This is a genomic window from Tardiphaga sp. 866_E4_N1_4, assembly GCF_052076075.1.
Lineage (GTDB): Bacteria > Pseudomonadota > Alphaproteobacteria > Rhizobiales > Xanthobacteraceae > Tardiphaga > Tardiphaga robiniae.
In genome coordinates this window covers 3,798,983-3,914,325 of record NZ_CP197242.1, presented here as the reverse complement: position 1 = coordinate 3,914,325, position 115,343 = coordinate 3,798,983, and the positions used below count along the sequence as shown (strand labels likewise).

General features: G+C 60.7%; 99 protein-coding genes, 2 tRNA genes and 2 pseudogenes (1 of these 103 cut by a window edge). 58 read left to right on the top strand and 45 right to left on the bottom strand.

Going from position 1 to position 115,343, the window contains the following annotated elements; translation table 11 throughout:
* Positions 1-211: 211 nt before the first annotated feature.
* The 3 genes and pseudogenes from AB8B20_RS19015 to dnaA all read left to right on the top strand — a co-directional run.
* Complete coding sequence (locus tag AB8B20_RS19015; protein WP_439074324.1) at positions 212-1,249, top strand: phospholipase D family protein; 1,038 nt, start codon at positions 212-214, stop codon at positions 1,247-1,249.
* Between the two features lie 284 nt (positions 1,250-1,533).
* Entirely contained in the window at positions 1,534-2,052 is a 519-nt protein-coding gene (locus tag AB8B20_RS19010; protein ID WP_439074325.1) for a hypothetical protein, read from the top strand.
* A pseudogene (gene dnaA / locus AB8B20_RS19005) lies at positions 2,053-3,507 on the top strand (chromosomal replication initiator protein DnaA); the annotation flags it as partial.
* An 823-nt stretch (positions 3,508-4,330) separates the two neighbouring features.
* Here the strand turns inward: dnaA and AB8B20_RS19000 are convergent.
* The gene (locus AB8B20_RS19000; RefSeq protein WP_439074326.1) at positions 4,331-4,807 is read right to left on the bottom strand and encodes a hypothetical protein; all 477 of its coding nucleotides are present in this window, start codon (positions 4,805-4,807) and stop codon (positions 4,331-4,333) included.
* A gap of 594 nt (positions 4,808-5,401) precedes the next feature.
* Positions 5,402-5,478 (bottom strand) — tRNA-Arg (locus AB8B20_RS18995).
* A 382-nt stretch (positions 5,479-5,860) separates the two neighbouring features.
* On the opposite strand from AB8B20_RS18995, the gene AB8B20_RS18990 reads away from it, so the two are divergent.
* The 3 genes from AB8B20_RS18990 to AB8B20_RS18980 all read left to right on the top strand — a co-directional run bounded on the left by AB8B20_RS18990 (position 5,861) and on the right by AB8B20_RS18980 (position 9,025).
* Positions 5,861-6,673 (top strand): class I SAM-dependent methyltransferase, encoded by an 813-nt coding sequence (locus tag AB8B20_RS18990; RefSeq protein ID WP_439074327.1) that lies wholly within the window; start codon positions 5,861-5,863, stop codon positions 6,671-6,673.
* Between the two features lie 185 nt (positions 6,674-6,858).
* Entirely contained in the window at positions 6,859-7,824 is a 966-nt protein-coding gene (locus AB8B20_RS18985) for an amidohydrolase family protein (protein ID WP_439074328.1), read from the top strand.
* Positions 7,825-7,936: 112 nt separating this feature from the next.
* Positions 7,937-9,025: an acyltransferase family protein gene (locus AB8B20_RS18980; protein ID WP_439074329.1), complete on the top strand. Its 1,089-nt coding sequence runs from the start codon at positions 7,937-7,939 to the stop codon at positions 9,023-9,025.
* Between the two features lie 8 nt (positions 9,026-9,033).
* On the opposite strand, the gene AB8B20_RS18975 is transcribed toward AB8B20_RS18980, so the two are convergent.
* From AB8B20_RS18975 to AB8B20_RS18955, 5 genes are all read right to left on the bottom strand, one after another.
* Positions 9,034-9,534, bottom strand: a complete 501-nt coding sequence (locus AB8B20_RS18975) for a hypothetical protein (protein WP_439074330.1) — start codon at positions 9,532-9,534, stop codon at positions 9,034-9,036.
* Between the two features lie 47 nt (positions 9,535-9,581).
* Positions 9,582-9,758 (bottom strand): hypothetical protein, encoded by a 177-nt coding sequence (locus AB8B20_RS18970; protein WP_170849619.1) that lies wholly within the window; start codon positions 9,756-9,758, stop codon positions 9,582-9,584.
* Positions 9,759-9,966: 208 nt separating this feature from the next.
* Positions 9,967-11,013, bottom strand: a complete 1,047-nt coding sequence (locus AB8B20_RS18965) for a polysaccharide deacetylase family protein (RefSeq protein ID WP_175369196.1) — start codon at positions 11,011-11,013, stop codon at positions 9,967-9,969.
* Between the two features lie 115 nt (positions 11,014-11,128).
* Positions 11,129-11,533, bottom strand: coding sequence for a YccF domain-containing protein (locus AB8B20_RS18960; RefSeq protein WP_439074331.1), 405 nt, complete (start codon positions 11,531-11,533; stop codon positions 11,129-11,131).
* 94 nt (positions 11,534-11,627) lie between these two features.
* Positions 11,628-13,349 carry a putative bifunctional diguanylate cyclase/phosphodiesterase gene (locus tag AB8B20_RS18955; protein WP_439075006.1) on the bottom strand — a complete coding sequence of 574 codons (1,722 nt, stop codon included), beginning with the start codon at positions 13,347-13,349 and terminating at the stop codon, positions 11,628-11,630.
* 611 nt (positions 13,350-13,960) lie between these two features.
* Between AB8B20_RS18955 and ssuD the strand changes: the two genes are divergently transcribed.
* The 4 genes from ssuD to AB8B20_RS18935 are packed head-to-tail and all read left to right on the top strand — an operon-like array spanning position 13,961 to position 17,455.
* A complete protein-coding gene (gene ssuD, locus AB8B20_RS18950; protein WP_068730429.1) occupies positions 13,961-15,118 on the top strand; it encodes an FMNH2-dependent alkanesulfonate monooxygenase in 1,158 nt (385 codons plus the stop codon).
* A gap of 18 nt (positions 15,119-15,136) precedes the next feature.
* On the top strand, positions 15,137-15,943 hold the full coding sequence (ssuC, locus tag AB8B20_RS18945; protein ID WP_093757644.1) for an aliphatic sulfonate ABC transporter permease SsuC: 807 nt from the start codon (positions 15,137-15,139) through the stop codon (positions 15,941-15,943).
* A 32-nt stretch (positions 15,944-15,975) separates the two neighbouring features.
* Complete coding sequence (locus AB8B20_RS18940; protein ID WP_439075008.1) at positions 15,976-16,827, top strand: ATP-binding cassette domain-containing protein; 852 nt, start codon at positions 15,976-15,978, stop codon at positions 16,825-16,827.
* 25 nt (positions 16,828-16,852) lie between these two features.
* Positions 16,853-17,455 (top strand): flavin reductase family protein, encoded by a 603-nt coding sequence (locus AB8B20_RS18935; RefSeq protein WP_439074332.1) that lies wholly within the window; start codon positions 16,853-16,855, stop codon positions 17,453-17,455.
* An 83-nt stretch (positions 17,456-17,538) separates the two neighbouring features.
* Here the strand turns inward: AB8B20_RS18935 and AB8B20_RS18930 are convergent, their stop codons facing one another.
* The 3 genes from AB8B20_RS18930 to AB8B20_RS18920 are packed head-to-tail and all read right to left on the bottom strand — an operon-like array spanning position 17,539 to position 22,737.
* On the bottom strand, positions 17,539-19,764 hold the full coding sequence (locus AB8B20_RS18930; RefSeq protein WP_439074333.1) for a CHASE2 domain-containing protein: 2,226 nt from the start codon (positions 19,762-19,764) through the stop codon (positions 17,539-17,541).
* Positions 19,765-19,774: 10 nt separating this feature from the next.
* On the bottom strand, positions 19,775-21,082 hold the full coding sequence (locus tag AB8B20_RS18925; protein WP_439074334.1) for an HlyD family type I secretion periplasmic adaptor subunit: 1,308 nt from the start codon (positions 21,080-21,082) through the stop codon (positions 19,775-19,777).
* A complete protein-coding gene (locus tag AB8B20_RS18920) occupies positions 21,079-22,737 on the bottom strand; it encodes a type I secretion system permease/ATPase (protein ID WP_439075010.1) in 1,659 nt (552 codons plus the stop codon). Before AB8B20_RS18920 ends, AB8B20_RS18925 begins: the two co-directional genes overlap by 4 nt.
* Here AB8B20_RS18920 and AB8B20_RS18915 point away from each other — a divergent pair.
* Positions 22,727-22,906: a hypothetical protein gene (locus AB8B20_RS18915; protein ID WP_439075071.1), complete on the top strand. Its 180-nt coding sequence runs from the start codon at positions 22,727-22,729 to the stop codon at positions 22,904-22,906. The genes AB8B20_RS18920 and AB8B20_RS18915 overlap by 11 nt on opposite strands.
* 96 nt (positions 22,907-23,002) lie before the next feature.
* On the opposite strand, the gene AB8B20_RS18910 is transcribed toward AB8B20_RS18915, so the two are convergent.
* On the bottom strand, positions 23,003-27,976 hold the full coding sequence (locus AB8B20_RS18910; RefSeq protein WP_439074335.1) for a cadherin-like domain-containing protein: 4,974 nt from the start codon (positions 27,974-27,976) through the stop codon (positions 23,003-23,005).
* A gap of 446 nt (positions 27,977-28,422) precedes the next feature.
* Here AB8B20_RS18910 and AB8B20_RS18905 point away from each other — a divergent pair, with 446 nt between their 5' ends.
* A complete protein-coding gene (locus AB8B20_RS18905; protein WP_115033158.1) occupies positions 28,423-29,223 on the top strand; it encodes a transglutaminase-like cysteine peptidase in 801 nt (266 codons plus the stop codon).
* 45 nt (positions 29,224-29,268) lie between these two features.
* Here the strand turns inward: AB8B20_RS18905 and AB8B20_RS18900 are convergent, their stop codons facing one another.
* Complete coding sequence (locus tag AB8B20_RS18900) at positions 29,269-30,957, bottom strand: methyl-accepting chemotaxis protein (protein WP_089263701.1); 1,689 nt, start codon at positions 30,955-30,957, stop codon at positions 29,269-29,271.
* Positions 30,958-31,202: 245 nt separating this feature from the next.
* On the opposite strand from AB8B20_RS18900, the gene AB8B20_RS18895 reads away from it, so the two are divergent.
* Together AB8B20_RS18895 and AB8B20_RS18890 are read left to right on the top strand one after the other, a co-directional pair.
* Positions 31,203-32,045, top strand: a complete 843-nt coding sequence (locus tag AB8B20_RS18895) for an SDR family NAD(P)-dependent oxidoreductase (protein WP_439074336.1) — start codon at positions 31,203-31,205, stop codon at positions 32,043-32,045.
* A gap of 18 nt (positions 32,046-32,063) precedes the next feature.
* Positions 32,064-32,573 (top strand): cupin domain-containing protein, encoded by a 510-nt coding sequence (locus tag AB8B20_RS18890; RefSeq protein ID WP_439074337.1) that lies wholly within the window; start codon positions 32,064-32,066, stop codon positions 32,571-32,573.
* Here the strand turns inward: AB8B20_RS18890 and AB8B20_RS18885 are convergent.
* Positions 32,554-32,865 (bottom strand): hypothetical protein, encoded by a 312-nt coding sequence (locus AB8B20_RS18885; protein ID WP_439074338.1) that lies wholly within the window; start codon positions 32,863-32,865, stop codon positions 32,554-32,556. The two genes, AB8B20_RS18890 and AB8B20_RS18885, sit on opposite strands and share 20 nt — an antisense overlap.
* Before the next feature lie 150 nt (positions 32,866-33,015).
* Here AB8B20_RS18885 and AB8B20_RS18880 point away from each other — a divergent pair, with 150 nt between their 5' ends.
* Positions 33,016-33,789, top strand: coding sequence for a DUF4886 domain-containing protein (locus AB8B20_RS18880; protein WP_439075012.1), 774 nt, complete (start codon positions 33,016-33,018; stop codon positions 33,787-33,789).
* 126 nt (positions 33,790-33,915) lie between these two features.
* Here the strand turns inward: AB8B20_RS18880 and AB8B20_RS18875 are convergent, their stop codons facing one another.
* The gene (locus tag AB8B20_RS18875; protein ID WP_439074339.1) at positions 33,916-35,142 is read right to left on the bottom strand and encodes an LLM class flavin-dependent oxidoreductase; all 1,227 of its coding nucleotides are present in this window, start codon (positions 35,140-35,142) and stop codon (positions 33,916-33,918) included.
* Positions 35,143-35,347: 205 nt separating this feature from the next.
* On the opposite strand from AB8B20_RS18875, the gene htpX reads away from it, so the two are divergent.
* The 4 genes from htpX to AB8B20_RS18855 all read left to right on the top strand — a co-directional run bounded on the left by htpX (position 35,348) and on the right by AB8B20_RS18855 (position 38,923).
* A complete protein-coding gene (htpX, locus tag AB8B20_RS18870) occupies positions 35,348-36,403 on the top strand; it encodes a zinc metalloprotease HtpX (RefSeq protein ID WP_439074340.1) in 1,056 nt (351 codons plus the stop codon).
* 28 nt (positions 36,404-36,431) lie between these two features.
* A complete protein-coding gene (locus AB8B20_RS18865) occupies positions 36,432-37,511 on the top strand; it encodes a DUF4892 domain-containing protein (RefSeq protein WP_439074341.1) in 1,080 nt (359 codons plus the stop codon).
* 186 nt (positions 37,512-37,697) lie between these two features.
* Complete coding sequence (locus AB8B20_RS18860; RefSeq protein WP_089263479.1) at positions 37,698-38,120, top strand: hypothetical protein; 423 nt, start codon at positions 37,698-37,700, stop codon at positions 38,118-38,120.
* Positions 38,121-38,173: 53 nt separating this feature from the next.
* Positions 38,174-38,923, top strand: a complete 750-nt coding sequence (locus tag AB8B20_RS18855) for a cupin domain-containing protein (RefSeq protein ID WP_439074342.1) — start codon at positions 38,174-38,176, stop codon at positions 38,921-38,923.
* Positions 38,924-38,999: 76 nt separating this feature from the next.
* On the opposite strand, the gene sthA is transcribed toward AB8B20_RS18855, so the two are convergent.
* Positions 39,000-40,394, bottom strand: a complete 1,395-nt coding sequence (gene sthA / locus AB8B20_RS18850; protein ID WP_439075014.1) for a Si-specific NAD(P)(+) transhydrogenase — start codon at positions 40,392-40,394, stop codon at positions 39,000-39,002.
* Positions 40,395-40,668: 274 nt separating this feature from the next.
* On the opposite strand from sthA, the pseudogene AB8B20_RS18845 reads away from it, so the two are divergent.
* The 9 genes and pseudogenes from AB8B20_RS18845 (at position 40,669) to AB8B20_RS18805 (ending at position 50,844) form a co-directional block, all read left to right on the top strand.
* Positions 40,669-42,077, top strand: a pseudogene (locus AB8B20_RS18845) (MFS transporter).
* Between the two features lie 144 nt (positions 42,078-42,221).
* Entirely contained in the window at positions 42,222-43,040 is an 819-nt protein-coding gene (locus AB8B20_RS18840) for a chromate resistance protein ChrB domain-containing protein (protein ID WP_439074343.1), read from the top strand.
* 1 nt (position 43,041) lies between these two features.
* Complete coding sequence (gene chrA, locus AB8B20_RS18835) at positions 43,042-44,439, top strand: chromate efflux transporter (protein ID WP_439074344.1); 1,398 nt, start codon at positions 43,042-43,044, stop codon at positions 44,437-44,439.
* A 105-nt stretch (positions 44,440-44,544) separates the two neighbouring features.
* Complete coding sequence (locus tag AB8B20_RS18830; protein ID WP_093757628.1) at positions 44,545-44,793, top strand: hypothetical protein; 249 nt, start codon at positions 44,545-44,547, stop codon at positions 44,791-44,793.
* A 212-nt stretch (positions 44,794-45,005) separates the two neighbouring features.
* Positions 45,006-46,193 carry an extracellular catalytic domain type 1 short-chain-length polyhydroxyalkanoate depolymerase gene (locus AB8B20_RS18825; RefSeq protein ID WP_439074345.1) on the top strand — a complete coding sequence of 396 codons (1,188 nt, stop codon included), beginning with the start codon at positions 45,006-45,008 and terminating at the stop codon, positions 46,191-46,193.
* A 100-nt stretch (positions 46,194-46,293) separates the two neighbouring features.
* Positions 46,294-48,783 carry a PAS domain-containing protein gene (locus AB8B20_RS18820; RefSeq protein ID WP_439074346.1) on the top strand — a complete coding sequence of 830 codons (2,490 nt, stop codon included), beginning with the start codon at positions 46,294-46,296 and terminating at the stop codon, positions 48,781-48,783.
* 186 nt (positions 48,784-48,969) lie between these two features.
* Positions 48,970-49,389 (top strand): DUF1236 domain-containing protein, encoded by a 420-nt coding sequence (locus tag AB8B20_RS18815; RefSeq protein WP_068730422.1) that lies wholly within the window; start codon positions 48,970-48,972, stop codon positions 49,387-49,389.
* A gap of 166 nt (positions 49,390-49,555) precedes the next feature.
* Positions 49,556-50,527, top strand: a complete 972-nt coding sequence (locus tag AB8B20_RS18810) for an acyl-CoA desaturase (RefSeq protein WP_439074347.1) — start codon at positions 49,556-49,558, stop codon at positions 50,525-50,527.
* 65 nt (positions 50,528-50,592) lie between these two features.
* Entirely contained in the window at positions 50,593-50,844 is a 252-nt protein-coding gene (locus tag AB8B20_RS18805; protein ID WP_093757625.1) for a hypothetical protein, read from the top strand.
* A gap of 5 nt (positions 50,845-50,849) precedes the next feature.
* Here the strand turns inward: AB8B20_RS18805 and AB8B20_RS18800 are convergent, their stop codons facing one another.
* The 3 genes from AB8B20_RS18800 to AB8B20_RS18790 all read right to left on the bottom strand — a co-directional run bounded on the left by AB8B20_RS18800 (position 50,850) and on the right by AB8B20_RS18790 (position 53,228).
* Positions 50,850-51,176 (bottom strand): hypothetical protein, encoded by a 327-nt coding sequence (locus AB8B20_RS18800; protein WP_120287506.1) that lies wholly within the window; start codon positions 51,174-51,176, stop codon positions 50,850-50,852.
* A 7-nt stretch (positions 51,177-51,183) separates the two neighbouring features.
* Positions 51,184-51,852, bottom strand: coding sequence for an MBL fold metallo-hydrolase (locus tag AB8B20_RS18795; RefSeq protein WP_175369176.1), 669 nt, complete (start codon positions 51,850-51,852; stop codon positions 51,184-51,186).
* Between the two features lie 251 nt (positions 51,853-52,103).
* A complete protein-coding gene (locus tag AB8B20_RS18790; protein ID WP_439074348.1) occupies positions 52,104-53,228 on the bottom strand; it encodes a vWA domain-containing protein in 1,125 nt (374 codons plus the stop codon).
* 148 nt (positions 53,229-53,376) lie between these two features.
* Here AB8B20_RS18790 and AB8B20_RS18785 point away from each other — a divergent pair, with 148 nt between their 5' ends.
* Positions 53,377-53,871 (top strand): MmcB family DNA repair protein, encoded by a 495-nt coding sequence (locus tag AB8B20_RS18785; RefSeq protein ID WP_439074349.1) that lies wholly within the window; start codon positions 53,377-53,379, stop codon positions 53,869-53,871.
* Between the two features lie 14 nt (positions 53,872-53,885).
* Here the strand turns inward: AB8B20_RS18785 and AB8B20_RS18780 are convergent, their stop codons facing one another.
* Positions 53,886-54,440, bottom strand: coding sequence for an ActR/PrrA/RegA family redox response regulator transcription factor (locus AB8B20_RS18780; protein WP_089263491.1), 555 nt, complete (start codon positions 54,438-54,440; stop codon positions 53,886-53,888).
* A 214-nt stretch (positions 54,441-54,654) separates the two neighbouring features.
* Between AB8B20_RS18780 and AB8B20_RS18775 the strand changes: the two genes are divergently transcribed.
* A complete protein-coding gene (locus tag AB8B20_RS18775; RefSeq protein WP_439074350.1) occupies positions 54,655-55,920 on the top strand; it encodes an MFS transporter in 1,266 nt (421 codons plus the stop codon).
* A 95-nt stretch (positions 55,921-56,015) separates the two neighbouring features.
* Here the strand turns inward: AB8B20_RS18775 and AB8B20_RS18770 are convergent, their stop codons facing one another.
* A complete protein-coding gene (locus AB8B20_RS18770) occupies positions 56,016-56,513 on the bottom strand; it encodes a VOC family protein (protein ID WP_439074351.1) in 498 nt (165 codons plus the stop codon).
* 138 nt (positions 56,514-56,651) lie between these two features.
* Complete coding sequence (locus tag AB8B20_RS18765; protein WP_068729735.1) at positions 56,652-57,197, bottom strand: carboxymuconolactone decarboxylase family protein; 546 nt, start codon at positions 57,195-57,197, stop codon at positions 56,652-56,654.
* A 172-nt stretch (positions 57,198-57,369) separates the two neighbouring features.
* On the opposite strand from AB8B20_RS18765, the gene AB8B20_RS18760 reads away from it, so the two are divergent.
* A complete protein-coding gene (locus AB8B20_RS18760; RefSeq protein ID WP_439074352.1) occupies positions 57,370-58,554 on the top strand; it encodes an acyl-CoA dehydrogenase family protein in 1,185 nt (394 codons plus the stop codon).
* Positions 58,555-58,717: 163 nt separating this feature from the next.
* Positions 58,718-59,854, top strand: coding sequence for an acyl-CoA dehydrogenase family protein (locus tag AB8B20_RS18755; RefSeq protein WP_439074353.1), 1,137 nt, complete (start codon positions 58,718-58,720; stop codon positions 59,852-59,854).
* 265 nt (positions 59,855-60,119) lie between these two features.
* Here the strand turns inward: AB8B20_RS18755 and AB8B20_RS18750 are convergent, their stop codons facing one another.
* From AB8B20_RS18750 to AB8B20_RS18710, 9 genes are all read right to left on the bottom strand, one after another.
* Positions 60,120-61,160: an amino acid ABC transporter substrate-binding protein gene (locus AB8B20_RS18750; RefSeq protein ID WP_086936948.1), complete on the bottom strand. Its 1,041-nt coding sequence runs from the start codon at positions 61,158-61,160 to the stop codon at positions 60,120-60,122.
* 84 nt (positions 61,161-61,244) lie between these two features.
* A complete protein-coding gene (locus tag AB8B20_RS18745) occupies positions 61,245-61,847 on the bottom strand; it encodes a L,D-transpeptidase (RefSeq protein ID WP_089263709.1) in 603 nt (200 codons plus the stop codon).
* Positions 61,848-62,007: 160 nt separating this feature from the next.
* Positions 62,008-62,157 carry a DUF2474 domain-containing protein gene (locus AB8B20_RS18740; protein ID WP_089263496.1) on the bottom strand — a complete coding sequence of 50 codons (150 nt, stop codon included), beginning with the start codon at positions 62,155-62,157 and terminating at the stop codon, positions 62,008-62,010.
* Positions 62,157-63,158: a cytochrome d ubiquinol oxidase subunit II gene (gene cydB / locus AB8B20_RS18735; RefSeq protein ID WP_175369168.1), complete on the bottom strand. Its 1,002-nt coding sequence runs from the start codon at positions 63,156-63,158 to the stop codon at positions 62,157-62,159. The genes AB8B20_RS18740 and cydB overlap by 1 nt, the downstream gene beginning before the upstream one ends.
* Positions 63,155-64,564 (bottom strand): cytochrome ubiquinol oxidase subunit I, encoded by a 1,410-nt coding sequence (locus tag AB8B20_RS18730; protein ID WP_439074354.1) that lies wholly within the window; start codon positions 64,562-64,564, stop codon positions 63,155-63,157. Before AB8B20_RS18730 ends, cydB begins: the two co-directional genes overlap by 4 nt.
* A 344-nt stretch (positions 64,565-64,908) precedes the next feature.
* A complete protein-coding gene (locus AB8B20_RS18725) occupies positions 64,909-65,520 on the bottom strand; it encodes a sigma-70 family RNA polymerase sigma factor (RefSeq protein WP_093757615.1) in 612 nt (203 codons plus the stop codon).
* 194 nt (positions 65,521-65,714) lie between these two features.
* Positions 65,715-66,452: a response regulator gene (locus AB8B20_RS18720; protein WP_231078808.1), complete on the bottom strand. Its 738-nt coding sequence runs from the start codon at positions 66,450-66,452 to the stop codon at positions 65,715-65,717.
* Positions 66,449-68,203, bottom strand: a complete 1,755-nt coding sequence (locus tag AB8B20_RS18715) for an ATP-binding response regulator (RefSeq protein WP_184512338.1) — start codon at positions 68,201-68,203, stop codon at positions 66,449-66,451. The genes AB8B20_RS18720 and AB8B20_RS18715 overlap by 4 nt, the downstream gene beginning before the upstream one ends.
* Positions 68,173-70,200 (bottom strand): sensor histidine kinase, encoded by a 2,028-nt coding sequence (locus tag AB8B20_RS18710; protein ID WP_244558258.1) that lies wholly within the window; start codon positions 70,198-70,200, stop codon positions 68,173-68,175. The genes AB8B20_RS18715 and AB8B20_RS18710 overlap by 31 nt, the downstream gene beginning before the upstream one ends.
* A gap of 404 nt (positions 70,201-70,604) precedes the next feature.
* Here AB8B20_RS18710 and ugpB point away from each other — a divergent pair, with 404 nt between their 5' ends.
* Positions 70,605-71,927, top strand: coding sequence for a sn-glycerol-3-phosphate ABC transporter substrate-binding protein UgpB (gene ugpB, locus AB8B20_RS18705; RefSeq protein WP_093757612.1), 1,323 nt, complete (start codon positions 70,605-70,607; stop codon positions 71,925-71,927).
* Positions 71,928-71,967: 40 nt separating this feature from the next.
* Here ugpB and AB8B20_RS18700 read toward each other — a convergent pair whose 3' ends face one another.
* The 4 genes from AB8B20_RS18700 to AB8B20_RS18685 all read right to left on the bottom strand — a co-directional run bounded on the left by AB8B20_RS18700 (position 71,968) and on the right by AB8B20_RS18685 (position 76,242).
* Positions 71,968-72,819 carry an energy transducer TonB family protein gene (locus tag AB8B20_RS18700; protein WP_439074355.1) on the bottom strand — a complete coding sequence of 284 codons (852 nt, stop codon included), beginning with the start codon at positions 72,817-72,819 and terminating at the stop codon, positions 71,968-71,970.
* Entirely contained in the window at positions 72,816-73,253 is a 438-nt protein-coding gene (exbD, locus tag AB8B20_RS18695) for a TonB system transport protein ExbD (RefSeq protein ID WP_089263503.1), read from the bottom strand. The genes AB8B20_RS18700 and exbD overlap by 4 nt, the downstream gene beginning before the upstream one ends.
* 3 nt (positions 73,254-73,256) lie before the next feature.
* Positions 73,257-74,042, bottom strand: coding sequence for a tonB-system energizer ExbB (gene exbB / locus AB8B20_RS18690; RefSeq protein ID WP_439074356.1), 786 nt, complete (start codon positions 74,040-74,042; stop codon positions 73,257-73,259).
* Between the two features lie 130 nt (positions 74,043-74,172).
* Entirely contained in the window at positions 74,173-76,242 is a 2,070-nt protein-coding gene (locus AB8B20_RS18685; protein WP_439074357.1) for a TonB-dependent receptor, read from the bottom strand.
* Positions 76,243-76,561: 319 nt separating this feature from the next.
* On the opposite strand from AB8B20_RS18685, the gene AB8B20_RS18680 reads away from it, so the two are divergent.
* From AB8B20_RS18680 to AB8B20_RS18620, 13 genes are all read left to right on the top strand, one after another.
* The gene (locus AB8B20_RS18680; protein WP_439074358.1) at positions 76,562-78,181 is read left to right on the top strand and encodes an ABC transporter substrate-binding protein; all 1,620 of its coding nucleotides are present in this window, start codon (positions 76,562-76,564) and stop codon (positions 78,179-78,181) included.
* 216 nt (positions 78,182-78,397) lie between these two features.
* Positions 78,398-79,411, top strand: a complete 1,014-nt coding sequence (locus AB8B20_RS18675) for an ABC transporter permease (RefSeq protein WP_309942071.1) — start codon at positions 78,398-78,400, stop codon at positions 79,409-79,411.
* Positions 79,412-79,421: 10 nt separating this feature from the next.
* Positions 79,422-80,342 carry an ABC transporter permease gene (locus AB8B20_RS18670; RefSeq protein ID WP_439074359.1) on the top strand — a complete coding sequence of 307 codons (921 nt, stop codon included), beginning with the start codon at positions 79,422-79,424 and terminating at the stop codon, positions 80,340-80,342.
* Between the two features lie 211 nt (positions 80,343-80,553).
* On the top strand, positions 80,554-82,368 hold the full coding sequence (locus tag AB8B20_RS18665) for a dipeptide ABC transporter ATP-binding protein (protein ID WP_439074360.1): 1,815 nt from the start codon (positions 80,554-80,556) through the stop codon (positions 82,366-82,368).
* Positions 82,369-82,388: 20 nt separating this feature from the next.
* Positions 82,389-82,568, top strand: a complete 180-nt coding sequence (locus tag AB8B20_RS18660; RefSeq protein WP_439074361.1) for a DUF4089 domain-containing protein — start codon at positions 82,389-82,391, stop codon at positions 82,566-82,568.
* The gene (locus tag AB8B20_RS18655; protein WP_439074362.1) at positions 82,558-83,973 is read left to right on the top strand and encodes an AtzE family amidohydrolase; all 1,416 of its coding nucleotides are present in this window, start codon (positions 82,558-82,560) and stop codon (positions 83,971-83,973) included. Before AB8B20_RS18660 ends, AB8B20_RS18655 begins: the two co-directional genes overlap by 11 nt.
* A 1-nt stretch (position 83,974) precedes the next feature.
* Positions 83,975-84,373, top strand: a complete 399-nt coding sequence (hpxZ, locus tag AB8B20_RS18650) for an oxalurate catabolism protein HpxZ (RefSeq protein WP_089263511.1) — start codon at positions 83,975-83,977, stop codon at positions 84,371-84,373.
* A gap of 11 nt (positions 84,374-84,384) precedes the next feature.
* Positions 84,385-85,110: a GntR family transcriptional regulator gene (locus AB8B20_RS18645; protein ID WP_374725624.1), complete on the top strand. Its 726-nt coding sequence runs from the start codon at positions 84,385-84,387 to the stop codon at positions 85,108-85,110.
* Between the two features lie 214 nt (positions 85,111-85,324).
* Positions 85,325-86,779: an MFS transporter gene (locus AB8B20_RS18640; RefSeq protein WP_439075016.1), complete on the top strand. Its 1,455-nt coding sequence runs from the start codon at positions 85,325-85,327 to the stop codon at positions 86,777-86,779.
* Between the two features lie 10 nt (positions 86,780-86,789).
* Positions 86,790-87,605: a trehalose-phosphatase gene (gene otsB, locus AB8B20_RS18635; RefSeq protein ID WP_439075018.1), complete on the top strand. Its 816-nt coding sequence runs from the start codon at positions 86,790-86,792 to the stop codon at positions 87,603-87,605.
* 156 nt (positions 87,606-87,761) lie between these two features.
* Complete coding sequence (locus AB8B20_RS18630) at positions 87,762-89,234, top strand: trehalose-6-phosphate synthase (RefSeq protein ID WP_439074363.1); 1,473 nt, start codon at positions 87,762-87,764, stop codon at positions 89,232-89,234.
* Between the two features lie 222 nt (positions 89,235-89,456).
* Positions 89,457-89,546, top strand: a tRNA-Ser gene (locus tag AB8B20_RS18625).
* A 277-nt stretch (positions 89,547-89,823) separates the two neighbouring features.
* On the top strand, positions 89,824-90,765 hold the full coding sequence (locus AB8B20_RS18620; protein WP_439074364.1) for a DUF2778 domain-containing protein: 942 nt from the start codon (positions 89,824-89,826) through the stop codon (positions 90,763-90,765).
* Between the two features lie 290 nt (positions 90,766-91,055).
* Here AB8B20_RS18620 and AB8B20_RS18615 read toward each other — a convergent pair whose 3' ends face one another.
* The 3 genes from AB8B20_RS18615 to AB8B20_RS18605 form a co-directional block, all read right to left on the bottom strand.
* The gene (locus tag AB8B20_RS18615) at positions 91,056-92,282 is read right to left on the bottom strand and encodes an alpha/beta fold hydrolase (protein WP_439074365.1); all 1,227 of its coding nucleotides are present in this window, start codon (positions 92,280-92,282) and stop codon (positions 91,056-91,058) included.
* Between the two features lie 12 nt (positions 92,283-92,294).
* Positions 92,295-93,185, bottom strand: a complete 891-nt coding sequence (locus AB8B20_RS18610; RefSeq protein WP_439074366.1) for an NAD(P)-dependent oxidoreductase — start codon at positions 93,183-93,185, stop codon at positions 92,295-92,297.
* 61 nt (positions 93,186-93,246) lie between these two features.
* Entirely contained in the window at positions 93,247-93,930 is a 684-nt protein-coding gene (locus AB8B20_RS18605; RefSeq protein ID WP_439074367.1) for a GntR family transcriptional regulator, read from the bottom strand.
* A gap of 114 nt (positions 93,931-94,044) precedes the next feature.
* On the opposite strand from AB8B20_RS18605, the gene AB8B20_RS18600 reads away from it, so the two are divergent.
* Genes AB8B20_RS18600 through AB8B20_RS18575 form a run of 6 tightly spaced genes read left to right on the top strand, consistent with a single transcriptional unit; the run spans position 94,045 to position 99,023 of the window.
* On the top strand, positions 94,045-95,268 hold the full coding sequence (locus AB8B20_RS18600) for an ABC transporter substrate-binding protein (protein ID WP_089263518.1): 1,224 nt from the start codon (positions 94,045-94,047) through the stop codon (positions 95,266-95,268).
* 20 nt (positions 95,269-95,288) lie between these two features.
* A complete protein-coding gene (locus AB8B20_RS18595; protein WP_439074368.1) occupies positions 95,289-96,149 on the top strand; it encodes a branched-chain amino acid ABC transporter permease in 861 nt (286 codons plus the stop codon).
* Positions 96,146-97,117, top strand: coding sequence for a branched-chain amino acid ABC transporter permease (locus AB8B20_RS18590; protein WP_439074369.1), 972 nt, complete (start codon positions 96,146-96,148; stop codon positions 97,115-97,117). Before AB8B20_RS18595 ends, AB8B20_RS18590 begins: the two co-directional genes overlap by 4 nt.
* Positions 97,114-97,839: an ABC transporter ATP-binding protein gene (locus tag AB8B20_RS18585; RefSeq protein WP_439074370.1), complete on the top strand. Its 726-nt coding sequence runs from the start codon at positions 97,114-97,116 to the stop codon at positions 97,837-97,839. The genes AB8B20_RS18590 and AB8B20_RS18585 overlap by 4 nt, the downstream gene beginning before the upstream one ends.
* Positions 97,836-98,558, top strand: coding sequence for an ABC transporter ATP-binding protein (locus AB8B20_RS18580; protein WP_439074371.1), 723 nt, complete (start codon positions 97,836-97,838; stop codon positions 98,556-98,558). The genes AB8B20_RS18585 and AB8B20_RS18580 overlap by 4 nt, the downstream gene beginning before the upstream one ends.
* Before the next feature lie 60 nt (positions 98,559-98,618).
* On the top strand, positions 98,619-99,023 hold the full coding sequence (locus AB8B20_RS18575) for a carboxymuconolactone decarboxylase family protein (RefSeq protein ID WP_068729678.1): 405 nt from the start codon (positions 98,619-98,621) through the stop codon (positions 99,021-99,023).
* A gap of 164 nt (positions 99,024-99,187) precedes the next feature.
* Here the strand turns inward: AB8B20_RS18575 and AB8B20_RS18570 are convergent, their stop codons facing one another.
* Together AB8B20_RS18570 and AB8B20_RS18565 are read right to left on the bottom strand one after the other, a co-directional pair.
* Positions 99,188-99,739 (bottom strand): DUF1269 domain-containing protein, encoded by a 552-nt coding sequence (locus AB8B20_RS18570; protein ID WP_093757596.1) that lies wholly within the window; start codon positions 99,737-99,739, stop codon positions 99,188-99,190.
* Between the two features lie 70 nt (positions 99,740-99,809).
* Positions 99,810-100,373, bottom strand: coding sequence for an HdeD family acid-resistance protein (locus AB8B20_RS18565; RefSeq protein WP_439074372.1), 564 nt, complete (start codon positions 100,371-100,373; stop codon positions 99,810-99,812).
* Positions 100,374-101,393: 1,020 nt separating this feature from the next.
* Between AB8B20_RS18565 and AB8B20_RS18560 the strand changes: the two genes are divergently transcribed.
* On the top strand, positions 101,394-103,220 hold the full coding sequence (locus tag AB8B20_RS18560) for a metallophosphoesterase family protein (RefSeq protein ID WP_439074373.1): 1,827 nt from the start codon (positions 101,394-101,396) through the stop codon (positions 103,218-103,220).
* A gap of 174 nt (positions 103,221-103,394) precedes the next feature.
* Positions 103,395-103,865: a DUF992 domain-containing protein gene (locus AB8B20_RS18555; RefSeq protein ID WP_439074374.1), complete on the top strand. Its 471-nt coding sequence runs from the start codon at positions 103,395-103,397 to the stop codon at positions 103,863-103,865.
* 103 nt (positions 103,866-103,968) lie between these two features.
* On the opposite strand, the gene AB8B20_RS18550 is transcribed toward AB8B20_RS18555, so the two are convergent.
* Positions 103,969-104,268, bottom strand: coding sequence for a hypothetical protein (locus tag AB8B20_RS18550; RefSeq protein ID WP_439074375.1), 300 nt, complete (start codon positions 104,266-104,268; stop codon positions 103,969-103,971).
* Between the two features lie 99 nt (positions 104,269-104,367).
* Complete coding sequence (locus tag AB8B20_RS18545; protein WP_439074376.1) at positions 104,368-105,051, bottom strand: hypothetical protein; 684 nt, start codon at positions 105,049-105,051, stop codon at positions 104,368-104,370.
* Between the two features lie 410 nt (positions 105,052-105,461).
* Between AB8B20_RS18545 and AB8B20_RS18540 the strand changes: the two genes are divergently transcribed.
* Together AB8B20_RS18540 and AB8B20_RS18535 are read left to right on the top strand one after the other, a co-directional pair.
* Entirely contained in the window at positions 105,462-106,007 is a 546-nt protein-coding gene (locus AB8B20_RS18540; RefSeq protein WP_439074377.1) for a hypothetical protein, read from the top strand.
* Positions 106,008-106,114: 107 nt separating this feature from the next.
* Positions 106,115-107,554, top strand: coding sequence for a basic amino acid/polyamine antiporter (locus AB8B20_RS18535; protein ID WP_439074378.1), 1,440 nt, complete (start codon positions 106,115-106,117; stop codon positions 107,552-107,554).
* A 16-nt stretch (positions 107,555-107,570) separates the two neighbouring features.
* On the opposite strand, the gene AB8B20_RS18530 is transcribed toward AB8B20_RS18535, so the two are convergent.
* The 4 genes from AB8B20_RS18530 to AB8B20_RS18515 all read right to left on the bottom strand — a co-directional run bounded on the left by AB8B20_RS18530 (position 107,571) and on the right by AB8B20_RS18515 (position 111,026).
* Positions 107,571-108,671 (bottom strand): AI-2E family transporter, encoded by a 1,101-nt coding sequence (locus AB8B20_RS18530; RefSeq protein ID WP_439074379.1) that lies wholly within the window; start codon positions 108,669-108,671, stop codon positions 107,571-107,573.
* A 39-nt stretch (positions 108,672-108,710) separates the two neighbouring features.
* A complete protein-coding gene (locus tag AB8B20_RS18525) occupies positions 108,711-109,346 on the bottom strand; it encodes a response regulator transcription factor (RefSeq protein WP_093757590.1) in 636 nt (211 codons plus the stop codon).
* Between the two features lie 131 nt (positions 109,347-109,477).
* Positions 109,478-110,107, bottom strand: coding sequence for a response regulator transcription factor (locus tag AB8B20_RS18520; protein WP_184512283.1), 630 nt, complete (start codon positions 110,105-110,107; stop codon positions 109,478-109,480).
* A 121-nt stretch (positions 110,108-110,228) separates the two neighbouring features.
* Positions 110,229-111,026, bottom strand: a complete 798-nt coding sequence (locus AB8B20_RS18515; protein WP_439074380.1) for a sensor histidine kinase — start codon at positions 111,024-111,026, stop codon at positions 110,229-110,231.
* Positions 111,027-111,550: 524 nt separating this feature from the next.
* On the opposite strand from AB8B20_RS18515, the gene AB8B20_RS18510 reads away from it, so the two are divergent.
* Both AB8B20_RS18510 and AB8B20_RS18505 read left to right on the top strand, forming a co-directional pair.
* Entirely contained in the window at positions 111,551-112,672 is a 1,122-nt protein-coding gene (locus AB8B20_RS18510; protein ID WP_439074381.1) for an efflux RND transporter periplasmic adaptor subunit, read from the top strand.
* Positions 112,669-115,343 carry the 5' portion of an efflux RND transporter permease subunit gene (locus AB8B20_RS18505; RefSeq protein WP_439074382.1) on the top strand. 391 nt of this gene lie beyond the right edge of the window, so only the first 2,675 of its 3,066 coding nucleotides appear in the window; it begins with the start codon at positions 112,669-112,671; its stop codon lies beyond the right edge, outside the window. Before AB8B20_RS18510 ends, AB8B20_RS18505 begins: the two co-directional genes overlap by 4 nt.

Sequence of the window (115,343 nt, the reverse complement as noted above, 5' to 3'; positions counted from 1 at the left end):
AGTACTACAATTGGCCGCGTAAGCTCCGGCTTGGTGGGGGCGTGCTTCGCCAACGTTCATTCAGTTTCATAAAGTTAAAGGAGAATGGCTCGCACGGTACTACATCCCAAATTCCCGACTGTGACGCGATCGGAAGAATGGTAGCGTGGCCGGTGAACGCTAGAAAAATCACGAAAACATAGCGATTAGTGCATGCGGCTATGAGGACAGATTGAATCCAATATTTTTAACCAATAACTCCGTCGGCAGAATCCGAACAATAGCGGCGGCAGCCGGGACGAAGAAGTTCGCCGTGGCTTTTTGGGGGAAGGGTGCTGCAGAGCAACTAGGTATTTCAAAAGCGAACGGTGCTGAATTCCAAATAATTTGTGATCTTTTCAGCGGCGCCTGCCATCCAAAAGAGATGCAGAAGCTTCTCAGCTTAGGCTGTCAGATCAAAACCATTGATGGCCTTCATTCAAAGATCTACTGCAACGAAAGCCATGTAATTATCGGGTCCAGCAACGCCTCCAGTAATGGATTGGCGTCTAACGAGAAACAGTTCAGCGGCAATGTTGAGGCGAACGTACTAATTGCAGAAGGTTCCTTTGTTCGTGATGTCAATAGATGGTTTGATGATCATTGGATGATGCCATCAGCGCTGCCAGTGACGACCATGCTCATTTCAGAAGCAAAGCCGATTTGGTTGCAGAACTGTGCTGCGCGCAGGCAGTTCGCGACCGGCCTTCTTTCTCGAGCGCGACAGCATCCAAGTCTGGTCAGAACGATCAAGGCACGGGTCATATATTACCCAGTCGATAGTGGCTCCGAGAGGGCCTATAGCACGTTCAATTTACGCGGTAGGAGCAAGTATTCGGACGCCGAACTCCATTTCTTAAATGGCGATCTGCCTTACTACGACGATCAGGTCGGATGGGATGTCCAGCCCGGTGACGTCTTTTTAGACTTTGAATGCCCAAAACCAAAGGGGCGAGCGACCTTCTATGGGATCTGGAAGGTGCGTGAAGATCCCTTTATCTATGTGGGCCGTTCGAAGAAGCATCGGATCATTCTGCTCGACAAGCTTACTGATGTTGACGGGCTACGAATCTCTGGAAGTGATAAGAAAGAGATGGAGCAAGCGATCGATCGTTATATGAAAGCCGATTTGAAGCGCTGGGAGACCGGCGAGTATGGGGATTTCTTTGACGTGAGCTTTGCGGACTTTTGGCGGAACGTCATGTTGCCGCCTCCTTCTCTGGGAAATTAATGGCGATTCGCCCATCTCAATTTGCGGATAGCCGGAGTGCGCATGAAGAGGCGCCGCGCGACCAAAAGCTCGTATATCGTCTCAAGTATCATTCGCTCACTGCACTGAAAGCTGTATCGGCGATGTTTGCCGCGGCGCAGGTCTAATTTAATGAGGATGATGCAGTGCATGATAGGCGAATGTCATACCAAAAAATGGGCCCATTATTTGGAGCAATCTGACCTCGACCAATCTAGGATGAATGGTATGATGGGATTTTAAAGCAACGCTGGCTGGATTTGTGAATGGCTCCCAAAGGTGATGACCTTATTAAAGCCATTTGGGCGGCGGTGAACTGGGAAACCATGGGCAGTCTGGCTTGGGACCAATGCTTTCGATCTGTTCCGGATCTGAGATCGGCGCACTACCGGCAAATTGTCTTTATCGTTGTCCTCCTATCTTCTCAACGTGGCGACTGCACCCTTTCAACAATTCAACGATTGGTCGCCCGCAGAGATCTACTAGATCCAAAGACGGTAGCACTAAGGGTCGAGCGATTGATTGATGCCAAGCTCTTAGAGAGAATCGATCATCCATCTGATAAACGAAAGCAAGTCATTCGCCCGACTGTCGCGCTTCTTGGCCCGCTACGAAGATATAGCGAATTAACGCTAGATATCGCAGCTGAGATGACGAGGCCGTACTCTGATCCATCAGATAGTGAATTTGACGCGGACCTGCGTTTTGATCTTCGGGATTTTCTGGAAGAGCCGAGAGACCGTCGTGGACCAGACAATGACCCTCCTTCGATAGGAAGCGATTAAATGTCTGGATTTGAGAAACAAGGTCCTCAAAGTCCGCCTCAAGACTATTGGACGCGCGTGAAGGCGCAGCTTCGCAAAAATGTTGGCGAAGACGTTTACTCCAGCTGGTTCGCGCGGATGGATCTCGAAAGCGTGCAGGACGATAGCGTCCATCTTTCGGTACCCACCCGATTCCTGAAGAGCTGGATCCAGGCCCACTATGCCGAGCGCGTTCTCAGCGCCTGGCAGGCCGAGATGCCGCAAGTTCATCGCGTCGACCTCACCGTGCGCTCCGCAATGCGCGACGATACGACCGCCAACAAGGAGGCCGCAGCGCCGACCGAAGCGCGCCGTACCGAGACGTCCAACAACCGTCACGCGCCCGAACTCCGCGCCACAGCCACCGCGCCGGTGTCCGCAAGCCATGAAGCACTCGGCGGCTCGCCGCTGGATCCGCGCCTGACTTTTGCGAGCTTCGTGCTCGGCCGCGCCAACACGCTGGCCCATGCTGCCGCGCGTCAGGTCGCCGAAGGTCGCCGCGGCGATCCGGTGATGTTCAACCCGCTTTATATCCATGCCGGCGTCGGCCTCGGCAAAACCCATCTGTTGCAGGCCGTGACCTGGGCTGGCAATTCCGGCCCTGACCGCAAGGTGCTGTATCTCACCGCCGAGAAGTTCATGTACGGCTTCGTCGCAGCGCTGAAGACGCAGACGGCGCTCGCCTTCAAGGAAGCGCTACGCGGCATCGACGTGCTGGTGATCGATGACATGCAGTTCCTGCAGGGCAAGACCACGCAGGCCGAATTCTGTCACACACTGAATGCGCTGATCGATGCCGGCCGCCAGGTGGTGATCGCCGCCGATCGTCCGCCGTCGGATCTGGAAAGCCTCGACGAACGCGTGCGTTCGCGCCTCGCCGGCGGTCTCGTCGTCGAAATGAGCTCGCTCGGCGAAGAGCTGCGCCTGGGCATCCTGAAGTCGCGCGTTGCTGCGGCCCGTGCACATCATGCCTCGTTCGACGTACCGGAACCGGTGCTGGACTATCTGGCCCGCACCATCACCCACAATGGCCGCGATCTCGAAGGCGCAATCAACCGCCTGCTGGCGCATTCGAAGCTGAACGCCACGCCGGTGACGCTGGAAATGGCCGAACGCGAAGTGCGCGACCTGATCCGCCCGCAGGAGCCGAAGCGGATCAAGATCGAGGACATCCAGCGTGTCGTCGCGCGTCAGTACAATGTCAGCCGGTCCGACCTCCTGTCGTCGCGCCGCACCGCCAATGTCGTGCGCCCCCGTCAGGTTGCGATGTATCTGGCCAAGACCCTGACGCTGCGCTCGCTACCGGAAATCGGCAGTCGCTTCGGTGGCCGCGATCACACCACGGTTCTGCATGCCGTGCGTAAGATCGAAGCGCTGGTGGGTAGGGATGCCCTGCTACAGCAAGAAGTTGAGAAACTGCGATCCGAACTTAAGGAACATAGTGAGGGGTCAGTCAGGCACTCTGCATTTTATAGCGTGATGAACGACATTCTCACTGGTTCACCCGCTATTTTCCAAGACCACGATGAGAATGACGAGGGCCTGGAACTCGGCTGGCTTCCAACTAGTACACGAGATGACCCCGTTTAATCCGCCCATTTGTACCGGGATTGCGCGACCTAGAGCCTCTCACCAGAGGACCTCATACTCGACAAAATCAATCGAGCAAGAGGTGGTCAAAATGGCACACAGAAACAGAATTTCGATCGAAGTGATTGGTTTCGTAAAGGGGAGTGCGGAGGGGCTGTTGCCGGTTTTCGGCCTAATCTTGATAGTCGGAACCTTAGTAATTTTGGCGCTCGGGTAGTTGTCAGCGCCGAGCACGACTTGGTGGCGTCGAGGCCGAAGTGGCGTGTGAGCGGCATCATTTCGGATGTCTTCGCATCTTGGGCCTGGTTGCGTAGCCATTCCCCGTGCTCGATGTGGCTGCTTGGCGAGGCACTCATCATGTGATTCTCTACGGCGGCGAGAAGATTATTCCTTTGGGCTCGGTCAGATTTTAATGCACTGCAGACAGCGATATGCTGGTTTGCAGGACCGTTTCCGATCGCGACGCAATAGAGGCGGGCCAGAGATTGTTGAAAACCGTTCCATGCGAGCATCAGTCCCCGGGGCTGTGACATATGGGTGAAATCGCTTATCGGGATGCTTTGGTATCGGTGGGAATTTTCCAGCCTTCATTGATCGACCAATGCCAACCAAAGGAGCTAGTTTTGCCGTACTCGGAAGTATGCGCCAGATCGCGCTAGCCAGAAGATGCTCAAAGGCGCCGTTCGATTTGATCGAGTAACCAGCGAATTTTGAATCTGACGCGCTCGTCCGACGTCGCCTGGAAATCAGCGTTCAGTCTGGCAACCATCATAGCTAATATCGTTGTGCCTCCAACTAACATTGGCTGTTGAGGGACGTTGCCGCCGGAAAGCTCGTTGAATCTCGCGACTACCCCCGGGTCAGGTCTGACCTCTTGCTGAATTCGGTCGATTACAACAGGTCGAAACGGGTCGATAAAGCTGAACTCTTGGTCAAATCCAATTAGTTCATCGCCCGTCTCGAATAATTCCGCGCAGGCCGGATCCAGTATGATTCTAGGAAATATGGCATGCCTGCTCTCAAGTTCATAAGCTCGGTTCAGAGCCGGCCCGAACACAATGTCTTCGTCATGATGAAGTAGACCGATGGTGACTGCCCCTCGCAACCAGAAACCGGCCATTGCAGCGCCGATCTGAACTGTCGCCAAGCTTTGGAGAGCCAGCTAATGTGACTTCGATCAAATGGGGTGCTGGCAACGACGTTGTCGGAGAACGACGTAAGATGGGCGCCCGGCATTCGAGAGCCGACGCCAACGACGCGTTTGCTGAACATTCTCGGTATGCTGGCAAGGCGAGCAATGTACCTAGGATCTACTCCAGCCTCAGCAATGTGCTCGCGCCATCCAAGAACATCATAGAAGGCGACTAGCCTCCGTTCGTACGGCAACTCTCCGAACGCTAGCTCGCTGCGATCCATAAGCATTTTACTACCCGCAGAATGATCAGCTACTTTCCTTCACCGCGGCTGTAGTTTTCTCGAAACCACTCGTCAATGTGCTCAGCGAAGGCTTCGACCGACACAACAGTTCGTCTGGCGCCATGAGATCCATTGAAGCCGCATTCGCCGGGCTCACCGTTCGCCTCGATAAACTGCGAGAATATCTCGTTGCCGATGCACAACGGGCAGACGTTCAAAGCTTCAATGTCAGTTCCATCACGTTGTCCCACGCACCAACGCTTACCTAGTGCTTACCTGATAACTAGGCCGGAAACGCGGATGCGACATAAGTGATTGATTTCGCTGGCGCACCCGACACGATTCGAACGTGTGACCTTTGCCTTCGGAGGGCAACGCTCTATCCAGCTGAGCTACGGGTGCTTGAGCGTCCATTTAGCCGATTGGCCGGGCGGCGGCAACGGCTGGCCGGGGCCGGATTCGGCGAAAATGGCTCGGTTGGAGTGCGCGTGCCCTCTTTCGGGCGACGGTCGCACGTTCGGATCGGGGCGGGATGCGCAGAAGCGCTCGCGCCGCGGGTGTGGCGGGTATTTCGCGCGGGCGAGGGGACGAGGTTGCGCCCGTGATTGTCCCGGAACCTCGCCCATTTGCTCAATCACGCTGTGTTTGGCAGCGGGGTATCGTCCGATCGCGAATGCTGAACCTGGAACGCTAGCCGAGTGACATAACTGCGGCTACCCAGGCGGCGTTCTGCGAACCGACCCAGGCGCCGGCCGTTCCCGCGTTGAACATCGGAGGACGTCCCATGAATGCGAACCAGGCTCTTTGGGAGAAAGGCGATTTCACCCGTATCGCGGAGACGATGCGCGCCAGCGGCGAGGCGCTCGTTGCGTCGATCGGGATCACGCGCGGAAGTGACGTGCTCGATCTTGGATGCGGAGACGGAACGACGGCAATTCCCGCAGCAAAAGCCGGGGCAAACGTCACAGGCGTCGATATCGCGCGCAATCTGGTGGACGCCGGCAACAGGCGCGCGATGGCGGAAGGGCTTACGTGTCGCTTTCAGGAAGGCGATGCGTCGAATCTAAAAGATATCAAGGACGACAGTTTCGATCTCGTTGTCAGCATCTTCGGCGCGATGTTCGCGCCCAGGCCATCGGATGCTGCCAGGGAAATGGTTCGCGTCACGCGGCCAGGCGGCCGGATTGTGATGGGAAACTGGATCCCGAACGATCCCACTCTGGTGGCGCAGATCCTCAAGATCAGCTCGTCCTATTCGCCCCCTCCGCCGGAAGGCTTCGTAAGTCCCATGACCTGGGGGCTCGAGGACAATGTTGTCGAGCGCTTCACCTCGGCCGGCATTCCGAAGCCAAATATCTCATTCGCTCGTGACTCCTACGAATTCAACTTTGCCGGACCGCCGGCAAAGTTCGTCGACCAGTTCAAGGCCTATTACGGTCCGACCATGAATGCCTTCGATGCGGCTGAAAAAGACGGTCGCGCCGACACCTTGAAGGGGGAGCTTGTAAAGCTCTTCGAGAGTCAGAATAAAAGCTCCGATCCTTCGGCGACTTCGGTGAAGGCGACGTTCCTGCGCGTGACCGTCCGCAAACCGTGACATGACTGCGAGCGAGCTGCTGCACAGCCAATTTGGCATCGGGCTGTGCAGCAGGAGCACGATCCCCGTCGTCTTCGCTTTGCAGCATGTGGAAGCACACTTGACATGGATCGCGAAACGATCACGTTGGCCTCAATCAAGTGAACGCCGGCCCAAAATGGCGTCACGACATCAGGGAGGAACCAATGTTCACAAGACGCGGTGTTCTGCTCTCCTCAATCGCGGGGGCTGTCGTGCTCAGCAACAGATTTGCGGTTGGCAAGGCCGCGCAGCCGGCGACGCCGGTGAATTTCCAGGTGCCTGCAGACGCCTGCGACTGTCACACCCATATTCATGGCGATCCCGAAAAATTCCCGTTTTTTGCAGGCCGCGTCTACACGCCGGAACTGGCCTCGCCGGAGGAAATGGCGGCGCTGCACAAGGCACTCGGCGTCAAGCGCGTGGTGATCGTCACGCCCAGCATCTACGGCACTGATAATTCGGCGACCCTGTTCGGCATGATGGCGCGGGGCAACGATGCGCGCGGCGTTGCTGTTATCGATGACAAGACACCGGAGAGCGAGCTCGACGCCATGAAGGCCGCCGGCATTCGCGGCATGCGGATCAATCTTGCGACCAGCGGCGTGAGCGACCCCGCCATCGGCAAGCAGCGTCTGCTGGCTGCGATCGAGCGCATGAAGACGCGCGGCTGGCACATCCAGATGTTCACCAATCTGCCATTGGTATCTGCGATCAAGGAGGTTGTTGCCAGTGCGCCGATGCCGCTGGTATTCGATCATTTCGGCGGCGCGGAAGCCAAGCTCGGGCTGGATCAGCCGGGCTTTGCGGACCTGCTCGACCTCGTCAAAGCCGGCAAGGCCTATGTGAAGATTTCCGGCGCCTACCGCGCTTCGACGCAAGGGCCGGATTACCTGGACGTCGCACCGCTGGCGAAGGCGCTGATCGCGGCCAATCCGGAGCGGATCATCTGGGGCACCGACTGGCCGCATCCGGATTCGGTGACACCGCCCGGCAAGAAGCCAACCGACGTCACGCCGCTCTTTCAGATTGACGACGGCCGCCTGCTGAACCAGCTCGCGATGTGGGCGCCCGACGCCGCCATTCGCAAGACAATCCTGGTCGACAACCCGGCGCGGCTTTACGGCTTCTGACCGCTGGCGTCACCTCGCCGCCTTCTTTGTCCCGCAAGAGTTCCGGATCGGCGGAACTCTCGTCTCTGCCAGAGGTTTGCCCCCGACCGCGACGGGCGGTCGAGGGAGCCCCATGCTGTCAAATCTGCAGGTGTTGCGCGGCGTAGCTGCCCTTGGTGTGGTGTTCTTCCACACCGGCTACAAGTTCGCGGGCGATTGGCACACCGAATTCTTCGGGGTCTCCACCTTCTTCGTCATCTCCGGCTTCATCATGTGTTTCATCACCCGGAAGGGTGATGACGATTTTCTCGCTAAGCGCCTGGAGCGGATCGCACCGCTCTATTGGCTGTGCACAGCCGTGCTTCTTGTCGTGATGTTCGGATCTGCGCTGCTTGAGGCAGAGACATGGGCAAAGCCGTTGGATGGCCGTTCGTCCGAGCCGCTCTGGGCCTATGTCGGCCGTAGCCTGATGTTCGCGCCGATCGGTGACAAATATCCGATCCTGAATGTCGGTTGGTCGCTGAACTACGAGGTGTATTTTTATCTGATCTTCGCAGCCGCGCTTGTGATCAGCCGCCGTCTGGCGCCGCTGATCGTTGTCGGATGCCTGGTGGCGTTGAACTATGCGGCGGCCGCCGTCTGCACGGCGGCTGCCTGCCACTATCTGTCCTTCGACTATACGAAGTTCTTCATCGCCGGGATCGCGATCTTCTATGCGTTGCAGGTTTTTGCTCCCGCTGCACCACAACGCTCCATTGTCTGGATCGGCGCCGCACTCGTCACACTCTGCTATGGGTCCCAATTCGTGGGACCGCTATGGGCAAACAGCGTCACGCCGTCGGTCTATATGGCGCTCGCCGCAGCCGCGCCGGTCGTGATTGTCGCCAGTGCGCTGTTTGTCGAATATGCCGGCGGTGCCATAACCTGGCAGCCGCTTATTCTGATCGGCAATGCGTCCTACGCCATCTATCTCACGCATCCGATCGTTTTCGACGTCATGAAAACAGGTAATGAGCGATGGCTTCAGCTGCCGACGCCCGAAGCATCGACAATGATGATGCTGTGTTATGTCGCCATAGCCGGCGGCGCGGGCATCATCGTGCATCTCACAATTGAAAACCCACTGCTTCGCGTGATCGGGCGCAGGCGGCAACCGGGCATCAAAACACTCGTGTCAGGCAGTGGGCTTGATGCTGTGGGTCGACGGCATCAAGTCGCATAGGTTATGCGTCAGCTCCGGATCATATTGATCGAGACGTCGCGGATCTGACCCTTGGAGCTGATCGAGACCAGCTGCTTGTTGCCCTTGGTGGTCAGCGTCAGGTTGGCCGCGAAGCCGGCGGCCTCGACGAAGACATCGATCTGGCCACCACCGGCGCTGCCTTGCAGATTGCCGAAGATATTGCGGCTGGCTTCGCCCCAGGTGCCGGTCACCTGATTGCCCTGGCTCTTCACATCGCTGCTGAGTTCGAATTTGTAGCCGTCGCTTGCGCAGCGCAGGGACTGTTTCAGCGCGGTCCCGCCAACGACATTGTAAGTGGCGCGGCAACGGATCTGCTCCGAGGAACCATCCGACAGCGACACCGTGCCGCTGCCACTCCACGATCCGTCAAAGCCGGCAAAAGGGCTCGCCGACTGGGCCTGGCTCGCCGTCGCCGACAGCATCAGGATTGCGCCGACAGCGGCGGCCTTGAGGGTGTGTCCGATCAGATTTGCGCTGAATGAGGTCATGGTGATGGCTTTCTGTGTCTGGAGATGTCGGAGGGGAGGGGATGCGATCAGGCGCGACGCGTGAGCGTCAGATAGGCGAATTTCGCGGTCGCCGTATCTGGGGCGATCTGCGCGCCGTTGTAGGAAAAGGTGCCGATACCCGGCAGGTCGTTCATCGCGGTGCCGGAGAATGACGGGCCGGCAAAGGCGAACGAGAAGGCGACGATGAAACCGATGATGCGCATCTGACTGTCCCTGTTGGGCGGCGCTGTGTGCCGCTTCGTTGGACAGATGGATAACCATGCCCGGTTTCAGGCGGTCTGCGTCGAGGTGGATAATGGTTTCGTCGGGGGATCGTTTTGTTTCGCCGCGCGCCTTGCCACGAAACACAAAAAGGCCGGGGCAGCGGTGCCGCCCCGGCCGCGATTGGGTTCAACCCGAGTGGATCAGGTGTTAGTCGACCGTCTGGATCACGTTGGAAATCGGGCGCGCATTGCTGGTTTTCACCGGCTGCAGTTCGGCGGCGATGGCGGCGTCGTAGCTTGCGATGGTCGGCAGCGTGTCCTTGGCGCGGATATGCACGACCTTGTAGCCGCCGGCCTTGAGCTGGGCGAGCAGGTCCGGCACGGCAGCCGCAGACCACTTGTGCAGGTCGTGCATCAGGATGATGCCCTTGCCCTTCTTTTTCAGCTTTTCCATCACCGAAGCGACGAGCTTGCCGGCATTGTGGATGCGGAAATCCTCGGAATCGATGTCGATGGAGAAGGCGGCGATGTTGCGCTCGGCGAGATAGGCCTTCAGCTCCGCATTCTGGCGCAGCTGCGGGAAACGGAAGAAGGGCGACAGCGGCTGGCCGGCCATCAGGGTGATGGCGCTGATGCCGCGTTCGATCTCGTCCTTGGCTTCCTGCGGGGTCTTGGTCGCCAGATTCTGGTGCGACCAGGTATGGGTGCCAACCGAATGGCCAGCCGCGATCACCTGCTTCAACACCGCGGGATGCCAGGTGGCATGCTTGCCGATCGGGAAGAACACGGCCTGTACGCATTGCGCGCTGAGCGCAGCCAGCACGGCAGGCGTGGTCACCGGCCACGGGCCGTCGTCGAAGGTCAGCACGACTTCGCCGGGCTGCAGGAAGTCGTAGTCGCGATATTGCGACATGCCAAGGCCGGGGCCGCCGGTGGTGTCGATCTGCACGGTGCGTGACACGCCGAGCGCGTTCGGATTGTTGCAGACGGGCTTGGCGATGGTCGGGCGCTTTTCCGCCGCGGGAGCCACGGGCATGGCAGCCGGTGCGGCTGCGACAGCCTGCACGCGCGGCGGCGGTTCGGTCGAATTCGACTTCGGCGCGCGCGTGTCGATCGAGGCGGTGGTGAGCTCGCCTTTATCGGCTTTCGCACTGGTCTGAGCGCCGGCGGGCCCGAAGAAATGCCAGGCGCCAGCGCCCGCGGCGACAACCGCCGTGAAAGAACCTGCAACGATCAAAAAAGGAAGTTTACGCATAATCACTCCGGCGCCCGAGGCCCACCTCGTTTCACCATTGAGCGAAATAGTTAATCACGCGTATGCGCGGCGCACTCTCAACGAGAAAATTTGAATTCGTTCAACGCAATGCGCGTTAGGCCGGTACGATGACCTTGCCGATTGGCCATAGCGCGATGCCGGCGAGCTTCAGATGTGCCCAAGCAAAGGGAATGCCGACGATGGTGATCGCCAGGGCCAGTGCCGCCAGGAGATGGCCGATCGCTAACCACCAGCCTGCCAGCACCAGCCAGATCACATTGCCGATCAGGCCGAACACACCCGTGCCGATGTCGTCGCGGCCGGTGACGGCCTCGCGGTCAACGGCGTGCTGGCCGAACGGCAGCAGCGTATAGGCGGCGATATTGAAGGCGGCGCGGGCCCAGGGCAGGCCGATGATGGTGATGGCCATCACAACGGCCGCGATCAGCCAGCCGACTGCCATTCCCAATCCGCCGAACACGATCCAGAGGATATTCAGAAACAGCGGGACGACGGGCATGGGGGCTCTCTGGTGATGCGTAGCGCGTGGTTTTCAGTCCCTTAACAGATGGGATGTGGTTACGGGATGACAATGACGGGGAGAGGGCGGGGCCTCAATAACCCCGGCCGCCGGAGCGGGAATAGGCGGGGCGGGCATCTGCTGCCGGGCGAGCCGATGGTGCGCTGCGCACGTCGCTACTGGTGCGCGCCTGGGGCTGCAGTTCTTCCAGAAAGATCGGCTTGGAGAAATAATAGCCCTGCGCATAGCGGATCTTGGTCGCGGCCTGAAGATAGGCCAGTTCTTCGAAGGTCTCGACGCCTTCCGCGATCACGGTCATGCCCAGCGCTTCGCTCAGCGACTCGATGGCGCGGAGGATGCCCTGGCTGCGCGGGCGCTTGTGAATGTCCGTAATGAAGGAGCGGTCGATCTTGATCTCGTCGGCGGTGATATCGGCCAGCGCCGACAGCGACGAATAGCCGACGCCGAAATCGTCGATGGAGATGCCAACACCGAGCGCGCGGAACATCGGCAGGATGTCGTCCTGGAAATGCGTCTTGGCGACGAATGCGTCTTCGGTCACTTCGACCATGAAGCGCGTTGGGCAGCCGGTCTCCTCGATGGCCCTGGCAAAGGCGCGCATGAATTCCGGGTTGCCAGCCTGTTTGGCGGCGACGTTGATGCTGATACTGGCGGTGGCGCCGAAGGTCTCGTCGATCAGGTCGATCGACTTCATGATCTCGGCGAGCACCAGATGGGTGAGCTCGTCAATCAGGCCGAGTTCGACTGCCAGATTGATGAAGGTGCTGGGTGCCTGGATCACGCCATCGTCGTTACGCAGCCGCACCAGGGCCTCGATACCCTTGATCTCCAGGCTGCGGATATCGACCTTCGGTTGAAACGCGCAGCAGAACCGCTTGTCGAGAATCGCCAGCCGCAACGACTGTTCGGTGGCCATGCGGGTCAGCGCCTCGCTCTCCATGCTGGAGTCGAAGAACACCGCAGCGCCCTTGGTCTCATTCTTCACGCGATACATCGCGATATCGGCGTTCTGATGCAGCGCGTCGTAGTTGCGACCGTGTTCGGGATAGAGGCTGACACCGATCGAGGCGGAGGCGAATACTTCGGAGCCGTCGATGAAGAACGGCGCACGCAGCCGCTGCACCAGCAGTTCCAGATATTCGGCGACCTCCTGCTGGCTCTGGATCGGGTTCAGCAGCAGCAGGAATTCATCACCGGAGATGCGCGACAGCATGTCGGTGCCGCGCAGGTCGAGCGCCAGTCGCTTGGCGAACTGTACCAGCAGCGCATCACCGACGCTGTGACCGTAATAGTCGTTGATGTGCTTGAAATTGTCGATGTCGAGGAAGGCCAGTGCGAAATGCGATGTCTCGCCGGAATGGCCAATGATGTCGCCGACATGTTTCTCGATCACGCGCCGCGTCGGCAGATCGGTCAATTCGTCGTAATAGGCGCGGCGAAACAGCTCTTCTTCCATCTCTTTCTGCCGGCTCACATCGGTGGCGCTGGACAACAGCACGCTACGATCACCGATACGCGCCGGACGATGCGTGGTCAGGAACACGCGCCTGTCGCGTTCGGAATTGACGCGTTCCTCGAACACCGCGGAGCGGCCGGACTGCAGCAGGTCGAGTGCAGTCGTTCGTCGATGCGTCAGTGCTTGCACCAGAAAATGCGATTGTGGATCGGGTCTGTTGAATTGGTCTGCCGATGCATTGAACTGGATTGCCGCGGCATCATTCACCAGCAGAAAGTCGCCCTGATCGTCTTGCACAGTGACGGAGGCCGGTAGCATGCGTACGATCTCGCGCAGCATCTCCAATTCGCGTGCGGCATCGCTATCCACGAATCCGGTAGCAGCCTCGGTCGAAGAGGTTGCGGTCGGGCGGTCGCTGTCCATTGGAGAGGCCGACGAGCCTGGGGCGGATGCGTTCTGCATGGTGGCCGAGCCTCGCAAAACGCCTTGTCGATTTGGTTAAATCGGTTCGCAAAACGCGGGTAGTTGTGTAAATGCCGCACGATTTGGAGCGGTAGCGGTGCTGACGTCATTAACAAAGCGTCAATGACGGCGGCGAAAGCGCCAGATTGCTCGATGACAGCCTGTACGATCATTCTCATGATGAGCCTTTGAGCAAAACAATCTGAGTGTCACACCCCGCGATCTCAGCATGAAATTCTCCACTCAGTCGCACTGATCGCCGGTCGGGCTTTTGCATTCCGACCCACGCGGTTGTGATCGCTGCGGGATGCAGGATTGGTGGAGAAAAATGCGCTGCATATGCCCGGAAGTTTGAAAGGAACGCCTCGTCATTGACGTAAGTCACAGTGCGCGCGTCGCTATTTTCCCAGGCCACTCGACAGACTTATGTCATGACACCATCCTCTCGCGATCCGCAATGGTCGCCCGATGCGAGAGAGACGTCGCCGATGAGTAATCCATCCAAAGCCAATGTTCTCTGGTTCCTGCCGACCCACGGCGATGGACGCTATTTGGCATCGACCCATGGTGCGCGCGACATCGACTTCAAATATCTCCGTCAGATCGCGCAGGCCGCCGATCAGCTGGGCTATTTCGGCGTGCTGCTGCCTACGGGGCGCAGCTGCGAGGATTCATGGGTGGTTGCATCCGCTGTGGCCCCGTGGACCGAACAGCTTCGCTATCTTGTGGCCGTCCGACCGGGCCTGCAATCGCCGAGCGTCGCCGCGCGCATGACCGCAACGCTAGACCGTGTCACCAACGGTCGCCTCCTGATCAATGTCGTGACCGGCGGCGATCCCGTCGAGAACAAGGGCGACGGCATTTTCCTGCCGCATGACGAGCGCTATGCCGTCACCCGCGAATTCCTCAACGTCTATAACGACCTGCTGGCCGGCAAGACCGTCAATGTCCAGGGCAAGCATATCCAGATCGAGGACGGTCGCCTGATCTTCCCGCCGGTGCAGTCGCCGCGCCCGCCGCTGTATTTCGGCGGCTCTTCGGATGCGGGCATCGATGTCGCCGTGGACACCGTCGACAAATATCTCACCTGGGGCGAGCCGCCTGCGCTAGTCGCCGAGAAGGTCGCGCGCGTCAAGGCTGCTGCCGAAAAGCGCGGTCGCAAGCTGTCTTTCGGCATCCGTCTTCATGTGGTCGTGCGCGAGACCAACGAAGCCGCATGGAAGGCTGCCGACGAACTCATTCAATATGTCACCGACGACGTCATTGCCAATGCGCAGAAGACATTGGCCCGGCAGGATTCGGTCGGCCAGCAGCGCATGATGCAGTTGCATGGCGGCCGTCGCGACAAGCTCGAGATCAGCCCGAACCTCTGGGCCGGTGTTGGCCTCGTACGTGGTGGCGCCGGTACGGCGCTGGTTGGCGATGCGCAGACGGTGGCGGCACGCATCAAGGAATATCAGGACGTCGGCGTCGATACCTTCATCATGTCCGGCTATCCGCATCTCGAGGAGGCCTATCGCTTCGCCGAGCTCGTCTTCCCGCTGCTGTCGCTGCAACAGCACGACAACGTCACATCGCTACGCACGCGCACCGGCCCGGTCGGTGAAATCGTTGCCAATGAGCATCGCGCGCAGAGCGCCTCGTAATTCCGACAGGCACCCATCATGAGCATTGTTGAAATCCTTCCCCGCATTCGCAGCTTTCGCTTGCCGCGCATCGATGGCCTGACCCAATGGATTGTGCCACTGGTTATCCTGCTCGTCTGGCAGGCTGCGTGCGTCACCGGCTACGTGCCGGCGCGTGTGATGCCGGCACCGACCGATGTTGCCTTGGCCGGGTGGAAGTTGCTGATCTCGGGCGAACTCGCCCAGAATATCTGGGTGTCGTTCTGGCGTGCGTCCGTCGGCTTCCTGATCGGTGGCAGCATCGGCTTTGCCTTCGGTCTGGCCAACGGTCTGTCCCAGCTCAGCAGCAAGCTCACCGATACGACGCTGCAGATGGTGCGCAACGTGCCCCATCTGGCGCTGATCCCGCTGGTCATCCTGTGGTTCGGCATCGATGAGTCGGCCAAGCTGTTCCTGGTTGCGCTTGGCGTATTCTTCCCGATCTATCTCAACACGCTGCACGGCATCCGCACCGTCGATCCGCAGCTGATCGAGATGGGCCGCATCTATGGCATGCGCAATAGCGAGCTGTTCCGCCGTGTGATCTTCCCGGGCGCGCTGCCATCGATCTTCGTCGGCGTGCGCTTTGCGCTCGGCATCATGTGGCTGACGCTGATCGTGGCCGAAACCATCGCGGCCTCGTCGGGCCTTGGCTACATGGCGATGCAGGCGCGTGAATTCATGCAGATCGACGTCGTGGTGCTCAGCATCCTGATCTATGCGCTGCTGGGTAAGGTCGCCGACAGCGCCTCGCGCGCGCTGGAACGGCTGACATTGTCCTGGCACCCGGCTTTTCAGAAACATTGAGCGAAATTCGGAAGCGAGAATTTGAAATGACCGTGCAACAGTCTCTTCGCCTCAGCCATGCCGATGCTCAGGTCATCGATGCGCCCGTCGATTTCGAACAGGCCCGCGCCACGCAGGCGCGGCGTCCGTCCGAGCAGAAGTCCCGAGGACTGTCGCTGACCATTCGTGGTCTCCGCAAATCCTTCGGCAGCAATGAAGTGCTGCGCGGCGTCGATCTGCATATTCCTGCCGGCCAGTTCGTCGCCATTGTCGGCCAGAGCGGCTGCGGCAAGAGCACGCTGCTCCGCTTGATCGCAGGCCTCGACGCGCCGACTGCCGGCACGATCAGCTTTGATGAGGAAACCCGCCCGGAGGACATCCGCGTGATGTTCCAGGAACCGCGCCTGTTGCCATGGGCCAGCGTGCTCTCGAATGTGGAAGTTGGCCTGGGGACCGACCGGACATCGGCCGATGCCAAGGCACGCGCTGAAAGTGCATTGACGGAAGTCGGCCTCGCCGAGAAGCGCGATCAATGGCCGTCCGTGTTGTCTGGCGGCCAGAAGCAGCGTGTCGCGTTGGCGCGGGCACTGGTCAGCCATCCGCGTGTGCTGGCGCTCGACGAGCCGCTCGGCGCACTCGATGCGCTGACCCGTATTTCGATGCAGCAGTTGCTCGGTCGCGTGTGGCATGATCAGACCTTCACCTCGATTCTCGTGACGCATGACGTGTCCGAGGCCGTGGCGCTGGCAGATCGCGTGCTTGTGATTGAAGACGGTCGCATCGCGCACGATATCAATGTCGATATCGCCCGGCCGCGGCAGCGCGGCTCGGCAGATCTTGCGGCGCTGGAAGGTTCGATCCTGCGCAATCTGCTCGGCCCGGGAGCCGACGCCACTGGTTTGTGAGACTATTGTGACCTGCGAGGCTGCCATGAATTCCGTCGTTCGTAACATCACCGTCGATCGCGAGATTTCCTCTGATCGCGGGGTCTCTTCGCAAGAATTCCGTGGCGCCATGCGAGTGCTGGCCGGCGGCGTCAGCGTCATCACCGTCGGGCGTGGCAAAGACATCACGGGCATGACGGTGACATCGGTCTCGTCGCTGTCGGTCGATCCACCGACGCTGATCGTCAGCGTCAACCGGGAGTCGTCGTCCTGGCCGCTGCTGCAGCGCTACGGCGCCTTCGGTGTCAACATTTTGTCGGCTGATCAGCTGGACGTGGCCGAGCGATTTTCGGGCAAGGGCGGATTGAAGGGCGCAGAACGTTTCGTTGGCGCACAATGGGTTACCCGGGCAACCGGCGTGCCGCTGCTGGCCGGCAGCCTTGCGGCAATCGACTGCGACGTCGAGGAAGTCATCGAGCGCCACTCCCACGCCATCGTCATCGGCCGCGTCCGCGATGTCATCACCTCGGTCCCGCACACCGCGCTGACCTATTGGGACGGGCAATATGTGGCGATCGACCAGAACGAAGACAATCTGAAGCTGGCCGAAGTCAGCGTGCCCAGCATGCGGGCGTTGCGCGAGATCTGATCCGTAGATTGTAGAGCGGCTTAGCGCAGCGTAGCCACCGCCCGGTGACGCAATATGCTTTGCTATTGCGCCCTACGCGGGGATTACTTCGTCAGCAATGCAAACGAGCCGTTCCAGTCCGCTGGTGGCGGGTTCTCCTGATAGGTGCGGATGCGCTTCTCATAGAGATCGTAGAGCTTCTCGAGCGCATTCGCGACATCGGAATTGCGGCCGCGCTCGACGGCGTACAATGCGCCGTCCCAGTCGCGACTACGATAGCAAGCCAGCATTTCGATGGTCAGGTTGCGCAGCGTCTGGAAGCGTTCGGAATGTGTCACGTCCTCACGTCCGGCGATGGCGTAGATCACTTCCGGTTCTTTCTTACCCTTCACCATGATGAAGTCGAGTTCGAGAATGGCGAACTTGTCCTTGACGGCGAGCGCGGTCTTCGAGCCGACGATGATTGGGAAGCCGTATTCCTTGGACTGGCCTTCGAGGCGCGAAGCCAGATTGACGCTGTCGCCGAGCACCGAATAGTCGAAGCGCAAGTCCGATCCCATATTGCCGACGACGCAGATGCCGGTATTGAGGCCGATGCCGACGTTGATCGGGATATAGACGTGGCCGCCTTGCGTGGCCTCGTCTTCGCGCAGCTTGTTCAGGGCATCGATGCGATCCAGCATGTCGAGCGCGGCGTGGCAGGCATTGATCTGGTGCTGGTCGTCATCGAGCGGCGCGTTCCAGAACGCCATGACAGCGTCGCCCATATATTTGTCGATGGTGCCCTTGCGATCGAGGATCGCATTGGTCAGCGGCGTCAGGAAGCGGTTCATCAGCGTGGTCAGGCCGTGCGGATCGTGCTTGTAGGATTCCGAGATCGTGGTGAAGCCGCGCACATCGGAGAACATGATGGTCATCTCGCGCTCCTCGCCGCCGAGCACCAGCTTCTCCGGCGATTGCGCGAGCTGCGCGACCAGGGCTGGCGACAGATACTGGCTGAAGGCCGAACGGATGCGGCGGCGCTGCGCCTGCTCGCGCACGAAATTGCTGAAGATGAGCGTGAGATAGATCAGCGTGGTTGAGAGCAGAGGGTAGGTGAAGTCGATCAGCAGGCGATGCTGCGTGTAGAAGTACCAGGATGTACCGGCGAGCAGCGCCGCAAACACGGCGCCCATGATGACCAGAGTAACTGGCCCGAACATTGGGGCCAGACAGATCACGATAATGCCGAGAATGATCGCAATGCATAGTTCGGCGCCACGCGCATAGGCAGGCTGCGACAGAACAGTCTTGGTCAGCGCGCTCTCCAGCACCTGGGCATGAACCTCGACGCCGGGAATCACCGCATCGAGCGGCGTCGTCTTGGTATCCAAGAGGCCGACCGCCGAGGTACCGATCAACACCAGATGCCGTGCGATCGCCTGGGGTTGCGCAGTGCCGTCGAGGACGTCGGCGGCGGAGACATAGATGCTGGGATCGTGCTTGGCGAAATGCACCCACAGCCGTCCTTCACTGTCGGTCGGAATTTCGAAGCCTCCGACGCGGATGCTCTTGATGCCGGCGCTATCGGACTTGACGAGGATCGTGTCGGCACCCGAGGCGACGCGCAGCATCTCGAAGCTCAGCGAAGGCATCGTCACGCCCTGGGTCAGCATCAGCATTGGCACGCGGCGCACGATCCCGTCGCGTTCGTTGCGGATCGAGAACAGGCCGCGGCCTGCGGCAGCTTTCTCCAGCACGTCGACATTGCGTAGCAGTCCCGGGAAATCCACCATAAAACGCTGCGGCTCGCCGCCAAGAGTTGCGAGGCCGGTGGTCGGCAACGCCTTGTCGAGCCCCGGAACCTCATAAGGCAGACCGGATTCGCCGAGCACCACGCGGGATCGCCTGATGGCGTCGGCGAATACCTGATCGTTACTCGGCAGCGTCTTCAGCCGGGCCCGCAGATCGTCGTCGAGGCCGGCAAAGCTGTCGGCGGCCAGCGCCGGATTCAGCCGGTCGGGCTCGGGGAACACGACGTCGAAGGCGATGACGACGGCGCCGAGTTGAGTCAGCCGCGTTACCAGTTGCGCGAGCAGCGTCCGTGGCCATGGAAACTGGCCGTATTTGGCGATGCTCTTCTCGTCGATATCGATGATCGTGACGGGCTTCGCCGTTTTCACCCGCGGCTGGATCACTTGATAGGTATCGAAGACCCGCAGCCGCAATTCCTCGATTGCGGGCGGATCAGCGATGCGCAGCAGCGCGAGGCCTAGCAGCAAGACAAGACAGAACGCACGTGCCCAACCGAACCGCTGCGCCAGCCGTCTTACTCGCCGCATGCGCTTCATGGGTTCCGGGTCATTTCTCGCGGAAGGCGCGCATCAACTGATCGCTTAGCGGCTTGGCGAGATAGGACAGCATGGTGCGGTCGCCGGTCTGCACGAAGGCTTCGACGGGCATGCCGGGGATCAGGCGCACATCGCCGAGCTTGGCGACTTCCGATGCCGGCATCGAAATCCGGATCGTGTAGTAGCTCTGCCCGGTGCGCTGATCTGTCGTTGTATCCGGCGAGACGCGGCTGACGGCGCCGTTGAGCTCCGGCGTGGTGCGCTGGTTGAAGGCGGAGAGTCGCAGCAGCGTCTTCTGGCCGATCTGCAGCTTGTCGATATCCTGCGGATTGACCCGGGCTTCCACCGACAGATTGTCGGTCTGCGGCACGATCAGCATGATCGCGTCGCCTGCGGTAATGACCCCGCCGATCGTATGCACAGTGGACTGCAGCACCATGCCGTCCTGCGGCGCGCGAATGTCGATGCGGCGCAGCTGGTCCTCGGCGGTGACTTTGCGTTCGACGAATTCGCCGATCTTGTCATTGGTCTCGCGCAGATCCTTGGAGACTTCGCTGACCAGGTCCTTGTCGATCTGGAAAATCTGCAGCTCGATCTCGGTAATCTTGCCCTTGGCCTGGGCGCGGGCGGCGATGAACTGCGCGCGTTCGCCGGCGAGGCGAGCGGCGTCGCGTTCCAGCACGGTCAGGCGCGAGATCTGCACCAGCTGCTGGTCGAACAATCCGCGGACGCCGACCAGTTCCTTTTCCACGAGCGCGATTTCTCGGGTCTTGGCAGTCTCCTGCGCGGTGAGGCCGGCGATCTCCTCGTTGAGCTGCGCGATGCGTTCGCGGAGCTGCTGCTTCTGGCCGACGCGACCGGTCGAGCGCACATTGAACAGTTTCGTTTCGCTGGCGATGACATTCTTCACGTCGTCATCCGCGATCTGCTCGATGAGCTGCGGCGGAAATACGATTCTGTCGGCACCGCGCTGCTCCGCTTCCAGCCGCGCCGCACGTGCCCACAACCCGTTGAGGTTCTTGGTGACGATGGCGAGGCCTGCCTTGGTGACGGTGTCGTCCAGGCGCACGACGACATCGCCGGCTTTCACCACGTCGCCGTCGCGGGCGCGCACTTCGCCGACGACACCGCCGGTCGGGTGCTGGACTTTCTTGACGTTGGAATCGACGACCACCGAGCCGGGCGCGATCAGGGCGCCGGAGATCTGCGCGGTCGACGCCCAGCCGCCTAAACCGCCTGCGAGCACGAGCACAACGACGAGGCCGATAATGAGGTGGATGCGGATCGAGCGGCGCGATCCTGTGAGCGGCGCAGTCATGGCTTGGCTACTCCGCCGTCGGCGACGATCTTGATCGGCTGTGCTGCCGGGCGCTGCAGCACCTGACCCAGCACGGTCTCCTTCGACCCGAAGGCCTGCATGCGACCATCCTTCAGCACCAGCAGCATGTCGACGCCTTCGATGCCGATCGGCCGGTGTGCAACCACGATGACGATGGCGCCGCGCGTGCGGGCCGCGCGCACGGCCTTGGTCAGCGCTTCATCGCCTTCGGTGTCGAGATTGGAATTCGGTTCGTCCAGAACGATCAGGAACGGATCGCCATACAGCGCGCGCGCCAGCGCGATGCGTTGCGCCTGACCGGCGGATAGAACGCCGCCGTGATCGCCGACCTGCGTATCATAGCCCTCGCGCATGCCGACGATGAGATCATGTACGCCGGCCTGCCTTGCCGCGGTGATGATGTCGTCATCCTTCGCATCTGGATCGAAACGGCAGATATTGTCGGCGATGGAGCCTGCGAACAGTTCGACATCCTGTGGCAGGTAGCCGATATGGCGGCCGAGATCGTCCGGCGCCCATTGGTCGAGCGCCGCGGCATCGAGCCGGACATGACCGCGTACCGGCTTCCAGACGCCGACGAGCGCGCGCAGCAGCGATGATTTGCCGGAGCCGGACGGTCCGATGATGCCAAGGCCGTTGCCGGCTGCGAGTGCAAAAGTGATGTCGCTGACCGTGACCTTCTGCTCACCCGGCGGTGCGATGCTGACGCCTTCGATGGTCAGTTTCTGCGACGGATCTTGCAGCTGAGTCAGCGCTGCCTGGTCCGGCAGAGCGTATAGCAGCCCGTTGAGCCGATGCCAGCTCTGCCGGGCGGTGACAAAACCCTTCCAGTGCGCGATCGCCAGATCGACCGGCGCCAGCGCGCGGGCACTGAGGATCGAGCCGGCGATGATAATGCCGGCGGTGGCTTCCTGATTGATCACGAGATAGGCACCGACGCCCAGCACCGCCGATTGCAGGATCATGCGCATCACCTTGGCGATGGCGCCGAGACCGCCGGCTACATCGCTGGTGCGCTGGTTGCCGGCCAGATAGGTCTCATTGGCCTCGCGCCAGCGCTGCGTCAAACGTCCGGCCATGCCCATCGCGACGACGACTTCGGCATTGCGCCGGCTAGCTGAAGCGATGCCGCTGCGACGAGCGGCAAGTCCGTTGGCCTCGCGCGCTGGTTCGCGAGTCATGATTTCCGTGAGGATCGTCAGGCCTACCAGCAGAACTGCGCCGACCAATGCGGTGACGCCGATCATCGGATGGAAGGCAAAGCAGATCGCCAGATAGAGCGGCAGCCATGGCAGGTCGAACAGTGCGCTCGGCCCCATGCCGGAGAGGAACGAGCGAACGTTATCGAGGTCGCGCAGCGGTTGCAGGCCTTCGTTGTGTCCGCCGGCGAGGAGCGGCAGTCGCACCACGGTCTGGAACACGCGAGGGCTCAGCGCCTCGTCGAGCGAACTACCGATCCGCACCAGAATGCGGCCGCGCAGCAGGTCGAGAATACCCTGAGCCACGTAAAGGCCGCCGGCCAGGACGATGAGACCGACGAGAGTCGGCACGCTGCGGCTTGGCAGCACACGGTCATAGACCTCGAGCATGAAGAACGAGCCGGTCAGATACAGGATATTGATCATGCAGCTCATCAGCCCGACGCCCAGAAAGGCGCCGCGGCAGGCCCGCAAGGCATCGCCGAGCTCGGTCCGCGCCGGCAGGCTGGAGGTTCGTGACAGGCCACGCTGCATCGTCAAACCTTTGCGGATCGCACGGATCGATGGTCGTCAGGTGCTGCATACCACCCGAGCCCTGATCTAACGGCCATTATGCCATCATCGGAACGATTTGTGCAGGTGGTCCATTAGGGACAGTTAATGGACCAGTCGGCCAATGCCGAAATCCCTCCGCACGGGATCAGGCATGCAGAATGAAGTCGTTTGCAGTGAGATGGCTTTTGACCACGTCCTGAAGCAGAATCGTGTTGGTCTGCACCACCGCGTCGGGCGCATCGAGATGGATCAGCGTATCGTTACCGACCTGGGTGGCGTGCGCATCGAGCCAGGCCGTCAGAGTGCTGCCAGTCGTCGGCGCATTCGGCATGTGGAGATCGATCCGGTCTTCGCCCGGCTTGAAATCCGTGATCGTATGCTGGCCCTGATTATTCGCGAAGACAAACTGATCCTTGCCAGCTCCTCCGGTGAACGTGTCCTTCAGGTAAGTCGCAAGAATGACGTCCTTGCCGCTGGTTCCCTCGAGAACAATCGAAGCCGAGTCTGACAACGCAACGATGAAATTCACCGAGTCTGATGCGCCATCACTATCGGTGACCGTAACCGACACCTTCTCCGTGGTCGGGGGGACAGAGTTGCCGGGCGCATAGGTGATACCTTGTGCGAGACTCGCATTGATGGCGGCAAAGCTCTCGGAGTTGCCTCCGACGGGTGTCGCATGGCCCCAGCCTGTTGCGGTGGTGACGGTGAAATTCCCGTTTGAAGAGTCCGCATCTGCGACCGAAATCCCCATCAGTGTGATCTGGCCGGACTGGCTTTGCGAAAAAGACAGGTTTTCCGTTGAGATCATCGGCGCGTCATTGACCGGTGCAACGTCGAAGCTGACGGTACCCGTTGATGTCGCCGTGCCGTCGAACAGCGTGTATGTGAAGCTGTCGGCGCCATTGTAGTTCGCAGATGGATGATAGGTGATAATATTGTCGGCGAGCGTCACCGATCCGCCGTGGACGCTCGTTGTACTCACTGCGGTTATAGAGAGCGAGCTCTGGTTCAGGCCAGTGTCGTTTTGCAGCAACTGCTGTGTCGTCAGCGTCGTGCCGGTGTCTTCCCGGAAAGCGATCTGTCCCGGCAATCCACCTACTTCCTCGATGAAGACACGTCCGTTATCAAAACCCGGTTCGTCGTTCCATCCAAGATTTTGGGAGTCAGTGACGCCTTCGATGTGAATGTATTGTGTATTCGCGCCACCACCGCCATTCGGCTCGAGCGGAGCCCAGTGTGCATAGTTCAAGGGCGTGCCTGCCTCGGGGCCGGTCGCCCAGAAAAAATGTCCCGAGCCATTCGCATCGTCATGGCTCACGCCTCCGAGCCAGGCGCGATAGCCGGTGGCAAGCGGCCCGACAAAGTCCTGTTCGGATTGGCTTGTAATCGTTGCGAGATAAGCACCGTCCGCTTGAGCCGTCGCTTTTGCGACGCTCCAGCTCGATGCGGTTGTAACCAATCGATAATAGTGGCCGTTATCGATGTTCAGTAGCCAGCCGTCACCAAGCGAGGGCACCGCTGCGTTGAGGATGTGATCTTCATTTGCGATCGGCGCCGGATGCGTTAGTGTGCTGCCGCCACTGAACGCATCGCTCGTGCTGTTGAACAACGAGCCGTCATTAGCTTTGATCGAAAAAGTCGGCGTTTTGTTGCTGCCGTCCTGCACAAAACGGACGTGGTCAGCATTCAGCTCCGCTGTGGTGAAGCTCGTATCGGTCGTCCACGACCACTGCCCGTGACTATAGTTGTAAGTTTCAAAATGACCGCCCTTCACATTGGAGACGGTGAATTTGAAACTGCTGCTGTCTGGATCGCAGACGCCGAAATTCGATGCGTGAAGCAGGACGCTGCCGCCCTGGTCCACGCTGAAGTGAGCGTTCACGATCTTCGGCGCGTCGTTGACCGGGATGAAGACCACGGTGCTGTCGACCGGATTGCTCAGGTGATTGGGTGTATCGGTGTGGTTGTCGTCGGCCGTGACGGTATATGACGGCGGAATCTCGCCGCCATCATGCGTGAAGATAACCCGGCCGGCCTTCAGGTCTGCGGTGGTGAAGTGATCGGTCTCGACCCAGCTGTTTCCCTGCTTGATCTTGAACACGCCGTGTTCGACGTCGGAGACCGTGAAGGTGAAGCTGTTGTCGTCAGGATCGTTTACAAGGAAGTTCAGGACGGTCAGGACGACCGTGGCGCCTTCGGCGATCAGCAGCGGTGCCGCGAGCATCTTGGGAGCGTCGTTGACGTGCTCGATCTCGATGGTGGCGCGGAACGTGTCGCTGAGGTTCTGCTCGCTTTGGCCGTCATTGGCCCGGATCGAGAAGCTCGCGTCGGACTCGCTGCCGTCATGCACGAATCGGACATGGCCGGCGTCGAGGTCGTCCGATGTAAATGTGGTGGTGTCGCACCAGCCGGCGTTCGCAGTCTCGATCTGAAACTTGCCGTGACGGACCTGTGAGACGGTGAAGGTGAAGTCATGGCTGTCAGGGTCTACGACGCCGATGCTGTCGGCGGAGAGAACAGTGGTGCCACCCTCGCTCAGGGCAAACGAAGCAGATTTGATCGCCGGTCGGTCATTGGTGCCGGTGACGGTGATGGTTTCAGTCTGCGTGGTCTTGCCGTCCTGGCCATCGAAGATGTCGTAACTGACGGTGATGATCATCTTCTCGCCGGCAGCGAGATGATCGAATGCTTTATTTGCAGGATCGTAGGTCAGCGACGTGCCGTTAAGCGACAGCCCTGCCGGAAGATCTGTTGATGAATCGTCGTCGCCGATCGTATAGCGCACGTTGCCGATCGACAGCGTGCCGCCGTCCGGGTCGTTAATGCCTGTCAGGAGATCGACCGTGACGGCACAGTCGCCCTCGTTTGCCGCTGACGTGAGCGGCTTGTCGACGACAGGTGCAAGGTCCGAGAATTTGACAGTCTGAGTCGCTGTCGGGCTTTGGCTGTTCGGAGTTCCACTGCGGTCATCGACCTGGAGGTCGAATGATGGCGGGCCTCTGCCGTCGCTGATGAAGTGAACCCGTCCGTGCTGAAGGTCGGCCATGGTGAAGGTGATCGCCTGGCTGTCGGAGAGCGCTCGGAATCCGGCGAAGCGAAGAAGCTGGCCAGGCGGCGGATCGACGACGAAATAGCCGCCGCTCACATTGGTGACGGTAAATGTGAAGTCTGAGCCGACATCCGGGTCACTGATGGTGAAGCTCGTGGCGCCGAGCGTGACTTCTCCGCCCTGAGGCACTGTGAAGTTCGTCGATACGATCGTCGGCTGGTCGTTCACGCCTGTAACCGTAATCGTCTCGGTCTGCGCGACGGTCGCCCCATGGGCGTCGATGACGTTGTAGGTGACGGTGATGGTCGCGGTCTGGCCTTCGCCGAGATAGGCAAAGGCGCTCGGATCGACATGCAGCGTCGTGCCGGTCAACGTCACGCCGGTCGGTGCGGCCTGTTGTGCGGTGCCGCCATTCAGCGCGAACTTGACGTTGCCGACAGTCAATGTCGCCGTTTCGCCGAGATCGGCGTCGGATGCACCGGCGAGCAGGTTGAAACTCTGCGCGCCGTCATCCTGGCTTGCTGCAGCGGTCAGTGCCGACAGTACGACAGGCGCATCATTGGAGCCATCGACCGTGAAGGTCAGCGTCTCATGGGTTGTGTCCGGCCCGGACTGGCTGTCGAAACCGATGGTGTAGACGGCCTTCTGTCCGGCGGCGAGGAACTTGAACGCTGCCGGATCGTAACTGACATGACCGGTTTGTGGATCGACGGTGACCAGCGATTTGAGGTCAAGCGACGTGGGTGTGCCGCTCGGGCCGCTCGCCGAAATGATATGCGCTGTGCCCGGCACATAGGGTGTCGCAACGTCGCCGCTATCCGGATCGGTGATCTGGACCTGATCCTTGATTTCAAAGCTGGTCTTGTCGACCGGCAGCATCACGACAACCGGAGCGACGGTGACGATCGGTGCGGTGTTGAAGCGCGTGAAGATGACGTCGATCGGCGACGTGTTGGAGCCGTCGCCCTGCAGCTTGATCGGGACGGTGTAGGGCTGGTTCGGCAGAAAATCCGGAATAATGAATTTCAAGGGATCCGGACTGGTGCCGGAATTGGGATCGCCCGGAGATGAACCGCCGCCGGGTCCGCTGCGCGGATTGGCGTTCGGAACGTAGTTCGGGAAATAGGTCTGCAGCGTTTGCTCAATGATCGCCCGTGCGATCGGCGTCAGCGGATCGGCTATGCCTGTGGATGTATCGCCATTGCCGAGCACGCTGGTGACCTGACCGGCCGCATTGACGGTGCCGATCGCTTGGCCGCTGGTCTTGCTATACAAAACGTAGGAGCCGGTCGCGCCGTTGGGCTCGACCAGAACCTGGAATTTCACCGGCGGTGCGCCGCCCTGTCCGGGCACTTCGAAACCGATTTCGACCAACACGGCGGTGCCGCGGATGCCCATCGTGGCAACCGGCGTATCGACGCGCATGTTGCCATGCTTGGCAGTTTCGCCGGCAACGAAAGTGATCGTGCCCTGCACGAGGCTGAGGAGGGATGAGTTCGCCGATCCCTGGGGATCGTAGACCATCTCGTTCAGCACCATGCGTGCATTGGCCGAGAGGCCAAACACGGTGCCATCGATGAAAGTCATGGTCAGCGATGAGTCTGCGCCAGCCTGGACCACGTCGCCCTTCTGCACCTGATCGCCGACATTGAGCATCACAGAGACGCCATTGCGGATCGCAGTCGCGCTGCCGGCTAGCTTGCTAACAGTACCAATGACTTGCGCGGCGGCATTGGCGCCACCGCCGAGCTGCGCGACCTGCACTTCGCCGACGAGGGCAGTGACAAGATCGCCGGACAACTGCGCTCCATCGGGCGACGACAAAGCTGCGCGCAGCGAACCCTTGAAGTAGTCGGAGACGACGTGTTCGTGCCCGTCCTTGGACAGGACAAGATCGACGCCAGAGCGCTTGTAGTCGCCGGAGAACAGCAGGCTGGCATCCTGCACGACAATCGTGGAACCGGCTGTATGAGCGGAAAACGTATGGCCAATAGTATCGGCGCCAGCCGCCGGTTCGGCCGGCGCATCGCCAAATTGCGAAAATTCGAATGGACCCGCGTAGTTCAATGTCTGCCGCGCATGATTATGGTTATTAATTGGCTAATTTTCGAGGCATGCATACCACCGCGGGGTGCAATGCGATAGTGGACGTCTGCGCATCACTTTTTCAGGCTATGGGCCGCTTTGTGAAATCGTCTCGATGCCACTGATCCATATAGTAAATTTTCATTAACGATGTTCCGAGTTCAGTTTGTGTTCCGATTACGGAACTCGAGGCCATAGGGAACAAAAGAGGTGAGGTAATATAATCCCCTAATCCGGGCTTTCAGCCATTTCGATAAAATTGTCGTCAAGCCGGTTAGCCCCCCTTCAGCCTGTCCGCGAACTTCGCCGACCCGGCTAACCCCTTTTAATCTCGTCGAAAATCAGCCGCCTCAAGATGGCCCCACAAATGATCCGGTCACGTGCGAGCAGCCCTGCTTGCCGATGCCCGGACAGACGGGGCGTCTATGATGTGGACTTCTGCTTTTGCGCGGGTGCGCCGCGCGTCTGTGCTGGTCTTGGGGCTGGCGATTTTCGCGGCACCCGCTGATCTCCTGGCCGGAACGGCCTTTCCTGATCAGGCGATCGACGCTGTCGACCGGCCTGCGGAGCCGTTTGGCCTCGCCACATCGGCGCTGCGGGAAGGCGAGCTCAAAGCCAAGTGGCGCGGGGTGGAACGCGAGCAGGACGACGAGCAGCTTGCCCTCGAGCTTTGTGCGGAAACGCCCGCCCGCTGCTCGCCTGAGGCGGCGAAGTTTCTGGATATCGTTAGCGATGCCAGCGCGCGCGACGGTCGCGCCCGTATGGGTGAGGTTAATCGCGCGATCAATCTGGCGGTTCGGCCGGGTGACGATCTTGTGCTCTATGGCGCAACGGATGTCTGGCGTTCGCCGCTGGCACTGCTCGCTACCGGCGCTGGCGATTGCGAGGACTATGCCATCGCCAAGTTCAGCGCGTTGCGCGCTGCGGGCGTCGCGGCCGAGGATCTGCGGGTCGTGATCCTGCGCGACACGCTGCGCCAGGAAGATCACGCCGTTGCGGCTGCCCGTCTCGATGGCCGCTGGTTCATGCTCGACAACCGCCGCATGGCGATGGTCGAGGACGTCAACATGAAGAACACCAAGCCGCTCTTCGTGATGGATCACAACGGTATCCGGCAATATGTCGATGCGCCGCTGCTGGCAGCCACGCAGCGTCCCGTTGCGGATGAAGCAGCTCTGACCACGCTGGCATACAGCGCCAAAAAGGCCTCGGGCCGCCCCGCGCTGTAGGCGGAACGGCCCGTATCCGGTCGAAACATCAGTCGGTCGCCTGATTTAGGCCGCGCGAACCTTGGTCAGGAAGTCCGTCACCGCCGATTGCAGCATGCTCGCCTGCCCGTCGAGCTCACGCGCGCCGCTGAGAACCTGGCCGGCCGCTTGTCCTGTGGCGGAGGCAGCTGCGTTGACGCTGCCGATATTGGTGGCGATTTCGCTGGAGCCGGTCGCTGCTGCCTGAATGTTACGGGCGATTTCGCGGGTCGCGGCGCCTTGTTCCTCGACGGCCGATGAGATCGCCATCGAAATCTCGCTCATCTTCTCGATGGTCGCGCTGATATTGCCGATCGCCGAGACGGCATCGCCGGTTGTCGACTGCATGCTGGCGACCTGCGCCGAGATTTCCTCCGTTGCCTTGGCTGTCTGGGTTGCCAGGGCCTTCACTTCCGAGGCGACAACCGCGAAGCCGCGTCCCGCTTCACCTGCACGGGCGGCCTCGATGGTGGCATTGAGCGCCAGGAGGTTGGTCTGTGCTGCAATGGTGTCGATCAACTGCACCACAACGCCGATCTTCTCAGCTGCGCCGGACAGGAGCTGAACTGTTGCGTTGGTTCGGTCTGCTTCGCCGACGGCCTGCCGTGCGATCTCGGTCGATTGCGCGACCTGCCGCGAGATTTCCTCGACGGAGGCAGTCAGCTCTTCCGCTGCAGCGGCAACGGTCTGTACGTTGTTCAGTGCCTTCTCGGACGCCATGCTGACGCTGGCGACGCGATCGGTGGTTTCGCTTGCGGTGTTGGTCATGGACGATGCGGTGGCCTGCATTCCGGCCGCGGACGTCGCAACCGATTTCACGACGCCGTTGACGCTTTGCTCGAAGCCATCGGCAAGGCTGTTCATCGCCGACTTGCGTTCGGCGGCGACGCGCTGCTGGACGGCGACCTCTTCCTGCTCGAGGCCGTGCATGCGGATCGCGTTGTCCTTGAACACCTGCACCGTCGTGGCCATCGCGCCGATCTCGTCGCGACGGTCGGCGCCGGGAATCTCGGCTTCCAGCTTGCCGTCAGCGAGGTCCCGCATGCGGGTGCCGAGCTGGCTCAGCGGCCTTGTGATGCTGCGGGCGATGAACCAGGCGATCAGGCCGGCAACAACAGCGATACCGAGGATCGCTGTCGCCAGTGACCAGATGATCGGCGTGAGCTTCGCATCGAGATCGTCGAGATAGGCGCCGGTGCCGACGAACAGATTCCAGTCGGGCACGGCAACCGCATAGGAGAACTTGCGGATCAATTCGGTCGTGCCCGGCTTCATGTATTCGTAATACAGCGTGACATCGCCCTTGGCGGCGACGCCGTCGCGCAACTCGCGGGTCAGCGCACGGCCGTTGGTCGGGACGTCCAGCCGGTTGGTGCCGAACTGTTTCGGATCCGGCGTCACCAGCGCGATGCCGTTCATGTCGTAGGAGAAGACGTAGCCGTTGCCCTTGTCATAAGTCATTGTGCGGGCGCGCTTGACGAATTCCTGGATCGCGGCATCCTTCGTCAACTCGCCGGCTGTCACTTGCTTCTGCAGACCGAGCGCCATGTTGCGCGCCGTTTCGACGATGGCGAGAACCTGCTCCATGCGAGAGCTGCGCATCTCAGCGCTGACGAGGCGCGTCGCCTGCACGCCGGCGAGGCAGAGACCGATCAGAGTGACGGTGACGAGAAGCCCGAGCTTGGCGGAAATCGGAAGGTTATTGAGCAGCTTCACGGAAAAGGTCTCCAGCAATCGCGAGCCATGCTTGGATGGCGGTACAATGCTGCACGATACGCAGATGCGTCTTAGAACTTCCTTAATCGTAATTCTCGGTTCTCCCCGACGGTTGTGGCTTGGAAAGTTCGCCGCTTCACCTGCAGATTCAGCGGGCTGCGAGTCGCGCTGACTCAAAATACGCCTTGCGCGGGCGCGGATTCGGGGCGTCAAATGCCGGCCATAAAAACAAATGGGGAAACGATATGGGGCGTCTCGACAACAAGGTCGCTGTCATCACCGGTGCGACGAGCGGTATCGGGTTCCGTACAGCGGAAATTTTCATCGCGCAGGGTGCGAAAGTCATGATTGCCGGGCGTCGTGCGCCGGAAGGCAATGCGCTTGCTTCGAGGCTCGGCGCAAATTGCAGTTTCCGTCAGACCGACGTTACCGATGAAGCGCAGATGAGTGCACTGATCGGTCACGCGCTCGAGAAATTCGGCCGCATCGATTGCCTGTTCAACAATGCCGGCGGTCCGGCGCAAACCGGTGGTATCGAAGGCCTCGACGTCGATCGTTTCGATACGGCGATGGCGACACTCGTACGCAGCGTCATGCTCGGCATGAAACATGCCGCCCCGCATATGAAGAAGCAGGGCTCGGGCAGCATCATCAACAATGGCAGTATTGCCGGCCGGCTCGCCGGCTACTCGTCCTCGGTGGTCTACGGCGCCGCCAAGGCCGCGGTCATCCATCTGACCAAATGCGTGGCGATGGAGCTCGGTGAGAGCGGCGTGCGCGTCAACAGCATCTCGCCAGGCGCCATTGCGACCGGAATCTTCGGCAAGGCGCTGGGACTATCGGTGGAAGCAGCCGAGCAGACGCCGGCGCTGATGCGCGAGGCGTTCAAGGCTGCGCAGCCGATCCCGCGCGCTGGTCTGCCGGACGACATCGCTCACGCCGCCGTCTTCCTCGCCAGCGACGAGTCGTCTTTCGTCAATGGCAACGATCTGGTGGTCGATGGCGGTGTCACGGGCGGTCGCAACTGGAGTCAGCAGCAGCAGGGCTATGTCGCGATGCGCAAGGCGTTCGGCCAGGACAATGGCTGAGGGGCAGGGGAGCGAAGAATGTCCATCACATGCGACGCGATCGTACCGAGGTTGCCTGAAGCCCGCTATGTGTCTGTTGCCGTTGCCGCAGGACTGATGTGTGCGATTGCCATTGGCAAGGCGCTTCCGGCCACGATGGACGCTATGTCGACTGTTCTTGCGCCCCTCTGCGCCGTCAGCAATGGCTCCAGCGCCAATCCCGGCGATGCGGTGGAACTGATCACGTCGCATGCGCTGCCGAATGTACCGGGAAAGCGCGTGACCATTGTGCGCGTGTCCTATGGCCCCGGCGGCTTCAGCGCGCCGCATCGTCATTCCGGCACGGTGACAGCCTACATCACCAAGGGAGAGATTCGCTCGCAGCTCGGCGGCGGTCCGGTCGAAATCTTCAAGGTTGGGCAGTCATTCTTCGAGCCGCCGGGCTCGACGCATCTCGTCTCGGCCAATGCGAGCAATACGGAGCCGGCCGAGCTGATCGCGGTGTTTGTGGCCGATGAAGGCGCGCAGCTTACGATGCCGCTGGACTAGTTGCGATGATCGAGGCTGGCGTCTTTGGCATGACGCGTCCATGCAGTTGCAGGAAGGACAAGCCTGCGGCCGTCACTTGAACGACGGAGCCATGTCCGGCGATGTGCATGCGTGTGGCAAATCCGCGGTCGATGCAGTCTTCCCACACCGTCAGTCGCGGGCACGACGTCCGCCATGCATCGAGCACGTCGGCATAGGATCTGGGTTCGCGCGCGATCCATTCCAGGAGATCAAGGATCAGGGGATCGAGGTCATGGGAATCGAGCTCATGGGGATCAAGGTTCTGGGGCATGGCGCTGTCTGCCTCCCGCGATCGAGGCCGGCGCAATCCGCACCGCCTTGTGCTATCGATACGTATATACGCACATAATAAGAACCGGGAGACATTCCATTGTCCAGAACTTTGCGAGTCTTGCTTGTCGCCGTGGCGACCCTTGCTGCCATGGCCAGTGCGTCCGTTGCCGTGCAAGCGCAGACCAAACCCAAGGTCACGTCGCTGGGGCCCGATTTTCCGAAGACCGAGATATTCATCGGCAACAGCTTCTTCTATTTAAACAACAGCATGCACAGCCACGTGTTGGGGATGGTGCGTGCCGCCGATCCCGCCAACAGGACGAGCTATCAGGCGACCTCGGTGACCATCGGCGGCTCCGGATTCGAGTGGCATGATGTCGAGAGCTACTTTCGACCCAATGCCATCGCGTCCTATTCTTTCGACGATAACAACAACATCATCTTCAACAAGCGCGAGCGGTTGTTCGATGCTGCGATCATGATGGATTGTAGCCAGTGCCCGATCCATCCCAAGCTGAAGTCGGTCTTTACCGAATATGCGAAGAAGGATGCCGACATCGTCCGCGCCCATGGTGCGAAGCCGATCTTCTTCATGTCCTGGGCCTATGAAGACAAGCCGGAGATGACGCAGCAACTGGCCGAGGCCTATACCGTCGCCGGTAATGATAACAATGCCTTGGTGATTCCGGCAGGTCTGGCATTTGCGAGGGTGCGCGCGAAGCAGCCCGAGCTCAATCTGTACCAGCCCGACAGGCGCCATCCGAGCATGGCAGGCACATACCTTGCGTCCTGTGTGGTCTTCGCCGCGCTGACGGGCCGCTCGCCGGTGGGCAATCCGTATCTCGCGGGTCTCGATGAAGCGACTGCGAAGATGCTGCAGACAGCGGCATGGGAAACGGTACAAGATTATTACGGGAAGTAGGCCGCCAGCCTCTCCCCGTCATTGCGAGCGCAGCGAAGCAATCCAGTCTTTCTTTGCCGAAGTGAAGAGCTGGATTGCCGCGTCGCTTCGCTCCTCGCAATGACGGAGGAAAGGCCTGAGCCGGGCTTACCCCTTCTTCTGCAGATCCGGCGCATTGACCAGCGGAATCGCCACCCGCCCTGGCCCGGTGAGCGGCAGCGCCGCCGCTGCTTTCTCGTTGGCCATGATCTTGGCCATCACGGCTTGCCCCGCGCGCTCGAACACCTCGCGATTCTCGATCACGAATTGCTGCGATTTGCGCAGTGATGCGATGTAGCCGTTGATCTCTGGCACTACATAGCGCGCCACCATGTCCCAGCTGCGCCTCGTGTTTTCCGGATTGGCCCAGTCATGCACGAAGCCGATGATGGTACCGACACCGCCGGAAACCTGCATCAGGTTCTTGATAGTCTTGATGAGGTCATCCGGCGTGCCGATGGTCGAGGCCGCATTCTCGCCGCCTGCCGTCTTCTCGACCGCGTCTTCGGGTGAGGTGAAGGGCTGCAGGCCCGGCCGCTGTAGCGTGCCGACATTATATTCGTTGTGCCAGCGCATCAGGCCGGAGCCGGCCTCGCGCGCCGCCTGTTCGCGGGTCTCGGCGATATGCCAGGACAGCAGCACACGCCAGTTGGCGCGGTCCACCGTGGTGCCGTGCTTCTTCGCGGCATCCTCCGCAAAGCCCCATTGCGTCGGCAGCGCCATCAATCCCTGCGTCGACATCGAGCCGAGCGAGATGATGCCGATGCCGTATTTGCCGGCCAGCGTCATACCCGAAGGCGAGATCTGCGACGCCACAACGAAGGGCATCTCCTCCTGCAGCGGCAGGATCTGCAGCGCGGCGTCGTTCATGGTGAACCAGTCGCTCTTCGCGGTGACGCGTTCGCCGTTGAACAGACGGCGGATGATAGCGATGGCTTCGTCCTGGCGGTCGCGCTGCGTCATCGGGTCGATGCCGAGCGTGTGCGCGTCGGAGGCCAGCGCCCCCGGACCGGAGCCGAAGATGGCGCGGCCGCCGGTCATGTGATCCAGCTGCACCATGCGCTGTGCGACATTGTAGGGATGGTGATAGGGCAGCGAGATCACGCCGGTCCCCAGGCGAATGCGCTTGGTACGTTCGCCGGCCGCGGCGAGGAACATCTCCGGCGAGGCGATCATCTCCCAGCCCGACGAATGATGTTCTCCGCACCAGAATTCATCATAGTCGAGTGAATCCAGCTGCTCGACGAGATCGAGGTCCCGCCGGAACTGCAGCATCGGATGTTCGCCGATCGGATGATGCGGTGCGAGAAAGGCGCCGAACTTCACGCGAGCCATAGTGTTTCCTCTTTGTAATGTTTTTTAATGTTTTCGTTGCGCGCAGCCTATGGCCACATGTCGCGGCATTCAATGCAGTCCGCTGCATGGCCGCGACGCGCTGCCGCACAATGCCGTCTTGCGGAACGGTCGGGCGGATCACCATTTGATGCCTGCACCGCAGCGTTTTCCGCACATGTGCTGGCGCACGGGGGCAGGAGGACCAATGAGCTACTTCAAGACCGCGATTCTGCTGGCTGGCATGACCGCCCTGTTCATGGGCGTCGGCTATCTCATGGGCGGCGCGTCGGGTGCGATGATCGCGCTGGTGGTCGCCGCCGGCATGAACATGTTCGCCTACTGGAATTCGGACCGCGCGGTGCTGTCGATGCACGGCGCCCAGCCGGTTGATGCACGTAACGCGCCGGACCTGCATCGCATGGTCGGCGAGCTCGCCCACAATGCCGGCCTGCCGATGCCCAAGATTTACGTCATGGACAATCCGCAGCCGAACGCCTTTGCGACCGGCCGGAATCCGGAGAACGCGGCCGTTGCCGTGACCACCGGCCTGATGCAGCAGTTGTCGCGCGAGGAACTCGCAGGCGTGGTGGCGCATGAGCTGGCGCATATCAAGCATCACGACACGTTGCTGATGACCATTACCGCGACAATTGCCGGTGCGATCTCGATGATCGCGCAGTTCGGCATGTTCTTCGGCGGCAACCGCAACAATAATGGCCCGGGCATGATCGGCCAGATCGCGCTGATGATCCTGGCGCCGCTCGCCGCCATGCTGGTGCAGATGGCGATCAGCCGGACCCGTGAATATGCCGCCGACGAGATGGGCGCGCGAATCTGCGGCCAACCGATGTGGCTCGCTTCGGCGCTGGCCAAGATCGACAACGCCGCGCATCGGATTCCCAACGAGGATGCCGAGCGCGCGCCGGCGACCGCGCATATGTTCATCCAATCCGTTGTCGGGGCGTGCCATGGACAATCTGTTCACCACGCATCCGGCGACGCAAAATCGAATCGCAGCGCTGCAGCAGCTTGCGGGGCAGATGGGTGTTCAGTCGCGCGCGCCTGTACGTCCAGCACCGCCCGCGACCGGCCCGTGGAACGGCGGCCAGTCGCGCCGCGGTCCGTGGGGCTAAACCCGTTTGGACTTAACGAGATTGGTCGCCGCGCAACATCGTCCGGTTCAATGAAAACCGGACATGGCTGCGCGGCCATTCGCTGCGCTTTAGTCCGCTTGTTTACATGTCCCAAATCGTCATCGTGAGCGCTCCTGAAACGGGGACGCATGACTCATGCTCGGACGCATTCTGACGGTTGGCTTGTTTGTTCTGTTCGGTGCGTGTGCGGCACAGGCCGATGCGACAATTCCCAACAAAGATATTCCCGGTGCCCGAGATAGTGCGCTGCTGAAGCGTTACGACGGCTCCTTCATCATCAGCTATGAGCGTCTCGCCTTCACTGACTTCACCATCCCGCTGTCCAAGCTCGAAAAGACGGGTGATAGCGACCGCGATCGCATGAACAATCAGGTCTACAAGCCGAACAAGGTGCTTGAAGTGGAAGGAGCACGCACGCGCATCACCTATCTGCTGCCGGCCAACCGTTCGCCGCTCGAAGTGCTGCGGAACTATCAGGATGTGGTCAAGGCAGCCGGCGGCGAGGTGCTCTATAGCTGCAAGACCGAGGACTGCGGGGGCGATCCGACGCGCTCGGCCGCGGGCGGCGGCGGCGATATGAGCCTGCTGATGTATTTCGTCGCTGAGGCGCAGTTGAAAGACGGTGATTTCTCCAACGGCAAATGCGCCATGGCGTCCCATCTCGACGATCAGCGCTTCTTTGCTGCCAAGATCCCGCAAGCCGGCGGTGATGCCTATGTCACCGTGCAGACGTACCTCGTAAAGGACGATCTCTACTGCAAGGCCTTCAACGAGCGCACGGTCGCCGTCGTGCATATCGTCGAGCCGAAGCCGCGCGAGCAGAAGATGGTGGTCGTGAAAGCCGACGAGATGGCGAAGACCATCGGCTCGACCGGCCGCGTTGCCCTCTACGGAATATTCTTCGATACAGGCAAGGCCGACCTGAAGCCGGAATCATCGCCGACCCTGCAGGAGATTGCAGGTCTGCTGTCGTCGGATCCGAAGCTCGCCGTGCTGATCGTTGGCCATACCGATAATCAGGGCGCCTATGACTACAATCTCGATCTGTCGCGCCGCCGTGCGGAGTCGGTTGTGGCGGCGCTCACCACGAGCTTCCGCGCCGATGGCAAGCGCCTGCGCGCAGCCGGTGTCGGCATGCTCGCACCCGCAGCATCGAATGACCAGGATGACGGCCGCGCCAAGAACCGGCGTGTGGAGGTCGTCAAGCTGAACTGATCGCAACGGATGTTCGGCTGGGTGGGTTCGCCCGTGTCAGGTTCTTCGGATAGGCGCTGTTCTGTTGGAGAAGGCATATCTCTCCGGATTCGACCAAAGCCCAATAGTGTCGAAGAGGCCCACGGGGATATTGGTATCGGAAGTTGATGGAAAGGTTGTTGCCCGGACAGATAGAAGGGTAATTGCATGACGCCCGATGCCGTCGCCTTGGCCTCTATGGTCCTTCTGATTTTCTCGATGGGCTTCTTTCTGCTGTCGTCACCGGCCTTTCTGCTGGTGAGGCTGGATATCCCGGAAGTGACACAGCTGCTGCGGGGCCTGTTCCGCTCTTATTTTCTGATGGTCGCTATCGCCGGTGTCATCGCGACAACGGCCTTTGCACTGGCTGGTCGACTGGTTTTCACGATCGGCATCGGCTTGATCGCGGCTTTTGCGATCTGGGCGCGGGGCTGGTTCTTGCGGCGGATGGATAGTCAGATGAGCGCACGAGACGCCGGTGATGCCGAGGCCGTGCGCCGGCTCCGACGGATGCATTGGGGCGGCATGCTGTCGAACGCATTCCAGCTTGCCGCCATTATCGGCAGCATCCCCTACGTCATGTCGGCTTGATCAGCCTCGCAGCACAGCGATGTGCTGACGATAAAGCGCGATGGAGAATGCAGATGAGCAAGTTCTCATGGCGGTGGTTGTCACGTCAGAAGCCTAAGCCTTCGAATGCTGGGTCTCTGAATGCCGCGCAGGGTACTGAACGATTTGCAGGCAGCGATCGGCGCCAACTGCTTCAGGCGCTGTCGGTCATCGTCGGTGGCGGCGCTTTGGCCGCGCTGCCGCAAAGCTCGGATGCGAAAGATGCGAGCGAGCTGCCATCGCCCAAGCGGGTCGTGACCGGCCGCGATGAAGCCGGCAAGTCGGTGTTCAAGTCCTTCGATGTCACGTCCAAGGTCGTGGAGATCGATGCCAATCCCGGCCTGACATTCTACGAACTCTATATGACCGAGGGCGTGCCGCAGCTCACCGGCCTGGAGGCGGATCCGATGCTCCAGGGAACGAAAGCGTTTCCCGGCCCGGGCGGTACGATGTTTCGGCTGATCTCCTATCCGCCCAGACGCCCCGAAGGCTGGAAGCCGCCGCCCGGCGTCACAATGGAAAGCGGGCTGCGCGAGTTGTCGGACAAGGTCCCGGGCATGGGGGATCATTTCGAGCGCGATGCGCCAGGCATGCACACGTCGGATACGATCGATTACGGAGTCGTGGTTCGCGGCGAGATGACGCTGGAATTGGACGATGGACAGAAAGTCCATTTACGTCAGGGCGACTGCGTCGTGCAGAACGGAACACGCCATCGCTGGCGCAATCCGTTGCCGGAGCCATGTCTCATGGCGTTCATCTCGATCGGCGGCAAGCGCGGCTAGGACCTGGGCATGCCACGCGGGACGTCAGGCGATGAATCCATGTGGCCAAAATCTATGTGACCATGGCGCTTCTGCGCTACCGTGCCGTCATTCGATTCCACGCATCCAGCCCGGCGATCTTGTAGGCCTCGGCCAGCGTCGGATAGTTGAAGGTGTTCTGGATGAAGTAGTCAATCGTGCCTTTGAGATTGAGCACGGCTTGGCCGATATGGATCAGCTCGGTCGCGCCTTCGCCCAGAATATGCACGCCGAGCAGGCGGCGGGTCTTGGTCGAGAAGATCATCTTCATCATGCCGCTATCCAGGCCCATGATATGTCCGCGCGAGGTCTCGCGAAACCGCGCGACGCCGACTTCATAGGGAATACCCTTCTGGCGGACTTCCTCTTCGGTGAGTCCGGTCGTGGAAATCTCCGGCACCGAATAGATGCCGTAGGGAAAGAACTCCGGGGGCGCCAGCGGCTCCATCCCGAGCGCGTGGCAGGCGGCAACGCGGCCTTGCTCCATCGATGTGGAGGCCAGTGAAGGAAAGCCGATGACATCGCCCGCCGCATAGATATGCGGCACGCTGGTCTGCAGCGTGACGGGATCGACAGTGATGCGGCCGCGGTGATCGACGGTGATGCCGGCGGCATCGAGATTGAGTCGGTCGGTCGCGCCGACGCGGCCGGCGGCGAACAGCAACATCTCGGACGTGACGTTGCGGCCGTCAGCGAGCCGGGTGACGATCTGGCCATGAGCGTTCTGCTCGATCGCATTGACCTTGGAGCCGAGCCGCAGCGCGACATTGCGGTCGCGCAGCTCATGCATGAATTCGTCGATCAGCTCCTTGTCGATGAAATCGAGAAAGGTCGGCCGCGGCTCGATCAGGGTGACGGCGACATCGAGCGCGCTGAAGATGGTCGCATATTCGACGCCGATCACGCCGGCGCCGATGACTGCGAGGCTGCGCGGCAGTTTCGGCAGATCGATGATCTCGTCGCTGTCGAACACGGTCTTGTTGTCGAATGGCACGTAATCCGGCCGGAACGGGCGGGTGCCGCAGGCAATCAGGATATGGCCGGCAGTGACATTCTTGATCTCGTTCTTCTCATTGGCGATCTCGATCTGGTGCGGTCCGGTGAAACGTGCCTCGCCGATCGCCGTCTTCACGGCATTGCGGCTGAACTGATGCTCCAGCACCTCGACCTCGTGGTCGAGTGTCTTCTGCAGCCGCACAATCAGGTCGTGGGCGTCGATGTCCTGTTTCACCCGATAGGAACGGCCGTAGAAGCCGCGCTCGCGCCAGCCGGACAGGTTGAGCACGGTCTCGCGCAGGGTCTTCGACGGAATGGTGCCGGTATGGACCGAGACGCCGCCGACTCGTCGGCCCTTCTCGACCACCAGCACCGATTTACCGAGCTTGGCGAACTGGACGGCAGCGCGCCGGCCAGAGGGGCCGGAGCCGATCACGATCGTGTCGTAGTCATACATCGAAGAGGCCTCGAAACCGGAAGGGCCGGCATATGCAATCGCTTCGCCATGCAGCAATCGGGCCACAGGCGGTATCTTCCTGCACGAGGAATGCAAATTCGGTGTGACTTGGACGGGGAGATCGACCTGCGAAGCCGGGTCCGCGGTCAGCACCACCAATTCCGACGGGAGAGTTCAATTGAATAAGGCTACCTCCGAGGTAATCGACGCGATGACTGGAAGCTGGGATCAAAGTGGACGGCTGCTTCAGGCCGACCGTTGAGCGAGGCGCTCCATGCACCAGATCGTTGCCAATCCTGTCGACTCCGTGCGCCGCTGGTGGGTGCTGGCGATCGTCGTTGCGGCGCAGTTCATGTTTGGGGTCGATGCCTTCATCGTCAATGTCGCGATTCCAACCATCGCGGTCGAGCTTCGTGCCAGCGCGGCGCAGATCGAGGCCGTGATTGCGGTCTATCTGATCGGATATGCGACGCTGGTGATCACCGGCGGCCGGCTCGGTGACATCTACGGCACCAGGAACACCTTTCTCGCCGGCGTGCTCGGCTTCACCCTGACGTCGCTGTGGTGCGGGCTCGCGCAATCCGGACCGGAGCTAATTCTGGCGCGGCTGGCACAGGGCGCCACTGCAGCGCTGATGGTGCCGCAGGTGCTGGCCACCATCCATGTGCTGTTTGTGGACGAAACTCGCGCCCGTGCCTTCGCTGTCTACGGCATCGTGCTCGGCCTTGCCGGCGCTGCGGGCTTTCTGCTTGGTGGCCTGCTGGTGACGATGGACCTTGCAGGCCTCGGCTGGCGTGCGGTGTTCTTCGTCAATGTACCGATGGGGCTTGTCATCATCGCGGCTGCTTGGCGGCTGATGCCATCCGTTCCCCGCCGTCCAGACACGCGGCTGGATATTCCGGGTGCGCTGGTGCTGTTCGCCGGGTTGCTCGGTCTGATCGGCCCGCTGCTGTTCGGGCACGAATTGCATTGGGCGCCGTCGGTGTGGTTGGCGATGGCTACGGGTGCGGCAGTGATCGTCGGCTTCGTCAGGCTGGAGCGCCGTGTCGCGTTGCGCGGTGGCATGCCGCTGATCGATCTGGCGTTGCTCGCGGATGCTGCTTTCATGCGCGGGCTGTGCGCTGTGTTCTTTTTCTTCTTCGCCAATCTGTCATTCTACCTCGTGATGACGTTGTTCATGCAGAACGCGTTGCACATGCCGCCGCTGCGGGCCGGTTTTATTTTCGTACCGCTGGCGCTGGCTTTTGTTGTCGCGTCGCGTCACAGCGGCATGCGGTCACGCCATCGTGGCACGCTGGTGCTGATCGAGGGCTGCGTGGTGCAGGTCATCGGTCTCACCGCGCTGGCTGCAACGGTGCTGGCCGTCAACGCGTCGTCTGCATCGCTGCTGGCGGTGCCGCTTGCCGTATTCGGTTACGGCCAGGGTCTGGTCATGGCGCCGCTGTCCAGTGCCGTACTATCGACCGTGCAGACGTCGAGCGCAGGAGCCGGCTCGGGCATGTACGGCACCACGACGCAAATCGCCAATGCAGCCGGCGTTGCTGCGATCGGCGCGGTCTATTTCGCGGTGCAATCCGCGACATCGGCAGTCATCGCGCTGCTCGCAAGCTTCGCACTCTGCATTTGTCGGTCACCGCCAGTGCGGGCTTTCTGCTATGGATGCGCCGCGCGGGCGCCGCATAGAATTCCAGCACGGCGTTTGATCGTCCAGCACGCGCCTTGACAGGTCAATCGCGATGGCTTGATATTAGGGCATGGGGACAAAGCGATCTCCCCACGAGGCGACATGCCCAAGTATCGCGTCCCGCATTCCTGCAAGGACGCGCCATGTCATCGATTAACAGCATTTCCGTTGAAAAACTCGTTCGCCTGATCGGGACGCCGAAATGTCCCGCGCTCGTCGATGTCCGCACCGACGAGGATTTCGCCCGGTCGCAGTTTCTCCTGCCAGGTTCGGTCCGGCGGCCATTCGGCGACGTGAATGGTTGGGCCGCAGCGCTGCGCGGTCGGTCCGCCATGGTGATCTGCCAGATAGGTCTCAAGCTCAGTCACGGCGTTGCCGCGCTGCTGCGCGATGCCGGTATCCCGGCAGAGGTTCTGGAAGGCGGGTATCTCGCATGGGAGAGTGCGGGCCTGCCGCGCGTTCCCGCCGGCAAGTTGCCGCCGCAAAACCCGCAGGGCCGCACTTTGTGGGTGACGCGCGAACGGCCGAAGATCGACCGCATTGCCTGTCCCTGGCTGATCCGGCGTTTCATCGATCCGGCGGCGCTATTCATGTTCGTTGCGCCGTCGGAAGTCTCGGCAGTCGGCGAGAAATTTGATGCTGCGCCCTTCGATATCGAAGGCGTGTTCTGGAGCCATCGCGGCGAGCTCTGTACCTTCGATGTGATGATCGAGGAATTCGGCCTCGCCACGCCGCCGTTGCTGCGGCTGGCTACCATTGTCCGCGCGGCGGATACAGCGCGGCTCGATCTCGCCCCGGAAGCGCCGGGCCTGTTGGCGGCGTCACTCGGCCTGTCGCGGATGTATGCCGACGATCTCGAACAGCTTGAGGCTGGACTGAATTTGTACGATGCGTTCTATCGCTGGTGCCGAGATGCCAGCACCGAAACCCACAACTGGCCGACAGCAAAGACGAAAGCTTGAGATGACGGAAGCAACTTCGGTCACACCGCCAGCCATTCCCGAGCCGCAGACCCACGGCGTTTCCTTCTCGGAGGCATTTTCGGTGTGGCTCCGGATCGCGTTGCTTTCCTTCGGCGGTCCGGCCGGGCAGATCGCGGTGATGCATCGCATCCTCGTCGATGAGAAGCGCTGGGTGTCGGAGAGCCGGTTTCTGCATGCACTGAACTATTGCATGCTGTTGCCGGGCCCGGAGGCGCAGCAGCTTGCGACCTATATCGGCTGGCTGATGCACCGGACCGCTGGCGGGCTGATGGCCGGTGGGCTGTTCATCCTTCCCGGTGCGATCTGCATCATGGTGCTGAGCTGGATTTACGCTGCATTCGGTAATGTCGGCATCGTCGCGGCGCTGTTCTTCGGCCTGAAGGCCGCAGTGCTCGCGATCGTGCTGCAGGCGGTGGTGCGAGTCGGTAGTCGTGCACTGAAGAACGATGTGATGCGCGCGCTGGCGGCCATCGCCTTCCTCGCGATCTTCTTTCTCGACGTGCCATTCCCGGTGATTGTTTTCGGTGCGGCAGCGATTGGCTTCCTCGGCGGTCGGGCCGGTCTGTCGGCCTTCACGGTGAGTGCGGGCCACGGGTCATCAGGCGGCGGCGACGCTGATAGTTTGCTCGGAGATCAACTTCCTCTCCATGCCCGGCCGAGTGTACGGCAGTCGCTCACCGTTGCGGTCGTCTGGCTGGTGCTGTGGCTTACGCCCGTCGCTGTGCTGCTCGTGGCGTTCGGCAGCAATGATGTGTTCAGCCAGATTGCCGTTTTCTTCTCCAAGATGGCGATGGTCACCTTTGGCGGTGCCTATGCGGTTCTCGCTTATGTCGCGCAGCAGGCCGTCGATCACTACGCATGGCTGAAGCCGGGTGAGATGCTCGATGGCCTTGGCATGGCCGAAACCACGCCTGGTCCGTTGATCATGGTGCTGCAATTCGTGGGCTTCATGGCCGCCTTCCGCGCACCGGGGATGTTGCCGCCGCTGCTGGCGGGCACGCTTGGTGGATTGCTCGCGACCTGGGTGACCTTTGCGCCGTGCTTTCTCTGGATTTTCCTCGGGGCGCCGTTCGTCGAAACTCTTCGTGGCAACCGCGCGCTGAGCGCCGCGCTGGCGGCGATTACCGCCGCAGTGGTCGGCGTCATCCTCAACCTGGCGATATGGTTCGCCATCCACACGATGTTTCGGGAGGTGAAACCTGTTCGCACGCTCGGACTCAGCTTCGACATGCCGGTTCTGCAGAGCGTCAATGGATGGGCTGTCGCGCTGTCGGTCGCGGCGCTGCTTGGGGTCTTCTATCTGAGGATTGGTTTGCTGCAGATCCTGTTGGCTTGTGCAGGCGCGGGCGTGCTTTTGCACATCGTCGGTCTGGTGTGACGTCAATCGCGAAACCGTGTGCGGAACCGGTAATTGACGGCCGACGGAACAGGAACGTTTCGAACCACGTCGCGTTGAAGGCCGTTCACTCAACAGGAGCTGACCATGCGGAAAACCATTCTTGTTGCGATCTGCGCCACGGCCATCGGCGCTACTCCGTTCGCAGCCTTTGCCCAGGCGACCGGCCCGTCCGGCCAGGATTCGACCAAGATGGGCACCGGCACGACGGCGAAGGAAGGCGAGACCAAGGCCACGGGCACCCAGGGAATGTCGAAAAATAGCGCGAAGAAGGATTCCATGCACAAAGACGGCATGAAGAAAGACAAGATGATGAAGAACGAGATGAAACAGTAACTCGTCATCTCTCCCCGACTCGCCCCGTATGACCTGGCCATGTTATGGCCGGCCCTGCGGGGCTTCCTTTGCAATATAGGTAATTTCGGAAGCGTCCGTGGCGCCTCTCGTTTCGTTGATAGGTATATTGAAACCGTATTTGTTTTATTTTGCAGTGCAGCAACCATATGTCGTCGGTACTGTTGTATAAGCCTGACGACCTAGGAGCTGCCGTGTCTCTTGCCGATAATATCGATTTCCTCCGCAATCTCCCGAAACCGCCCGGAATCAATACGTTGCAGGGGTTGGCGCGCGGCCGTGCGTCGGCAGGTTTGAGTCCGATCAGCGAATCAACGGGTTTCGGCAGCAATCCCGGCGACCTCCGTATGTTCAGTTACGTGCCCGCCACGCTGGCAGCAAATCCGGCATTGGTCGTCGTGCTGCACGGATGCACCCAGAACGCTGCGGGCTATGACAACGGCACCGGCTGGTCTGCTCTGGCCGAGCGCTATGGTTTCGCGCTGCTGATGCCCGAACAGAAGTCGTCCAATAACGGCAACACCTGCTTCAACTGGTTCAATGCCGATGACATCGCGCGCGATAGCGGCGAAGCGCTCTCGATCCGTGAGATGATCGAGCAGATGGCCGTGGACCACGATGTGGATCGCAAGCGCATCTTCGTTACGGGTCTGTCGGCCGGCGGCGCGATGACCTCGGTGATGCTGGCGACCTATCCTGATGTCTTTGCTGCTGGTGCCATCATCGCAGGCCTGCCTTACGGTATCGCCACCACCATGCAGGAAGCGCTGAGCGGCATGTATCGCGCGGCGCCGCGTGCCGCGAACGATCTCGGCAATCTCGTGCGCAAGGCATCGCCGCATACCGGTGAGTGGCCGAAAGTGTCCGTCTGGCACGGCAGTGCCGATCGCACCGTCAATCCGGCCAATGCCAACGAGATCGTCAAGCAATGGCTCGACCTTCACGGCCTGCCGCCCGCACCGATGTCCGCCGTGGATGTCGACGGCTATCCGCGTGAGGTGTGGTGGAACAAGGACGGTGAAACCGTCGTGGAATCCTACACGATCACCGACATGGCGCATGGCACGCCGCTGGCGATTGCCGGACAGGACGAACCCTATGGCGCCGCCGGTGCCTTCCTGCTCGAAGCCGGCATCTCATCCTCTTATCATATCGCGCAGTTTTTCGGCCTTACCCGGCAGCTTGCACCCCGCAATGTCGAAGCTGCAGTCGTGGAACCCGCGGCGCCGGCGGATGCTGTTGTCTCATTGGTGACGCAAAAGCCGCGCACGTCAGGCGATCGAGGTGCCGCGCGCCGCGATCCCGCAGGACGGCGGTCTATCGATATCAACGGTGCCATTACCCGTGCCCTCACGGCTGCCGGTCTCATCAAGTCACCTTGACAAGTAACAGGGCGTGATCGGCGCCGATTTGCGCCAGGTCTGACAGGGCGCTAAGTTCTCAAGATACGTCAGACTGGTCTTGCGTACCGATTGCCCGCGCATGTTGGATGCCCATCGACCGAATTCGCCCGACTTTCTCGCCGGTGGAGGCGAGATGGGCGCGTTGATGCGCGCTTACGATTGGGCATCGCATCCGATCGGAGCACCGGACACCTGGCCGCAGAGTCTGCGCACCGCGATCCGGATCGTTCTGAATACCAACCACCCGATGTTCATCTGGTGGGGACCGGACCTCATCCAGTTCTATAATGACGCCTATGCGCTGACCATGGATGCACAACAGCATCACGCAGGGCTGGGCGCGCGCGGCCGTGAATTCTGGCACGAAATCTGGCCCATCATCGGTCCGCAGATCGCGCAGGTGATGAGTGGCGGCGGTGCCACCTGGCATGAAAACCAGCTGATCCCCATGACGCGCAATGGCAAGCTCGAACACAGCTATTGGACCTACAGCTACAGTCCGCTCGATCTGGATGATGGCGTCGGCGGTGTGCTGGTGGTTTGCCGCGATGTCACCCGGGATCATGAAGCGACCATTGTCTTGCGCGAGCGAGAAGCAGAGCTCGCGCGCGTGCAGCAGATCGGCCAGATCGGCGGTCTCGAAGTCGATCTGCGTACCGGCTTCCGCAATCGTCGATCGCCCGAATATCTGATCGTTCATGGTTTGCCGCCGGAAGCGGCCAACGAGTCGCACGAAGATTGGGTGCGTCGCATCCATCCCGAGGATCGCGAGGCGACGGAGCAGAAGTTTCGCGACGCGGTGAAAAGCGGCGTGCGCGACTATACTGTGCAGTATCGCATCATTCGCCCGAGCGATGGCCAGACCCGCTGGATTTCAGTGCGATCCTATATCGAGCGCGACGACGCGGGAAAGCCGCTGCGGCTGGTCGGTGCGCATACCGACGTCACCGATCAGGTGCTGGCAGAGCAGGCGCTGCGCAAGAGCGAGGATGAGGCGCGTCGGCTCGCGGCAAAACTTGCAGACCTCAATGAGACGCTGGAACAGCGTGTGCGCGACAAGACGCGTGAGCGCGACCGGATCTGGAGCGTGTCGCAGGATCTCCTGATGGTCGCCGACCATGATGGCGTCTGGCGCACCGTCAATCCGGCCTGGACGCGCACGCTCGGCTGGAGCGAGGCCGAGCTGCTCAACAAGACCTCGCGCTGGCTCGAGCATCCCGAGGATCAGGCCAGGACAATGGCCGAGGTCGATAAGCTTGCTGCCGGCGAGCCGACGATCCGCTTCGAGAATCGCCTTCGCCACAGGGATGGCTCCTATCGCTGGCTGTCCTGGACGGCGGTGCCGGATCAGAACCAGATCTATTGTGTGGCGCGCGATGTCACCGCCGAGAAGGCTGCCGCCGAGCGCCTTAAAAATACTGAAGAGGCCCTGCGTCAGTCGCAAAAGATGGAGGCTGTCGGTCAGCTCACCGGCGGCATCGCACATGACTTCAACAACCTGCTCACCGGCATCGTCGGCTCGCTCGACCTGATGCAGACACGGCTCGGTCAGGGCCGCACCGACAATATCGCGCGCTATATCGACGCTGCGATGACCTCGGCCAATCGTGCGGCTGCGCTGACGCACCGGTTGCTGGCCTTTGCGCGGCGGCAACCGCTGATTCCGAAAAGCGTCGATGCCAATATGCTGATCGTCTCGCTGGAGGATCTGTTGCGCCGGACCATTGGCGAGACGCTGGATCTCGATATCGTGGCGGCGTCTGATCTATGGTGCACGCTGTGCGATCCAAACCAGTTGGAGAGCGCGTTGCTCAATCTGGCGATCAATGCGCGCGACGCGATGCCTGATGGCGGGCACTTGAAGATCGCGACACAGAATGTGCGCGTCGATGCCATCAATGCCAATGCGCCGGCTCTGACGCTTGGCGACTATATCTGCATCAGCGTCAGCGACAGCGGAACCGGCATGAGCCCGGAGGTCGTGGCGCGCGCCTTCGATCCGTTCTTCACGACAAAGCCGATCGGGCAGGGCACGGGCCTCGGCCTATCGATGATCTACGGCTTCGCGCGTCAATCCAACGGACATGTCAGCATCGACAGCAGGCTCGATATCGGGACGACCGTGAAACTGTATCTGCCGCGCCATGAGGGAGACGCTGCCGCACAGGATGCGGCCCCGCTGAAGGGCGATCAGCATGTGGCCGCAGGCGAAACCCTGCTGGTGGTCGAGGATGAGCCGGTGGTGCGCTCTGTCATCGTCGATATGTTGAAGGACGAAGGCTACCGCGTGCTCGAGGCAGTTGATGGTCCGTCGGGCTTGCGGGTCCTGCGCGAGACGCCGAACATCGATCTGCTGGTCACCGATATCGGGCTGCCCGGCATGAACGGCCGTCAGCTTGCCGATCAAGCGCGCGAGGCGCGGCCGGACTTGAAGATCCTGTTCATCACCGGTTATTCCGAAAGCGTCGTTATGGCGAAGGGCTTTCTGCTGCCTGGGATGGAGATGATTACCAAGCCGTTCGACCTCGATCATTTCCTGCGACGCATCCGCGCGATGGTCACGAGCTAAAGCGTTTTCAAGCGAAGTGGATACCGGTTCGCGTCTAGAAAACGCGTCAGAATAAAAGGCGTAGCCCTCCGGTTCCATATCTCTCCAGATATTTCAGCCTCGGTGCGCAGGTTCTAACAGTTCAATCGCCGGAACCATTGTGCGGCCGCGAGCTTGTATCGGCGCAATTCAAAACTGGAGATCATCATGATCCGCCGTCTTCTTGGAACCGCTGCCATCGTCGCCATGATGGCTCTTCCCGCCGTTGCTCAGGCTCAGGGTGTCCCCGGAGGCATTGAGCGTGGTGCGCGTGATGGCGAGCGCGCAGCTGGTCCTGTGGGCGCTATCGTAGGCGGCACCATCGGTGGTGTTGTCGGCGGCGTAGCCGGCGTGCTCGGTGTCGATGATCGTCCGCGGTTCCGCAGCTATGTCGTGGAACAGCGTCGCCCATCCTACACCTATAGCAACGAAGTTCGTGTCGGTGCAGTGCTGCCTGAGAGCGGCGTGACCTATTACGAGGTTCCGGCAGAATACAATTCCGCCCGTGAATACCGCTACACCGTGGTCAATGGTCGCACGGTTCTCGTCGAGCCGCGCACCCATCGCATCGTGGAAGTGATCGATTAAGCCGATCAATAAATGACTTTTCGAACGGGCCGCCTTCAGGCGGCCCGTTTTGTTCCATCTATGGCCTGCGGCGTATCTGTAGTCAGCGCCGATGTTCTCGCGTAGAGAAGTGCCGGGGAATCACACGAGCACCACGCGGCGATCAATCGCCCGGATGCGGAGAACGATGGCCACCAGCAATCGCGATCAGATCGCCCCTGCCATCGCACTGGACATTCCCCTTGCCGATCGTACCGAGACAGGTCTCGCTTTGCCGGACGGCGTGCGGCCCTATCGCATCGACTGGCTCAACACGCTCACCATCGCCACCTTTCACGCACTCGCATTGCTGGCGCTGATGCCGATGTTCTTCAACTGGACAGCGGTGATCGTGGCGGTCATCGCAGCGCGGCTGTTCGGGCTCATCGGCATCAATATCGGTTATCACCGGCTGCTGACGCATCGTGGTTTCAAGTGCCCGAAATGGCTGGAGCACGCTTTCGTTGTCGTCGCGATCTGCTGTGCCGAGGATACGCCGGCGCGCTGGGTGGCCATCCATCGCCGTCATCACGAGAAGTCCGACGAGCAGCCGGATCCACACAGCCCGCTTGCCAGCTTCTTCTGGGGCCATATGGGCTGGCTGCTGGTGAAGAACCCGGACCTGTCCCGCCTCGGCATCTATGAACGATATGCCAAGGACGTCCTGCGGGATCCGTTCTATGTCGCGCTGGAACGTAATTTCTGGCAGCTGAAGATCCTGCTCATCCAGATCAACGTTTTCTTCTTTGCGGGCCTGGCCGGCAAGCTGCTGTGGGGCGGCTCATGGGCCGAGGCCGTGCAGTTCGCTCTCAGCATCGTCATCTGGGCGGTCTTCGTGCGAACCGTCTTCGTCTGGCATCAGACCTGGGCGGTCAATTCGGTCACCCACATCTGGGGCTACCGCAACTACGCGACCGATGAGGACAGCCGCAACAATCTGTTCGTTGGCTACCTCGCCCACGGCGAGGGCTGGCATAACAACCATCACGCCGATCAGCGCTCCGCGCGCCATGGCCATCGCTGGTGGGAGTTCGATACCACCTATCTGACGATCCGCCTGCTGGAGAAGCTCGGCCTGGTATCGGATATTGTCGAGCCGCGGCATACGACCAAGAGGTAAGGCCTGCCAAGCTCGAGCACGCCACACGAGATGCAACTTTTCGTCACAATTCGCGTTACTACACCATGATGACGAAGCCCGATATCTGGTACGTGGCGTTTGGCCCCGACAAATCCGTGAAGTCCGACACTCGTGCGACAAACGGTGTGCGTACGACCAGGACCTTCAAATCCGAAATCGATGCAAAACTGTTCGCCCGGGAAATCCTGGCCAAAGGCTGGACCGCTACAGCCGGCACACTCAATCCATATCAACCCAAGCGCACCATTGCGGCATCGCAGATCGAAGACTGGGCCGATCCCGCTCGAGCCGACTAATCTGGCTAGATGACTTCGTAGGCGAAAAACAGGATGATTACCGTGATCGCGACGAGGCCTCCCAGAAAGCACTGATCGGCAATCGACTCGCAGCGCTCGCTGAGTTGGCGGTTTTGCGACTTCCGCATAGATGTGTAGGATGCGACCGCGCTGGCGAGAAAGAACAGCGAGGCGATGGCCGAATATTCATCGACCCGGCTGGGGCCGATCTGCGGCTCCATGATCTTGACCAGTCCGATCAGCGTCGCGCAGACGCCGATCATCGTCCCGGAGCTCGGCAGGATGTGCTTGGAAAGCGCTCCTTGCTCCCCGGAGGCCTTGTCATCGCTCATTGCGAGATTATGCCTGGCCGGTGAGGAACGGGTTGGTCATGCGCTCTTGGCCAATACTGGAGCCGGGGCCATGACCGCAGATGAACCCGACATCGTCGCCGAGCGGCAGCAGTTTGGTCGTAATCGAATTAATCAATGTCTCATGGCTGCCGCCGGGGAAGTCGGTCCGCCCGATGGAGCCTGCGAACAGCACGTCGCCGACATGGGCGAATTTCATCGCCTTGCTGTAATACACGACGCTCCCAGGCGAATGACCGGGGCAGTGCAATACGTCGAAGGTCAGACCGCCGACGCTGACGGTGTCGCCTTCATTGAGCCAGCGATCGGGCATGAAGTTGCGGGTGCCCGTCATGCCGTATTTTGCGCCGCTGTCCTCGACATGTTCGAGCAGGAACGTATCGGCGACATGCGGGCCGATGATTTCGACCTTCAGCGTTTCGCGCAGCTCGTCGGCGCCGCCGACATGGTCGATATGGCCGTGGGTCAGCCAGATCTGTTCGACCTTCACATTGGCCTTGGCAATGGCGTCCAGGATCAGCGGTACGTCGCCGCCGGGATCGATCACCACGGCCTGCCGCGTGGTCTCATCCCACAGCAACATGCAGTTCTGCTGAAACAGGGTCACCGGAATGATGGTGCCGCCGGCCTGGGCTTTATGTTCGGTTTCATCTGTCATCGCGCCACAATGCTGATTTTTGCGGACGAGAAAAGGGGGAATTTGGGCGGCTTCTTTCTTCCCCTCTCCCCCGGGCGCGGCGCAGCCGCGACGGGTGGGAGAGGGTGGATCGAACCGCAGAGCGGTTCGAGACGGAAGAGGGGGCGCTCGCTCAAGGCCCTCTCCCGCCTTCGCTTCGCTCAGGCACCCTCTCCCACGGCGCGCAGCTTCGCTGCGCTTGGGGGAGAGGGGAGGGAAAGGACGACCGCGTTCTACTTCTTCAATTGCACCTTCAACGTCGCCTCCACCTCGCGATCGAAGGACGACGCCTTGGCCGGCGCCTTGTCGCGCTGGGTCATGAGGTAGGCATCGCGCTTGGCCACCAGCGCGCTGAGCTTGTCGTTTAGCACCTTGCGATCTTTCATCTGCTTGCCGAGTTCATCGGCGCGCTGCTGCGGCGACAATTTACGAATGGCCTCCGGCAATTCATCCTCCTTCACGCTATCGAGCTTCTGCTTGCCGGCGGACACGTCGCTGACGAGGTCGCCGCCGCCCGTGACGGCTTCCGACGACACTTTCGCGCGCTTGTTGATGTAGCTTGCCATATCCGTTGCCGAGGCGGGCGCCGCCGCCGCGACTTCCGAGAGCTGCCGGGTCTTGTTCTCGGTGTGCTTCTGCAGCGCGCGCGGGCCGTAGGGGATCACCGTCTTGTTGATGTCGTTTTGCAGGATGATGATCTCTTCGTCATAGGGCGTCTCGATGATGACGATCTGGCCGCCATCCTGCGGGATTGCGATGAAACGGCCGTCGCCGCGTTGGGCAACGTCGCGCCAGACCTTCTCCGTATCGCGGGCAGCGCCTGCCAGAACAGCGTTGACGATGATGTCCTTCTGCTTCGCGACTTCGAGCGTGGTCGTGTATTTCGTGTCCTGCTGATAATCCATATGCGGCGGTGCGTCGCCGACCAGGAAGACGATACGCCTGACATCGTTGCCCTTGGTCCATTGCAGCTTGTTGACGGCGACATCGAGCGCCTCGTTGACGCTTTCCGGCCAGTCGCCGCCACCCTTCGCCCGGACCTGCAGCAAGTTGCCATAGAGGTCCTGGATGTCGGTGGTGAGGTCGAAGGTCTTGGTCACGTAGTCGTCGCCGATGTCGCGATAGGCGACGAGACCCATACGGATGTCGGCGTCGGGATTGCTGTCGAGGATCGTGGTTGCGATCGACCATATCTTACGTTTGGCGCCTTCGATCAGCCCGCTCATGGAACCGGTGGTGTCGAGCACGAAGGCGACTTCGACGGTCGGCTTTGCCTGCGCGGAACCGGCGAAAATCGCCTGCGGCAAAGTTGCGGCAGCGGCGATCAGGATGACGCGGCCGATATGGGCTAAGTTCATGGGATGTCTCCGTAATCCGGGCTGCAGCGATGGAAGAACTCGCCCGCCGCCGCTCGCGGAAAACTTGCGTCCAGCTTGCGACATGCGTGCGGCAGACCGGCGGGAGACATGATGGGCGGCCCCGCCGAAATCGGCTAAGTTTGTCGCCATGGAAGCGAATACCGTTCACACGCCAGCGCTGATTTTCGATCGTCGTCAGTCGGAGACGGCGCTGGCGATTGCGCGCGGAACCACAAGGTTGCTGCGGTCGCTGGGATTCTCATGCGTCAGCGAACTATCATTGCCGTCCGGACGGCGTGCGGATCTGGTCGCGCTGAACGAGCGCGGGGATGTCTGGATCGTCGAGATCAAGTCATCGATCGAGGATCTGCGGGCTGATCAGAAATGGCCCGAGTATCGCGCGCATTGCGACCGGCTGTTCTTTGCCTTCACGCAGGATCTCCCCTGCGAGATTTTTCCCGGCGATACAGGCCTGATCGTGGCGGATGCCTATGGCGCGCATGTTCATTGCGATGCACCGGAGCATCGTCTCCCGGTGCCGACGCGCAAGGGCATGATGCTGCGCTTCGCGATGACCGCGGCGCACAGACTGAACAGGCTGCACGACCCTCAAGGTCATGCAGCCCTGCCGAACGAAATCTAGCTTTTAAAGAAGGCTCAGCGCGGCGCGCGCTTGGCGAGAATGCGCTGCAGCGTACGGCGATGCATGTTCAGACGACGTGCGGTTTCCGAGACGTTGCGGTTGCACATCTCATAGATGCGCTGGATGTGCTCCCAGCGCACGCGGTCGGCCGACATCGGGTTGTTAGGCAGTTCGGACTTGTCATTGTCGATCGCAAGCAGCGCTGCAACGACGTCGTCGGCATCGGCCGGCTTCGACAGATAGTCGACGGCACCCATCTTCACTGCTGTCACGGCGGTGGCGATGTTGCCATAGCCGGTGAGCACGATGGCGCGCGCATCGGGACGCTGCTGCTTCAGTGCCGACACGACATCGAGCCCGTTGCCGTCACCGAGACGAAGATCGACTACGGCAAAAGCGGGCGCTGATTTGCTGATCTGGGCGAGACCTTCGGAAACGGAGTCGCAGGACGTGACCGTGAAGCCGCGCGTTTCCATCGCACGCGAAAGACGCTCCAGAAACGGCTTGTCGTCCTCCACGATCAGGAGCGAACGGTCGGTCTGTTCAGTCACTTCGGCGAGCGCATTCACGGTTCAAAATCCTCCATATCCAATACGATACCATATGGCGCTGCCGAATGCAGCTGCCAAGGGTGTGAAGATTTGAATGGCTTGATTGTGAAGTTAATCCAAAAGCGTTTTGGCCCGTAAAACGGGTGGTTAATTCTAATCACGGTGGTACATCAGCGCGGCGTGTTGTCGCAGAGCAGCATGATGGACGAAACGTAATGAAAGTAGATCCGGAATGGACGCGACTCCGACTGGGCCGAAGAAGCCCGAGGTAAATGACGAGACATCGGCTCGTTACGACGGCTGGCGTATCGTCGGTGTTTGTTTCCTGCTCGCGACATTCGGCTGGGCGCTCGGCTTCTATGGCCAGAGCGTCTATCTCGCGGAACTTCAGCGCGTGCATGGCTGGCCGGCCTCGACCATCGCAACGGCCACGACCTTCTTCTATCTCGTCGGCGCATTGCTGGTCGCATTCGTGAGCGAAGCGATGCGCGCGCTCGGGCCGCGCAACTGTTTGCTGGCCGGTGTCGGCGTGATGGCTTTCGCCACCATCCTGCTCGGACAGATCACCTCGCCCTGGCAGCTCTATGCAGTGAACGTGCTGCTCGCCTTCGGCTGGGCCGGCACAAGTCTGGGCGCGATCACCAACACGCTTGGTCTGTGGTTCGACAAGAAGCGCGGTATGGCTATCAGCCTTGCGCTGAATGGCGCGAGTTTCGGCGGCATCGTCGGCGTGCCTTTACTGGTCGCGGCGAGCAATGCCTTCGGTTTTGGCGGCGCGACTATCGCAGCAGCGATCGCGATGCTTGTGCTGCTCGTCCCGGTGATCATCATCTTCGTCGGCCATCCGCCGCATCGCGCAGCATCCGCCACATCGGACGGTGTTGCCGCTACGGCCAGCGCGCCATCGTCGACACGCATTCGCGCGGAGGCGATGCGCGACGTGGCGTTCCTGACGCTCACCATTGCTTTTGCGTTCGGATTATTTGCGCAGGTCGGCTTCATCGTGCACCTGATCTCGTTTCTCGATCCGGTGATCGGCCGCGAGCGCGCGGCGGCCGCGGTGTCGCTGCTGACGCTGATGGCGGTGGTTGGCCGCGTGCTGTTCTCGACAGTGATCGACCGGCTCAATCAGCGACTGGCCTCGGCCTGTTCGTTCCTCAGCCAGGCGACGGCGCTTGCGATCATTATCAATTCGCGCAACGAGGCGCTGGTGTTCTTCGCCTGCGCGCTGTTCGGCTTTTCGGTTGGCAATCTCATCACGCTGCCGGCGCTGATCGTGCAGCGCGAATTTGCAGCGCGGTCGTTCGGCGTGCTGGTCAGCCTGATCACGGCGGCGACGCAGGTCACTTACGCTTTCGGTCCGGGCATCGTCGGCTGGCTGCGCGATCTTTCGGGCAGTTACGCCGTGCCGTTTTATGTCTGCATGGCGTTGCAGGTGGCCGCGGCACTGTTGATCATGGTGCGGGGGCGGAAGAGCAAAGCTCTAACCTCATGGTGAGGAGCCGCGTAGCGCCGTCTCGAACCATGAGCTGCTTGGCACATCCTTCGAGACGCCGCGCGAAGGGGCGCGGCTCCTCAGGATGAGGACTGAGTTTATGTCTGCCGCTGCTTCAGCAGCTCCTCAACATCCAGCCGCCTGGTAAACATCGCAATCCCGCCATCGCCATTCCGTGGCCACTCCGCCTCCGGCCGATCCCAATATAACTCGACGCCGTTCTGGTCGGGGTCGCGCAGATACAGCGCCTCGCTGACGCCGTGGTCGCTGGCGCCGTCAAGCTGTATGCCGGCCGAGAGCACGCGGTGCAGCGCGTCGGCCAATGCGGCGCGGGTGGGATACAGGATCGCGGTATGGAAAAGACCTGTGGTGCCGGGCGCCGGTGGCTGGCCGCCTTTGCTCTCCCAGGTATTCAGGCCGATGTGGTGATGGTAATCGCCGGCGGCGATGAAGACAGCCTGATCGCCATAGCGTTGCTTGACCTGAAAGCCGAGGACGTCGCGGTAAAAGCCGAGCGCGCGATCAAGATCGGCAACCTTCAGGTGAACATGCCCGATCCGTGTGCCTGCGGGGATCGGTAGGGTTTGGTCGGGCATGGGAAACTCCTGAGGGGTATGGCGCTCAGCACGATCTAGTCACGCGATCGCAGGATCGGTAGAGCGTCTTCGCGAAACCCATCGTTTCCAGGAATTGGATTGATGGGTCTCGTGGCGCTTTACCCATAGGGGCATCGCCTACGCAAGTTCCGAGACCAGCCCGTCCGGCAGGCCGAACTCGTAGGTGTTCAGCGTCATCGAGACCATGGTGTAGTAGCCGCACAGGCCGATGATCTCGACGAGGCCCTGGGCGCCCAGCGTCTCGGTGGCTTCGTCATAGAGCGGCTTGGACAGGCCCTGCGCCTCGTGCAGCGACTTGGCGACGTCATAGATCACCCGCGCCTTCTTCTCGCTGAAACTCGGCGTGCGGCGGTTCTTGATGTCTTCGATGATGGCGGGATCGAGGCCGCCGTCGAGCGCCATCTTCTTGTGCGCATACCATTCGAAATGCGCGGTCCAGTGCCGCGCGGTGACGAGGATCGCCAGCTCGGCATGCGCGGGTGTCAGCGTGGTGTCGTAGCGCAGAAACGCGCCGAGGCGGGTCGCGTGCCGGGCCATGTTCGGGCTGGCGAGCCAGGCCATCATCGGCTCCGGCGGGCGTCCGCGCTTGCTGGCGATCGACTCGTCATAGATGGACTTCTGGTCGGGAGACATTTCGCCAGGCGAAAGCCACTTGAGACGCATGTTGTTTCCTCGTGTGTTTTTGCTCGTTGTTCTCTGGCGATACACCGGAATGGCGAGCCTGACTACTTCCGCTTTGCAGCAGGCCATTGAATTCCACGAAGTGGCGAGTAAGCTTCGCCCAACAACATTGCGGATGCTCGGCATCCCGCGCACAAAATGGATGGAAACGCTGATGTCGGATCTCGATCAATTTCGCAGCGAGACGCGCGCCTGGCTTGAGGCCAATTGCCCGCCGGAGATGCGGAGGCCGATGAGTTCGGATGAGGATACATTCTGGGGCGGTCGCAATGCGAAGTACTCATCCGAGCCGCAGCGTCTCTGGTTCGAACGGATGCGCGACAAGGGCTGGACCGTGCCGCATTGGCCAAAGGAATATGGCGGCGGCGGCCTCGACGGCGAACAGACGAAGATCCTGCGCCAGGAAATGGCTGCGATCTCCGCCCGTCTGCCGCTGGTGTCGTTCGGCATTTCCATGCTCGGGCCGGCGCTGCTGAAATATGGCACCGACGCGCAGAAGCAGGAGCATCTGCCGAAGATCGCCGCAGGCCTGATCCGTTGGTGCCAGGGCTATTCCGAACCGAATGCCGGCTCCGATCTGGCCTCGTTGCAAACGCGCGCCGAGAGCGACGGCGATGACTATCTCATCACCGGTCAGAAGATCTGGACGTCTTACGCGAACTATGCCGACTGGATCTTCTGCCTGGTGCGCACCGACGCGTCCGGCAAGAAGCATGACGGCATCAGCTTCATCCTGTTCGACATGGCGTCGAAGGGTGTCTCGACCAAGCCGATCCTTTTGATCTCTGGCAAGTCGCCCTTCTGCGAAACTTTCTTCGATAGCGTCCGCGTGCCGAAGTCGCATGTGCTCGGCACTGTCGATCGCGGCTGGGACGTGGCGAAATACCTGCTGCAGCACGAGCGTGCGATGATCTCTGGCATGGGCGAGCGCGGTGCTGGCCGGCCGCTTGGCCAGGTCGCTGCTGACTCCATCGGGGCGGACGAACAGGGCCGCCTCGACGATGCGATGCTGCGCGGGCAAATCGCAAGTTTCGAAGTCGATGAGGCCGCATTGGCCTGTGCGGCAGAGCACGCGGTCGATCTGGCGAAAGCCGGTCAGGCGCATCCGGCGTTTTCGTCGGCGATGAAATATTACGGCACCGAACTCAACAAGCGCCGCCATGAAATCCTGATGTCATCGGGCGGCATCGATGCACTGGAATGGGAAAGCCAGCGCTCGCATGAAGGCGCACGTCCGCGGGCGTGGCTGCGCACCAAGGCGAATTCGATCGAAGGCGGCACCAGCGAGGTGATGCTGGGGATCGTTGCCAAACGCATTCTGGATTTGCCGGGGGCGTGAATTTCACTCTGCCCTCATCCTGAGGAGTGGCCGAAGGCCGCGTCTCGAAGGATGGTGGTGCACTCCATCTCATGGTTCGAGACGGCGCTTCGCGCCTCCTCACCATGAGGACTGAGCTAGGATCAATTTGGTCGCCAGACCGCCTCATCATTGGATCACACCCATGCCTCTCCTCCTCAACGAAGAACAAACCATGCTGCGCGACAGTGCCCGCGGCTTTATCGGCGACAAGGCGCCGGTCAGCCATTTCCGGCAGCTCCGCGATAGCAAGGATGCGACCGGGTTCTCGCGCGACTATTGGCGCGCGTTTTCCGAGATGGGATTTGCCGGATTGCTGGTGCCGGAAGCGTTCGGCGGCAGCGGGCTCGGCGCCGTCGAAGCCGGCGTCGTGATGGAAGAGATCGGCCGCACACTGATGCCGTCGCCATTCTTCTCCACGGCTGTGCTGGGCGTCTCGGCGCTGAATCGGGGCAGCGACGCGCAGAAGTCGGAATATCTGTCGAAGATCGCCAGTGGCACGCTGCTGGCGGCACTGGCCATCGATGAAGGCGCGAAGCATCGCCCGCTGCAGACGGCGATGAAGGCCGCACGCTCCGGCAATGGCTTCAAGCTGAATGGCGCGAAGGCCTTCGTCGTGGATGGTCACACCGCCGATCTCCTGATCGTCGCAGCGCGCAGTGCAGGTGCGCCGGGTGAGCGGGACGGCCTCACGCTGTTTCTGGTCGATCCGAAGGCCAAGGGCATCGCGCTCGAGCGCACCGCGATGGTGGATTCGCACAATGCAGCGCGGATCACGTTCGAGAATGTCGAGGTCACGGCCGACAGCGTGCTCGGCGATGTCGATCAGGGCGGCGCATTGCTGGACAGCGTGCTGAATATCGGCCGCGGTGCCGTTGCTGCCGAAATGGTCGGCCTGTCAGACGAAGTGTTCGGCCGCACCGTGACCTATCTCAAGGAGCGCAAGCAGTTCGGCAAGCTGATCGGTGAATTCCAGGCGCTGCAGCATCGCGCCGCGCATCTCTATACCGAGATCGAGGTCACGCGCGCGGCCGTGCTGAAGGCGCTACAGCTGATCGACGACGGCGCGCCGACGGCGCCGGCCGCTATTGCCGTCGCCAAGGCCAAGGCCGGCACCACAGCGACGCTGGCTGTGCAGGAAGGCGTGCAGATGCATGGCGGCATGGGCATGACCGATCAGTTCGACATCGGCTTCTTCATGAAGCGCGCGCGGGTCTGCCAGGAATTGCTGGGGGACAGCAATTATCACGCGGACCAGCTGGCGCGGCTGAAGAATTATTGAGGCGGGCGCTCTTAACCTCTCCCCGCGCTTTGCGGGGAGAGGTCGCCGCGTCTTCGCGGCGGGTGAGGGGCATGGCAGGCGCGCGCCTCATCGGCAGTTCATCGGATCGCTCCGATGATGGGCGCCGAAGCTTCCCGTGGAATTCTTTGCTTAGAGAGTGTGAGATTGGCGCTGGCCCTGTGCCATGCCCCTCACCCGCCCCGGCGTCGCTGTGCTCTGCCGGGTCGACCTCTCCCCGCGCAAGATGCGGGGAGAGGTTAAGTACCTACCTGATCGGCGGGGCGTACTGAATGCCGCCGGCGCTCCAGATCTGGTTCAACCCGCGCGGAATCTTCAGCTTCGAGCCTTCGCCGATATTGCGGTCATAGACTTCGCCGTAATTGCCGACATGGCGGATGATGCGGGCAGCCCAGTCCTTGGAGAGGCTGAGGTCTTCGCCATAAGCGCCTTCGGTGCCGACCAGACGCATCACGTCGGGCTTCTTGGACTTCAGGGCTTCGTCGATGTTCTTCGAGGTGATGCCAAGCTCCTCGGCATTGATCATGGCGTAGAGCGTCCACTTCACGATCATCATCCAGTCGTCGTCACGCTGGCGCACCACGGGGGCCAGCGGCTCCTTGGAGATGACGTCGGGCAGGATCAAGTGATCGTCGGGCTTGCTCATGGTCAGGCGCAGCGCATAGAGCTGCGAGGCATCCGCCGTGAAGGTGTCGCACTGGCCGGAATTATAGGCCTTCAGGACTTCGTCCAGCTTTGGAAACTTCACTTCGGTATATTTGATGTTGTTGCTGCGGAAGTAGTCCGCGAGGTTCAGCACCGTCGTGGTGCCGTCCTGGACGCAGACCTTGCTGCCATCGAGTTCCAATGCGGAATCGATCTTGCGAGACTTCGGCACCATGAAGCCCTGGCCGTCATAATAGGAGACGGCCGGGAAATAGAGATCGTAATTGGTTTCGCGCGACATGCTCCAGGTGGAATTGCGCGACAGGATATCGACCTTGCGGCTCTGCAGCTCCTTGAAGCGGTCCGACGCGTCGAGCGGAACGAAGGTCACCTTCTTCGGATCGTTGAAGATCGCGGCGGCAACGGCGCGGCAGAAGTCGACGTCGAAGCCGGTCCAGGTGCCCTGCGCATCCGGGGACGAGAAGCCGGGCAGGCCGGTATTGACGCCGCAGAGTACAGCATCACGTTTGACGGTGCGCTTCAGCGTCTTGGTGTCGTAGCGCTCATAGGTGATCGCAGCCGCAGCCACTGCAGTGGCAACCACCAGGCCGATGGCCAGCCCGGTCGTGAAAGTCCGCTTCATCCCCATGCGAAGTCCGCCCCGTCGTCAGAGAAAGAGATATGTCAGAGAAAAAATGGATCGAAGAGCTGCACGGCGAGGCGCAGATCAGATTTCAGGCTTCTGCCGCACGATGACCTTGGTGCCCACCGGAATCCTCTCATAGAGGTCGGCGACATCCGCATTGACCAGCCGGAAGCAGCCGGACGATACGGCGGTGCCGATGGTGTCGGGCCGGTTGGTGCCGTGGATGCGATAGACGGTGGCGCCGAGATAGAGCGCGCGGGCGCCGAGCGGATTGCCGGGGCCGCCTGCCATAAAGCGCGGCAGATAGGGCTGACGCGCGATCATTTCCGGCGGCGGCGTCCAGTCCGGCCATTCCGCCTTACGCGAGATTTTCAAGAGGCCCTGCCACTGGAAGCCGTCGCGGCCGACGCCGATGCCATATCGCAACGCGCGACCATTGCCTTGCACCACATAGAGGTGGCGCTCTGAGGTCGCGATGATGATGGTGCCCGGTGCCTCGGTGGTGCGGTACAGCACCATCTGCTTCTGGAATTCCGGTTCAAGCTGAACGGAGTCGTCGGCAATCAGCCCGGGCTCGTCGCCGACATCCGGGCGCGGTTGCTGGGCGAGGCCTTGCGTGATCGACAACATCAGGCTGGCTGCGGCGACGAGCTGAAAGCCAAGCAGGCGGCGGATGTTGATCATCGCAGGCATCTCCGGTTTCGCGTCCGATATTCTGTATCATCCCAGCCAAATCACGGGAACCATGAAATCAGCGGGCATGGCGACGGTCCGCGCGCGGACGTCGTGAGTCGCCGGCATATTTGCCGTCCGCGGGTGACGATTTGATTAAAGGTCACCGCGTCTATTTCGGTGCGATCCACAGTCGCAGCACGTAGCTGACGAGGGTCACACTGGCGACGCCGCCCAGCCACAGCGCAACAAACCACAACAGGCGCTGCATCAGCGGGCGCTTGCCCAAAGAGCCGGGTTTTTGCTGCGATGCAGGTGTCATCAGTGATAGCCCGCGCCGGCGCGAACCTTGCCGCGAAACACGTAATAGGCCCAGGCGGTGTAACCGAGAATGATGGGAACCAGCACGGCGACGCCGTAACTCATGAAATGCAGGCTATTGTCGGGCGACGCGGCCTGCCAGATGGTGATGCTGCGCGGCACGATATAGGGCCACATGCTGATGCCCAATCCGGCATAGGACAATGCGAACAGCGCCAGTGACAGGAAGAACGGCCGGTAATCCTGTTTGGCCGCAAGGCTTCGCATCAAGAGCGCTGTGATGGCAGCAACCGCAATCGGCACCGGCGCCGTCAGGATGATGTTGGGCCAGGCGAACCAGCGCCTTGCATATTCGGCATCCAGAAATGGCGTCGCGATGCTGACGAGACCGATGGCGGCGAGCATGGCGAATAGCAGCCACCAACTCAGACGATAGGCCTGATCGCGCAATGTGCCTTCGGTCTTCAACACCAGCCAGGTTGCGCCGAGCAGGCCGTAGCCGGCCATCAGTGCGAGTCCGGTCAGGACGCTGAACGGTGTCAGCCAGTCCCACCAGCCGCCGCCATAGTGGCGACCATTGACGACGATGCCTTGCAGGATCGCGCCGAGCGCCACGCCCTGCGCCAGCGTGGCCATCAGCGAGCCGCCGGCAAAGGCGATGTCCCACAGATTGCGCTCGCGCGTGGTGCGCCAGCGGAATTCGAAGGCGACGCCGCGAAACACCAGCCCCAGCAGCATCACGATCATCGGCGTATAGAGCGCCGGCATCAGCACCGCATAGGCCAGCGGAAACGCCGCCATCAGCCCGCCGCCGCCGAGCACCAGCCAGGTCTCGTTGCCGTCCCAGACCGGAGCGACCGAGTTCATCATGACGTCACGGTCTTCCTTCTTCGGGAAGAGTGGGAACAGCATGCCGAGGCCGAGATCGAAGCCGTCCATCACGACATAGACGAACACGGCAAAGGCGATGATGAAGGCCCAGACGACCGCGATATCGATCATGACGCGTGCCCCGATGCGGTTGCACCCACAGCCGGGGTAATGCCCGCCGCACGACTCGGGACGTCGCCGGCCGGGCCTTGCTCATCATGATGGGGCGGCGCGGCCATGAGCCGGAGCAGATAGATCGTGCCGGCGGCGAAGACCAGGAAATAGACGATGGCGAAGGCGATCAGCGACGACGCAACGGCTGGCGCCGCCAGCGGCGAGACCGAATCGCTGGTCCGCAGCAGGCCGAACACCGTAAACGGTTGCCGCCCGGTTTCGGTGGTGACCCAGCCGGCCAGCACGGCGATGAATCCGGCCGGTCCCATCGCCAGCGCAAAGCTGTGAAGCAAACGCGACTCATAGAACTTGCCGCGGAAGCGCATGAAGAGGCTCAGCAGTCCCAGCCCCAGCATCAGAAAGCCGATGCCGACCATGATGCGGAACGACCAGAACGTCACCGGCACCGGCGGCCAGTTTTCGCGCGGAACAGTATCGAGCCCGGCCATCGGCGCATTGAGGTCGTGCTTCAGGATCAGCGATCCGAGCTTGGGGATCTCGATGGCGTAGTTCACTTTGCCTTCGGCCTGGCTCGGGATGCCGAACAGGATCAGCGGCGCGCCATGGGGATGGCTCTCGAAATGGCCTTCCATGGCCATGATCTTGGTCGGCTGATGCTCGAGCGTGTTGAGGCCGTGCTGATCGCCGGCGAGGATCTGCAGCGGCGCGACCAACGTGGCCATCCACATCGCCATGGAGAACATCACGCGCGGCCCCGGCAGGCGCGTATCCTTGAGAAGATGCCAAGCGCCGACCGCGCCCACCACGAAAGCCGTGGTGAGATAGGCCGCCAGCACCATATGCACGAGACGATACGGGAAAGACGGATTGAAAATCACCTTCCACCAGTCGGCTGCAACGAACTGGCCAGCAGCATTGATGCTGTAGCCGGCCGGCGTCTGCATCCAGGAATTCGCCGAGAGAATCCAGAACGCCGAAAACAACGTTCCAATCGCAACCATCAGCGTGGCGAAGAAATGCAGCCTTGGACCGACGCGCTTGAGTCCGAACAGCATGACGCCGAGAAAACCTGCTTCGAGAAAGAAGGCGGTGAGGACTTCATAGGCCATCAGCGGGCCGATGATCGGTCCCGCTTTGTCGGAGAAGGCCGACCAGTTGGTGCCGAACTGGTAGGACATCACGATGCCGGAGACCACGCCCATGCCGAAGGCAACGGCGAAGATCTTGAGCCAGTAGTTGAACAGGTTGAGGAAGACGTCGCGCCCGGTCCACAACCAGAGCGCTTCGAGCACGGCGAGATAGCTCGCTAGCCCGATGGAGAACGCGGGAAAGATGATGTGAAATGACATCGTGAACGCAAATTGCGCTCGGGCTAGTATGACAGGGTCAAAGCCTTCGAACATCTGCATCCGTCCATGTGTAGTCTGGGCGTGTTCTATCATGCAGAGCGCGCGGGCGAAACTGCGCGAGGTCTTTGTTAGTTGGCCGCCCGGATTCGGCAACGTCTTGAAAAGGCTGTCCATCTGCCCACATTGGCGTTCGCCATCGGACTCGTAGACAATTTGTCCAATTTTGTCAGATGTATTGCGCAGGTCGATGCGGAAGTTCGTGCGTCCGCCGACGATGACAAAGCCCTAGCTCCAAACAGAATACGACCCGGAAGGGGGCATCCCGTCCGGGTCGCTGGAGGTGGGGAGGTTTACGCGAACTGACGTCTGTAACGTTGGAGCAAAAGGAACGCGGCAGATTACGCTGCGATACTGTCGATGCCGGCGGTCTTCAGGAGATCGGCGAGCTGCTTGCGGGCGTAGAACATGCGGGTCTTCACCGTCGACGCGGGGATGCCGATCAGGCCGGCGACCTCTTCCACTGACTTCTCATGATAGTAGACGAGGTTGACGATCTCGCGATGCGCCGGCGACAGCTTGGCGACGCAGGCCCGGAGGATGGCGCTGGTGCGGCTGCGATCGAGCGATGCCTCAGGTGTATCGGCCTGGTCGGCGATTTCCATGACATCGTCCTGGTCGATGTCTTCATATTTACGCTGGCGTAGCGCGGTCAGTGCCTTGAAGCGTGCGATCGACAACAGCCATGTGGAGACCTGCGAGCGGCCTTCGAACTGGCTGGCGGTCCGCCACACATCGAGGAACACCTGGCTGACCAGATCTTCAGCCGCCGACGTGTCACGCAGCATGCGGAGAACGAAGCGATAGACCCGCACATTGTGCCGGGCATAAAGCGTGTGCATCGCTGTGCGGTCGCCGCTGGCGATATTCTCCAGCAGCATCTCGTCCGAGGTGGCGCGGGCCGTAATGATACCCTGCTGACCGGCGGCATTGAGGGCGATGACGTTCTGCATGACTAACTCCCGTAAGAGACCGCGTTGCGGCTTCGTTGGGAGGATTGTTAAGGAGCCCCGGTTTCAGGGCGTCTGCTTCAAAAGCGGAAAATGGTTTCATGGAACCGGAGAATTGTTTCGTCGCAGGGTTATCGACGAAACATTCAGAGGTGAAATGCGTGTAAATTGAATGAGATAGATTCCAAAAGGGGTGCTCAGGCCTTGTCGCCCACCGGGGAGAACAAATAGCCCCCGCCGCGAATTGTACGGATCACGGCGGGTTTCGTCGGATCGGGCTCGATCTTGCGGCGGATTCGCATGATCCGTAGGTCAACCGCCCGGTCGAAAGCCTCTGCATCGCGGGCATTGGCCAGTTCGAGCAGGCGTTCGCGAGAGAGTACGCGCTTCGGATTCGCGGCGAATACCTTGAGCAGGCCGAATTCAGAGGCCGTCAGCGGATGTTCGTTGCCTTCGTCGTCACGCAAGGCCTGCGCTTCCAGATCGAGCCACTTCGTGCCGAAGCGCACGAGATGGTCCTTGTTCTCCTTGGCAGGCGTTGCATCTGCTGCTGCCCCCTTCACCGGCGTGCTTCGGCGCAAGACCGAGCGGATGCGCGCCATCAATTCGCGGAGTTCGCAGGGCTTGGCGATGTAATCGTCGGCGCCGAGTTCGAGGCCGACGACACGGTCGATCGGGCTCGCGGTGGCGGTGAGCATGATCACCGGCACATTGATGCGGCTTTTGAGGTCACGGATGATCGAGAGCCCGTCTTCCTCGGGCATGTTGAGGTCGAGCACCACGAGATCCGGCACCTTGGTCTCGATCTCGCTGCGCAGGCTCTTGCCGCCGTCGCACAGGGTTACGGCAAAGCCGTGCATCTTGAGATAGTCGCCCACCATCTCACGGGCGGGCGCTTCGTCGTCGACGATAACGATATGCGGGCTCTGGCTCATGACAGGCCCTCACTGGTGGCTGGCAGCAGGATGGTGAAGGTGGCGCCCTGGCCTGGGCCGGGACTATGTGCGTTCACCTCGCCGCCATGCATGTCGATGATGCGTTTGACGATCGACAGGCCGAGGCCGGTCGAGCTTTCGCCGCCGGTCGGCTTGGCTGACAGCCTCTGGAAACGGCCAAACAGGCGGTCGAGATCCTCCGGCGACAGGCCGGGACCTTCGTCGCTGATGCTGATGCGGACATAATCGGCGTCGCCCATGATCAGTAGCGCGATCTTGCCGCCGATCGGGCTGTATTTGATGGCGTTGCTGACGAGGTTGTCGATGGCTTCGCGCATCCGGTCGGCGTCGCACATGGTGAGATCGTGGTGAGCCGGCGCGGAGACGGAGAGATCCTGCTGCTTGTTCACCGCAGACGGCCGGTTCGCTTCCGCGACGTCCCGGACCAGCGTCGCCAGATCGACCGGCTCGCGGCGGATGGTGATATCGAAGGCGTCCGCCATGGCGTCGGAGATCAGGTGATCGACCATCGAGGTCAGTCGCTTGGTGGCGTCACGGATGTGATCGACCTGCGCGGCGATGTTTTCCTTCGGCGATCCCGCGGATATCAGCTCGGTCAGCATCTCGGTGCGGCCGAGGATCACGCCGAGCGGATTCTTCAGGTCATGGGCGACGGTGCCCAGAATCTCGTTCTTGAAGCCGTTGGCGCGCTGCAGCCGCAGCCACTGCGCGGAAAGCCGGCGATTGGCCTGCATGAGGGCGCGGGTGCGTTGCGCCACGCGGTCCTCCAACTGCGTATTGGCCTCGTGCAGTTGCTGGTAGAGGATCACGTTGTCGAAGGCGATCGACAGTCGGCTGCCGAAGATCTCCACCAGCGAGCGGTCTGTCTCCGACAATTGCCGCTCCGCCTGCAGCAGCACGACAACCTCGCGGCCGCTGCCGGTGCGGATATAGAGCGCCGTCCGATGGTCGGCGAAATCATGCTTGCGGCGCTTGAAGGCCTCTTCGACCATCTGGCGCAGGTCCGGGTCGAGCGACTGCGCGGTGGCGGTACCCATGAAGCGGCTGTAGCAGCCTGATCCGGCGAGGACAGCATAGTCGTCGCCGACAACGCCGCCATCGCGCAGTACCAGAATGCCGGCGCAATCCACATTCAGCAGCGAGGCGATCTGCGTCAGCACGCCTTCGGCAAGCCGCTGCATCGACTTGAAATCATAGAGGGTCGAGGCGGCGTCGATGATGATTTCGAGGCCGCGCCGTGTCTGCACCATGCGTTCGAGTTGCTGATAGCTGCGCAGTGCGGCCGTCAGCGAGGTGAACAGCTTGTCGGCGGTCAGTTCGGTCTTCGCCTTGTAATCGTTGATGTCGTAGTCGACGATGACGCGGCGCTCCGGCGCCTGGCCGGGTTGGCCGGTGCGCAGGATGATGCGGACGGTTTCGTTGTGCAGTTCGTTGCGGATGAACTCGACCAGTTCGAGGCCGGCCGCGTCGGTCTCCATGATGACGTCGAGCAGCACGGCCGCGATATCCGTATGCTCGCGCATCAGGGCCTGGCCTTCGGCAGCGGAATAGGCCGACAGGATTTCCAGCGACTGGCCGTTCAGGGTGTAGTCGCTCAGCGCGAAGCGCGTGCCTTCATGCACGGCCTGGTCATCGTCGATGACCGCGATTTTCCATTTTCGGTTATTGGATTCTTCCGGGACATCACCGGAGTCTTCAATCAGGTAGAGGACATCGTCCTGGTCGGCCATTGCGTAGTCCCGTCAAATGATCCGGCGGCGCCAGTGGCGGCCCGCGGCATGATAATGCGAAATGTTGTGCCTTGTCCCAATCTTGACTCCAGCATCATCCGGCCACCCAGCTGCTGGGTCACCAGATTGTACACGATGTGGAGGCCGAGGCCGGTGCCGCCTTCGTTGCGGCGCGTGGTGAAAAACGGGTCGAAAGCCTGCCGCTGGACGTCCGGGCTCATGCCCGCGCCGTTGTCGGAGAAGCTGATCTCGATATCGTCGGTGCCGCGCGGCTTGGCGGTGATAGCGATGGCGCCCGGCTTGCCGTCCGGAAATGCGTGATTGGCTGCATTCAGGAACAGATTGGTCAGGATCTGGCCGTAGGAACCGGGATAGCCATCGATCATCAGCCCGTCCGGCACGTCGACTGTCAGCGTGATCGGAGCCTTCTTCAGGACAGGGCGCAGACTGGCGATGATCTGATCGGTAGCCTCGGAGAGGCTGAATTGCCGCCGTTCGGCATGGGAACGATCAACGGCGACCTGTTTGAAGGACTGAATAAGCTCGCCGGCGCGATGCAGGTTGGCGACCAGTTGCTGCGCCGCATCGCGTGACGTCTTGACGAATTCTTCCAGTTGCGAGCGCCGTAGCGGGGCATTGGAGCGCAGCTCGGCCTCGAACATTTCCGAGCGCCGGGCGAAGCTCGATGCCACGGTGAGGCTGATGCCGATCGGATTATTGACCTCGTGGGCCACGCCGGCGACCAGACCGCCAAGTGCGGCCAGCCGTTCGGCGTCGATCAAATTCTGCTGTGCGGCATTTAGTTCGAGCAAGGCACTCTCGGCCTTCTCCTTCGACGCGCGCAGCTCGTTCTCGGCTTCGCGCTTGGCGACGGCGTTCTCACGGAACACTTCGACCGCGCGGGCCATGGCGCCAACCTCGTCCTTGGCAGCGGTGCCCTGAACCTTGCGATCATAGTCGCCGGAGGTGATTGCGCGCATCGAGGCCATGATCTGCTGCAGCGGCAGGCGGATGCTCAGCGCGATGATGATGCCTGCGGTGATGATCAGCCCAAGAAAGCCCGTGGCGATGACCATGACATTGCGGGAGATTGCCGTCAGCGTGCGGTCGAAAGTGGCCTGCGCGGACTGCTCGCGCTGGCGCATCTTGACGGACAGGCCATCGATCGCAGCAATCGTGTCGGCCTGGCTGGCATCGATCGAATTGCGCAGCAGGTCCGTGCGGCTGGAGAGTTGTTCGGACAGTTTTGCGAGCCCCTGGCGGAGGGCAACTGAGCGTCCCTTGAGCCGCTGCAGCGCAATACGCTGCAGATCATTGTCGGCGAGGTCGGTCATGACCGGGATAGTACGCTCGATCGTCTCGGTGTTGCGGCGTGCATCTTCGGCCGAGGCGGATGCCAGCGACAGATAATAGGCGTTGGCGGCGACCAGCATCGCGGTGAATGCCTCACGCGACTTGCCGAGTGCCGGCCAGATCAGCGCGTCGCGCTGGCCGGTGGCGCCCTCGATGATGGAATACAGTCCCGCCATGTCCTTGGCAGGCCCGAGCACCTGTTCCTCATAGGTCTTGGCAATGGTTGTCTGAAGCGTCCGTAATTCACCGAAGCCGCTAAGGAAGCGCTCGGTGACACGCTCCAGCTCGGCGACCGAGCCTGACAGCATGGGGTCGGTCGAGGCACGGGTATTCAGTGTCCCAAGCACAGCCTCGCGCAGCAGCAGGATTTCGGCGAACAGTTCGGGGCTGGGCTGATTGATATAGCGATGGATCAGGTTCTGCAGCCGGCCGGTCTCGCTCTCAAGCAGGGCCAGAACCTGATCGGACTGCCGGACCTGGCGCACGTCGTCCCAGGCGGAGGACAACACCCGCGAGCCACTCCAGATCAATCCCGCCAGGACGAGGACGACTGCCGAGTTCAGGGCTGCGATGGACAAAATGCGCCAGCGGATCGGAATCGCACGGACAGCCGCAACGAGGCCGGTCCGGCCTCGCGCCGCCAACTCGTCCTGTCCTTCAGAAACTCCGTTGTGCGGGCTCGTCACCACAGGTGTGTCATTCGGCCTTGCGAAAGGTTCAATCGGTGAGACAGCCGTGCGTCGCAACCCGGCAATTCGTTTTTTCTAGTTTGAAAGAGTTTCGTTGAGGTTGCGAGACAGTTCAATGTAGCAAATACAGGCGGTGCTGGCTATTAACCTGCAACAGCTGGTTGAACTGGCGCAGTCCCGATTGAACCGAACGCCGCGAAGTCGCAACAGAGTGCTGCGGCTGATCGTGTCCGGTGAACGCCACCGTGCGGGGCAATTTCGATCAAAACTATAACGGAATCATTATTTTATTGGGCGGCTTTGGCCCCCAATGATGACGCAGCAGGCGGGCAGCCAAAGGCGTTGTAGGGCAGGATAAAATGAAGTTGAAGGCGGCGCTCGGATATCTCGCGCTCGTGGTGACAGTCAGCCAGACTGCGACGCCCGCACGCGCCACCGACATTCAGTGGTGGCACGCGATGTCCGGAGAACTCGGCCGGCACGTTGAAAAGCTGGCCGCGGATTTCAACGCCACGCAGACGGGCTATCGCATCGTTCCGGTCTACAAGGGCAACTATACCGAAACCGTCACGGCGGCGATCTTTGCCTTCCGGTCTCGGAGCCAGCCGGCCATCGTCCAGGTCAACGAAATCGCGACGGCCACCATGATGGCCGCCAAAGGCGCAACCTATCCCGTCTACGAACTGATGCGCGACCAGGCGGAGGCGTTCAATCCGTCAGCCTATCTGCCAGCCATTACGGGCTACTACACCGACATGGCCGGCAACATGCTGTCCTTCCCGTTCAATGCGTCGACGCCGATCCTTTACTACAACAAGGATCTGTTCCGTGCCGCCGGGCTCAATCCGGACGAGCCGCCGCGGACATGGCCGGAACTCGGCGCAGCTGCCAAGCGATTGCGGACGGCAGGTGCGGTTTGCGGCTTCACCACGGCCTGGCCGTCATGGATCAATGTCGAGAACTTCTCGGCATTCCACAACATTCCGGTGGCGACCAAGTCCAATGGCCTTGGCGGGTTGGATGCGGTGCTCACCTTCAACAATCCGCTGATGGTGCGGCATATTACGCAACTCGCCGAATGGCAGAAGACCAAGGTCTTCGACTATAGCGGCCGTGCGACAGCGGCTGAGCCACGCTTTCAGAAGAGCGAATGCGGCATTTTCCTGGGCTCGTCGGGGACCCGCGCCGACATTCTCGCCAATGCGAAATTCGAGGTCGGCTATGGTATGATGCCGTACTGGCCGGATGTCACGGCCGCGCCGCAGAATTCGATCATCGGCGGCGCGACGCTCTGGGTGCTGCGGGATCGACCGCGCGAAGAATATAAGGGCATCGCGAAGTTCTTTGCGTTTCTTTCGCAGCCCGAAGTGCAGGCGACCTGGCATCAGAAGACGGGTTACCTGCCGATCACGCGCGCCGCTTATGAACTCACGCGCCAGCAGGGTTTTTACGACCGCAACCCTGGCACCGTGAAATCCATCGAGCAGATCACGCTCAAAGCACCGACGGAAAATTCGAAGGGATTGCGCCTTGGTTCGTTCACGCTGATCCGTGACGCCATCGAGGATGAGCTGGAGCAGGCATTCAGCGGCAAGAAGCCTGCGCAGGAGGCCCTCGACGCTGCAGCAGAGCGCGGTAACAAACTGCTGCGCCAGTTCGAGCGCGCCAATCCGGTGCAGTGATATCTGCCCGGTCGCGGCGCGTCACGATCTTCGGCTGTTGCTAACGAAGGTCGTATCGCAGTGGAACATTGAACGCCTCCGTACCACCGGTCTTCTCCGGCGGAAATGCCGGGAATGGCTGCGCGCGACGAACCATGGCGAGCGTTTCGGCATCGAGCGCTTGATTTCCCGACGATCCCAGGAGGCGAGAAGACAGCACGCGACCGCTGCGATCGAGTGTAAAGGCGATCCTGACGACTGCTGTGCCTGACTGACCGGTGCGTGCACTCTGGGGAAATTGCTTGAAGCGCTGCAAGTGTGATTGAACGAGCTGATTGTAAGACGCTGACGCTGCCCTCGAGGCACCGGCGGCGGCCGCTGATGCTGCAGGCGCGATGCGTTCTGCGCGCGGTGCCGCAGTGGTCTGCGGCGCTGCTGGCGTATCGTTGGGCTTCTTCTTGACCTCGGCGCGTATCGGCTTCGGCTTGGGCTTTTCCGGCACCGGTTTTGGCGGATCGGGAATGATCTTGGCGGGCTCGGGCGGGGGAGGCGTCGGCTCGGTCTTCTGCTCGGGCGGCGCTTCGACGACCGGCTTCTCCATCGGCGGCGTCGGCGGGATCTGTTCTTCCACCTGCTTCTGCTGAACGGGCTCGGGCGGCGGCTCGGACGGCGCTTCCGCTTGCTGCATCTCGGGACCAGGGGCGATATCCAGCGGCTGCGTTTCAGGCGCGGCGGTGGCGGGCGCCATGTCGATCATGATGGTGGGCATCGTAACGCCCGGCGGGTTCGGTTGATGGTACCACCAGATGCCTGCGGCGATCAGGCCGGCATGGATCGCGACGATAGCGATCGCCGACCCGGTCCAGCGAAGACCGACGCTGTCGGTCGGCGCATGTAGCGCAAAGACGTTCATGGCGCGGAGGTTCGTCCGTCGAGGCCGACCAGTGCGATTTTGAGGTAGCCTGCGTTGCGCAGCAGGTTCATCACTTCCATCAGATCGCCATAGCTCACGACCTTGTCCGCGCGCAGGAAGATGCGCTCGTCCTTGTTGTTCTTGGTCGCAGCATCCAGCGTGCCGCTCAGCGTATCGCGCGGGATGATGTCTTCGCCGACGGCGATAGTCAGGTCAGGTTTGACGGTGACGAAGACCGGCTTGTCGGGACGCGGCTGTGGTTCGACGGCGCTTGCCGGCAGGTCGACACCGAGATCGACCGTCGCCAGCGGCGCTGCCACCATGAAGATGATCAGCAGAACCAGCATCACGTCGATGAAGGGCGTCACATTGATTTCGTGGTTGACTTCGAGGTCGTCACCGCCACCTGAGCGTCCACCTAATCTTGCAGCCATGATCTATTCCGCCGCCCGCGAGATCGGCATTCCGCGACGGCCGTGATCGCGGCTCATCAGCAGCATGACCTGTGCGGAGGCATCGCCGAGCAGCGCACGGTAAGTCGTGATGTTGCGAACGAGCTGGTTATAGATCACCACGGCCGGAATGGCTGCGACAAGACCGAGTGCTGTCGCGAGCAAGGCTTCGGCGATGCCCGGCGCGACGACGGCGAGGTTGGTGGTCTTGGTTTCCGAAATACCGATGAAGGCGTTCATGATGCCCCAGACGGTTCCGAACAGGCCAACAAAGGGCGCAGTCGCACCGATCGTTGCGACCACGCCGATGCCGCGGGAGATCCGGCGCGACATCGCCTGTTCGACGCGCTCAAGGCGGAGCGCAATGCGCTCCTTGAAGCCGTCATCAAACAGTCCATGGGAGAGGGCAGTCTCGCGCACTGCCGAATGAATGAGCTGGGCCACGGGATCGCGGGCGTTGGCGCTGTCGCGCTCGACCTGAGCCAGCGTCGTGTCGCTTTCCAGTATATCGAGCCGCCGTTTGGCAGACCGTGTTTCGCGGTTGAGTTCGATGGTCTTTGCGAGCCAGACCGTCCAGGTCACCAGCGAGGCGATGGCAAGCCCGATCATCACGGCCTTCACCACGATGTCGGCGTTCATGAACATGCCCCATGGGGACAGATTATGCGGCAGCAACGCTTCCGTGGTCGCAGCTACAGCAAGCTGCGGAAGCGCCGCCGTTCCGCTAACCGCCACCAATACAGTTGTGATGGGAGACCAGGATCTTGTCATAGGGGCTGCATTCCGTCGGTCGAAGTTTGCAATGGGAGATGATGGCGAAGAATACCTTCGCATGTGAACGATGTCGCCCTCCGGAGGCCGAGTTGAGGCCCAAACTGGAGCGATTCCAAGGTCATTGGGCTCAAAATCTCATACTCGTGAAGAGCCGCACGCCGCGTCCGGGCTGCAACACCTCCGCCTTCTTGAAGGAGATGTGGTTGCGGACCTGTTCGTCGAGCAGATTGTCTCCGGTGACGCCGAAGGTGATGTCGCGCAGGCCGCCGTCGACCTTCGCGAATGTGTGGGTATAGCTCACCTCAGCCTTCAGCAGATTGTAGCCGGCCGTCGAAGTTTCATTGAGTGCAATGTCATTCTGCGTGAATGCATGCAGGACGCCCAAACGGGCATACCATTCAGCGCTGCGCCACCAGACGCCGCCGCCGACACGCATCGGTGCGATGCGCGGAACATTGCTGCCATCGGCAAAGGTCGCGCGGACCACGTCGAACTGGGTGTCGATCCCGAGCATGCCGTCGCTGAGCGGCGTCACATCGAGTTGTGCCATCAACTCGGCGCCGCGGAAGTTCGCATCTCGCTGACCGTAGGCCACTTGCAGCAGTGGGCCGGTCGCGCCGCAGCTTGCGAAAGTGTCGGTGCAGAAGTTGCCGGTCACCTGCTTGAAGATGAAATCGAGATAGCGCGTGTAGTAGAGACTCGCCTCGAAGCGAAGCTGGCCGCTGCTGCGTTTCAGGCCGACTTCGACCGACTCTGCGGTTTCGATTTTCAGATCCGGATTGCCGATGACGAAGGTACCGGATGCGCCGTCAGAGCCGCGCGAATAAAGCTCAGGCGCGGCAGGCGCGCGCTGCGCACGCTGTACGCTCAGATTGGCAACCATGTCCCAGGGCAGTGATTTCAGCAGTCCGAAGCTGAAGCTCTTCGGGGTGAAATCGCGTGTCGCTGCGGTCTCGGAAAATGTGTCGGGTGGTGGCAGGAAATTGCTGGGGAAGATTGGCGCCATGCCGGAGACTGATAGGCTCTCGATACGGCCTGCGGCCTGGAATTTGAGTGTGTCCGAGAGCTGCAATTGCTCGAACACGAAGCCTGCGACCGTGTCCGTATTGGTGGGAGCGAGCAGCCCGCCGAGCAGGCCTGCAGTGCCGAGCTTGCGGTTGCTGGCCTGTGCGCCCCAGCTTCCGGTCAATGCGCCGAGCGGTGTTGCGACCGCGGCGTGGTCCAGTTCGAAGCGGCCTTCGATTTCCTTGTTGGTGATGGTGTTCTGCAGGCCATCGACACCATTGCTGCCGATGCCGAGCTCGCCATGCTTGTAGTCGCTGACGCCGAACGTATAGCGGATCGCTGCGATGCCGTCGGTTGGCGCGCGCCATTCGCCCTTGCTGGTCACCTTGGTCTGTTCGAGATCGATGCGAGTCCGCGACGCGGATTCGGCGATGCCGGGGATATGATACAGGCTGGTGATGTGCTGGATCGCGGTGCCGATATAGCCGCCATCGAAGATGTAGGAGCCGCCGACCGACTGGCCTTCCGAGCGCAGCCTTGTATTGGCCTGCACGCCGCCGCCGGGAATTCTGTAATCGCCGGCGCTGCGGCCGAAGGCATCGACGTGAATGGCGACATTGTTGCCTGACGCATCGATGCTGGCCGCACCGTCGATGCTGCTATCCACCGAGGAGCCGCCACCCTTGATGCGCGCGCTGAAATTGTCCGGCACGAGATTTTCCGGAATACGATTGTTGCTGGCGTTGACGACGCCGCCGATGGCTTGATTGCCATAGCGCAGCGTTGCGGGACCGCGGATCACCTCGATCTTGTCGGCGGAGAGCGGGTCCACCGGGACCTGATGGTCCTGGCTGAAATCCGAGGCGTCCTGGCTGCCGATGCCGTTCTCCTGAATGCGAACGCGATAGTCGTCGAGGCCGCGGATATTCGGCCTGCTCGCGCCCGGCGCAAAGGTCGATGCGGCAACGCCCGGCTGGGTGGCCAGCAGGTCGGCGATGGAGGCGGAGGTCGTGCGCTGCAGGGCGTCACCCGTGAGCAGAGTGGTGGACTGGAAGCCGTCTGCTTCCTTCTGCCGCTCGGCACTGACCACGATTTCCGACAGCGTTTGCCCCTCCTGGGCCTTCGCCTCTCCAATCCAGATTGATGAGAGGCACGCTGCTCCCGTGATCGACGCCCACAACCTCAAACTCACGCCATTCCCCAACGTTACTGATCTGATGCGAATGCTAATGCGAACTATTCGCAATAAGGAGGCGGGAGCCGTTTATGTCAAGCCGGAATCGGGCGAGTAATGACCGGGCAAGCACGCGGGGCGGTCTAAATTTTATGCATATCAATATCTTTGTATGCAACGTGACTGAGTCTCTGGCGATGCTGACCGTCGGAGGCGTTGCAGAAATGCAAGGTTTATCAGATGCCTAGGCGCGCATTAGGGGTTCGTTAAGCTCTGGCACGAAGTTTGCGATGTCTGTTCCCAAGCCGATCCACTCGCGCCCTTGGGGAGAGCAAGAATGAAGCGTCGTGATTTTCTGAAAACCGCCACAGGCGCCGCGGCCGGCGCCATGGTCTCCGGCCCGGCAATCTTTTCGTCCGCCAAGGCAGACGCCCGATCCGAAACCCTGCTGATCGTCTCCGAAAGCGGTCCCAACAATCTCGACATTCATGGCGTCGGCACCAATGTGCCCGGCTATGAAGTGTCCTGGAATTGCTACGACCGCCTGATCGGCCACGAGATGAAGGCCGGCCCCGGCGGCGTGCCCTATTACGACCGCGACAAGTTCAAGCCCGAACTCGCCGAGGACATGACCATTGGCGACATGTCGGCGACCTTCAAGCTGCGCAAGAACGCCAAGTTTCACGACGGCACGCCGGTGACGGCGAAGGACGTCAAGTGGTCGCTGGATCGTTCGGTCAGCGTCGGCGGTTTTCCGACCTTCCAGATGAGTGCCGGCTCGCTGAAAAAGCCCGAGCAGTTCGTGATCGTCGACGATCATACCGTGCGCGTCGATTTCGCCACCAAGGATCGCCTGACGATTCCGGATCTCGCTGTTATCGTCCCCTGCGTGATCAATTCCGAGCTGGTGAAGAAGAACGCCACCGAGAAGGATCCGTGGGGTCTCGAATATACCAAGATGCAGACCGCAGGCGGCGGTGCCTACAAGGTGACCAAGTGGACCGCGGGCACCGAAGTCATCCTCGAGCGCAATGACGACTGGGTCTCCGGCCCGATGCCGAAGATCAAGCGCGTGATCTGGCGCATGGTGCCGCAGGCCGGCAACCGGCGTGCGCTGCTTGAGCGCGGCGATGCCGATATGTCCTACGAACTGCCCTACAAGGATTTCCAGGAGATCAAGGCCAACGGCAAGATGAATGTCGTGTCGCTGCCGTTCTCCAACGGCATCCAGTATATCGGTATGAACGTCACCAAGCCGCCCTTCGACAATCCGAAGGTGCGTCAGGCCGTGGCCTATGCGCTGCCCTATCAGAAGATCGTCGATGCCGTGTTGTTCGGCCTCGCCAATCCGATGTACGGCGCATCAGCCGACAAGCCGACCGAAGTCGCGTGGCCGCAGCCGCATAGATACAATACCGACATGGCCAAGGCGAAGGCACTGCTGGCCGAGGCCGGCTATCCCAATGGCTTCGAGACCACGATCTCATTCGATCTTGGCTTTGCCGTCGTCAACGAGCCGCTCTGTGTGCTGGTGCAGGAAAGCCTCGGCCAGATCGGCATCAAGACGACCATCAACAAGATCCCCGGCGCCAATTGGCGCACCGAGCTGAACAAGAAGGAGATGCCGCTCTACACCAACGTGTTCTCCGGCTGGCTCGATTACCCCGAATACTTCTTCTACTGGTGCTATCACGGCGACAATTCGGTGTTTAACACCATGAGCTACAAGTCGCCCGAGATGGACAAGCTCATCAACGGCGCGCGCACCGCCGCCGCAACCGGCGACAAGGCAGCCTATGATGCCGATGTGAAGGGCTTCGTCGATCTCGCTTTCACTGATGTGCCGCGGATCCCGCTGTATCAGCCCTATGTCAACGTGGCGATGCAGAAGAACATCTCCGGCTACCAGTACTGGTTCCATCGTCGACTCGACTATCGCGCGCTCGTGAAGGCGTGATGTGATGGGTGCGAGGAAGCTCGCCTGGTTCGATGACGGGGCGGTTCTATCGTCCCCTCCCCCCTTGCGGGGGAAGGTGGCGCGAAGCGCCGGGAGAGGGGGGAGCCACGAACTCTGGCGCTTGGTGCTCCCCCTCTCCCCAACCCTCCCCCGCAAGGGGGGAGGGGGCGCCTTGAGTTTGTTTGCAACTACGTCGATGAACACGAGGCACGCACCATGCTCAGCCTGATCGGCAAACGATTGATGTTCGCGATCCCGAGCTTGATCGGGGTCGTCATCGTCACATTCCTGTTGACGCGCGCGCTGCCCGGCGATCCCGCGGCCTATTTCGCAGGACCGTCAGCGGACAAACAGGCGATCGAGGAAATCCGCAAGAAGCTCGGTCTCGACAAGCCGCTGATCGAGCAGTTCTTCCGCTACACCGCCGATCTGGCCAAAGGCGATTTCGGCAACTCGCTGACCACCGGCCAACCAGTAGCGACTGAAATTCGCAATCGCCTGCCGGCCTCGGCGGAGCTGACGCTGCTTGGTTTGCTGGTCTCGGTCATGATCGCCATCCCGCTCGGCATTCTCGCGGCCACGCGGCCGGGCTCGTGGATTGATCATCTCTGCCGGGTGACGACGACGGCCGGTGTGTCATTGCCGGTGTTCTTCACCGGTCTGGTGCTGGTCTATGTCTTCTATTTCAGGCTCGGCTGGTCGCCGGCTCCGCTCGGACGTCTCGACGTGTTCGCGTCGACGCCGCCCAACGTGACCGGCTTCTATCTGATCGACAGTCTCATCGCCCGTGACTGGGAAGCCTTCAGGTCCGCCTTCAACCAGTTGATCCTGCCGACGGCAACTTTGGCGATCTTCTCGCTGGCGCCGATCGCGCGCATGACCCGCGCCTCGATGCTGGCGATCCTGTCGTCCGACTTCGTCCGCACGGCGCGCGCCAGCGGTCTGTCGCCACGCGCCGTGATCGTCACTTACGCTTTCCGCAATGCGATGCTGCCGGTCATCACCACCTTGTCGATGACATTTTCGTTCCTGCTCGGTGCCAACGTGCTGGTCGAGAAGGTGTTCGCCTGGCCGGGCATCGGCTCCTACGCGGTCGAAGCTCTGATCTCGTCGGATTTCGCGCCGGTGCAGGGCTTCGTGCTGACCATGGCGGTCATGTATGTGCTGATCAATCTGATCATCGACATTCTCTACGGCGTGATCGATCCACGCGTGCGGCTGGAAGGGTGAGGGGGAAACCATGAACGCTGTCACGCCTGTCGATTCCGAAGCCGTTCCCGCGTCGCAGCCTGCGCCCGCAAAGCGTACCTCCGGCTTTGCCGCGACGCTGTCACACACCCGTTACATCCTCGGTGAAAACCGCGTCACGGCGTTTGCATTCGGCCTGCTGGTGCTGATCGTGTTCGCAGCGCTGTTCGGTCCTTACATCGTACCTTACGATCCGCTCGCCAGCGACACGGCGCAGGCGTTGAAGGCGCCATCTGCGACGCACTGGTTCGGCACCGATCAGCTCGGCCGCGATATTTTCAGCCGCGTCATCGTCGCGACCCGGCTCGATTTCTTCATCGCTATCGCCTCGGTCATCCTGGTGTTCGCCATGGGCGGCCTCGCCGGCATCGCCTCGGGCTATTTCGGCGGCTGGACCGATCGTATCGTCGGCCGTATCGCCGATACGATCATGGCGTTTCCGCTGTTCGTGCTGGCCATGGGTATCGTCGCTGCGCTGGGTAACACCGTGCAGAACATCATCATCGCCACCGCCATCGTGAACTTCCCGCTTTATGCGCGTGTCGCTCGCGCAGAGGCCAATGTCCGCCGCGAGGCCGGCTTTGTGCAGGCGGCCCGGTTGTCGGGCAATAGCGAGATGCGCATCCTGCTGGTGCATATCCTGCCCAACATCATGCCGATCATGATCGTGCAGATGTCGCTGACCATGGGTTACGCGATCCTCAATGCGGCGGGCCTCTCCTTCATCGGTCTCGGTGTCCGTCCGCCGACCGCAGAATGGGGCATCATGGTCGCCGAAGGCGCATCCTTCATGGTGTCGGGCGAATGGTGGATCGCATTGTTTCCCGGTCTGGCGCTGATGATCGCGGTGTTCTGCTTCAACCTGCTGGGCGATGGTCTGCGCGACATCGTCGATCCGCAGCGACGGACGTAACGATGCAAGCACACTCCGCAGATCGCTTTCTTAACCTCTCCCCGCTCTGCGCGGGGAGAGGTCGACGCTCGCGTAGCGAGCGGCGGGTGAGGGGCAGGGCACTGACCTCGCCATCAACGCAGGTGTTTGCGGATCGCAAGAGCCCCTCACCCCAACCCTCTCCCCGCAAGGGCGAGGCGAGGGAGCCTACCGAGCACGTGGAGACATCGGCATGACCGCTCAACCGCTTCTCGACGTCAGCGACCTCACTGTCGAATTCGCCACGCGGCGCGGCATCGTCAAGGCCGTGCAGCACGTCAATATTTCCGTGGCCAAGGGCGAAACACTCGGCATCGTCGGCGAGTCCGGCTCGGGCAAGTCGGTGACGTCCTATGCGGTGATGCGCATTCTCGACCGGGCCGGCAAGATCGCCGAAGGCTCGGTGATGTTCTCCGGCGTCGACATCAAGGGCGCAACCGAGAACCAGATGCGCGACCTGCGCGGCCGCGAAATCTCGATGATCTTCCAGAATCCACGCGCGGCGCTCAATCCGATCCGGAAGGTCGGCGATCAGATCGAGGACGTGCTGCGCCAACATGCGCAGGCTGGTAGCGCAGACCGTGCCGAGAAGGCCATCGAGGCGCTGGAGCAGGTCAAGATCGCACGGCCGCGCGAGCGCTATCATGCCTATCCGTTCGAACTCTCGGGCGGCATGTGCCAGCGCGTGGTGATCGCATTGGCGCTGGCCTGCAATCCGCAGCTCCTGATCGCTGATGAGCCGACCACTGGCCTCGATGTCACGACGCAGAAAGCCGTGATGGATCTGGTCGTCGAGCTCACCAAGAGCCGCGGCATGTCGACCATCCTGATCACTCATGATCTCGGTCTTGCCGCTGCCTATTGCGACCGTGTGGTGGTGATGGAAAAGGGCAGGGTGGTCGAGACGGCGCTGTCGGCGGATATCTTCGCCAATCCGAAACACGCCTATACGAAGAAGTTGATGCAGGCGACGCCGCGGCTTGGCGTCTCGCTGCGCGATCTGCTGCCGGCCGAAGAACGCGCGGCGATGCCGGTGCAGGCTCTTCTTACCTCTCCCCGCTTGCGGGGAGAGGTCGACGCGCGCAGCGCGTCGGGTGAGGGGGAGCCGGCGAGTGAATCTCTGATTCCCCCTCTCCCCGACCCTCTCCCCGCAAGCGGGGAGAGGGAGCAGAGGCCCCTTCTCACCGTCGAAAATCTGGTCAAGGAATATGCCCGCCAGGGTGCGACGGCCTCTCTGGCAAAACTGTTCTCGCGCAAGCCGCCGACCGAGCCGGACAAGTTTCGTGCTGTCGATGGCATCAGCTTTACGGTCGGCCACGGCGAGAGCGTCGGCCTTGTCGGCGAATCCGGCTGCGGCAAGTCCACGACATCGATGATGGTGATGCGGCTGATCGACAAGACCTCGGGCCGCATCTCGTTCGATGGCGACGAGATCGGCGAGATTGCGCCGAACTCTTTTGCGCGGCTGCCGCTGCGCAAGAGCATCCAGATGGTGTTCCAGGATCCCACCGACAGCCTGAATCCCCGTTTCACGGCGGCGCGCGCCATCGCCGATCCGATCATGCAGCTTGGCGACATCAAGGGCGGCGATGCATTACGTGCAAAATGCGAAGACCTCGCGCGACAGGTGGGGCTGCCGCTCGAATTACTCGATCGCTTTCCGCACCAGATGTCCGGCGGCCAGAAGGCGCGTGTCGGCATTGCTCGCGCCATCGCGCTGCAACCCAAGCTGATCATCCTGGATGAGCCGACGGCGGCGCTCGACGTCTCCGTCCAGGCGGTGGTGCTGAACCTGCTGCAGGACCTCAAGCAGTCGATGGGGATGAGCTATTTGTTCGTGTCGCACGATTTGAATGTGGTGCGTTTGCTGTGCGATCGTGTCATCGTGATGCGCACGGGGCGGATCGTCGAGCAGGGCCTGACCGAGGCCGTGCTGGATGCGCCGCAGGATGCTTACACGAAGGAACTGTTGTCGGCGATCCCGCATCCGCCGTTGCCGGTTCATTGAGGCAGATCGAGAGAGGGACCGTGGCCGAACCGCTTGATGACTATATCGACGCCGTCGCCGGGGCGTTGGCGCTGCCGATCGAAGACGCGTGGAAGCCGTCCGTCCGTGCCAATCTCGCGGTGACGCTGAAGATGGCTAAAATGGTCGACGAATTTTCGCTGCCCGATGAAATCGAACCGGCGAGCATCTATGCAGCTTGATCCCGTTATCACCCCCGAAGGCGATTGGCGCCCGGCGTCCGACATCGCACAGGCAGTCGCCGCGAAGAAAATCTCGGCGCTCGCCGTCACCGAAGCTGCGCTCGCGCGGATCGCGCAGCACAATCCGGTCCTGAACGCATTTACTGATGTCACTGCCGATCGCGCGCGCGCGACGGCGAAGGCGCTGGATGCCGCGATTGCCGCGGGTCAAAGCGTAGGGCCGCTTGCAGGCGTGCCATTCGCCGTGAAGAACCTGTTCGATGTCACCGGCCTGCCGACCCGCGCCGGCTCCAAAATCAACCGCGATCGTCCAGCTTCGACCCGCGATGCGACACTGGTTGAGCGCATGGAGGCGGCCGGCGCCGTATTGGTCGGCACGCTCAATATGGGCGAATACGCCTATGATTTTACGGGCGAGAATATTCATGACGGCCCGTCGCGGAATCCTCATGACGTGACCCGGATGACCGGCGGCTCGTCGGGCGGTTCCGGCGGCGCAGTCGGCGGCAGTCTCGTGCCGCTTGCCTTGGGGTCGGACACCAACGGATCGATCCGCGTGCCGTCGTCGTTTTGCGGCATCTTCGGCCTGAAGCCGACTTACGGCCGGCTGTCGCGGGCGCGCTCGTTTCCGTTTGTCGCGAGCTTCGATCATCTCGGCCCGTTCGCACGATCGGTCGAGGACCTCGCGCTGTCCTACGATGCCATGCAGGGACCCGATGCCGAGGATGCGGCGTGTTCAACCCGCGCCATCGAGTCGGTGACGGCGCTGCTCGAACAGGATATCGGCTCTTTCCGCATCGCTGCGGCCGGCGGATACTTTCGCAAGAACCTGTTTCCGGAGGCCCAGGAGGCGGTTGCGCGTGTCACGAAGGCGCTCGGCGTCACACGCGACATCGAGCTGCCCGAGGTCGCCCGCGCGCGTTCGGCGGCCTACGTCATCTCGACCGTTGAAGGCGCCTCGCTGCATCTGGACCGTCTGCGGACACGGCCCAATGACTTCGACCCGGCGGTGCGAGACCGGTTGCTGGCCGGCGCCATGGTGCCGGCGCCGCTGGTCGATCGGGCGCAGAAATTCCGTCGCTGGTACCGCGCGAAGGTGCTCGAACTGTTCAAGGATGTCGATGTGATCATCGCGCCGGCGACGCCTTGCGTCGCGCCGAAGCTGGGGCAGGCGACTTTCGTGCTCGACGGCGTCGAACTGCCAGTGCGGGCCAATATCGGCATCCATACCCAGCCGATCTCTTTCATCGGTCTGCCCGTGGTCGCCGTCCCCGTGCCGCTCGATCCGATGCCGATCGGTGTGCAGATCATTGCGGCGCCGTGGCGGGAAGACATCGCGCTGCGCGTCGCTTATGCTTTGGAGCGGGCCGGCGTCGTTGCCGCGCCCCGCGCAAAAGGGTTCTAACATGGACATTGATCTGCCGGACGTCATCGCCGAAGTGGGCGCCGCCTTCGCACGTTATGAGAAGGCACTGACGACCAACGACACGGCGGTGCTTGGCGAATTGTTTCGCAACGATCCGCGGACGCTGCGCTATGGGATGGGTGAAAACCTCTACGGTTATGACGAGATCCAGGCATTTCGCGGTGCACGCTCGCCGGTCGGATTGATGCGCCGCACTGCGCGCACGGTGATTTCCGCCTATGGCCGCGACACTGCGGTCGCCTCGACGCTATTTTATCGCGACACGGCTCCGGGTAAGGTCGGTCGACAGATGCAGACGTGGATCCGCTTTCCGGAAGGCTGGCGAATCGTGGCGGCGTCTGTCAGCCTGATCGACGAACCGCAGGGCGCCAAGGGATGAGTTTCGACGACATGCTGATCCAGCCGGGGAAGCCGCGCCGCAAGGCGGGCATCGCCGGGCCGGTCAGCCGGGTTGACCGTGCCGGGACTATCACCGGCAAGATGACGCGCGCCGAAGAACTCCGCCTGCAACTGGCCGACGAGATCGTGCGCGGCGTGCTGCCCCCCGGTACCTCACTCGACGAAACTGATCTGGCACAGCGTTTCAATGTTTCGCGCACGCCCGTTCGTGAAGCGTTGCGTCAGCTCACGGCAAGCGGCCTTGTCGACTCGCGCGCGCATCGCGGTGCCGTCGTGGCGCAGCCGTCGATCGATCGTCTCACCGGCATGTTCGAGGCGATGGCCGAACTCGAAGCGATATGTGCGGGTCTCGCCGCCGAACGGATGCCGGCCGTGCAACGTCACGCGCTGGAGGCCATCCACGAAGAGCTGCGGGTGCTGAGCTACGACGGCAATCCGGATCGCTTCCACGAAGTGAACGAGCGTTTTCACAACGCGATCTATGCGGGCTCGCAGAACGAATATATCGCGGAGATCACGTTGGCGACCCGGGTTCGGGTCCAGCCGTTCCGGCGTGCGCAGTTCCGTAATCTCGGTCGTCTCGCCAAGTCGCAGGCCGAGCATGACCGCGTCGTCGTCGCCATCATGCGCGGCGATCGCAACGGCGCCGCCGCGGCGATGCGCGCCCATATCGAACTGGTGCGCGGCGAATACGAGCATTACGCCGTTTCGCTCTAGGTCCCAATTCCCCGCATAAAGTGGGAACCAACGCGTTCTTTGTGGGTTGGTCCACGTAGAATGTGACCCTTTGGCGCTGAATCACCCGTCACCGCAAGGTTTCGGGCTTTTCGCGTTGATGTCGATTTCCGCTTTTTCCGTGGGGTAGCGAGCAAATGCTCAGGAGCAAGGCGGTATGGCTTATCTGAGCAGCACGGATATCGCGGCTTCGCCGATGCCGAGCCAGACGTCAGCTTCTGACTCGGATCGTATCATCGAAACCGATATTCCTGCGCGTCTGGATGCGCTGCGCTGGAGTGGCTTTCACACCCGGGTTGTCCTGGCGCTCGGTATCACATGGATACTCGATGGCCTTGAGGTGACGCTGGCGGGGGCGCTATCCGGCGCGCTGAAGGAAGATCCGGCGCTGAAGTTTTCGAACCTCGATGTCGGCTTTGCCAACAGCGCTTATCTTGCAGGCGCTGTGATCGGCGCGCTGGGCTTCGGCTGGCTGACGGACCGCATCGGCCGGAAGAAACTGTTCTTCATTACGCTAGCGCTTTATCTCACGGCGACTGCCGCGACAGCGCTGTCATGGAATCTTGCCAGCTATGCCCTGTTTCGATTCCTGACGGGTGCCGGCATTGGCGGGGAATATACGGCGATCAATTCAACGATTCAGGAGCTTGTTCCGGCGCGTTATCGTGGCTGGACCGATCTGGTGATCAACGGAAGCTTCTGGTTGGGCGCCGCGATGGGCGCGGTTTGCGCCATCGTCTTGCTGGACCCCGCAGTGATTTCGCAATCCTATGGCTGGCGGCTGGCCTATTTCACCGGTGCCATTCTCGGTCTCATCGTGCTGTTCATGCGAATGTGGATTCCGGAAAGCCCGCGATGGCTGATGATCCACGGTCAGCCGCAGCGCGCCGAAGAGATCGTGGCTGAGATCGAAATCTCCGCGCATCAGAAGGCCAAGCCGTCGGTTCTGGCCGCGCTGCCGAAGATCAGGCTGACGATGCGCGATCATACGCCGCTGAAGGAAGTCGCGCAGACACTGTTCGTGCTGTATCGGCAGCGGTCGCTGGTCGGACTCGTGCTAATGGCGTCGCAGGCGTTTTTCTACAACGCGATCTTCTTCACCTATGCGCTGGTACTGACGGATTTCTTCGGTATCCCGTCCAACCATGTCGGCTGGTATATCCTGCCGTTTGCCGCAGGCAATTTTCTTGGACCGCTGCTGCTCGGCCGGCTGTTCGATACGCTCGGGCGTCGCGTCATGATTGCGGTGACCTACGGCATGTCGGGCATCTTGCTTGCGATCTCCGGCTATCTGTTCTCGATCGATGTGTTGAGTGCACAGACCCAGACCATCGCCTGGATGATCATCTTCTTCTTTGCGTCGCCGGCGGCGAGTGCGGCCTATCTCACCGTCAGTGAGACGTTCCCGATCGAGGTGCGCGCATTGGCGATCGCTGTCTTCTACGCGATCGGCACCGGGATCGGCGGCGTTGCCGGCCCGGCGCTGTTTGGCGTGCTGATCGATACCGGGTCGCGCAACAGCGTGTTTGCCGGCTACCTGTTTGGCGCTGTTCTGATGATCGTGGCTGCGATCGTCGGCTGGCGCTATGCCGTCGCGGCGGAACGCCAGCCGCTTGAATCAGTTGCACGGCCGCTGGCCGTGGTGGAGTAACTTCATGAACATGTCTCAGAAAATTATCGAAATTCCTGTCGACGATGCGCCGCATTCCGAAGAGGTACTGTATCCGGGTGCGGAATTGCCACGGCTTAGCGAATGTGCGCTGTTGCTCGATATCGACGGTACGCTGCTCGATCTGGCGCCGACGCCGCGTGAAGTGTGGGTGCCACCGGATCTGGCGACGTCCATGGGCAAACTGCTGCAGCGCACGAATGGCGCCATGGCGCTTGTCTCAGGTCGCTCGATCAACGACATCGATCTGATTTTCGCGCCGATGCAATTCCCGGCGGTCGGCGGCCACGGCGCTGAAATGCGACTATCGGCAGAGAATGAATCGGTCGCGTCAGGCGCGCCGCCGATGGACAAGGAATTGAAGCGTCGCCTTGCTGCCATTGCAAAGTTGAGCCCGGGCATTCTGCTCGAGGACAAGGGCTATGCGCTCGCGCTGCATTACCGTCTCGCGCCGCATGCGGAGAAGGCGATCTATGATGCGGTCTCCGCGATCCGTGCCGATCTGCCGAATGCGCCGATCGAAGTGCTGCCCGGCAAGGCTGTCTGCGAGATCAAGCCGGCTGGTGTGACCAAGGCGACGGGCGTGATCGAATTGATGAGGCATGAGCCGTTCAGCGGGCGCCGTCCGATCTTCATCGGCGATGATGTCACCGATGAATCTGTATTTGCGATCATGCCCGGCATGAATGGTCTCGCATTCTCCGTCGGTCGCCGTGCGCAAGGCGTATCGGGGCACTTCGACGAGCCGCGCGATGTGCGCGCATGGCTCGCGCGCTTGCTGATCGACGATGCGGCGAAATCGAAGTGATTCATCTCATGTCTTGATACCGATGCAGATGGAACTCACTGAAAGGTGAGTTCCATCGTCGCGTGCCCGAATTTGGTTTCAATTGGGTCGAATGGTGACGAGGAACCATATTGATGAACGGACGTTTATCAATGTGTGCAATCAGGAGGGGACCCTGTGAATCTCGTCGTAGTCTCAAACCGAGTATCGCGCGCTTCGGCGAATGAGCCGATGACCGGCGGTCTGGCAGCAGCCTTGCTGCCCGTGGTGGAGAAATCTGGCGCGATTTGGGTGGGTTCCAGCGGCCGCGTGCGCGATGGCGCGCAGAAGGAACCGTTTGCCGAAATTGAGGCGCTGGGCGCCGGTGCGCTGGCAATGCTCGATCTGCCCGCCGCGCATTACGGTGGCTATTACGAAGGCTTCGCCAATTCAGCGCTTTGGCCTGCACTGCATTCCCGTACCGACCTGATCTGCACGTCGCACGATGATTATCAGTCGTATCGCGAAGTGAATTCGTTCTTCGCGCGCGCGCTGCTGCGGTTCCGCAAGCCCGATACCGCGTTCTGGATTCAGGATTACCATTTCCTTGCGCTTGGCGCAGAATTGCGCGCGCTTGGCGTGACGCATCCGCTCGGCTTTTTCCTGCATACACCGTGGCCGGCACGCGATATTTTTGGCGGCGTGCCGCATCATCGCGAGCTGGTCGAGGCAATGCTCGCTTACGATCTGATCGGCTTCCAGACCGAAGGTGATCGCGACAACTTCCTGTCTTATGTGGATGGCGATCTCGGCCTGGATACGACGGGTGGTGTGGTGATGTCGCGTTACGGCGCGTCGCGCTGTGCGGTATTTCCGATCGGTATCGATCCCGCGAAGTTTGCTACGCATGCCGCCAAGGCTGCGTCGCATCCCGATGTGTCGCGGCTGCGCCGCAGCCTGCACGGCGAGAAACTCGCCATCGGTGTCGATCGCGTCGATTACTCCAAGGGTCTCGTCAATCGTCTCGAGGCGTTCGACCGCATGCTCACGCGGCAGCCGCAGCTCAAGCGTTCTGTCTCGCTGTTGCAGATCGCGACATTGTCGCGCGGTACGATCGAGGCCTATGGCGACCTGCAGAACCAGCTTGCGAAGCTGGTGAGCGACATTAACGGGCGTCACGGCGAAGTTGACTGGACGCCGATCCGCTATCTCAACAAGGGCTTCAGCCAGACCGTGCTCGCTGGCCTCTATCGCACCGCGCAGGTCGGCCTGGTGACGCCGCTGCATGACGGCATGAATCTGGTCGCCAAGGAATATGTCGCTGCGCAGAACCCGGTCGATCCCGGTGTGCTGGTGCTGTCGAAATATGCCGGCGCCGCCAACGAGCTCGATACGGCCCTGCTGGTCAATCCGCATGATGTGGACGGCATGGCGCGCACCATCGCGACCGCATTTTCGATGCCGTTGCTGGAGCGCCGCATGCGCTGGGAAGCCATGATGGCGAAGTTGCGCGCCGGCACGATCCAGGACTGGTTCGCTGATTTCGTCGAGGCGCTTCAGCAGGCCCATGTCGCCAATGACAAGACGCCGGTGGAAACGCTGCCGGTTGAGCCGGCCGTACTCTGGCCGGTCCAATCGCTGGGCGCTGGGGTCGGTAGCCGGTTCCACTGAGCCGCGGCGCCGCCCAGGCGAAATGGGGAGGTCCCCCGCGGCGCGCTGGCGTGGGGGGCTGTGCCGACGCATCGCAAGCCGATTCGCCGCTCGCCAGGGCCAGCGGGTGGCGCCAAGGCGCCCCCGAATTCCCTATATCCTTCAATAATTTGAGAAAAACCGCCGGGCCGAGCCGGCGGTCCCTTGCAAATCTCGCTCCGGCCCGTCATGAGAAGGCGCGCCGGAGAGATGGCCGAGTGGCTTAAGGCGCACGCTTGGAAAGCGTGTGTGCGGGAAACCGTACCGTGGGTTCGAATCCCACTCTCTCCGCCAGCACCCCCCTCCTAACTAGCTGATCTATTTGCGAGCCGGCCGTCGTCCTTCCGCTCCCCGCACGCGGTAACAGGATGACGTCTGCGTCGATGGCTGGGTTTTTAGCGAGCCTGTTTAGGCAGGCTGGACTGGAAAAGGAATCTCTCGCTCTGGGAGACGGACCTTCCGGAGTGGCGCAAAGTCTGGCGAGGCCAAATGGCTTAATACGTCAGGCTCGTTGGCTTGATTTGAGCTTGAATTATTGGGTAGCCTTTTTGCGTCGTGTCCGGGGCATCAATTGCGTAGATCTCGAATTGTTATTGCTGCTGCGTCTGTCGGAGCTATCGCTGCGGCTTTGACGCTATGCGCGTATGTTCGAGAGCCTCAAAATGTACTGAGCTTCTTTAAGGCGAAAAATCCAAGTAGTCCCCAGCTCGACGACATCTCGTTCGTTCAGCGTTTTCCGCAAGCGTTTGATTTTGAAGTGTCGGCTTCTCATGTCGAATTAGAAGTTCAGCGGGCTAAGTCGCAGCTCGCGCAAGCAATGCGATCGCAGCCAGTACTTCCCGCCGACAGTTCGCTCGGAATCTCGGCGGCGAATGGAAAAGTGCCGCTACCGAGAGTCCGGCCGTCGGCGGCCAATTTGATTGCTGTGTCTCTGCCCGATCAAGCGTCAACACCGTCTGATCCTTTGTCCAACGTAAGCGCAGCACTTAAAAAAGTCTTCGCGATGCTACAGCCGTCTGAAACTGTTTTGGCATCCGCGTCACCCGAGGGTGGAATCTCCGGTGACGGAAAGGACAGTGCACCTCCAACGTTGGCGGAAACGCGAACGGCGCTTTACGACATTTCCGCGCGCACCGTTTACATGCCCGACGGAACGCGGCTCGAGGCTCACTCCGGACTTGGCGAACTGATGGACGATCCAACGCAAGTCCACGTCCATGATCGAGGTGCGACGCCACCGCAGATATATGAACTGAGCAAGCGAGAGAAGCCGTTTCACGGCGTTGAAGCATTGAGAATGAAGCCGGTGGGTCAAGGTGATCTGTTTGGTCGCGCCGGATTGCTTACGCACAGCTACTTGATGGGACCAAAGGGAGATTCGAACGGTTGCGTATCGTTCAAGGACTACGCAACGTTCTTGCAGGCTTACAAAGCAGGCGCCGTGAAGCGATTGATCGTCGTACCGAGCCTGGCCGATCCGACCGTTATGGTGGCACAAAAAAACTCGATGTAGCCGTGTCTGTGAATACTCAGATATCGCACCGGCTTGAGATTGATCTTCAGAACTAATTTTCGCCCAGATTTAGATTGGTAGTATGCCAACGCCGAATCGGGGGATTCGCATATGACACCCAGTGACTACGCGCGAATGGCGAAAAATTGCGCCGAGCGAGCTGACGCCTTGGAGCCCGGCCCGAAGAGAGACGAGTTGCTTAAGAAAGCACAGCAGTTTCGTTTTTACGCGAAGGTCGAAAATTGGGTGGCGTCGCCGGGGCTGCAACCTCCGGATTGAATCTTGCGCATTTAAAGCGGCAAACGACGCAGTGCCTGGAAGACGGGACGCAGATAGTCCAGCATCTTTGGCGGGTTCTCCGTCATCGGAAAATGCCCGAGCTCCGGCATCTCGGTCACCACGGCACCCTCGATCCATTCGGCAAGCGCGTAGGCATCGCTCACGGTGGCAGAGAAGTCGTAGTGACCGATCAGGAGATGCACCGGGATCTTGTGGCCATCGATGAGCTTGGCGGTCTGTTCGCCGTCGAACTCGTCCGAATAGAAAGCCAGATCGCCGTCATAGATGCCCGGCGCACCCTGCGAATAGATCCAGGCAGCGCGTCGGCGATCCTCAGTGGGGCTGGACGGGCTCATCAATCCGCGCACATAGGCTGCCGAATGCCAGCCGCCATTGACGCCTGCATGCGTGAGATAGTCGTTACGACGGCCGCGTGGGCGCAAGGGCGCTTCGAGCGCGATCACGGCTTTCACGAGATCAGGTCGCTCTGCGGCGAGCGCCATGGCGATGCCGGCGCCCATCGAGCAGCCCATCACCACAACGGGTTCGCCGATCGCCTGTTCGATGAAGCTCGCGCACCAGTCCAGATAGGTTGGCTGATCGAGCTGATAGATGCTGCCGTCCCAACCGATAGGTGGCATGGAGCGGCCATGATGCGGCATGTCGAAGCCGATCAGACGCCAGTCGTGCCCGAGTTCGGGATCGCACATCACGCCGTGAAACTGCCGCGTATCCGCTCCGGCTGTGTGGAGGCACAGCACTGGCCTGCCGGTGCCCGTGGCTTCTGAATAGATCTCGGCAATCTGCCCGCCGGCGCTGTGCACGCGGTGATAGCGGCCCTCAAGGCGCGTGAGATCGACTTCGACCGCATGCGCGGCCGGCACCGTCAGATTCGCAAACACGGCTTCTAGAAATGCGCGGGCCTGCGCAATGACCAGCGCATTGCCGGTCACGGTGAAGCTGGTGTTGCGCAGCTGGATCGATGAAAACGAATGATAGGTCGGCGGCGGGCAGGGCGCCAGCACCTTCAGCCATGCTGTGGCTGGCCCGGATAGCGCGATATCCGGCGCATTGCTGGGTATACTGACAACCGGCTGGTTGTTGCGACAAGCGATCGCGACGGCGGCCTCATCGATCCCAAACTGAATTTCAAGATCCAGTCCGCGCGCAAAAGACTGCACCTCCGGCGCGGCAATCGCGACCGCAAGTCGATTGCGAAGCTCGTCGATCAGGCCCATGCCCAACGTTACCTACTTCCTGGCAGTGAGATAGCGGCCAATCTCGACATGGTCGGCCGACGGTCCGAGTTTCTCCAGCGCAGCATCCCACAATGCGGCGACTTCGTCTGCCAGCGGCGCGCTGACGCCGATCTGGTGTGCGAGCTCGTCGGCGGTGCGGATATCTTTCGCCATCAAGGCCAGCCCAAATCCCGATGTGTATTTCTCGGGAATGATGAACTGCTTAAGCTTGTTTTCGGTCGAATTGTTGCGCCCGGTGGAGGCATTCAACACGTCGACGAGGACATTCGGATCGATGCCGAACTTTCCACCGATGGCAACGGCTTCGGCGGCAGCGGCGAGGCCCGCTGCCGAGACGTAGTTGTTCAGCGCCTTGGCGGCGTGACCGGAGCCGAGTGGTCCGGTGCGGAACACCGACTTGCCCATGGTATTCAACACGGGATCGGCGCGATCGATGGTCTTGCCGTCGCCGCCGGCCATGATCGCCAGCGTGCCGTCGATGGCGCGCTTCACGCCGCCCGATACCGGCGCGTCGATGAAAGCGAGACCCGCTGCGATCAGTTCTTCGCCGAGCGCGCGCGTGCCCATCGGAGCGGAGGAGCTCATGTCGATCACCACCGTGCCCGGTGCGAGCTTCGTCTTGAAGCCTTCGACGGCGGCGCGCACGATCTTACCATCCGGCAGCAGCGTAATGACGGCGGCTGCGTCCTTCACGGCTTCATCGACGGTCGCCGCCGACGTCCCACCAGCCTCGGCATGTTTGGCGCGCGCTTCGGCGAACGTATCGAAGCCAACCACCTGATAGCCCGCGCGCGCAATGCATGCGGCCATGGGGCGTCCCATATTGCCGAGGCCGATGACGGCGATCTTGGCGGGCGGATTGATGGTGGCTGAATTTGACACGGGCGTTCCTCTTCAAGTTCTTATTTTATTCGATATCTGGCGCGGCAGGTGATCGCGCTGGTCAGGGATTGTCGCGCCGCAACGCTTCCAGCGCTATCGCGGCGGCATTCTTGATGTGCTGGACGCAAGCCTGCTCGGCGCCATCTTCGTTGCCGGCCTCGATCGCGACAAGGATGGTCTCGATTTCGGCAAGACTGCGGCCGATGCGATTGGACTGGGTCATCGACGTCATGCGCAGCACCGTGACGCGGTTCAGCAGCATCTTCAGAAAGCGTTCGACGAAAACATTGCCGCAGCCTTCGAGCAGCGCAGCATAGAATTCAGTCTTGGCGGCCAACAGGTCGCTGCGGTCTTCCTGACCGGCTACCGCGCCCATCTGGACGAACTGTTTGCGCAATCGTTCGATGATCACCGGATCGCGCAGCCGTGCACATTCACGGCCGGCATAGCCCTCCAGCAGCGCGCGCAAATCATAGAGCTGCTCGGCTTCCTCGACGCTGATGGTGCTGACGATGGGGCCGCGATGCGGGATCGTGGTGACGAGGCCCTCTGCCTCCAGTTGCCGGAGCGCCTCGCGGATCGAGGTGCGGCCGACGCCGACCTGCTCGCACAGTTCACGCTCGATCAGCCGCTGGCCAGGCTTGAACAGCCCGCTACCGATTGCAGAGCGTAGTCGGTTTTCAACCAGCAGTCGCAGGCTGGTCGATTCCCGCGAGACATTCAGTTCCGATTCGATCTTTGCCATGCCTCAAGTTGACCGCCTATCAGACAATCTGTCAAGCAGCTTGACCGCTCGTCTGTTTTATGTCGAATTGCTGACGAAGCCGCAAAGGCCGTTCTGCATTCGGAGAAAACGCCCATGTCCAAGACAACCTCCCATCGTGGTGGCCTGAGCCGACGTTCGCTGCTCGCCGGAACCGCGTCTCTGCTGGCCAGCCCGATGATTGTGTCGTCGGCACGCGCGCAGGCGAAGCCGGTCAATATCGGCGTGATCATGCCGCTGTCGGGCGCCAATGCGCAGTTCGGCATCAATTCGCGCAACGGCATCGAATTGGTGGCCGACGAGATCAACGCAGCCGGCGGCATCAAGGCGCTCGGCGGTGCCAAGATCAATCTGATCGTGGCGGACGCGACCTCGACGCCCACCACCGCGGGCACCGTCGCGCAGCGCCTCATCACCCAGAACGAAGTGACGGCGATCCTCGGCGCATTCGCGTCATCGCTGACCATTGCTATTTCGGAAGTCACGGAGCGCCGTGACATTCCGCTGCTCACCATGTCCTTCGCCGACCAGATCACCGGTCGCGGCTTCAAGAACATCTTCCAGATCGTCGCCAAGGCTTCCGCACTCGGAAAAGCGCAGCTCGACTACACGCTTGCGATTGCGCAGGCATCCGGCGCCAAGATCGACAAGATCGCGATCATGTATGAGGACACTGCCTATGGCACTGCGCAGGCGGCCGGCCTTCGTGCCGCTGCCAAGGCAGCCAATATCGACATAGCGATGGACGATGCCTATCCGCTGGGGATCACCGACACCACGCCGTTGATCAACAAACTGCGTGCGTCCGGTGCCCAGGCCGTCTTCCCGGTGTCCTATCTCAACGACAGCCTGCTGCTGATCCGCACCATGCGCCAGCAGCGCATCACGATCCCGGCCATCGGTGGTGCTGCCGGTTATGTCATTCCGGATTTCGAGAAAGGTCTGGGCGAATTCGCGGAGAACGTGCTGTCGATCGCGCCGGCCAATTACGATCTCGCGCCGGATCTCACCGAACGTTTCCGCAAGCGCTTCGGTTACTTCATGGTGCATGAAGCGCTGGAACACGCCGTCGCGCTCGACGTGCTGGTGCAGGCGATCGAGAAGGCGAAGTCGGCCAAGGCCGAGGACGTCACCATGGCGCTGCGCGGTGCGAAGTTCACCGGTGGCTGGACCAAGGCGATGACCGGCGGCGCCGTCGAATTCGACAGCACCGGCCTCAATACCCTGTCCGTTCCCGTCATGGCGCAATGGCGCAACAAGGAGCTCGTCACGGTCTGGCCGAAGGACGTCGCCAAGGGCACCGCGGTCTGGAAGTCCTGACGAACTGAAGAAAGATCGCAGTGTCATTTCTACAAGCAATAATCGATGGGTTGTTGGTCGGCGGCGTCTACGCCGTCATCTCCATCGGCCTGACGCTGGTCTATGGCGTCATGGGCATCGTGAATTTCGCGCAGGCGGAATTTCTGATGATCGGCATGTTCGTATCCTGGTTCGCCTGGGCCTATCTCGGTCTTGATCCGGTGCTGGCCGCGCCGCTGTCCTTTGCGGTGGCGTTCGCCATTGGCTGGCTGGTGCAGGGGCAGTTGATCGCACGCGTGCTGAAGGCGCCCTCGGTGGCACAGATCTTCCTCACGGTGGGCCTGCTGATCGTCATCGAAAACGGATCGCTGCTGCTGTTCGGCTCGCAGTTTCGTTCGGTGACCACGTCCTATCAGACCATGTCGCTATCGCTCGGCGCGCTATTCATCAGCGTGCCGTATCTGATCGCCTTCGGCATGTCGCTGGCCTGTGGTCTGGCCCTGTGGTGGTTCATGCGCACGAGCTGGTTCGGTCGGGCGATGCGCGCGACGGCGCAGAACCCGATGGCCGCGCAGCTGATGGGGATCGATACGGCATTGATGTACAAGATCGCCTTCGCACTCGGCGTCGGCCTCACGGCCTTCGGCGGCGCGGTGATCCTGCCTTATGTCACTGTCTTCCCCGGGGTCGGTGGCCAGTTCGTCGTGCTGATGTTCACCGTCGTTGTGCTCGGCGGTCTCGGCAGCGTTGCGGGTGCCGTCGTCGGTGGGCTCGCGGTGGGCGTCATTCAGGCATTGTCGTCGCTGTTCTTTCCGATCCAGTTGCAGAACCTCATTCTGTTCATCGTCTTTATCTTCGTGCTCGCGGTGAGGCCGCAAGGCCTCGTAGGAGCATCCCGATGAAACGCTGGATCGCAATTCTGGCTGTGATCGCCATTGCGGCTGTGTTGCCGCTGCTGCTCAGCCCGACCGGATACTGGATCCGCGTACTCACCTTCACGCTGCTATTCGCGGCGATGGCACAGGTCTGGAACATCATCGGTGGTCTGGCCAACCAGACGTCGCTCGGCCACGCCGCCTTCTTCGGTATCGGCGCCTATACGTCCACCATCCTGGTGCTGAAATTCGGCATCAGCCCGTGGATCGGCATGTTCGCTGGCGGCTTCCTCGGTGGAATCGCCGCGCTGATCATTGCCGTTCCGACCATGCGTCTGCAGGGCCACTACTTCGCCTTGGCGACGCTGGCCTTCGGCGAAGTGATGCGCGTCATTGCCAATGTCTGGTCGTCGCTCACCGGCGGCCCCGTCGGTCTGTCGGTGCCCTTCGTGCCGCCCAGCATTGCTGCCTATTCGTTCAAGCAGCTATTGCCGCATGCCTATATCGCGCTCATCGCCTTGATCGTCGTGACGGTCATCTTCGAGGCGATTCGGCGCAGTGCCATGGGCTATCGGCTACGCGCCATCAAGGAAAATCCGGCTGCTGCGGAAGTGATAGGCATCGACACCACCAAGGTGAAGCTGCAGACCGCTGTGATCTCCGGCGTCCTGATGGCCATGCTGGGCACGCTCTATGCGCAGGTCGCCGTGTTCTTCGATCCGGATACAGTATTCAGCGCAGCATCCATCTCCATTCGCGTCGCGTTGATCGCCATTCTAGGCGGCGTCGGTACGGCGATCGGTCCGATCCTCGGCGCATTGTTCATCATCCCCGTGGAAGAGCTGATGAACGATCTATTCTCGTCGGGCGCGGCGGGCCTGTCGCAGCTGATCTTTGGCGTCATCCTGATCGCCGTCATTCTGTGGCGGCCACGCGGCTTCATCACCGTGTTCGATTCGCTGATGGCACGCTTCTCGAAGAAGGCACGCTCATGACCATTCTCGATGTGCGTAGCATCTCGCGTCGTTTCGGCGGCCTTCAGGCGCTGTCCGACGTGACGTTCTCGGTACCGAAAGGCCAGATCGTCGGCCTGATCGGCCCGAATGGCGCCGGCAAGACGACGTTCTTCAGTACACTGGTCGGCCTCATTCGCCCGGACAGTGGCTCCATTCAACTCGACGGCACCAGTGTCGTCGGCCAGAAGCCGCATAGGGTTGCGGCGCTTGGCATGACCAAAACGTTCCAGAACGTGGCGCTGTTTGCCGAAAGTTCGGTGCTCGACAACGTGCTCACCGCAGGCCTGTTGCGCCACGATGTCGAGACTGCGCGCAAGGAGGCGTTGATCTGCCTCGACCGCGTCGGGCTCAAATCCGTTGCCCACAAGCTTGCCGGCAATCTCTCGTTTCCCGAGCGCGCGCGCGTCGAACTGGCACGCGCATTGTGTACCGGCCCCAAAGTGCTGCTGCTCGATGAGGTGATGGCCGCGCTCAATCCGGTGGAGATGCAGGAGATCATGGATCTGATCCGCTCGCTGCGCGACGACGGCATCACGCTGCTGGTTGTCGAGCATCATATGCGCGCAATCATGACGATCTGCGATCGTATCCTGGTGCTGAACTTCGGCCGCCTTCTAGCCGATGGTATGCCGGAGCAGGTGGCGAACGATCCGGTGGTGGTGGAAGCCTATCTCGGCCGTTCGATGGAGGCCCACAAATGAATGCGTCTCAGCCATTGCTCGAGATCAAGGGCCTCAATGCCGGTTACGGCGAGATCGAAGTCCTGCACGGCATCGATCTGCAGATGTTCGAAGGCGAGTTCGTCTGCATCATCGGCGCCAATACCGCCGGCAAGAGCACGATCCTGCGCGCGATCTCGCGCCTGGTGCCGCATGTCACCGGCACGTTGCGTTTTGCAGGCAATGATCTGTCGAGCCGCGCCTCGCATGACATCCCCACGCTGGGCATCGCGCATGTTCCCGAAGGGCGCCATGTGTTCTCGGATATGATGGTTGAAGAAAACCTGATGCTCGGTGCCTTCACCGCACGGCATGCCAAGGATCTGTCGTCGCGTATGGAAGGCATCTTCGAACTTTTCCCGCGTTTACGCGAGCGACGGGGGCAATTGGCCGGCACGCTCTCGGGCGGTGAGCAGCAGATGGTCGCTGTCGGGCGCGCGCTCATGCTGCAGCCAAAGCTGCTGCTGCTCGATGAGCCGAGCCACGGTCTGGCGCCGAAGGTCGTCGAAGAGATGCACGATGCCTTCACCAAGATCCACAGCCGTGGAACGTCGATCCTGCTGGTGGAGCAGAATGTCGGACTGGCGCTCGATGTCGCGACGCGCGGCTATGTGCTGGAGAGCGGTCGCATCGCACTGCAGGGCACGTCTGCAGAATTGAATGAAAATCCTGCCGTTCGCGCGGCCTATCTCGGCATATGATCGAGGCAGACGGGCGAACGACGTCGAACCCTTAGCAATCGCAAATAGAAGGAAGAAAATATGAGCTACGATCAGACGATCACCCTTGGCGGAATGTTCGACATCGGTCTTGCCGCACGGCGCGAAGTGCTGGGCGCCGCCTATGTCGACAAGTCGATGCAGTCGACCAATGACTTCATGATGTCGTTCCAGCACATCACCACCGAATGGTGCTGGGGCTACGCCTGGAATCGTCCGGGCCTCGATCGCAAGACCCGCAGCATGCTGAACCTCGCAATGCTGACGGCGCTGAACCGCGCGCCGGAAATCAAGCTGCACACGCGCGGCGCAATCACCAATGGCGTCACGGTCGACGAGATCAAGGAAGTATTGCTGCACGCCACGGTCTATTGCGGCATCCCGGCCGGCCTCGATGCGTTCAAGGCCGCCAATGAAGTGCTCAAGGAAATGGGCAAGGTGGAGTAGGTCAGCCGGCCTGACAACGACACCTCAAACGCAAATTCAACAGTCCGCTTGATCTGCTCAAGATCAGGCGGACTTCGTTATTCGCGGCGATGATACGCACAAGAGCAATTGGCGCAGATATCTACGCCGGACGCTTCTGTTGTACCCATGCCAGTCCCGCAAACTCAGGCAGCGGGCTTGGATGCCGTGGACGTGGATGCCGCTGGTGCTGCCTGAGCCTGGGGCTCGGTTGTGGCCTTGGCGAGCGCGTTCCTGAGCGCCTGCTCCTTGGCATCGTCCAGGGAGGTCTTCAGCACAGTGCCGCCGGCGTCCTGAATTTCCTTGAGCACCTTGTCTGCAGTGATGCTCTTGATGAGAACGAACAGCGCCGCATTTCCCGGCTGAAGGTTTGCCGATAGCTCCTTCATGAAGTCGTCGTTGATGCCGTAATCCGTCAGTGCGCCGCCCAATGCACCGGATGCGGCGCCCAGTGCTACGCCGAGAAGGGGATTCAGGAACAGCACGCCGATCAATAATCCCCAGAAGCTGCCGGAGGCCGCGCCGGCCATGGTGGTATTCATCAGCTGGTTCAGCTTCACGGGGCCGGCTTCGGTTTTTACCGCGATAACGGCATCGCTGATCGTGATCAGATATTCCTTCTGCAGCTTGAACAGACGCTGCCGCACCTCTTCGGCCTTTGCCTCGGATGGATAGATGATCGCAACGAGATCTGACATTTCTATTCCTCCTGACTGAGAGATTTTTATGGTGCCACGTGGCCTTCGTCGTTGATGGTTCCTTCTGCCGCTATGCTGCCTTGGTTCTCAGTTGCCATGCGTAAGCGAGCCACGCCAGACCGTGGGAGATCATGTCGACGGCCAGCAGAGAGCCGAGGACCCACAGGCCCGTCCTGGGAAAACCTGTCAGAATAACCAGACCTGCCAGAACGCCGAATAGTCCTGAAGCCAGCATGATCCAGCCTCCTTTGCTCCAGCGGCTAAATCCAAGCAGCACGCGAATGACGCCGGAAACCAGCAGCAATATACCGAGGACATAGGTGAGGATGATCGCGCTGGCGACGGGCTGCTGCACCAGAACGATGCCGAATGCGACGTAGAGAATGGCGAGCAGGATCTGCCACAGAAATCCTCCCCATCCCTTGGTCCAGAACGCATGGATCATTTCGAACACGCCAGCGGCAATGGCCGTCCAGCCAATGAACAGCGTGCTGATGACAGTGGCGAGAACGACGTCGCCGAGGATCAGGAGCCCGGCCAAAATCAGAACGATGCCAAGCAGTATGCATATCCAGAACGGCGGTGAAGACAAGCCGCTGACGCTTACCGAGGAACTATTGCCATACGTCGTCATCTTGTCCTCCCGCTCCTGCGCTGCTTTTGCGCTATGATTTGAGGCCGCCCGTGTCACCGCGCATGCGCTTCACACCATCAGCGCCAAGCGCAGACGCGGCGACCATGGCGCCACCAACACACACGGCGACGACGTCGCCACGATCGATGCGGGTGGTGAAGGACCCTGCGTGGCGGCCGGCCTGCCACAACCACCTGGGCGTTTTCGGTGAGGGGCTCCAACTTGTTGGCAAGGTCTTTCTGCAGCGGGATTGGCGCGGCCTTGGCAGTCGTCAGAAAGACGCTCGTGCCAAGCCCCGTGGCGACCGCGCTGAACAGAAGGCCCTGCAAGAGGTTTCGCCGATCCATCGCTTCCATAGAACTTCTCCTTTCACGAATAGAAAAGGAACGTCAGGGATAAGGAGGCACCGGAACTGCACGGCCGAGCCGATAATGCGACTCCGAATGGCGACGGCATCGCAAGATCAACGGTGAGGCGCGGACGTGCATGGGCCCGCAAATGGCGGCCGCGAATGATAGTTCGCCAATGAAAACTGTTGTGAAGCGGCGATGGGTTTCAGGCGCCAGCCCTTGAACAGTCTCCGACCAGGTCGATTGCCCGGTCGGGACATCAGGCCGTTCAGCCTGTGTTGCGATCGATTGCGAGTCCATGGGACTCCGTTCCGGCTTTTTATCAGCCTGATTTTTGATATCGCACGGGGCGAATGGATATTACCAAAGGCGCAGTCCGTCAATCAGAACGGGAAGATGCGCTCGATATGGGTATGCCTCGCTGTCTCAATTTTCAGAAGCCTTGAACCGCCTAATTAGATCTGCATGCAGCAACATGTTCGAGAAATTGAGTGATATTTTCAGTGACCTGTCTCTATTTGCCGCGCTCATCTCTCGCCATGCTTCGGTAATTACATCATACGCGCGGTGATGTTGCATCGGGTCAAACCCTGACGCGCGCGGATGTCGTCGAAGATGTGATAGCGTCACTCTGGTGACAGGAACATGCCTGCTCACAAGAGGCGATGCCATGAAGAGAGGGGACGCGGGAGACGACGAGCCGGCGAAAGGGTGGAACAGGGAAACGATCGACCCGCGCCGGGGCGATATCGAGGACGATGCCGCCAGCCCTGAACAGCGAACCCTGCTCTCGATGGCCGGGAGCCTGCTTGTTGAAGTCAGTCTGCCGAAGCTCCTGTTTGCCTGGACAGTATCGCTGTTACTGCCGGCGGTGTCGTTGGGCCTCGCGGCATTGGTTGCTTCTGCCTGGCTCTCAACTCTGTCGGACAAGGTTCTCGTGTTGACGGAGATCGGCGCGTTCCTGGTGGCGATCGGAATCGTCGCGCTGGGGTGGATCGGCTGGAAGCCTCTGTTTCGGGTCGCCGAGATCAATTTCTGGTCTCTTAACGCGCTTGCCATCCAGCCGGGATATGTCTTCGGCCGTGAAGGGCTACAGCATCTGACGGAGAAGGTGCTGGGAAGACATCTGACCGTGCATGGAAGGGCGCGGCTCCGCGCGGTGAATTCGGCCGCGGCAGGAATCGCCATCTCCATCTGCGCTGTGGCGGTCGCGATGTGGGCGTGGCCAGCCTCGCGCTGGACGGGAAGCCTGGAAGATCTTGGTGTTCCTCATCGTTTGATTATTCCGACGCTGGCAAATGCCGCAGTCTTGATATGCGGCTACCTTGCCGGCGCATCGCTTGTCTGGGGTCTGGCCGATGCCCGTATGGCGCAGCCGGTGGACATTGTCGCGTTCGATGCAGCGCCGGCCCACACCAGCATCTGGCGTGTGGCTCACTTGTCGGACCTCCATGTGGTTGGCGAACGATACGGGTTTCGCATTGAAAGCGGGCGCGCCGGACCGCAAGGAAATAGGCGTCTGCAGCAGGTGATGGCGCGACTGGCCGCAATTCATGCTGTTGATCCGCTCGACCATGTACTGATCAGCGGCGATATGACCGATGCCGGACGGGCGACCGAATGGGCGGAGTTTCTGGATGTCCTGTCACACTATCCGGACCTCGTCGCGCGCACCTTCGTGCTGCCCGGAAATCACGATATCAATATCGTGGACCGGGCGAATCCGGCACGGCTGGATCTACCGTTCAGTCCGGGCAAACGGTTGCGACAGGTCCGCACACTTTCGACCATCGCTGCCATTCAGGGCGATAGTGCTTTTGTTGTGAAAGACGGGAAAGGCCATACAACAACACTGAACGACGCGTTGGTGCCGTATCGCCGTCAGATGGCCGATTTCGCGGATCTCGGCGGCCTGCAGCGTGCCGCGCGACTGCGCGGGGTCTTCGATGACTTGTATCCGATGGTGGTTCCGCCTCCGGAGGAGAATGGCCTCGGCATAGCGCTGCTCAATTCCAATGCCGAAACACATTTCTCCTTCACCAATGCACTTGGCCTCGTCTCGATCGAGCAAACCCGTCGGCTGGAGGCTTTTATCGCTCAGTTCCCGAAAGCGCGCTGGATAATCGCATTGCACCATCATCTGATGGAGTATCCGATGCCAGTGACCGCATTCGCTGAACGCATCGGCACGGCTGTGATCAACGGCAGCTGGTTTGTACGTCGGTTGGAGGCCTTTGCCGATCGGGCCGTCGTCATGCACGGACATCGCCATATCGACTGGATCGGCACCTTTGGATCGTTGAAGGTCATTTCGGCGCCGTCACCGGTCATGGGCGCTGCCGATGCGGCCAGCACGCACTTCTATATTCACAGGCTTGCGGCAGGGCCGGGTGAGCAGCTTTGCTTGCTTGAGCCGGAGCGGATCGACGTGCTGGCGGGCGCGCTTGACCATGCGGATGCGGTGGAGGATACGACCGCAAGGCCATCGATCGCGTAATGCTGCTACTCGCAATCGTCTGCGGAAATGTATCGACCAGAAAGCGCGCCGAACCGCATCGCGTCGTAACTATTCGAATCGAAATCGAGTCAGCTTGCGAGTTGTGCCTGACGTGGCGATCTTGCGGCGCTGAATAGCCACTGCCATATTCTCGCGCAGAAAGTGGAGGCTCCCATGATCAAGAAGGCCCTGCTTGGACTTTTCGGCGTATCCCTTTTGCTCTGCGTTTCATCGCTGCCGGCTTCCTCTGCCGCATTCAGGGCAGGAACGCTGACATGTATGAGCAATCCCCGGATCGGCCTGATTATCGGCTCGCGTCAGACGCTGCGATGCGTGTTCAGGGTACGAAATGCGTCACGGCAGTACATCTATGAGGGAACGGTGCGCCGTATCGGCCTGGATCTCGGGGTGACTCCGTCGAGCGCGCTGGTCTGGCGGGTCTTCGCCCGAAACTCACAGGTCGGCCGGGGTACGCTCCGTGGAAATTACGTCGGCGCGAGTGGCAGCGTTGCGTTTGGCCCGGGTCTGGGCGCTAATGTTCTGATCGGGGGATCTCGCAGGACCGTGGTGCTCCAGCCACTGTCGCTTGAGCGCCAGATCGGTGTGAGCCTTGCCGCGGGCATAGCGACGCTGACGTTACGCTAGTGGTGGCGTCAGCTATCTTCATAGTTCCGTGGAGCCAAGCCAACGACATCACGCGATGCAGGATCGTGGTCCGCCAGCCGTGGAAACCGCTAGTTTAATCCTGTCACTCAACTGATTTCTGTTGCCGGCGCAGCCGCATTTGTCGCTCGCTCGGAGGTCGCGGCATGGCGTGCAAACGTGGTCGCCCTCTGCGGTGCAGTGTCTGTCCTTGAGGTTGCCGCGGTTGTTCGACGTTGAGCGGTGACGCTGGTGTCTTCAGGCGGTTGGTGCGGACATCGTCCCGAATTGCTTCAGAATCCAGCCTTTGACCACGCTCGACGGAGTCGCGAGGGTCTGCAATCGCGGAGAACGCAGCGCACAAGAAAATCAACCCTGAACCTGCCGCAGCAATAAAGCGCTTCATGATATCTCCTGTTGAGGATCGCTCCGAACGAAAACTCTTAAACGAGAAAGCTGCACATCTCCATGCGGCCTAACGCAGCTTCCTGGTTTGTCAGATCTGCTAATCGTCGCTTAGCCCAAGGCGCCGGCGAGCCGCCTCGATGTCCGATGTGTCTTCGTCCGATGTGTCTTCGTGATCGGCCACCAGATCACCCCGCGAGGGGGGCCGTGAAGACGCCGTTCGCTCAGATCGACGCGTATCCGTCCGGAGCGACCAGAAAGCCATGGCAAGGCCGATCACGAAGACCACAACCAAAATCAGAAAGAGCGCCGATTGCTTGATCCAGGAGATCGCGGGAACTGCCAGAGCCATTGAGAGGCCGAGAAAGCCCATTTGCAGCGACATAAGGTTCAGCCCGGCGAGAAAAGTGCCAAGCGCCAGCAACATCAAAAGCACGAGACTCGTCGCAGGCGCGGGCAGAAGCTGTTGAACGCCTGCCAGCAGCATGATGTTCATCGTAACAAGAACCGCGATCCAGTGCAGCGCTTGCGTCCATACCAGTCGAACCCTGGCTTTCCTGTCATCGAGCTCGGTCCATTCAGTGACGACGCAGACGACACCAATTGCGAGGGCAAGGAACTCCCAATAGCCAATGAGTGGTTTGCCTGAAAAATTCGTATAGGCCACGCCTGCAATTGCCAGCGCGAGAATGGCAAGAAAGGGGAGCTGCCTGAGGACAATGCTTCTCGTTCTGAAGTGACGGTCTTCAGCATGCCGACCCGGTGGCAGATCCAGTTCACTCATCGACGATCCAGTCGTAATCGCGCCTGTTGTCGCGAATTCCAAACGTCACGTCCTCCTTCAAAAGGCTAGCCTAGGCTTCCGTGAGGCCGATGCGATATCGGCTGATCACCTTAGGGGACCTAGGGGATTTCCCGATGAGTTCGCAGGCATCAATTTGTTTCCGGTCTGGCTGAGGCGTCGCTGGACGCAACAAACGCGGCGCAATCGGCGTTCCCTAATCTGGATCTGCATCTCGCCCTAGGGGAAACACCTGATTGTACTGGTGGCAGCGTCAATGATCTGCTGGGACTTCTCGGCTCGTCGGACGGTCCCTGCGACGGCCGCGCCAGCATGCATCGTTGCTCGAAGACGATCGAGAAAGGCTTATGAGAAACCGTTCGACCGAAGGGGCACAAGTCGGGCGAATAGAAATGAAGCTTCGCAAGGTATCGCAGCTTTTCGATACGCTCGATCCGTCTCCGTTCCGCGAGACTGATCTCGCGCTACAGGCTGAGGATTATATCGTTGATCGCGCGCTGGAGTTTTCCGACCGTGTCCCAATTGAAATCGTCATCCATCTGCCGCCTGACGAACTGCGGAAAACGCACGTATCCGATATCGCTGCCGCCGTCAGATACTACTTTGGCCTTCGAAGCCAGGCCGTCTCGCGTGAACTGAGCGAGTTATTCAAGACCGGTCGGCTGTCACTCGTCGTCGGAATGGTGATCCTTTTCATTTGCCTCTTGCTCGGCTGGGTCTTCGCTCAGCGAATGACGGAGGGACCGTTCTCAAGGGTTCTGTCAGAGAGCTTTCTTATTCTGGGCTGGGTTGCGATCTGGAAGCCTTCGGAAATCTTTCTTTACGCCTGGCCACCCGTTGCAGCTCGCAGAAAACTCTTTGACCGGCTTTCCAGGGCAGCTGTTCTGCTCGATGAGGACGACACCGTGTTGTCGACTGCAGAAGGTGCAAACGGATAGCCGGAACGATCTCGGAGGGACCCGGAAACGGTGCCTCCTATTGCTGCGCCAATACCGGTCCTTCTTCATTCGACCGATCGTCTTCGAGCGTCAGGTTCAATAGAAAAATGGGAACATCATCCAATCCATCCGATCAGAAGCTCTCGCGCGGCGCGTTGATTGCGCTCGTGGTCGGCTCGATGGTCGGCTCCGGGATCTTTGCATTACCATCGGCATTCGGTCGCGCCACGGGCGGTCTCGGCGCCCTGATTGCCTGGTGCATCGCCGGCACCGGAATGCTGATGCTCGCTTTTGTCTTTCAGACGCTGTCCCGGCGTCGGCCCGATCTCGATACGGGCATTTTCGCCTATGCTGAAGCTGGCTTCGGCGACTATGCCGGCTTTGCATCTGCGGCCGGTTACTGGATCGGATGCTGCCTTGCCGATGTTGCGTGTCTTGTGCTGATCAAAGCGACATTGGGACAGTTCTTTCCGGTGTTTGGCGACGGCACCACGCCCGTTGCGATCGTGGCCGCGTCGTTGCTGCTCTGGAGCGTTCATATCCTTATCCTCCGCGGCATCAAGGAAGCTGCTGCGCTCAATACGATTGCGACATTCGCGAAGATGATACCGATACTCCTTTTCATCGTCGTTGCCGCTTTTGCGTTCAAGGCCAACGTCTTCGCACTTAATTTCTGGGGTGGTGAGGAACCGAGCTTTGCCAGTGTGTCGAACCAGGTTCGCAACACGATGCTCGTCACCGTATTCGTGTTTGTGGGGATCGAAGGAGCAAGCGTCTACTCGCGCTATGCAAAGGACCGCAACGATGTCGGGATCGCGACGGTTCTGGGTTTTCTCGGTGTGCTCGCTTTGCTTGTCCTGGTCACCATGCTGTCCTATGGAATTCTGCTCCGCCCAGAGCTAAGCGCGCTCGCGACGCCGTCGATGGCGGGCGTATTGGAAGCGATCGTGGGGCCTTGGGGCAAGGTATTCATCAGCATCGGCCTGCTGATCTCCGTGCTTGGAAATTATCTGTCCTGGTCATTGCTCGCCGCCGAGGTTCTCCATTCCGCAGCCGTCAGCGGCACGATGCCGCGCTTCCTCACGCGCGAGAACGTCAATAAAGTACCCGCAGGGGCGCTGTGGCTTACCAACTGCCTGATTCAGCTGTTCCTGCTCGTTACTTATTTTGCCGAGTATGCCTTTACGTTGGCATTGAAGATGACGAGTTCAATGACGCTCATTCCCTATCTGTTTGTCGCAGCATACGGACTTAAGCTCGCATGGACCGGGGAAACATATCGGACAGAGCCGCGTAGCCGCGCCATCGACTGGGTGCGCGGTGCGCTTGCTACGATCTACGCGGCTGTGATGATTTACGCAGGCGGTCCCACCTTCCTGCTGCTTTCGGCGCTTCTCTATGCGCCGGTCACGATCCTGTTTGTGATCGCGCGGCGGGAGCAGAAAGCAACAGTCTTTGCGTCTGCCGAGGGAATCCTGTTCGGAGCGATCCTCGTGGCAGCTGCCGCTGGCCTCTACAATCTGGCGATGGGCAATATTTCCATCTAGTCGGAGTTTCCCGCCTCTATCTAAGGTCAGGACCGTCGTTCAGGTTATCTCCCAGGCAGTCCTCCACATAGAGTCGAAGAACGGCGACGCGCCCGATCGCGAATAGCGGCATCGCAAGCGCAATTCCCAGGACGCCGAATAGAGAGCCGAGCAGGACGATGGCGACCAGCGTCCATGCGGGCGGCAGCTCCACCGCGCGCCGCTGAATGAGCGGGCCGATCACATAGCCCTCGATGGATTGAATAACGGTGTAGATCCCGATGGCCCAGATCACCATCGAGGGGCCAAGCGGCATTGCCACCAATCCCACGGGGATACTGGCCAATATCGGCCCGAGATAAGGCACGAAGTTCGACAGGCCGGCCTGCAGGCCGAGCAGAAAGGCGCTTGGAAGCCCGAGCAAATAGAGCGCCAGCCACACGCAGGCGGTCATCAGGACGATCCGGATCAGTTGTCCCATGAGCCATGAGCGCAGCACGGCGCCCATTTCATCCAGAACAGAACGCATGCGCTCGCGCGAGGAGGGCTTGACCAACAATACGACGCCGTCGCGATAGGCCTGCGGATCGAGCGAAAAGAGAAGGCCAAGAAATATGATGACGAGCGTATTGGCAAGAAAGCTCGAGGCGGTCCCGACGGCCGATTGCGCGTGGCCAAAGAGCTTGTCGTGATCGGGAAACCAGCGGGAAAAGTCGCGCCCTCCGTCCGGGCCGAACAGATCCACGCCAAAAGCCAGCAGACGTTGTTGCAGGATATCCAGTTGAGCGTCCATGACGCGCATCAGGATCCGGGCCTGCTCGGGGATTTTTCCAATCCCCCATATTGTCCCCAGCACGACCACTGCAGTCAGGATGACGATCACGATGGCTAGCCGCCACGCGCGCGCGATCGGAATGTATCGACCAAGCGACCGAGCGCAGGCATCGAGAAGCGATGCAAGCAGGATCGCCGCAAATATGATGAGAAGGCTGGACGACGCGCGCCATGCGAGGAAGATGCCGCTGGCAACACCCAGAATAACGAGTGCTCCCCCGAGGGTCAGCCGCCGGCCGGCGTTCGCGCCTGCCGTCGGAAGATCCTGACTTCGAACGTCCTTGGCTAGGATGGCTTGATCCACTCTCGGCTCAGGCATGGTCCCCCACATTTCCTATGGCAGCTAGGGTCCAATCAGTTTCATGCGAATTGCATACCGGACCAGTTCGGCAGTGGAGGAAACTCCAAGTTTGCGCATGGCGGATGCGCGGTGGGCTTCGACAGTTTTCACGCTGAGATTCAGTACCGTGCCGACGGACTTGTTGGTGTGTCCTTCGGCGATCAGCTGAACAACGTTTTGCTCGCGTAACGACAGCAGGACTTTCGATTTGTCCTTCTTGCTGGCCAGGTAGTCGTGAAGCAATTTTTCCACGACCACACCGGTGAAGTAAGGCCGGTGATTGAGTAATGCGTCGATCGCTGCAATGAGATGATGTCGCGCATCTGACTTTAACAAGAAGCCTCGTACCCCTGCCAGGAGGGATTCGGTGAGGATTTCATTGCTTTCATGCATTGTCAGGATGAGCACCTCCGTCCGGGGGTAATGCAACTTGATCTGACGGCTCACCTCCAGACCATTCAGGACGGGCATGGAATAGTCGACAATTGCTATATCGGGCTTCAACTCCCTGATCATAGCGACCGCAGCCCTGCCATCGCTCGCTTCGCCGCTCACAGCCCAGTCCGCACGGCTTTCGACGATCGCGCGCAATCCGGATCGCACGACTTCATGATCGTCTGCAATCAAGATCTGCTTCACAGTGCCGTTCCCATTCGTTGGAACCACTGGCCATATCCAATTGACGAAAGCAGCGCGCTAGAACGACCGCCTCGAAATGATATGCATCACGGCTGCCAAATCCGTGAAGGCCGTCGACCATGTTTGCGCAATCATGCTTCTACTAGATTGTTTCGTACGGCGTACCGAACCAGACCTGCAGTCGATTTTACGTTGAGCTTGCGCATCGCCGCAGCTCGGTGGGTCTCGGTCGTCTTGATACTCAAATTCAATGTCTCGCTTACACGCTTGTTGCTGTAACCCTCGGCAACCAGTTTAACGATTGTCTTCTCGCGCGGCGAAAGCGATCGGCTTGCGCCAATATTGCCGTCGGCCGATCCGACCATTGTGCCGCAAATCGCGCCGGCATGAAACGATCTGTGATGCATCAGTGATTCAACGGCCGCCAGGAGCATTTTGTTGGCATCGGATTTTCGCAGGAATGCGCGAACGCCAACTTGAGATGCCTGTAGTTCGAGCGCGATCGAGTCGTGCATCGTGAAGATAAGCACCTCTGTTGGAAGTTTGTACTCCTTCATCCGCCTCGCAACTTCGAGGCCGGTCATGAATGGCATCGAGTAATCAACGATAGCGACATCCGGCTGCTTCTCGATGGCGCAAGCAACGGCTTCTTTACCATCGCGAGCCTCGCCAACGACCTCCCATCCGGGACGTCGTTCCAGTATTGCACGAATTCCAGCCCGCACCGCGTCATGATCATCGGCTATCATAATCTGCTTCATGGTCCTCAGTACTCCGATGTCATTTCCTTACAGGCGGCAAAATACTTTCATCGAGAAGATCCAGCCCCTGGAGTTCGTTGCCCTCGCTGAGCGTCAGATTGTTGAATCCGTTAGCTGACCTTTAGCCATGCGACGGTCGGATCTTCGTCGATCCTCGGCCGCCCTGGTGGATACCCGCTGGTTTGTTTCCTTTGCGCGAGATGGCTCGTGGAATAGTCGCGTACACCGTTGTCCCGCTACATGCCGCTGTGGATGACGAGTGGATCTCAAATGTGCCTCCCATCTGATCCAGTCTCGCTCTCATGGCCGGAATTCCAACACCAAGCGGCACTGCCTTATGGCGATCTCTCGCCTGAGAAATCGGCATTCCGCAGCCGTTATCGCTGATCCGAAGCGTGACGTTGATGTCTGTGGCCCTGATCGAGATAGTCACCTGCGTCGCTTTCGCGTGCCTGAAGACGTTCGCGAGGGCTTCCTGGATAACTCTCAGCAATGAGCGCTGCGTTTCGTTAGGCAATGTATCGACCGCAGCATCGATCTTGAGACGCGTTTCCAGCGATGTCCGCGATGAAAGCCCCACCACAAACTCCTCGATCGCCGACTTCAATCCGCCGTCGAGCAAGTTCTGGGGATGCAGGAGGTAGGTGAAAGCCCTGATTTCCCTAAGGGCCTCACAGATCGACGCATCGATCTCATCACAAATTTTTATGGCGCTGCCGATGCCAGCAACGGCGCACCTCATTCGCATCATATTCAAACTCGCGGCCAGCAGATGCTGGCAAGTCGAATCGTGAAGGTCTGATGCAATCCGCTGCTGCATATCCTCCTGAAGCGCTAAGAGCTGCTTACCAGGGCCTGATTTGCCAAGTTTCGATTTTGTTCGTGCACTAGCGGTGCCGTTGAAAGTGTCGTGAACCACGATCTTTTCCCGAACGTGAATTCGACACGAGTCGTCTACGTGAGCCTTGTGGGCCATCATGTAGTCCGATGCATCTTGGATCGAGTGGCGAGTAACCACTAAGGTTAAATGCCATCGTTCTCTTGCGCGAAGTTGTCCTTACTAAATACCCTTGATTGAATCGGCGTCAAGTAAGATGTCGCCAGATCGTCCGATGTGCGACTGACTGTACTCAGTCTCAAAATATACGAAGTAACAATAGAAGTAATTTCAGTTAATTGCCGCGTTTGCTTTGCACAAGGAACCTTGTCGTCTTCAACAGGGCGCATGAATCCCGCTGCGGTTTGAGAGTGTCAGCACGGCGCCAGAGAATCGTTGGTGCGATCAGTAGTTTCCCCGATACCGGGTAGATATCCGCAACTCCAGAATACTTCGAGTCATAGAAGAATTGGCGGGCAAGCGATCACGCAGGCAAAAGCCAGCTACCTGCTTTTGCGAGGTGGTCGCGAATCTGGTGTGCAATTTTGCTCAACGAGGGTTTCTTCATGCCTGCGTATGCGCGTCATGCCTACCTATGTCGAGTTACACGATATCGAACGATTATAATTATTCTAACCATTGTGCCGGCGTTTCTGCTGACGGCGTGCGGCAGAGAGTCTGCTGAGACTGCTCCTGTCGTGCGGCCCGTGCGTACGGTCACTGTTGCGAAGAGCATTGCGGGCGCGCCGCTTTCATTCACCGGCCGTATCGAAGCGGAAGACGAGGTGGCGCTGGCATTTCGTATCTCGGGTCGGCTGATCGAGAATAACGGGAAAACCGGAGATCGGGTGCAGCCCGGTCAGGTCATCGCGCGGCTTGAATCCCAGAATGAGTTGAACACGTTGCGCCAGGCTCAGGCGGCTGTCGCGGCCGCGCAGGGGCAACTGACCCAAGCACGCAATCATTTCGATCGCCAGCAGACACTGCTTGCGCAGGGCTGGACCACCCGCGTCAACTACGACCAGGCAACGCAGGCGCAACAAACCGCTCAATCGCAGGTCGATGCCGCCGAGGCCCAGCTCAAGACGGCACATGATCTGGTGAGCTTTACCGAGCTGAAGGTCGACGCGCCGGGCGTCATAACCGCTGTCGGACCTGGCGCTGGAGAAGTTGTCCAGGCCGGGCAAATGATTCTCAGGCTGGCGCGGCAAGATGGCCGCGACGCAGTCTTTGACGTACCGGCTCAATTTTTTCGATCGGCACCGAGCGATCCGCAAATAACCGTCAGCCTGACGGACGATCCCGCGGTGATGGCTCACGGTCGTGTCCGTGAGGTCGGCGCCCAGGCCGATCCCGTCACGCGCACCTTTGAAATCAAGGTTGGCCTGACGGATCCGCCGGCGGCCATGCGGCTTGGCGCGACCGTCGTGGGGCGCATGGAAATGGATGCCGTCCCCATGATCGAGATCCCGGCATCGGCATTGACGAGGGCCAATCAACAGCCCGCAGTCTGGATTGTCGATCCCGCGAGTCGCACGGTTTCGATCCGAAACGTGGACGTCTTGCGCTTCGAGCAAGCGCAGGTCGTGGTGTCTCAGGGACTCGACACGGGGGAGGTCGTCGTGACCGCGGGTGTGCAGGCGCTGCACCCCGGCCAGAAAATACGTCTTCTTGGGTCAGAGCAATGACCGGCTTCAACCTCTCGGAATGGGCACTTAAGCACCGTTCCCTGGTGGTTTATGTCATGATTGTTGCCGTTATCTTCGGTGTCCTGTCCTATTTCCGCCTCGGTCGCAGCGAGGACCCGTCATTTATCATCAAGACGATGATCGTTCAGGCGGCATGGCCCGGAGCAACGGTTGAGGAGACCGTCAAACAGGTCACCGAGCGCCTCGAGCGCAAGCTGCAGGAAACACCGCATCTGGACTTCCTGCGCAGTTTCACGCGGGCAGGCGTCACCACAATCTTCGTCAACCTGCAGGGGAACGCGAACGCCAAACAAGTCTCCGACACCTGGTATCAGGTCCGCAAGAACATTGGTGATATCCGCCATACGCTGCCGGCAGGGGTGGTCGGACCCGGGTTTAACGATGATTTCGGCGATACGTTCGGAATTATCTATGGCTTCACGAGCGACGGTTTCACGCACCGCGCGCTTCGCGACTATGTGGAAGACGTCCGCTCGAAACTTCTTCTAGTCCCCGACGTATCGAAGATCGAGTTGCTGGGAGCTCAGGACGAGCGGATCTTCGTTGAATTCTCGATGAAGGAACTGGCAAGCCTTGGCATCGACCGCACAGCACTGCTGTCCGCTCTCCAGACGCAGAATATCATAAGACCAGCCGGCACGATTCAGACGGGCGACGAGACACTATCGCTTCGGGTATCGGGTGCATTTCAGTCCGAGCAGGATGTTGCTGACATCAATTTCGTTGCTGGCGGGCGCATGATCCGCCTGAGCGACATTGCCCGGATTACGCGCGGCTATTCCGATCCGCCGCAGCCCCTCTTTCGCGTCAACGGCGAGCCAGCCATCGGCCTGGCCATCTCGATGCGTGACGGCGGAGACATTCTCGCGCTCGGCAAGAGTCTCAAGCGGGCGATGGCTGCGATCACGGCGGATCTGCCGATTGGCATTGAACCGAAGCTCATTGCCGACCAGGCTGTCACGGTCGAGAGCGCCATCTCCGAATTCATGATGTCATTGCTGCAGGCAATTGCCATCATTCTCGTGGTGAGTTTTATCAGCCTTGGCGTGCGCCCGGGCCTGATCATTGCGCTGTCCATACCGCTGACACTCGCCATCGTCTTCCCGATCATGAAGCTTGCCGGAATCGACATGCAGCGCATATCGCTCGGTGCACTCATTATCGCCCTCGCGCTCCTCGTCGATGATGCCATGACCACCACGGATGCCACCCTGAATCGCCTGGCGGAAGGCGACGACAAGGTCCAGGCGGCCAGCTTTGCCTTTCGCACCTATGCATTCGCCATGCTGGCGGGAACACTGGTGACCATCGCGGGCTTCGTGCCCGTCGGTTTTGCCGCGAGTTCTGCGGGAGAATACACGTTCTCCCTCTTTGCCGTTGTCAGTATCGCGCTGATCGTCTCCTGGTTCGTTGCCGTGATCTTTGCTCCGCTGATGGGCGTTCTCATCCTCAAGCCGCCGAAGGATCGCAAGACGGATGCCCCCGGCAGAGTTTTCAGGTGGTATCGCGGCTTCCTGATATTCGCCATGCGGGCGAAATGGCTGACCATCGCGCTCTCGCTGCTTCTTTTCGTCGGCTCGTTTCTTCTTCTCCCGTTCATCCCCCGGCAATTCTTTCCGTCGTCCGATCGTCCGGAGTTGCTTGTCGATATCAGTCTGCCGCAGAACGCATCCATCTATGCCAGCCAGACAGCGGCACAGAAATTCGATGCCGCCCTGCAGGGCGATCCGGACGTTGCGCGCTGGAGCACCTATGTGGGCCGCGGTGCCATCCGGTTCTATCTTCCGCTCAATGTTCAGCTGCCCAATGATTTCTTTACCCAGTCAGTGGTCGTCGCAAAGGATGTCGCGGCGCGTGAACGTATCCGCGCAAAGCTGGAGACGCTTCTGGCGAATGATTTTCCCAATGCCATTACACGGGTCTCGCCTCTTGAGCTTGGGCCGCCGGTCGGCTGGCCCGTCCAATATCGCGTCAGTGGTCCTGACGCAGGCATGGTGCGCGAAATCGCGTTCAAGCTCGCCCAGATCATCGCCGCCAATCCCAAGGCGAATGGTGTCAATTTTGACTGGATCGAGCCGGCAAGGCAGGTGCGTATTCGGGTCAATCAGGACAAGGCCCGGTTGCTCGGGTTGAGTTCTCAAGCCCTGGCAGGCGTGCTGAATACGGTCATCTCAGGCACCACGGTCACCCAGGTTCGCGATGATATCTATTTGATCGATATCGTTGCGCGCGCGGTCGATGACCAGCGCGTCTCATTGCCCAACTTGCGCAATTTGCAAGTTCCGCTGCCAGGCGGGCAGACGGTTTCGCTCAGCCAGTTCGCAACTTTCGAATACGAACAGGAATATCCCCTGATCTGGCGGCGCGACCGTGTCCCGACCCTGACGGTGCAGACGGATATCACTGCCGGTGCAATTCCGGAATCCGTCGTCAACTCGCTGACGCCGGCCGTTGCCGCGTTGTCGAAGACCATTCCAGCATCCTACAGGATCGTGGTTGGGGGCACGGTCGAAGAAAGTCAGAAGTCGCAGGCATCGGTCATCGCCGTTGTGCCGGTGATGCTGCTGATCATGTTTACGGTCCTCATGATCCAGCTCCAGAGCTTTCAGCGGCTGCTTCTCGTCCTGAGCGTCGCGCCTCTTGGGCTCAT

Excerpts from the sequence above, each read along its gene's own strand:
- AB8B20_RS19010 (WP_439074325.1), top strand. The coding sequence starts at position 1,534 with ATGGCTCCCAAAGGTGATGACCTTATTAAAGCCATTTGGGCGGCGGTG.
- AB8B20_RS18990 (WP_439074327.1), top strand. The coding sequence starts at position 5,861 with ATGAATGCGAACCAGGCTCTTTGGGAGAAAGGCGATTTCACCCGTATC.
- AB8B20_RS18985 (WP_439074328.1), top strand. The coding sequence starts at position 6,859 with ATGTTCACAAGACGCGGTGTTCTGCTCTCCTCAATCGCGGGGGCTGTC.
- AB8B20_RS18980 (WP_439074329.1), top strand. The coding sequence starts at position 7,937 with ATGCTGTCAAATCTGCAGGTGTTGCGCGGCGTAGCTGCCCTTGGTGTG.
- AB8B20_RS18975 (WP_439074330.1), bottom strand. The coding sequence starts at position 9,534 with ATGACCTCATTCAGCGCAAATCTGATCGGACACACCCTCAAGGCCGCC.
- AB8B20_RS18970 (WP_170849619.1), bottom strand. The coding sequence starts at position 9,758 with ATGCGCATCATCGGTTTCATCGTCGCCTTCTCGTTCGCCTTTGCCGGC.
- AB8B20_RS18965 (WP_175369196.1), bottom strand. The coding sequence starts at position 11,013 with ATGCGTAAACTTCCTTTTTTGATCGTTGCAGGTTCTTTCACGGCGGTT.
- AB8B20_RS18960 (WP_439074331.1), bottom strand. The coding sequence starts at position 11,533 with ATGCCCGTCGTCCCGCTGTTTCTGAATATCCTCTGGATCGTGTTCGGC.
- AB8B20_RS18955 (WP_439075006.1), bottom strand. The coding sequence starts at position 13,349 with ATGCTGCGCGAGATCGTACGCATGCTACCGGCCTCCGTCACTGTGCAA.
- ssuD (WP_068730429.1), top strand. The coding sequence starts at position 13,961 with ATGAGTAATCCATCCAAAGCCAATGTTCTCTGGTTCCTGCCGACCCAC.
- ssuC (WP_093757644.1), top strand. The coding sequence starts at position 15,137 with ATGAGCATTGTTGAAATCCTTCCCCGCATTCGCAGCTTTCGCTTGCCG.
- AB8B20_RS18935 (WP_439074332.1), top strand. The coding sequence starts at position 16,853 with ATGAATTCCGTCGTTCGTAACATCACCGTCGATCGCGAGATTTCCTCT.
- AB8B20_RS18930 (WP_439074333.1), bottom strand. The coding sequence starts at position 19,764 with ATGAAGCGCATGCGGCGAGTAAGACGGCTGGCGCAGCGGTTCGGTTGG.
- AB8B20_RS18925 (WP_439074334.1), bottom strand. The coding sequence starts at position 21,082 with ATGACTGCGCCGCTCACAGGATCGCGCCGCTCGATCCGCATCCACCTC.
- AB8B20_RS18915 (WP_439075071.1), top strand. The coding sequence starts at position 22,727 with ATGCAGCTCATCAGCCCGACGCCCAGAAAGGCGCCGCGGCAGGCCCGC.
- AB8B20_RS18920 (WP_439075010.1), bottom strand. The coding sequence starts at position 22,737 with ATGAGCTGCATGATCAATATCCTGTATCTGACCGGCTCGTTCTTCATG.
- AB8B20_RS18905 (WP_115033158.1), top strand. The coding sequence starts at position 28,423 with ATGTGGACTTCTGCTTTTGCGCGGGTGCGCCGCGCGTCTGTGCTGGTC.
- AB8B20_RS18895 (WP_439074336.1), top strand. The coding sequence starts at position 31,203 with ATGGGGCGTCTCGACAACAAGGTCGCTGTCATCACCGGTGCGACGAGC.
- AB8B20_RS18890 (WP_439074337.1), top strand. The coding sequence starts at position 32,064 with ATGTCCATCACATGCGACGCGATCGTACCGAGGTTGCCTGAAGCCCGC.
- AB8B20_RS18885 (WP_439074338.1), bottom strand. The coding sequence starts at position 32,865 with ATGCCCCAGAACCTTGATCCCCATGAGCTCGATTCCCATGACCTCGAT.
- AB8B20_RS18880 (WP_439075012.1), top strand. The coding sequence starts at position 33,016 with ATGGCCAGTGCGTCCGTTGCCGTGCAAGCGCAGACCAAACCCAAGGTC.
- AB8B20_RS18875 (WP_439074339.1), bottom strand. The coding sequence starts at position 35,142 with ATGGCTCGCGTGAAGTTCGGCGCCTTTCTCGCACCGCATCATCCGATC.
- htpX (WP_439074340.1), top strand. The coding sequence starts at position 35,348 with ATGAGCTACTTCAAGACCGCGATTCTGCTGGCTGGCATGACCGCCCTG.
- AB8B20_RS18865 (WP_439074341.1), top strand. The coding sequence starts at position 36,432 with ATGCTCGGACGCATTCTGACGGTTGGCTTGTTTGTTCTGTTCGGTGCG.
- AB8B20_RS18860 (WP_089263479.1), top strand. The coding sequence starts at position 37,698 with ATGACGCCCGATGCCGTCGCCTTGGCCTCTATGGTCCTTCTGATTTTC.
- AB8B20_RS18855 (WP_439074342.1), top strand. The coding sequence starts at position 38,174 with ATGAGCAAGTTCTCATGGCGGTGGTTGTCACGTCAGAAGCCTAAGCCT.
- sthA (WP_439075014.1), bottom strand. The coding sequence starts at position 40,394 with ATGTATGACTACGACACGATCGTGATCGGCTCCGGCCCCTCTGGCCGG.
- AB8B20_RS18840 (WP_439074343.1), top strand. The coding sequence starts at position 42,222 with ATGTCATCGATTAACAGCATTTCCGTTGAAAAACTCGTTCGCCTGATC.
- chrA (WP_439074344.1), top strand. The coding sequence starts at position 43,042 with ATGACGGAAGCAACTTCGGTCACACCGCCAGCCATTCCCGAGCCGCAG.
- AB8B20_RS18830 (WP_093757628.1), top strand. The coding sequence starts at position 44,545 with ATGCGGAAAACCATTCTTGTTGCGATCTGCGCCACGGCCATCGGCGCT.
- AB8B20_RS18820 (WP_439074346.1), top strand. The coding sequence starts at position 46,294 with ATGTTGGATGCCCATCGACCGAATTCGCCCGACTTTCTCGCCGGTGGA.
- AB8B20_RS18815 (WP_068730422.1), top strand. The coding sequence starts at position 48,970 with ATGATCCGCCGTCTTCTTGGAACCGCTGCCATCGTCGCCATGATGGCT.
- AB8B20_RS18810 (WP_439074347.1), top strand. The coding sequence starts at position 49,556 with ATGGCCACCAGCAATCGCGATCAGATCGCCCCTGCCATCGCACTGGAC.
- AB8B20_RS18805 (WP_093757625.1), top strand. The coding sequence starts at position 50,593 with ATGATGACGAAGCCCGATATCTGGTACGTGGCGTTTGGCCCCGACAAA.
- AB8B20_RS18800 (WP_120287506.1), bottom strand. The coding sequence starts at position 51,176 with ATGAGCGATGACAAGGCCTCCGGGGAGCAAGGAGCGCTTTCCAAGCAC.
- AB8B20_RS18795 (WP_175369176.1), bottom strand. The coding sequence starts at position 51,852 with ATGACAGATGAAACCGAACATAAAGCCCAGGCCGGCGGCACCATCATT.
- AB8B20_RS18790 (WP_439074348.1), bottom strand. The coding sequence starts at position 53,228 with ATGAACTTAGCCCATATCGGCCGCGTCATCCTGATCGCCGCTGCCGCA.
- AB8B20_RS18785 (WP_439074349.1), top strand. The coding sequence starts at position 53,377 with ATGGAAGCGAATACCGTTCACACGCCAGCGCTGATTTTCGATCGTCGT.
- AB8B20_RS18775 (WP_439074350.1), top strand. The coding sequence starts at position 54,655 with ATGGACGCGACTCCGACTGGGCCGAAGAAGCCCGAGGTAAATGACGAG.
- AB8B20_RS18770 (WP_439074351.1), bottom strand. The coding sequence starts at position 56,513 with ATGCCCGACCAAACCCTACCGATCCCCGCAGGCACACGGATCGGGCAT.
- AB8B20_RS18765 (WP_068729735.1), bottom strand. The coding sequence starts at position 57,197 with ATGCGTCTCAAGTGGCTTTCGCCTGGCGAAATGTCTCCCGACCAGAAG.
- AB8B20_RS18760 (WP_439074352.1), top strand. The coding sequence starts at position 57,370 with ATGTCGGATCTCGATCAATTTCGCAGCGAGACGCGCGCCTGGCTTGAG.
- AB8B20_RS18755 (WP_439074353.1), top strand. The coding sequence starts at position 58,718 with ATGCCTCTCCTCCTCAACGAAGAACAAACCATGCTGCGCGACAGTGCC.
- AB8B20_RS18750 (WP_086936948.1), bottom strand. The coding sequence starts at position 61,160 with ATGAAGCGGACTTTCACGACCGGGCTGGCCATCGGCCTGGTGGTTGCC.
- AB8B20_RS18745 (WP_089263709.1), bottom strand. The coding sequence starts at position 61,847 with ATGATCAACATCCGCCGCCTGCTTGGCTTTCAGCTCGTCGCCGCAGCC.
- AB8B20_RS18740 (WP_089263496.1), bottom strand. The coding sequence starts at position 62,157 with ATGACACCTGCATCGCAGCAAAAACCCGGCTCTTTGGGCAAGCGCCCG.
- cydB (WP_175369168.1), bottom strand. The coding sequence starts at position 63,158 with ATGATCGATATCGCGGTCGTCTGGGCCTTCATCATCGCCTTTGCCGTG.
- AB8B20_RS18730 (WP_439074354.1), bottom strand. The coding sequence starts at position 64,564 with ATGTTCGAAGGCTTTGACCCTGTCATACTAGCCCGAGCGCAATTTGCG.
- AB8B20_RS18725 (WP_093757615.1), bottom strand. The coding sequence starts at position 65,520 with ATGCAGAACGTCATCGCCCTCAATGCCGCCGGTCAGCAGGGTATCATT.
- AB8B20_RS18720 (WP_231078808.1), bottom strand. The coding sequence starts at position 66,452 with ATGAGCCAGAGCCCGCATATCGTTATCGTCGACGACGAAGCGCCCGCC.
- AB8B20_RS18715 (WP_184512338.1), bottom strand. The coding sequence starts at position 68,203 with ATGGCCGACCAGGACGATGTCCTCTACCTGATTGAAGACTCCGGTGAT.
- ugpB (WP_093757612.1), top strand. The coding sequence starts at position 70,605 with ATGAAGTTGAAGGCGGCGCTCGGATATCTCGCGCTCGTGGTGACAGTC.
- AB8B20_RS18700 (WP_439074355.1), bottom strand. The coding sequence starts at position 72,819 with ATGAACGTCTTTGCGCTACATGCGCCGACCGACAGCGTCGGTCTTCGC.
- exbD (WP_089263503.1), bottom strand. The coding sequence starts at position 73,253 with ATGGCTGCAAGATTAGGTGGACGCTCAGGTGGCGGTGACGACCTCGAA.
- exbB (WP_439074356.1), bottom strand. The coding sequence starts at position 74,042 with ATGACAAGATCCTGGTCTCCCATCACAACTGTATTGGTGGCGGTTAGC.
- AB8B20_RS18680 (WP_439074358.1), top strand. The coding sequence starts at position 76,562 with ATGAAGCGTCGTGATTTTCTGAAAACCGCCACAGGCGCCGCGGCCGGC.
- AB8B20_RS18675 (WP_309942071.1), top strand. The coding sequence starts at position 78,398 with ATGCTCAGCCTGATCGGCAAACGATTGATGTTCGCGATCCCGAGCTTG.
- AB8B20_RS18670 (WP_439074359.1), top strand. The coding sequence starts at position 79,422 with ATGAACGCTGTCACGCCTGTCGATTCCGAAGCCGTTCCCGCGTCGCAG.
- AB8B20_RS18665 (WP_439074360.1), top strand. The coding sequence starts at position 80,554 with ATGACCGCTCAACCGCTTCTCGACGTCAGCGACCTCACTGTCGAATTC.
- AB8B20_RS18655 (WP_439074362.1), top strand. The coding sequence starts at position 82,558 with ATGCAGCTTGATCCCGTTATCACCCCCGAAGGCGATTGGCGCCCGGCG.
- hpxZ (WP_089263511.1), top strand. The coding sequence starts at position 83,975 with ATGGACATTGATCTGCCGGACGTCATCGCCGAAGTGGGCGCCGCCTTC.
- AB8B20_RS18645 (WP_374725624.1), top strand. The coding sequence starts at position 84,385 with ATGCTGATCCAGCCGGGGAAGCCGCGCCGCAAGGCGGGCATCGCCGGG.
- AB8B20_RS18640 (WP_439075016.1), top strand. The coding sequence starts at position 85,325 with ATGCCGAGCCAGACGTCAGCTTCTGACTCGGATCGTATCATCGAAACC.
- otsB (WP_439075018.1), top strand. The coding sequence starts at position 86,790 with ATGTCTCAGAAAATTATCGAAATTCCTGTCGACGATGCGCCGCATTCC.
- AB8B20_RS18615 (WP_439074365.1), bottom strand. The coding sequence starts at position 92,282 with ATGGGCCTGATCGACGAGCTTCGCAATCGACTTGCGGTCGCGATTGCC.
- AB8B20_RS18605 (WP_439074367.1), bottom strand. The coding sequence starts at position 93,930 with ATGGCAAAGATCGAATCGGAACTGAATGTCTCGCGGGAATCGACCAGC.
- AB8B20_RS18600 (WP_089263518.1), top strand. The coding sequence starts at position 94,045 with ATGTCCAAGACAACCTCCCATCGTGGTGGCCTGAGCCGACGTTCGCTG.
- AB8B20_RS18590 (WP_439074369.1), top strand. The coding sequence starts at position 96,146 with ATGAAACGCTGGATCGCAATTCTGGCTGTGATCGCCATTGCGGCTGTG.
- AB8B20_RS18585 (WP_439074370.1), top strand. The coding sequence starts at position 97,114 with ATGACCATTCTCGATGTGCGTAGCATCTCGCGTCGTTTCGGCGGCCTT.
- AB8B20_RS18580 (WP_439074371.1), top strand. The coding sequence starts at position 97,836 with ATGAATGCGTCTCAGCCATTGCTCGAGATCAAGGGCCTCAATGCCGGT.
- AB8B20_RS18575 (WP_068729678.1), top strand. The coding sequence starts at position 98,619 with ATGAGCTACGATCAGACGATCACCCTTGGCGGAATGTTCGACATCGGT.
- AB8B20_RS18570 (WP_093757596.1), bottom strand. The coding sequence starts at position 99,739 with ATGTCAGATCTCGTTGCGATCATCTATCCATCCGAGGCAAAGGCCGAA.
- AB8B20_RS18565 (WP_439074372.1), bottom strand. The coding sequence starts at position 100,373 with ATGACGACGTATGGCAATAGTTCCTCGGTAAGCGTCAGCGGCTTGTCT.
- AB8B20_RS18560 (WP_439074373.1), top strand. The coding sequence starts at position 101,394 with ATGAAGAGAGGGGACGCGGGAGACGACGAGCCGGCGAAAGGGTGGAAC.
- AB8B20_RS18555 (WP_439074374.1), top strand. The coding sequence starts at position 103,395 with ATGATCAAGAAGGCCCTGCTTGGACTTTTCGGCGTATCCCTTTTGCTC.
- AB8B20_RS18550 (WP_439074375.1), bottom strand. The coding sequence starts at position 104,268 with ATGAAGCGCTTTATTGCTGCGGCAGGTTCAGGGTTGATTTTCTTGTGC.
- AB8B20_RS18545 (WP_439074376.1), bottom strand. The coding sequence starts at position 105,051 with ATGAGTGAACTGGATCTGCCACCGGGTCGGCATGCTGAAGACCGTCAC.
- AB8B20_RS18540 (WP_439074377.1), top strand. The coding sequence starts at position 105,462 with ATGAAGCTTCGCAAGGTATCGCAGCTTTTCGATACGCTCGATCCGTCT.
- AB8B20_RS18535 (WP_439074378.1), top strand. The coding sequence starts at position 106,115 with ATGGGAACATCATCCAATCCATCCGATCAGAAGCTCTCGCGCGGCGCG.
- AB8B20_RS18520 (WP_184512283.1), bottom strand. The coding sequence starts at position 110,107 with ATGAAGCAGATTATGATAGCCGATGATCATGACGCGGTGCGGGCTGGA.
- AB8B20_RS18510 (WP_439074381.1), top strand. The coding sequence starts at position 111,551 with ATGCCTGCGTATGCGCGTCATGCCTACCTATGTCGAGTTACACGATAT.